This is a genomic window from Anabaena sp. WFMT, from assembly GCF_051781005.1.
Taxonomy (GTDB): Bacteria; Cyanobacteriota; Cyanobacteriia; order Cyanobacteriales; family Nostocaceae; genus Anabaena.
In genome coordinates, this window is the sequence record NZ_JBPWOA010000006.1 from 230685 (window position 1) to 346027 (window position 115343).

100 protein-coding genes and 1 pseudogene (2 of these 101 cut by a window edge) are annotated in these 115343 nt (G+C 39.2%); 60 read left to right on the forward strand and 41 right to left on the reverse strand.

What is annotated here, in order from left to right; translation table 11 throughout:
* Positions 1-454, forward strand: the final stretch of a protein-coding gene (locus ACSQ6I_RS05740; RefSeq protein WP_438889408.1) for a protein kinase domain-containing protein. It extends 1082 nt beyond the left edge of the window; the window shows 454 of its 1536 coding nt (coding positions 1083-1536); its start codon lies off the left edge, out of view; its stop codon occupies positions 452-454.
* Positions 455-472: 18 nt separating this feature from the next.
* On the opposite strand, the gene ACSQ6I_RS05745 is transcribed toward ACSQ6I_RS05740, so the two are convergent.
* On the reverse strand, positions 473-661 hold the full coding sequence (locus ACSQ6I_RS05745; protein WP_438889409.1) for a hypothetical protein: 189 nt from the start codon (positions 659-661) through the stop codon (positions 473-475).
* Positions 662-672: 11 nt separating this feature from the next.
* Here ACSQ6I_RS05745 and ACSQ6I_RS05750 point away from each other — a divergent pair, with 11 nt between their 5' ends.
* Entirely contained in the window at positions 673-1404 is a 732-nt protein-coding gene (locus ACSQ6I_RS05750; protein ID WP_438889410.1) for a sirohydrochlorin chelatase, read from the forward strand.
* A complete protein-coding gene (gene cobA, locus ACSQ6I_RS05755; protein WP_438889411.1) occupies positions 1397-2143 on the forward strand; it encodes a uroporphyrinogen-III C-methyltransferase in 747 nt (248 codons plus the stop codon). The genes ACSQ6I_RS05750 and cobA overlap by 8 nt, the downstream gene beginning before the upstream one ends.
* A gap of 17 nt (positions 2144-2160) precedes the next feature.
* Here the strand turns inward: cobA and ACSQ6I_RS05760 are convergent, their stop codons facing one another.
* The gene (locus ACSQ6I_RS05760) at positions 2161-3186 is read right to left on the reverse strand and encodes a response regulator (protein ID WP_438889412.1); all 1026 of its coding nucleotides are present in this window, start codon (positions 3184-3186) and stop codon (positions 2161-2163) included.
* A gap of 1240 nt (positions 3187-4426) precedes the next feature.
* Between ACSQ6I_RS05760 and ACSQ6I_RS05765 the strand changes: the two genes are divergently transcribed.
* The 15 genes from ACSQ6I_RS05765 (at position 4427) to ACSQ6I_RS05835 (ending at position 24799) form a co-directional block, all read left to right on the forward strand.
* Positions 4427-5347, forward strand: coding sequence for an RluA family pseudouridine synthase (locus tag ACSQ6I_RS05765; protein ID WP_438889414.1), 921 nt, complete (start codon positions 4427-4429; stop codon positions 5345-5347).
* Between the two features lie 646 nt (positions 5348-5993).
* Positions 5994-6515: a phycocyanin subunit beta gene (locus tag ACSQ6I_RS05770; RefSeq protein ID WP_438889415.1), complete on the forward strand. Its 522-nt coding sequence runs from the start codon at positions 5994-5996 to the stop codon at positions 6513-6515.
* An 86-nt stretch (positions 6516-6601) separates the two neighbouring features.
* A complete protein-coding gene (cpcA, locus tag ACSQ6I_RS05775) occupies positions 6602-7090 on the forward strand; it encodes a phycocyanin subunit alpha (RefSeq protein ID WP_438889416.1) in 489 nt (162 codons plus the stop codon).
* A 213-nt stretch (positions 7091-7303) separates the two neighbouring features.
* Positions 7304-8164 (forward strand): phycobilisome rod-core linker polypeptide, encoded by an 861-nt coding sequence (locus ACSQ6I_RS05780; RefSeq protein WP_438889417.1) that lies wholly within the window; start codon positions 7304-7306, stop codon positions 8162-8164.
* Positions 8165-8214: 50 nt separating this feature from the next.
* Positions 8215-8460 carry a phycobilisome linker polypeptide gene (locus ACSQ6I_RS05785; protein WP_438889418.1) on the forward strand — a complete coding sequence of 82 codons (246 nt, stop codon included), beginning with the start codon at positions 8215-8217 and terminating at the stop codon, positions 8458-8460.
* A gap of 11 nt (positions 8461-8471) precedes the next feature.
* Positions 8472-9302: a HEAT repeat domain-containing protein gene (locus ACSQ6I_RS05790; RefSeq protein ID WP_438889419.1), complete on the forward strand. Its 831-nt coding sequence runs from the start codon at positions 8472-8474 to the stop codon at positions 9300-9302.
* Positions 9303-9383: 81 nt separating this feature from the next.
* The gene (locus tag ACSQ6I_RS05795) at positions 9384-9986 is read left to right on the forward strand and encodes a HEAT repeat domain-containing protein (protein ID WP_438889420.1); all 603 of its coding nucleotides are present in this window, start codon (positions 9384-9386) and stop codon (positions 9984-9986) included.
* Positions 9987-10023: 37 nt separating this feature from the next.
* Complete coding sequence (locus tag ACSQ6I_RS05800) at positions 10024-10863, forward strand: phycobilisome rod-core linker polypeptide (protein WP_438889421.1); 840 nt, start codon at positions 10024-10026, stop codon at positions 10861-10863.
* Positions 10864-10898: 35 nt separating this feature from the next.
* Complete coding sequence (locus tag ACSQ6I_RS05805; RefSeq protein ID WP_438889422.1) at positions 10899-11642, forward strand: phycobilisome rod-core linker polypeptide; 744 nt, start codon at positions 10899-10901, stop codon at positions 11640-11642.
* A gap of 122 nt (positions 11643-11764) precedes the next feature.
* Positions 11765-12526, forward strand: a complete 762-nt coding sequence (locus ACSQ6I_RS05810) for a phycobilisome rod-core linker polypeptide (protein WP_438889423.1) — start codon at positions 11765-11767, stop codon at positions 12524-12526.
* A 153-nt stretch (positions 12527-12679) separates the two neighbouring features.
* Positions 12680-13297, forward strand: a complete 618-nt coding sequence (locus ACSQ6I_RS05815; protein WP_438889424.1) for a DUF3859 domain-containing protein — start codon at positions 12680-12682, stop codon at positions 13295-13297.
* Positions 13298-13299: 2 nt separating this feature from the next.
* On the forward strand, positions 13300-15003 hold the full coding sequence (locus ACSQ6I_RS05820; RefSeq protein ID WP_438889425.1) for an asparagine synthetase B family protein: 1704 nt from the start codon (positions 13300-13302) through the stop codon (positions 15001-15003).
* The gene (locus tag ACSQ6I_RS05825; RefSeq protein ID WP_438889426.1) at positions 14973-16184 is read left to right on the forward strand and encodes a diaminopimelate decarboxylase family protein; all 1212 of its coding nucleotides are present in this window, start codon (positions 14973-14975) and stop codon (positions 16182-16184) included. The genes ACSQ6I_RS05820 and ACSQ6I_RS05825 overlap by 31 nt, the downstream gene beginning before the upstream one ends.
* Before the next feature lie 80 nt (positions 16185-16264).
* A complete protein-coding gene (locus ACSQ6I_RS05830; RefSeq protein WP_438889427.1) occupies positions 16265-17566 on the forward strand; it encodes a hypothetical protein in 1302 nt (433 codons plus the stop codon).
* 363 nt (positions 17567-17929) lie between these two features.
* Positions 17930-24799, forward strand: coding sequence for a DUF4347 domain-containing protein (locus ACSQ6I_RS05835; protein WP_438889428.1), 6870 nt, complete (start codon positions 17930-17932; stop codon positions 24797-24799).
* A gap of 133 nt (positions 24800-24932) precedes the next feature.
* Here ACSQ6I_RS05835 and ACSQ6I_RS05840 read toward each other — a convergent pair whose 3' ends face one another.
* The gene (locus ACSQ6I_RS05840) at positions 24933-26663 is read right to left on the reverse strand and encodes an asparagine synthetase B family protein (RefSeq protein WP_438889429.1); all 1731 of its coding nucleotides are present in this window, start codon (positions 26661-26663) and stop codon (positions 24933-24935) included.
* 37 nt (positions 26664-26700) lie between these two features.
* Here ACSQ6I_RS05840 and ACSQ6I_RS05845 point away from each other — a divergent pair, with 37 nt between their 5' ends.
* On the forward strand, positions 26701-27366 hold the full coding sequence (locus tag ACSQ6I_RS05845) for a 5'-methylthioadenosine/S-adenosylhomocysteine nucleosidase family protein (protein WP_438889430.1): 666 nt from the start codon (positions 26701-26703) through the stop codon (positions 27364-27366).
* Positions 27367-27499: 133 nt separating this feature from the next.
* Here the strand turns inward: ACSQ6I_RS05845 and ACSQ6I_RS05850 are convergent, their stop codons facing one another.
* Positions 27500-27736: a hypothetical protein gene (locus tag ACSQ6I_RS05850; RefSeq protein WP_438889431.1), complete on the reverse strand. Its 237-nt coding sequence runs from the start codon at positions 27734-27736 to the stop codon at positions 27500-27502.
* A 482-nt stretch (positions 27737-28218) separates the two neighbouring features.
* On the opposite strand from ACSQ6I_RS05850, the gene ACSQ6I_RS05855 reads away from it, so the two are divergent.
* On the forward strand, positions 28219-29205 hold the full coding sequence (locus ACSQ6I_RS05855; protein WP_438889432.1) for a cyanophycin synthetase: 987 nt from the start codon (positions 28219-28221) through the stop codon (positions 29203-29205).
* Between the two features lie 88 nt (positions 29206-29293).
* On the opposite strand, the gene ACSQ6I_RS05860 is transcribed toward ACSQ6I_RS05855, so the two are convergent.
* Both ACSQ6I_RS05860 and ACSQ6I_RS05865 read right to left on the reverse strand, forming a co-directional pair.
* On the reverse strand, positions 29294-29644 hold the full coding sequence (locus ACSQ6I_RS05860; RefSeq protein ID WP_438889433.1) for a hypothetical protein: 351 nt from the start codon (positions 29642-29644) through the stop codon (positions 29294-29296).
* Positions 29645-29924: 280 nt separating this feature from the next.
* Positions 29925-31337 carry a lysophospholipid acyltransferase family protein gene (locus ACSQ6I_RS05865; RefSeq protein WP_438889434.1) on the reverse strand — a complete coding sequence of 471 codons (1413 nt, stop codon included), beginning with the start codon at positions 31335-31337 and terminating at the stop codon, positions 29925-29927.
* Between the two features lie 67 nt (positions 31338-31404).
* Here ACSQ6I_RS05865 and ACSQ6I_RS05870 point away from each other — a divergent pair, with 67 nt between their 5' ends.
* The gene (locus ACSQ6I_RS05870) at positions 31405-32037 is read left to right on the forward strand and encodes a DUF938 domain-containing protein (protein WP_438889436.1); all 633 of its coding nucleotides are present in this window, start codon (positions 31405-31407) and stop codon (positions 32035-32037) included.
* Positions 32038-32060: 23 nt separating this feature from the next.
* Positions 32061-32957 (forward strand): oxygen-dependent tRNA uridine(34) hydroxylase TrhO, encoded by an 897-nt coding sequence (gene trhO, locus ACSQ6I_RS05875; protein ID WP_438889659.1) that lies wholly within the window; start codon positions 32061-32063, stop codon positions 32955-32957.
* A 159-nt stretch (positions 32958-33116) separates the two neighbouring features.
* Here the strand turns inward: trhO and ACSQ6I_RS05880 are convergent, their stop codons facing one another.
* The gene (locus tag ACSQ6I_RS05880; RefSeq protein ID WP_438889437.1) at positions 33117-33779 is read right to left on the reverse strand and encodes a class I SAM-dependent methyltransferase; all 663 of its coding nucleotides are present in this window, start codon (positions 33777-33779) and stop codon (positions 33117-33119) included.
* A gap of 195 nt (positions 33780-33974) precedes the next feature.
* On the opposite strand from ACSQ6I_RS05880, the gene ACSQ6I_RS05885 reads away from it, so the two are divergent.
* From ACSQ6I_RS05885 to mltA, 6 genes are all read left to right on the forward strand, one after another.
* Positions 33975-34913, forward strand: a complete 939-nt coding sequence (locus ACSQ6I_RS05885; RefSeq protein WP_438889438.1) for a phosphoribulokinase — start codon at positions 33975-33977, stop codon at positions 34911-34913.
* Between the two features lie 138 nt (positions 34914-35051).
* The gene (locus tag ACSQ6I_RS05890) at positions 35052-35525 is read left to right on the forward strand and encodes an NADAR family protein (RefSeq protein ID WP_438889440.1); all 474 of its coding nucleotides are present in this window, start codon (positions 35052-35054) and stop codon (positions 35523-35525) included.
* Positions 35526-35846: 321 nt separating this feature from the next.
* Positions 35847-38579 carry a GAF domain-containing sensor histidine kinase gene (locus ACSQ6I_RS05895; RefSeq protein ID WP_438889441.1) on the forward strand — a complete coding sequence of 911 codons (2733 nt, stop codon included), beginning with the start codon at positions 35847-35849 and terminating at the stop codon, positions 38577-38579.
* Between the two features lie 736 nt (positions 38580-39315).
* On the forward strand, positions 39316-40083 hold the full coding sequence (locus ACSQ6I_RS05900) for a hypothetical protein (RefSeq protein ID WP_438889442.1): 768 nt from the start codon (positions 39316-39318) through the stop codon (positions 40081-40083).
* A 266-nt stretch (positions 40084-40349) separates the two neighbouring features.
* Complete coding sequence (locus ACSQ6I_RS05905; protein WP_015214059.1) at positions 40350-40598, forward strand: hypothetical protein; 249 nt, start codon at positions 40350-40352, stop codon at positions 40596-40598.
* Positions 40598-41809, forward strand: a complete 1212-nt coding sequence (gene mltA / locus ACSQ6I_RS05910; RefSeq protein ID WP_438889660.1) for a murein transglycosylase A — start codon at positions 40598-40600, stop codon at positions 41807-41809. The genes ACSQ6I_RS05905 and mltA overlap by 1 nt, the downstream gene beginning before the upstream one ends.
* A gap of 100 nt (positions 41810-41909) precedes the next feature.
* Here mltA and ACSQ6I_RS05915 read toward each other — a convergent pair whose 3' ends face one another.
* Positions 41910-42779: a DUF5895 domain-containing protein gene (locus ACSQ6I_RS05915; protein WP_438889443.1), complete on the reverse strand. Its 870-nt coding sequence runs from the start codon at positions 42777-42779 to the stop codon at positions 41910-41912.
* A gap of 276 nt (positions 42780-43055) precedes the next feature.
* Here ACSQ6I_RS05915 and ACSQ6I_RS05920 point away from each other — a divergent pair, with 276 nt between their 5' ends.
* The 7 genes from ACSQ6I_RS05920 (at position 43056) to ACSQ6I_RS05950 (ending at position 46557) form a co-directional block, all read left to right on the forward strand.
* On the forward strand, positions 43056-43355 hold the full coding sequence (locus ACSQ6I_RS05920; protein ID WP_438889444.1) for a hypothetical protein: 300 nt from the start codon (positions 43056-43058) through the stop codon (positions 43353-43355).
* A gap of 317 nt (positions 43356-43672) precedes the next feature.
* Positions 43673-44257 carry a hypothetical protein gene (locus ACSQ6I_RS05925; RefSeq protein ID WP_438889445.1) on the forward strand — a complete coding sequence of 195 codons (585 nt, stop codon included), beginning with the start codon at positions 43673-43675 and terminating at the stop codon, positions 44255-44257.
* Between the two features lie 12 nt (positions 44258-44269).
* Complete coding sequence (locus ACSQ6I_RS05930) at positions 44270-44713, forward strand: hypothetical protein (RefSeq protein WP_438889446.1); 444 nt, start codon at positions 44270-44272, stop codon at positions 44711-44713.
* 10 nt (positions 44714-44723) lie between these two features.
* On the forward strand, positions 44724-45173 hold the full coding sequence (locus ACSQ6I_RS05935) for an HNH endonuclease (protein ID WP_438889447.1): 450 nt from the start codon (positions 44724-44726) through the stop codon (positions 45171-45173).
* Between the two features lie 142 nt (positions 45174-45315).
* Entirely contained in the window at positions 45316-45540 is a 225-nt protein-coding gene (locus ACSQ6I_RS05940; protein WP_438889448.1) for a DUF433 domain-containing protein, read from the forward strand.
* Positions 45524-45850 carry a DUF5615 family PIN-like protein gene (locus ACSQ6I_RS05945; RefSeq protein ID WP_438889449.1) on the forward strand — a complete coding sequence of 109 codons (327 nt, stop codon included), beginning with the start codon at positions 45524-45526 and terminating at the stop codon, positions 45848-45850. The genes ACSQ6I_RS05940 and ACSQ6I_RS05945 overlap by 17 nt, the downstream gene beginning before the upstream one ends.
* Before the next feature lie 170 nt (positions 45851-46020).
* Positions 46021-46557, forward strand: a complete 537-nt coding sequence (locus ACSQ6I_RS05950) for a retropepsin-like aspartic protease family protein (RefSeq protein WP_438889450.1) — start codon at positions 46021-46023, stop codon at positions 46555-46557.
* Positions 46558-46624: 67 nt separating this feature from the next.
* Here ACSQ6I_RS05950 and ACSQ6I_RS05955 read toward each other — a convergent pair whose 3' ends face one another.
* The 5 genes from ACSQ6I_RS05955 to ACSQ6I_RS05975 all read right to left on the reverse strand — a co-directional run bounded on the left by ACSQ6I_RS05955 (position 46625) and on the right by ACSQ6I_RS05975 (position 52026).
* Positions 46625-47311, reverse strand: coding sequence for a PHP domain-containing protein (locus ACSQ6I_RS05955; protein ID WP_438889451.1), 687 nt, complete (start codon positions 47309-47311; stop codon positions 46625-46627).
* Positions 47312-47608: 297 nt separating this feature from the next.
* The gene (gene purM / locus ACSQ6I_RS05960) at positions 47609-48637 is read right to left on the reverse strand and encodes a phosphoribosylformylglycinamidine cyclo-ligase (protein WP_438889452.1); all 1029 of its coding nucleotides are present in this window, start codon (positions 48635-48637) and stop codon (positions 47609-47611) included.
* 288 nt (positions 48638-48925) lie between these two features.
* Positions 48926-49132, reverse strand: coding sequence for a hypothetical protein (locus tag ACSQ6I_RS05965; RefSeq protein ID WP_438889453.1), 207 nt, complete (start codon positions 49130-49132; stop codon positions 48926-48928).
* A 396-nt stretch (positions 49133-49528) separates the two neighbouring features.
* Positions 49529-51001, reverse strand: a complete 1473-nt coding sequence (locus ACSQ6I_RS05970) for an adenylate/guanylate cyclase domain-containing protein (protein WP_438889454.1) — start codon at positions 50999-51001, stop codon at positions 49529-49531.
* Positions 50998-52026, reverse strand: coding sequence for a molybdopterin-dependent oxidoreductase (locus ACSQ6I_RS05975; RefSeq protein ID WP_438889455.1), 1029 nt, complete (start codon positions 52024-52026; stop codon positions 50998-51000). The genes ACSQ6I_RS05970 and ACSQ6I_RS05975 overlap by 4 nt, the downstream gene beginning before the upstream one ends.
* 324 nt (positions 52027-52350) lie before the next feature.
* Here ACSQ6I_RS05975 and pruA point away from each other — a divergent pair, with 324 nt between their 5' ends.
* Positions 52351-55323: an L-glutamate gamma-semialdehyde dehydrogenase gene (gene pruA, locus ACSQ6I_RS05980; protein ID WP_438889456.1), complete on the forward strand. Its 2973-nt coding sequence runs from the start codon at positions 52351-52353 to the stop codon at positions 55321-55323.
* Between the two features lie 106 nt (positions 55324-55429).
* Here pruA and ACSQ6I_RS05985 read toward each other — a convergent pair whose 3' ends face one another.
* The gene (locus ACSQ6I_RS05985; protein WP_438889457.1) at positions 55430-55867 is read right to left on the reverse strand and encodes a DUF29 domain-containing protein; all 438 of its coding nucleotides are present in this window, start codon (positions 55865-55867) and stop codon (positions 55430-55432) included.
* 101 nt (positions 55868-55968) lie between these two features.
* On the reverse strand, positions 55969-56343 hold the full coding sequence (locus tag ACSQ6I_RS05990) for a hypothetical protein (protein WP_438889458.1): 375 nt from the start codon (positions 56341-56343) through the stop codon (positions 55969-55971).
* Between the two features lie 46 nt (positions 56344-56389).
* Between ACSQ6I_RS05990 and ACSQ6I_RS05995 the strand changes: the two genes are divergently transcribed.
* Positions 56390-57649: a lipid-A-disaccharide synthase gene (locus ACSQ6I_RS05995; protein ID WP_438889459.1), complete on the forward strand. Its 1260-nt coding sequence runs from the start codon at positions 56390-56392 to the stop codon at positions 57647-57649.
* A gap of 39 nt (positions 57650-57688) precedes the next feature.
* Here the strand turns inward: ACSQ6I_RS05995 and ACSQ6I_RS06000 are convergent, their stop codons facing one another.
* The 5 genes from ACSQ6I_RS06000 to ACSQ6I_RS06020 form a co-directional block, all read right to left on the reverse strand.
* Complete coding sequence (locus ACSQ6I_RS06000) at positions 57689-57979, reverse strand: hypothetical protein (RefSeq protein WP_438889460.1); 291 nt, start codon at positions 57977-57979, stop codon at positions 57689-57691.
* 18 nt (positions 57980-57997) lie between these two features.
* Positions 57998-58195: a ribbon-helix-helix domain-containing protein gene (locus tag ACSQ6I_RS06005; RefSeq protein ID WP_438889461.1), complete on the reverse strand. Its 198-nt coding sequence runs from the start codon at positions 58193-58195 to the stop codon at positions 57998-58000.
* 217 nt (positions 58196-58412) lie between these two features.
* Entirely contained in the window at positions 58413-59768 is a 1356-nt protein-coding gene (locus tag ACSQ6I_RS06010) for a UDP-N-acetylmuramoyl-tripeptide--D-alanyl-D-alanine ligase (protein ID WP_438889462.1), read from the reverse strand.
* Positions 59769-60052: 284 nt separating this feature from the next.
* Complete coding sequence (locus tag ACSQ6I_RS06015; protein ID WP_438889463.1) at positions 60053-60298, reverse strand: prevent-host-death family protein; 246 nt, start codon at positions 60296-60298, stop codon at positions 60053-60055.
* Between the two features lie 743 nt (positions 60299-61041).
* Positions 61042-61179 (reverse strand): hypothetical protein, encoded by a 138-nt coding sequence (locus tag ACSQ6I_RS06020; RefSeq protein ID WP_323310188.1) that lies wholly within the window; start codon positions 61177-61179, stop codon positions 61042-61044.
* 283 nt (positions 61180-61462) lie between these two features.
* On the opposite strand from ACSQ6I_RS06020, the gene ACSQ6I_RS06025 reads away from it, so the two are divergent.
* A complete protein-coding gene (locus tag ACSQ6I_RS06025) occupies positions 61463-62014 on the forward strand; it encodes a GNAT family N-acetyltransferase (protein ID WP_438889464.1) in 552 nt (183 codons plus the stop codon).
* Positions 62015-62128: 114 nt separating this feature from the next.
* Here the strand turns inward: ACSQ6I_RS06025 and ACSQ6I_RS06030 are convergent, their stop codons facing one another.
* Both ACSQ6I_RS06030 and ACSQ6I_RS06035 read right to left on the reverse strand, forming a co-directional pair.
* Positions 62129-63040 (reverse strand): histone deacetylase family protein, encoded by a 912-nt coding sequence (locus ACSQ6I_RS06030; protein ID WP_438889465.1) that lies wholly within the window; start codon positions 63038-63040, stop codon positions 62129-62131.
* Between the two features lie 41 nt (positions 63041-63081).
* Positions 63082-63300, reverse strand: a complete 219-nt coding sequence (locus ACSQ6I_RS06035; protein WP_438889466.1) for a hypothetical protein — start codon at positions 63298-63300, stop codon at positions 63082-63084.
* A 314-nt stretch (positions 63301-63614) separates the two neighbouring features.
* Here ACSQ6I_RS06035 and ACSQ6I_RS06040 point away from each other — a divergent pair, with 314 nt between their 5' ends.
* The 9 genes from ACSQ6I_RS06040 (at position 63615) to ACSQ6I_RS06080 (ending at position 80986) form a co-directional block, all read left to right on the forward strand.
* Entirely contained in the window at positions 63615-66518 is a 2904-nt protein-coding gene (locus ACSQ6I_RS06040) for an NHLP bacteriocin export ABC transporter permease/ATPase subunit (protein WP_438889467.1), read from the forward strand.
* 336 nt (positions 66519-66854) lie between these two features.
* A complete protein-coding gene (locus tag ACSQ6I_RS06045) occupies positions 66855-67016 on the forward strand; it encodes a hypothetical protein (protein ID WP_438889468.1) in 162 nt (53 codons plus the stop codon).
* A 633-nt stretch (positions 67017-67649) separates the two neighbouring features.
* Positions 67650-70055, forward strand: a complete 2406-nt coding sequence (locus tag ACSQ6I_RS06050; RefSeq protein ID WP_438889469.1) for a two-partner secretion domain-containing protein — start codon at positions 67650-67652, stop codon at positions 70053-70055.
* Between the two features lie 95 nt (positions 70056-70150).
* Complete coding sequence (locus ACSQ6I_RS06055; protein ID WP_438889470.1) at positions 70151-71188, forward strand: cyclic nucleotide-binding domain-containing protein; 1038 nt, start codon at positions 70151-70153, stop codon at positions 71186-71188.
* A gap of 60 nt (positions 71189-71248) precedes the next feature.
* On the forward strand, positions 71249-72730 hold the full coding sequence (locus tag ACSQ6I_RS06060; protein WP_438889471.1) for an NHLP bacteriocin system secretion protein: 1482 nt from the start codon (positions 71249-71251) through the stop codon (positions 72728-72730).
* Positions 72717-74906: an NHLP family bacteriocin export ABC transporter peptidase/permease/ATPase subunit gene (locus tag ACSQ6I_RS06065; RefSeq protein WP_438889472.1), complete on the forward strand. Its 2190-nt coding sequence runs from the start codon at positions 72717-72719 to the stop codon at positions 74904-74906. The genes ACSQ6I_RS06060 and ACSQ6I_RS06065 overlap by 14 nt, the downstream gene beginning before the upstream one ends.
* Before the next feature lie 554 nt (positions 74907-75460).
* Entirely contained in the window at positions 75461-78109 is a 2649-nt protein-coding gene (gene gyrA, locus ACSQ6I_RS06070) for a DNA gyrase subunit A (RefSeq protein WP_438889473.1), read from the forward strand.
* A gap of 16 nt (positions 78110-78125) precedes the next feature.
* Positions 78126-79688, forward strand: coding sequence for an apolipoprotein N-acyltransferase (lnt, locus tag ACSQ6I_RS06075; protein ID WP_438889474.1), 1563 nt, complete (start codon positions 78126-78128; stop codon positions 79686-79688).
* A 365-nt stretch (positions 79689-80053) separates the two neighbouring features.
* Entirely contained in the window at positions 80054-80986 is a 933-nt protein-coding gene (locus tag ACSQ6I_RS06080) for a cobalamin-binding protein (protein WP_438889475.1), read from the forward strand.
* Between the two features lie 2 nt (positions 80987-80988).
* On the opposite strand, the gene ACSQ6I_RS06085 is transcribed toward ACSQ6I_RS06080, so the two are convergent.
* Positions 80989-81711 carry a class I SAM-dependent methyltransferase gene (locus ACSQ6I_RS06085; protein WP_438889476.1) on the reverse strand — a complete coding sequence of 241 codons (723 nt, stop codon included), beginning with the start codon at positions 81709-81711 and terminating at the stop codon, positions 80989-80991.
* Between the two features lie 288 nt (positions 81712-81999).
* Entirely contained in the window at positions 82000-84276 is a 2277-nt protein-coding gene (locus ACSQ6I_RS06090) for a RelA/SpoT family protein (protein ID WP_438889477.1), read from the reverse strand.
* Positions 84277-84574: 298 nt separating this feature from the next.
* On the opposite strand from ACSQ6I_RS06090, the gene patD reads away from it, so the two are divergent.
* From patD to ACSQ6I_RS06110, 4 genes are all read left to right on the forward strand, one after another.
* On the forward strand, positions 84575-84925 hold the full coding sequence (gene patD / locus ACSQ6I_RS06095) for a heterocyst frequency control protein PatD (RefSeq protein ID WP_438889478.1): 351 nt from the start codon (positions 84575-84577) through the stop codon (positions 84923-84925).
* Positions 84926-85268: 343 nt separating this feature from the next.
* Positions 85269-87137, forward strand: coding sequence for a sensor histidine kinase (locus ACSQ6I_RS06100; RefSeq protein WP_438889479.1), 1869 nt, complete (start codon positions 85269-85271; stop codon positions 87135-87137).
* A gap of 109 nt (positions 87138-87246) precedes the next feature.
* Positions 87247-88890 carry a dipeptide ABC transporter ATP-binding protein gene (locus tag ACSQ6I_RS06105; protein ID WP_438889480.1) on the forward strand — a complete coding sequence of 548 codons (1644 nt, stop codon included), beginning with the start codon at positions 87247-87249 and terminating at the stop codon, positions 88888-88890.
* A 122-nt stretch (positions 88891-89012) separates the two neighbouring features.
* A complete protein-coding gene (locus ACSQ6I_RS06110; RefSeq protein ID WP_438889481.1) occupies positions 89013-89732 on the forward strand; it encodes a class I SAM-dependent methyltransferase in 720 nt (239 codons plus the stop codon).
* Positions 89733-89752: 20 nt separating this feature from the next.
* Here ACSQ6I_RS06110 and blaOXA read toward each other — a convergent pair whose 3' ends face one another.
* The gene (gene blaOXA / locus ACSQ6I_RS06115) at positions 89753-90601 is read right to left on the reverse strand and encodes a class D beta-lactamase (protein WP_438889482.1); all 849 of its coding nucleotides are present in this window, start codon (positions 90599-90601) and stop codon (positions 89753-89755) included.
* 111 nt (positions 90602-90712) lie between these two features.
* Between blaOXA and ACSQ6I_RS06120 the strand changes: the two genes are divergently transcribed.
* Positions 90713-91213: a GNAT family N-acetyltransferase gene (locus tag ACSQ6I_RS06120; RefSeq protein ID WP_438889483.1), complete on the forward strand. Its 501-nt coding sequence runs from the start codon at positions 90713-90715 to the stop codon at positions 91211-91213.
* A gap of 125 nt (positions 91214-91338) precedes the next feature.
* On the opposite strand, the gene ACSQ6I_RS06125 is transcribed toward ACSQ6I_RS06120, so the two are convergent.
* Positions 91339-91773, reverse strand: a complete 435-nt coding sequence (locus ACSQ6I_RS06125) for a hypothetical protein (protein ID WP_438889484.1) — start codon at positions 91771-91773, stop codon at positions 91339-91341.
* Between the two features lie 101 nt (positions 91774-91874).
* On the opposite strand from ACSQ6I_RS06125, the gene pyrE reads away from it, so the two are divergent.
* Complete coding sequence (pyrE, locus tag ACSQ6I_RS06130) at positions 91875-92510, forward strand: orotate phosphoribosyltransferase (RefSeq protein WP_438889485.1); 636 nt, start codon at positions 91875-91877, stop codon at positions 92508-92510.
* Positions 92511-92797: 287 nt separating this feature from the next.
* Entirely contained in the window at positions 92798-93514 is a 717-nt protein-coding gene (locus ACSQ6I_RS06135) for a pirin family protein (RefSeq protein WP_438889661.1), read from the forward strand.
* A 260-nt stretch (positions 93515-93774) separates the two neighbouring features.
* Here ACSQ6I_RS06135 and ACSQ6I_RS06140 read toward each other — a convergent pair whose 3' ends face one another.
* From ACSQ6I_RS06140 to petB, 3 genes are all read right to left on the reverse strand, one after another.
* Complete coding sequence (locus ACSQ6I_RS06140; protein ID WP_438889486.1) at positions 93775-94218, reverse strand: ATP-binding protein; 444 nt, start codon at positions 94216-94218, stop codon at positions 93775-93777.
* Positions 94219-94488: 270 nt separating this feature from the next.
* Entirely contained in the window at positions 94489-94971 is a 483-nt protein-coding gene (gene petD, locus ACSQ6I_RS06145) for a cytochrome b6-f complex subunit IV (RefSeq protein ID WP_015212944.1), read from the reverse strand.
* Positions 94972-95246: 275 nt separating this feature from the next.
* On the reverse strand, positions 95247-95894 hold the full coding sequence (gene petB / locus ACSQ6I_RS06150; RefSeq protein ID WP_015212945.1) for a cytochrome b6: 648 nt from the start codon (positions 95892-95894) through the stop codon (positions 95247-95249).
* Between the two features lie 343 nt (positions 95895-96237).
* Here petB and ctpA point away from each other — a divergent pair, with 343 nt between their 5' ends.
* Complete coding sequence (gene ctpA / locus ACSQ6I_RS06155; RefSeq protein ID WP_438889487.1) at positions 96238-97473, forward strand: carboxyl-terminal processing protease CtpA; 1236 nt, start codon at positions 96238-96240, stop codon at positions 97471-97473.
* An 85-nt stretch (positions 97474-97558) separates the two neighbouring features.
* On the opposite strand, the gene ACSQ6I_RS06160 is transcribed toward ctpA, so the two are convergent.
* Positions 97559-98311, reverse strand: a complete 753-nt coding sequence (locus ACSQ6I_RS06160; protein WP_438889488.1) for an MBL fold metallo-hydrolase — start codon at positions 98309-98311, stop codon at positions 97559-97561.
* A 291-nt stretch (positions 98312-98602) separates the two neighbouring features.
* On the opposite strand from ACSQ6I_RS06160, the gene ACSQ6I_RS06165 reads away from it, so the two are divergent.
* A complete protein-coding gene (locus ACSQ6I_RS06165) occupies positions 98603-100081 on the forward strand; it encodes a site-2 protease family protein (RefSeq protein ID WP_438889489.1) in 1479 nt (492 codons plus the stop codon).
* A gap of 179 nt (positions 100082-100260) precedes the next feature.
* Here the strand turns inward: ACSQ6I_RS06165 and ACSQ6I_RS06170 are convergent, their stop codons facing one another.
* A complete protein-coding gene (locus ACSQ6I_RS06170; RefSeq protein WP_438889490.1) occupies positions 100261-100467 on the reverse strand; it encodes a hypothetical protein in 207 nt (68 codons plus the stop codon).
* Between the two features lie 52 nt (positions 100468-100519).
* Between ACSQ6I_RS06170 and ACSQ6I_RS06175 the strand changes: the two genes are divergently transcribed.
* Positions 100520-101965 carry a glycoside hydrolase family 13 protein gene (locus tag ACSQ6I_RS06175; RefSeq protein ID WP_438889491.1) on the forward strand — a complete coding sequence of 482 codons (1446 nt, stop codon included), beginning with the start codon at positions 100520-100522 and terminating at the stop codon, positions 101963-101965.
* On the opposite strand, the gene ACSQ6I_RS06180 is transcribed toward ACSQ6I_RS06175, so the two are convergent.
* The 4 genes and pseudogenes from ACSQ6I_RS06180 to ACSQ6I_RS06195 form a co-directional block, all read right to left on the reverse strand.
* Complete coding sequence (locus ACSQ6I_RS06180) at positions 101962-102207, reverse strand: HNH endonuclease (protein WP_438889492.1); 246 nt, start codon at positions 102205-102207, stop codon at positions 101962-101964. The genes ACSQ6I_RS06175 and ACSQ6I_RS06180 overlap by 4 nt on opposite strands.
* A 42-nt stretch (positions 102208-102249) precedes the next feature.
* Entirely contained in the window at positions 102250-102351 is a 102-nt protein-coding gene (locus ACSQ6I_RS06185) for a KGK domain-containing protein (RefSeq protein ID WP_438889493.1), read from the reverse strand.
* A 5-nt stretch (positions 102352-102356) separates the two neighbouring features.
* Positions 102357-102896, reverse strand: a pseudogene (locus ACSQ6I_RS06190) (dynamin family protein); the annotation flags it as partial.
* 54 nt (positions 102897-102950) lie between these two features.
* The gene (locus ACSQ6I_RS06195) at positions 102951-105455 is read right to left on the reverse strand and encodes a DUF3656 domain-containing U32 family peptidase (protein ID WP_438889495.1); all 2505 of its coding nucleotides are present in this window, start codon (positions 105453-105455) and stop codon (positions 102951-102953) included.
* Positions 105456-105632: 177 nt separating this feature from the next.
* On the opposite strand from ACSQ6I_RS06195, the gene ACSQ6I_RS06200 reads away from it, so the two are divergent.
* A complete protein-coding gene (locus ACSQ6I_RS06200; RefSeq protein ID WP_438889496.1) occupies positions 105633-108164 on the forward strand; it encodes a BsuBI/PstI family type II restriction endonuclease in 2532 nt (843 codons plus the stop codon).
* A gap of 113 nt (positions 108165-108277) precedes the next feature.
* Here ACSQ6I_RS06200 and ACSQ6I_RS06205 read toward each other — a convergent pair whose 3' ends face one another.
* Positions 108278-109075, reverse strand: coding sequence for a Tab2/Atab2 family RNA-binding protein (locus ACSQ6I_RS06205; protein WP_438889497.1), 798 nt, complete (start codon positions 109073-109075; stop codon positions 108278-108280).
* 375 nt (positions 109076-109450) lie between these two features.
* Between ACSQ6I_RS06205 and ACSQ6I_RS06210 the strand changes: the two genes are divergently transcribed.
* The gene (locus ACSQ6I_RS06210; RefSeq protein ID WP_438889498.1) at positions 109451-109660 is read left to right on the forward strand and encodes a hypothetical protein; all 210 of its coding nucleotides are present in this window, start codon (positions 109451-109453) and stop codon (positions 109658-109660) included.
* 139 nt (positions 109661-109799) lie between these two features.
* Here ACSQ6I_RS06210 and fghA read toward each other — a convergent pair whose 3' ends face one another.
* The 5 genes from fghA to ACSQ6I_RS06235 all read right to left on the reverse strand — a co-directional run bounded on the left by fghA (position 109800) and on the right by ACSQ6I_RS06235 (position 113960).
* Positions 109800-110645: an S-formylglutathione hydrolase gene (fghA, locus tag ACSQ6I_RS06215; RefSeq protein ID WP_438889499.1), complete on the reverse strand. Its 846-nt coding sequence runs from the start codon at positions 110643-110645 to the stop codon at positions 109800-109802.
* A gap of 98 nt (positions 110646-110743) precedes the next feature.
* Positions 110744-111400, reverse strand: coding sequence for a Uma2 family endonuclease (locus ACSQ6I_RS06220; protein WP_438889501.1), 657 nt, complete (start codon positions 111398-111400; stop codon positions 110744-110746).
* A 182-nt stretch (positions 111401-111582) separates the two neighbouring features.
* On the reverse strand, positions 111583-112080 hold the full coding sequence (locus ACSQ6I_RS06225) for a DUF29 domain-containing protein (protein WP_438889502.1): 498 nt from the start codon (positions 112078-112080) through the stop codon (positions 111583-111585).
* A gap of 74 nt (positions 112081-112154) precedes the next feature.
* Positions 112155-112694 (reverse strand): pentapeptide repeat-containing protein, encoded by a 540-nt coding sequence (locus tag ACSQ6I_RS06230; RefSeq protein ID WP_438889503.1) that lies wholly within the window; start codon positions 112692-112694, stop codon positions 112155-112157.
* A 156-nt stretch (positions 112695-112850) separates the two neighbouring features.
* A complete protein-coding gene (locus tag ACSQ6I_RS06235; RefSeq protein WP_438889504.1) occupies positions 112851-113960 on the reverse strand; it encodes an S-(hydroxymethyl)glutathione dehydrogenase/class III alcohol dehydrogenase in 1110 nt (369 codons plus the stop codon).
* 354 nt (positions 113961-114314) lie between these two features.
* Here ACSQ6I_RS06235 and ACSQ6I_RS06240 point away from each other — a divergent pair, with 354 nt between their 5' ends.
* Positions 114315-115343, forward strand: partial view of a valine--pyruvate transaminase gene (locus tag ACSQ6I_RS06240; protein ID WP_438889505.1) — the 5' portion only. 255 nt of this gene lie beyond the right edge of the window; the window shows 1029 of its 1284 coding nt (coding positions 1-1029); the start codon lies at positions 114315-114317; the stop codon falls past the right edge of the window.

The following is a 115343-nucleotide window of genomic DNA, read 5'->3' on the forward strand; positions in this document are numbered from 1 at the left end:
AAATTCAGCCGTAGGAGTTGATTATAAACGGTTAGAAAAATTACTAAAATATAAAAAATGGCAACAAGCAGATCAAGAAACTTGGGTAGTGATGTGTCAAGCTTTATCTAAACCTGCGGGTAAATATTTATTTAATACTGACTTAGAAAACTTGCCTAGTGAGGATCTACAGATAATTGATCAATTGTGGACAAAATATAGCCAAGGGCGTTTTGGTTTCAGTGTGCAAGTACAAATTTATGAAAGCTGTGGTCAAGACTACGGTCAGTTTTGCGCTACTGTTGGTTGGGACATAACCAAATCTAGTTCTTTCACCCAAAATTTATTTTTTACCTCGTCAGTACCTAAAGGAAATTTGCCCTCACACGCTTGGGTGGGAGGAACTAAACCCTGGCAACATATCAATGCGTTGGGTGCTGCTCTTTTGAAAATAGAGTATCCTGACCGGAAGTAAAATATCAACGTTGATCAATCAGATATCAACGTTGATATTTTCTATCTGTTTAGCGGCTTTCTCCCACAACTTTGCAGATTCTTGATCATTCCAATGAGTTCTCAGATTTTCCGCTTTTTTGTGGCATATTCGTTCTAGCATCTCTAGAATTGCACCTAGTGTTAGCTGATCCACTAACCCTTCTAAAACACTCATGAATTCTTTCATATAAATACCCCATGTCATCTGCCTATCTTTTATTGTCTCACGGTAGTCGTGATCCACGTCCAGAGATTGCTATGCGGCAACTGGCAAAGCTTGTAAGTCAGAAGTTAGCAAATGGTGAAAATTTGGTAGGTATAGCGACCTTGGAGTTAAATATCCAACCATTACATCAGCAAATTCAACATTTTGCTAAAACGGCTTTGGCTTTAGGGTGTAAACGCCTAAAAATTGTCCCCTTGTTTCTAGTACCGGGAGTTCATGTGATGACAGATATTCCCGCAGAAGTTGCACTGGCTCAACAAGCACTTGGTGAAGATATAATCATTGATCTGAAACCGTATTTAGGTAATCACCCAGATTTAGAAAAATTCTTCACTCAAGCGATCGCTACTATAAAAGTAGAGGCAGCGATTTTGTTAGCTCATGGTAGCCGTCGTTCTGGTTCTCAACAGCCAGTAGAAACTATAGCCATGAATTTGGGAGCAGTAGCTGCTTATTGGGCTGTACCTCCTAGTTTAGAATCGAGGGTCAAAGAATTAATTGCTGCTGGTCATGAGCAAATTGCAATTTTGCCATACTTTTTATTCACTGGTGGGATAACAGATGCGATCGCACTGGCAGTAGAAGAGTTAAAATTACAATTCCCTGGAGTAACGTTCAAATTGGCACAGCCTCTAGGAGTAAGTACAGAAATAGCTGATTTAATTTGGGATTTAGCAACAGAAGGGGAAAAAGTTTTTGGGTAAAGTTTATTTAATAGGTGCAGGTCCCGGAGATCCCGGACTCATGACTCTCAAAGGGAAAGGTCTGTTGGAATGTGCAGATGTAGTTATTTATGATGCCTTGGTCAGTCCGGCAGTTTTGGCCATGATTAATCCCCACGCAGAGCAAATTAACGCAGGTAAGCGGATGGGGAGACATTCACTGTTGCAGGAAGAAACCAATCATTTATTGATTGAAAAAGCTCAGGATCATGCCATCGTCGTGCGCTTGAAAGGTGGAGATCCCTTTATATTTGGGCGTGGTGGCGAAGAAATGGCAGAATTGCTAGAAGCGGGAATTGATGTGGAGGTTGTGCCAGGGATCACAGCCGGAATTGCGGCGGCGGCTTATGCTGGTATTCCGCTTACTCATCGTCTGTATAGTTCATCAGTGACATTTGTAACGGGTCACGAATCTGCGGGTAAATATCGTCCGAAAGTCAACTGGCAAGCGATCGCACAAGGCTCAGAAACAATCGTGATTTATATGGGTATCCACAATCTACCTTATATCGTGGAACAACTTAGCATGGCTGGATTAAGTGCAGAGACACCAATTGGTTTGGTACGATGGGGTACTCGTCCAGAACAAGAAGAATTAATTGGTCAGTTAGGGACAATCGTCGAGCAAGTAGAAGAGACTGGTTTTAGCGCCCCAGCGATCGCAGTAATTGGATCGGTCGTGAAGATGCACAGTATACTGTCTGGGTGTCGTCCACAGTAGTCTCAAGCGAGCAAATTTTAAACCATGTGCTGAAAAATGATTCTCAGTAAATCACCTTGATTAACAGGCTTAGTCATGCAACCAGAAGCTCTCACTAGCTTGGCTTTAGCTCTATCTACTAAGCTAGGTTTTTCTGTCACCATAATCACCGGTGTATTTCTAAAAGATGCCTGTTTCCGCAATAAAGCACATATTTCATATCCATCTAAATTAGGCATCGTCGCATCCAACAAAATCATGTCTGGTTTGACGCGGAAAATTTCTACTAAAGCTTTTAAAGAATCTGTAACACCCATTACAGAAAATATTTGTTCATCTAAAAAACCTCTAATAGCATTTAAAACCACAGGGCTATCATCTACACAAAAAATAGTATAATTCTTTTTGCCAGTAGGTCGTGCATAACTTGGCTTATATCTGTCCGCAGTTACTGGTCTGTTACCGATTGGAGGTAATTGTACTTCAATTGTTGAACTTGTTTTTGGCTGATTATATTGCCAAAACTGCTCTGGAGATACTTTTACACCCGCTTCACACTTTTCAACTAATAAGCGCAAGTTCAAATGACAAAACTTGGGTAAATCATCCAGAAAACTCTCAGGGATAAACTCATAACTCCCTTCTTCTATTTTCAGAAATGAATCTAGAAACTCTAAAGACAATTGCTCAATCAGCATTGCGGCTTGTAAGGGGCTAAGATATTTCTCATTAACTAGCCAGCAAATAGCTAAATAATCTGGATTCGGTATTGTCTGATTTTCAACACCCTTTTCAAATATTGTCTGCAACTGCTCGTTAATCTCTCTAGGAAGAGTGGAATTGTGTTGACTTAACCGCTGTAAGTTTCTATATAGCGGCTCAAACATTTGCTCTGAGTAGCAGGCATAAATCAGCTTACCCTCTTGTACATATATTGACCAAGCCCCGGAAGTGCTAAATACTTGTAGACAACCAGTAACAGACTTACTGGTGATTTTTTTTAAGAGGGATAGGGGCTGTAGCTTTTGGAAAAATCTGTATCTACTTATAGGAAGCGTTTTCATTAGCACGGCTTTAACATCAAATAAAAATTTGCAAATTAGAATTTGTGAATCACCCGTTGGGGATTCACACCGGTCTTTTTGGACGTAGTGCCAGATCAAGATAGCGGTTTACATTGTGGTGAGTATAGCAAGCCTCTACTCTAAATACACAATACCCAACACCCCACACCCCGCTCCCAAATGTCAAAGGCTGAAAAACCCAGAAAAGAGTATGCCAAAAATCAGGCTGACTTTCTGTATTTTTCGCTAACCCGGCTCATCTAAGATTTTAAATCTCTTACTTTCTCGCAGTTGTTTAAAATCACACAGCTTTTCTTGCTGATCTAGGGGAGAGAATTTTCTACAACATAAATAACTGCTACAGTTACATAGACACAAACTATCTTCACTGTTATGGAGTTACGGTTTAGGGCTATTTTGCAGTTAGGTTTGAGGAGGACGGTAAATATCTAAAAAATAGCCATTTTTAGATAAATCGTAGATGCTCAATAATTACTTACTAAATTCAGGTTACTATAGATTTGTCAGAGAAATAAAAAAGTATTTTAAACCAATTATAAAAAATTGAAGTTAATAGTAAAAATAATTTTTTTCCTGATGAATATATTTTACCAGGTATTTCTCATGACATCAGATTGTATCTGATTAAAGTTACTAGTGATTATACCAATTTGAAAAACAATGGCGACAACTATCAAACTCAAATTTATTACAAGTAAATATCTCAGGCATAACCCAAAATTTAAAATGGTATTACACTCTATAATAGGTAATCTCCACCTAAAAAATCGCTTGTACTATGTTATCATCCGTAAATATTCAGGATAGAGAATACAACAGTCAGGAGAATAAAGGCTTTTTTAGTCAACTTTGATAATTTGGATAAAATCTCACTTCTCTCTATTCTTTATTTCATAAGCATTCTGACTTCTTGCCCTGAGCGAAGCCGAAGGGCTGAATTCTTACTATCATCCAGCGATTCCGGTCTAGTACGGTGTTTGTTTTATTCTTTTCAGCTTTAGTCATTAACTATCAGGATGTTTATGGATAATGCCATCATCTCAAAATCCTAAAATCTCACCTGGTACAGCATGGCAAAAATAACTATCCAGTCAAAAAATTTATTTCTTCTTCAAAAAAGCTGATAACACTTGCTTTCTTTCCTTCTGCTTCCAGCAAGACTGCCTCCTGCTTCATCAGTAACACTCTCACACATCTAAAAGTTTAAAATTAACCAATTGTGACCGCCATTAATCTCCTAGTCGAAGAAAAAAGTGAACGCCTGGATCGCTATTTGTCCGAAGAATTGCCAGATGTATCACGTTCCCGTGTGCAACAGTTAATTGAACAAGGTCATGTGCAGGTTAATAACAAGATTTGCACTTCCAAAAAGATTCATCTCAAAGCAGGCGATCGCATTTCCTTAAAAATTCCCGCAGTGCAACCTTTGAAATTGGTAGCAGAAGATATCCCCTTAGACATTCTCTACGAAGACGACCATTTAATAATTCTCAATAAACCCGCAGGTTTGGTAGTTCATCCTGCACCTGGTCATCCTGATGGAACTTTAGTCAATGCTTTATTAGCACATTGTCCCAATTTACCGGGAATTGGTGGTGTACAACGTCCGGGAATTGTTCACAGACTGGATAAGGATACTACGGGTGCGATCGCGATCGCTAAAACAGATATTGCTTATCAAAGCCTACAGGCACAACTGCAAGCAAAAACCGCCAAAAGAGAGTATTTAGGTGTGATTTACGGTGTCCCAAAAACGGAAAATGGTATTATTGACCTACCCATTGGTCGCAATCCCCAAGACCGTAAAAAAATGGCAATTATCCCCATTGAAGAAGGGGGAAGATCAGCAATCACCCATTGGCAAGTCCGAGAACGCCTCGGCAACTACACGTTAATCCACTTCCAACTAGAAACAGGACGTACTCATCAAATTCGTGTCCATAGCGCCAAACTTGGTCATCCTATCGTCGGTGACTCAGTTTATGGTGCTGGTCGTTCCGTAGGGGTAAATTTGCCTGGTCAAGCATTACACGCTTGGCAACTCAAGTTACAACATCCCATCTCTGGAGTTGCGATTGAAGTCACCGCAGATCTTCCCCATACATTTACAACTTTGCTCCAAGTTTTGCGCCGTAGGTGACTAAGAAGAAGAAAGGGCGCAGAGGAGAAAGTATTCCCCCCTTCCCCCTGCTTCTTCTGCCTCCTCATCCCCCCAGGGGGGAAATTTAGAGAGGTTCACAATAATTTTGAAAAAATTTATAAATGTAAATTTTACATTCTGTAACAAAAACTACTAAAAGCGGGAAAACAGTAAAAATCCGTCAAAGTTAGTTCTGATATGGATTTTTGGAATTATTAAGATAATCTTAACCGCTGAAAATTTTCTATTATTAACGAGTTTCATGAAGTTTTGTAACGAAAATATCAGACTTTTCTCAGTCAGACTCCTTGTATGTGAAGGATTTGAGGCTTTTCTTATTCCCTCAACTTATTTATTCATAATTTGTAACAAATAAAGGATCTATAGCATTGTATAAACATAAGCTGAAGGGGTTAAACAACAGACCAAAGTTAAACGATGCAACTAGTTCATTAGATTTGCGTGTTTCTCATAAAATTCACTCTGATTCTCATATTTATGGCTCATCATCATTGCCAAGGAAATGAGAACCCAAGTTGAGAGACAGTTTAATTGCAGTTCGTTGTCAGCCGTTTCTAAATTGATAAAACATCCGCAGTTTTAATCAAAACATCTCTCAACTAAGTAATTAGGAGATTTAGAGTCCATGACATTAGATGTATTTTCCAAGGTTGTTTCTCAAGCTGATGCTAGAGGCGAATTCCTAAGCATCGAACAACTAGATGCTTTAACCGCAGTTGTTAGCGCAGGCAGCAAGCGTTTGGATACAGTTAACCGCATCACCAGCAACGCTAAAGATATTGTTACCAACGCAGCTCGTTCTTTGTTTGAAGACGAACCTAACTTGATCGCTCCTGGTGGTAACGCTTACACCAACCGTCGCATGGCTGCTTGCTTGCGCGACATGGAAATCATCTTACGCTATGTTACCTATGCAGCATTGGCTGGTGACGCTAGTGTATTAGATGATCGTTGCTTGAACGGTTTGCGCGAAACCTACCAAGCTTTGGGTACTCCCGGTGCTTCTGTAGCTAAGGGTGTTGGCAAAATGAAAGATGCAGCAATCTCCATCGTTAACGATCCTAACGGTATCACCAAAGGTGATTGCAGCTCTTTAGTTTCTGAATTGGCTAGCTATTTTGATCGCGCTGCTGCGGCTGTTGCGTAATAACTTCAAATAGCCGATACGGCTAAAAGTTGGAGATTTTCTCCAAGTAAAAAAAAGCTAAGAAACAATTAAGGAGATAAGAAAACATGAAAACACCAATTACCGAAGCGATCGCAGCTGCTGATACCCAAGGACGTTTCCTGAGCAACACCGAATTACAAGCTGTTAACGGTCGTTTTGTACGTGCCGTTGCTAGTATGGAAGCTGCTCGTGGTTTGACAGCTAACGCTCAAAAATTGGTTGATGGCGCAACCAGTGCTGTATACCAAAAATTCCCTTACACCACCTCTACACCAGGCGCTCAATTTGCATCTGATAGCCGTGGTAAATCCAAGTGCGCTCGTGACGTTGGTCACTACCTACGCATCGTTACCTATAGCTTAGTTGCTGGTGGTACAGGTCCTTTGGATGAATTCTTGATTGCTGGCTTGTCTGAAATCAACAGCGCGTTTGATTTGTCTCCCAGCTGGTACGTAGAAGCTCTGAAGTACATCAAGAGCAATCATGGCTTGAGCGGTCAAGCTGCTAACGAAGCTAACACCTACCTTGACTACGCAATCAACGCTCTAAGCTAGATAGCGTCATGCCCGGAGAGGGATGCAAATGCTGGATGGAATCAACCCTACGGGGTTAGCCAGTGGTTCGTGGGGAAGTACCCAAGACCGCACTGGATCACCTAGCAGTTGGATCTCGCCCCGGGCATAGTTTTATGTAGGTATAAATAACAAGCTTTATTCAGCCAGCACTCGGTGACAAAAACCGTAGTGTAAATAAATAGGGGAAAAAAAATGGCAATTACAACAGCAGCATCTAGGCTGGGAACAGAGCCTTTTAGTGAGGCACGTCGAGTTGAACTGCGCCCCAACGCCAGCCGCGAAGAAGTCGAATTGGTGATCCAAGCCGTTTATCGGCAAGTCTTAGGAAACGACTATATCTTGGCATCAGATCGCCTGGTCAGCGCAGAATCACTGTTGCGCGATCGCAATTTTACAGTGCGTGAGTTCGTGCGGAGCGTTGCCAAATCAGAACTCTACAAAGCAAAATTTTTCTATAACAGTTTTCAAACCCGGTTGATCGAACTCAACTACAAACATTTGTTGGGTCGCGCACCATACAATGAGTCGGAAGTGACTTATCACCTAGACTTATATATTAACCAAGGTTACGACGCTGAAATTGACTCCTACATTGATTCTCAGGAGTATCAAAATAGCTTCGGCGAGAATGTAGTTCCCTATTATCGCGGGTTTGATTTTCAAGCTGGACAAAGTGCTGCTGGTTTTACCCGGATGTTCCGTTTATACCGTGGTTATGCCAACAGCGATACTGCTCAAGTTGAAGGCTCTAAATCTCGGTTAGCGCGGGAATTGGCTAGTAATACCTCTTCCTCAATTGTTGGTCCTTCTGGCAGCAACAATAACTGGAGTTTCCGTGCATCTGCGGATAATGCTCCTAAGCAAAATTTAGGTAATGCAGTAGGGCAATCGGATCGCACTTACCGAGTGGAAGTAGCCGGCATTCGCAGTCCAGGCTACCCCAGCGTGCGACGAAGCAGCACAGTATTTATTGTACCTTACGAAAGACTGCTAGACAAAATGCAGCAAATTCACCGTCTAGGTGGCAAAATCGTCAGCGTCATATCAACGTAAGGTAAATTGCTGTTTATCAGCAAAACTCATCAAGAGGAGATTTAGAAGTAATGTTCGGTCAAACCACACTTGGCGCTGGTAGCGTTTCTTCATCTGCAAGCCGGGTATTTCGTTACGAAGTTATAGGCTTGCGACAAAATCAAGAAACCGACAAGAATCAATTCAACATCCGTCGTAGTGGTAGCGTATTTATTACCGTACCCTACGGACGCATGAACGAAGAAATGCAGCGGATTACCCGTCTAGGTGGCAGAATCGTCAAGATTGAGCCGCTAACTTCAGCAGAGGAAAACTAAACGCCCTGGCAATGATAGAACCCAGTGCAGAACAACATTCTGCCGAAAACGGGCCACAGCTAACACCAGAGCTAGCAATCGCTAATCTGCAATCATCAGATTTAAGTCTCCGCTATTATGCTGCTTGGTGGCTGGGTAAGTTTCGAGTCAGTCAGCCAGAAGCTGTAGATGCACTAATAGCAGCGTTAGAGGATGAAGCCGACAAAACAGAACTTGGAGGTTATCCCTTACGACGCAATGCAGCCAGGGCGCTCGGTAAATTGGGTAACTCCAAAGCCGTACCAGCATTAATTAAATGCTTGGAATGCTCTGATTTTTATGTGCGTGAAGCAGCAGCCCAATCTCTGGAAATGCTGCGCGACACAACAGCAATACCAACACTGATTAAATTACTAGATGGGGGTGTTGCCCAGGCCATGCAAGTACCTGGTCGTCCTCATCTCACCCAGCCTTATGAAGCGGTGTTAGAAGCCTTGGGAGAACTTTGTGCAACTGAAGCTATAGACCTAATTAAGCCTTTTTTAAAGCATTCAGTCCCACGAGTACAATGCTCCGCAGCTAGAGCCATGTATCAACTCACACAAGACACTAGTTATGGTGAGCTATTGGTGAAAATGTTGGACGAAGGTGATTTAAAGTTGCGTCGCGTTGTTTTGGGTGACTTAGGGGCAATTGGGTATTTAGCAGCAGCAGAAGCGATCGCCCAGGCTAAAGCAGAAAATAGCTTCAAACTCATAGCCCTCAAAGGATTGTTAGAGCATCAACTTCTAGAAAAGTTAGATTCTTTGACTGTTTCTAATGAGGCAGTCCGGGTAATGAACCTGATGGATTCACTCTTATAGTCATTAGTCATTAGTTATTAGTCATTATTTAAATGATTAACAACCAATGACTATTGACTATTAATCATTGATGGTTGACCAATGACTGAGGAACTAATTCGTGCTGTCACTCTGGCAGAAACACCAGCCCAAATGGTGACAGCAGTCAAAAATCTGGCAGCAGCTAAAGATCCAGCCGCAATTTCCACCTTAATTGCCGTTTTCGGTTATAACAACCCAACAGCCGCAGTAGTGGCAGTAGATGGACTAACCGAATTGGGAGAAATAGCAGTACCCCAATTACTCGATCAAATAGATGATTATAACTATGGCGCACGGGCTTATTCGATTCGCACATTAGCAGCGATCGCAGATCCCCGTGCAATAGACGTATTAATCACAGTTGCAGCCACTGACTTTTCCCCCAGTGTGCGCCGTGCAGCCGCTAAGGGACTCGGCAACTTACACTGGCATAAGTTAGATTTTCCCGAAAATCTCACCGCTATCAACCGCGCCTTAGATACACTGCTGTTCATTTCCCAAGATACAGACTGGTCAATTCGTTATGCTGCCGTTGTCGGTTTACAAGCTTTAGCAAAAATTGCCGAAGTACGACAGTCCATCATGACTAGACTCCAAGAAATGCTGGCTACTGATGTTGAAAAGGCAGTTCGCGCCCGCGTACAGTTGGCTTATAGTCAATAAGTTGCTTTTTATAGCATAAAAAAAGGTAAAAGTAAAGATGTCAATACCACTGTTAGAATATTCACCCTCCTCCCAAAATCAGCGGGTAGATGGCTACGAAGTACCCAACGAAGATACACCAACCATTTATCGCTTAAATACTGCTACCTCAGATGCAGACATTGATGCCATCATCTGGGCAGGATATCGGCAGATTTTTAGTGAACACCTAATTTTAGAAAGCTATCGTCAAAGCTTTTTAGAATCGCAACTGCGGAATCGGGCAATTAACGTCCGCGATTTTATCCGGGGTTTGGGTAAATCAGATGTGTACCGTACCCAAGTAGCAGACACAAACTCCAACTATCGCTTAGTTGACATCACCTTAAAGCGGTTTTTAGGAAGGGCTGCTTACAACAAAGACGAAGAAATTGCTTGGTCTATTGTTATTGCTACCAAAGGTTTACATGGCTTCATTGATGCCTTGTTAGACTCTAGCGAATACTTGGAAAATTTTGGTGATGACATCGTACCTTTCCAACGTCGCCGTTACGGTTCCAGACCTTTTAACCTGGTTAATCCCCGGTACAATCAATATTGGCGTGATACCCAAAACATCCGGGGAATGGCTGGTCGTTCCTTCTACAGCACCCGTACCTCAGGAACTCTAACCACAGACGATATTCGGAAGGCAATTCCTGCTAACTTCTTTGCAATGGCAGGGAAAATTATCACCACTGAACGTAACTATCAGCGCATAATGTCCTCAGTTAGTTCTCAAATCACCACAATGGAGATTCCCAACACCACCCGCGAGATAGGTACAGAACAACCAACTGTTAAACCAGTTGCAGTTGCTTTGCCTTATCGTTACATACCTGGCAACCAGATGAATTAGAACTGACAACTCACAAATCACAAAAACCCTGAAATATGGCAATACCTTTACTAGAATATAAACCCAGTTCTCAGAACCAGCGTGTTTCTGGTTACGAAGTTCCCAACGAAGACACCCCCAAAGTTTACCGCATAGAAGACTCTGCTGCGGGTGGTGAAGTCGAAGAATTAATTTGGGCAGCTTATCGGCAGTTGTTCAGCGAACACGTGATTCTGAAATTCTACCGCCAGATTAATTTAGAATCTCAGGTGAAGAACAAAGCTATCACCGTGCGCGACTTTATCCGAGGTTTGGCTAAATCTGAAGCCTTCCAAAGTTTGGTAATTCAGACTAACTCCAACTACCGCTTAGTAGAACTGGGACTAAAGCGGTTGTTAGGTCGTGCGCCTTACAACAAAGATGAAGAAATCGCTTGGTCAATCAAAATTGCTACCGTCGGTTGGGGTGGTTTTGTTGATGCTCTGCTAGATTCTGAAGAGTATCAAAGCAGCTTTGGTGAAAATATAGTTCCCTACCAACGCCGACGTTATAAAGATAGACCGTTTAATTTGGTAACACCACGCTACGCTAACTACTGGCGTGACAAACTGGAAGATGCACGGTATAAGCCCGGTAGTATTAGTGACTTCATGAAAATGGCTTCTTCCGTTAGTATCAGAACTGTCACTTATACACCAGTTAGTACAGCTAACATTAAAATTCCTGATACCACCAGGGAAACAGTACCCCAAGGTATTCCTGTTTCTATCAGTCCTAGTGCCAGTTTCCCTGTGCGCTAAATCTGGTAAATAGGTGTGTTACCTAATGCGGGAAAATAGTTAAAGCGTGAATGAGGAAGTTGAGTAATCAATCCTGTTTCCGTTTTCAAAGTCGAATTTATTAACAAGAGGAAAGACGCAGCATGGCACTGCCATTACTTCAATACAAACCAAGCAGTCAAAACCACCGGGTTAGCAGCTTCGGCGTTGCTGACACAAATGAAGATACTCCATATATCTATCGCTTAGAAGATGTTAGTTCTTACACTGACATTCAAAGCATCATTTGGGCAAGTTATCGCCAAGTTTTCAGCGAACATGAAATTCTCAAGTTTAACCGTCAAGGAACTCTAGAATCTCAACTGAAAAATGGCTCTCTTTCAGTCCGGGATTTTATCCGGGGTTTAGCTCAATCTGAGGCTTTCTATCGTTTAGTTGTTTCTGTTAACAACAACTACCGTTTAGTAGACATCACCCTCAAGCGCTTATTGGGTCGTTGTGCTTACAACAAAGAAGAAGAAATTGCTTGGTCTATTGTGATTGGTACCAAGGGTTTCAGCGGCTTTGTTGATGCTTTAGTAGACAGTGAAGAGTACAGCAACAGCTTTGGCGATAATACTGTACCTTACCAACGCAAGCGCGGAGTAGGTCGTCCCTACAACTTGGTGACTCCTCGCTATGGTGTAGACTTCCAAGAAACAGCAGGTACAGTCAGAACCGACTGGCGCTTCACTGTGGAGAAATACTACACTCGCAAGGCGCAAGAAAAGCGCATGGCAGAAGGAGATCCTCGCAAATTTGCAGATTTGGCTGCGTCAGTATCTGCTAAGGGTAACTACGCACAAAAACTGTCTGCATTTGACATTGATTACCTGAATGCAGTTCCTTATCGTGGTAGACGCTAAGATTCATAGTCTGATTACGTGACATCTTCTACTGGGTCTGGTTTTTACATTAATATGACAACAGGTTTGCAGGTTTTCTGTTGACTAGGTGTGATGTTAAGTGAAAACTAGACCTTTTGAATGGTAATTGGTAATTGGTAATTGGAAAAAGCAATGAATCAGCGACTTACTCAAGAGCAATTAAATCAAATCATTGCTGAAGTGCAAGGATTGCAATCGCGTCGAGAAGCAGAACTTGACCAACAGCAAGTTAGAGAAATTTTACAAGATTTGAATTTAGCACCAGAGTTATTAGATGAAGCTTTGATTCAATTACGTCGTCGTCAAGCTTTGGAAGTGCAGCAACGTCGAAATAAGTTGATTATTTCTGGGGTGGTTGCGACTGTTATAGTAGTTATCGCATCAACAATATTTTTTAATCAACAGCAAACTTCTTTATTAGCTAATGTTTCTGCACAACAAGACCGCATTACTTTAGCCGATAATGCTAATCTTAAAACTATCTCTCGGCAAACTAATTCAGAAGTTTTTTATCGTGTGGCTTTGAAAGATGCACCTATAGGTAAAAAGCTATCTCTTGCTTGTAATTGGATTGACCCTAGTGGTCTAATTGTTAAGCAAAATAAATATCAAACCCGTGAGGTTAAAACTTCGCCGTGGGATACTTACTGTCGTTATACTATTAATTCTGCTGCACCTGTTGGTGATTGGAAGGTGGAAATGTTTCTCGAAGGTAGGAAGATTAGCGATGAAACATTTGCGGTTCAATAGTTATGTTTCCCTATAATTTTATTGGGTATTGGGGTGAAGAAAAACAAGATTTTTTCTCGCAGAGGCGCAGAGGCACAGAGAGAGGAGGTAAGGAGGGGAAGTTTGTTTGGAATGTTGTTTATATTGGGTGTGAGTCTGTAGCTTCGTTACCGGAAGATACTATTGCGGGTATTTCTGCGGCTGGGGTTTTTGATAATCTTGATGTTTGGGTAAGGTTGGAAGAGGATAGATTGATTTTGGGTAGGGAACCTTTTGGAAAGGTTTCTTTATTTTGGACTCAGCAAGGAGGGGTGATTTGGTTTGCTTCTCAGTTACAATTACTTTTAGAAGTTATTGAAAAACCGGAAGTTAGTATTTCGGGTTTATATGGTTATGGTTGTTTTTCTTATGTTCCTAATCCTCTGACACCTGTTAATGAAATCTTTGCTATATCTGCGGGTACTGAGGTAGTTTGGGAAGATGTGGGTTCTCCTCAATTCCGCAATATTTATCAATGGTGTGAATCAAAGGAAGATATTCAGGATGAAAATACCGCAGTTTCTCAATTACAAGTTTTATTGAAAAATTCGGCAGAAAAGCAAGTTGCTGATTTAGAAGATGAACCTGTGGGGGTTTTTCTTTCTGGGGGTTTAGATTCTTCGGTTGTCGCGGCTTTGTTGGTAGAAGCTGGGGTCAAAGTTCGCGCTTACACTTTAGATTTTGGGAAGTTTGGTATTTCTGAATATCCTTATGCAGAAAAAGTGGCAGAATTTCTCAATATTCCTTTAGTTAAAGTTGACGCAAGTCCAAAGAATATTAAAAATGCTCTTGTTCCTACTATTAAAGCTTTAGATTTACCTTTTGGTGATGGGGTGACTGTGCCTTTATATCTCCTTAATCAAGTTGCTAGTCAGGAAACTCAGGTGATTTTTAATGGTGAAGGTGGTGATCAATTATTTGCAGGTTGGACTAATAAGCCTTTAATTGCTGCTGGTATTTATCAAGGGGAACATCCTAATAAAGCAGAAGGTTTTATTCAACAATATCTCCGCACTTTCCATCGTTTTTGGGGGTATGAAGGGAGGGTTTATCAGCCAGATGTATATGCACAGATTCAAGGTTTAAATGCTCAGAAATGGCTTTTGGATGCTCTGGATATTCATTTTTGCCCTTCTTTACTGCATCGTCTCCGTCGTGCCAGTTTGATGTTAAAAGGAGCGCAGAATATCCATCCTCGTGCGACTGCGTTGGGGTTTGCTCATGGGTTGGGAGTGCGATCGCTCTTTTGTGATTTAATTTTAGCAGAATGGACTTTTCAGCTATCTGGTGAACTCTGTTTACACGGTGCTTGTGAGAAATATATCCTGAAACGTGCAGTAGAAAATTGGCTACCACCGGAAATCGTTTGGAGACAAAAGCGGGGTATGGGTGTTCCCTTAACCTCCTGGTGTTTAAATGATTTTTGGCATGACATCGGTAATTGGTTAAATCCAGGTATACTAAAGGCAGAAAATATTTTTTACCCTGATATTGCATCACAAATTGTTACAGGACAATTAGGAGGAGCAACTCAAGGACGACGTGTGGGTGAGAGTCTTTGGTTACTGGTAATGTGGCAACTTTGGCGTAATCACGTTTTTGGTGAAAAATTAGGTACAAAGTCTTGGAATCATCCATTTATCTTACCTAACTGGTTATGGAAAAAGTACAAGCAATTCCAAATTTAGAACTCAAGCTTGCTCAGGAGTTATTGGAAATTTACGGTTCTCCTTTGTATGTTTATGATAGCAATATTTTACGTCAAACTATTTCACGTATTACTAAAGCTGTTAATTATCCCCAAACGAAGTTTCATTTCGCTAGTGTAACCAATGGCAATATTGCATTATTAAAGATATTTAAAAACGCTGGTTGGGGACTTCATGCTAATACCCCAGGAGATATTTATTTGGGTTTAAATGCGGGTTTTCATCCTCGTGATATTGTTTATAGTGGCAGTAATTTAAATCACCAGGAAATGTCCCAAGTTTTAGATTGGGGTGTGACTACTCTCAATTTAGATAGTATTTCTCAGTTACGTTTGTTGTGTGAGGTTTTTTTGTCTCACGCAGAGACGCAGAGACGCGGAGAGAAAGAGGAGTTACTTATTGGTTTACGTTTGAATGTTTCGGAAGATAGTCGTATTGGTGTGCGTACTGAGGAATTTTCTCAAGCTGTTGCTATTACTAATGCAGCAGGTTTAAAGATTTCAGGTTTACATTTTTATCGGGGAACGGGAACTAATGCAACAGATGCTTTTACGGTTGTTATTGATAATGTTTTAGAAACTGCACAAAAATTACCAGATTGGCAATATTTAGATTTTGGTGGTGGTTTTGGTTATCCATATCATCGTCAAGGTGCGGCTTTTAATTGGGAAATATTTGGAGATGAGTTAAGTAAGAAAATTGGGAATTTAGATAAAAAAATAAATTTGCTTATTGAACCTGGACGCGCTGCTATAGCTGGTTGTGCCACTATGTTAGCTAAGGTTGTATCTGTGAAATGGCAAGGGGAAAAACAAATTATTGGTGTTGATTCTACTATTGCTAATCTTTCTGTACCTTCTGTACATGGTGGTTATCGGGAAATTGTTACTTGGAAAAATTCAACTTCCGAAAGTTATATAACTGATGTTTGTGGAAATACAACTTATTCACGAGATTATTTAGGAAAAAATTGTCAACTTCCCGCTTTAGAAATTGGTGATATTATTGCTATCTTAGATGTTGGTGCTTATGGTTATGCTATGTCTTCACATTTTTTACATCGTCCTAAACCAGCAGAAGTGTTATTAGAAAATGGGACACATCGCTTAATTCGCAATCGGGAAGATTACAGCATTTTACTGAATAATCAAATAATCTAAATACTGCTTACTTTCTTTGCCTCTTTACATGAAATAATTTACCTGATCATACTTTAAATTGTAAAAAAATACTCTAAACTATGAAATGTATTAATTGCGGAACTGATAATAATCTCAAAGACAGGACAGCAAATCAAGGAAGATGTAAACAATGTAATCATCCTTTTGCTTTTGAACCAACAGCAATGGGAACTGTGAAAATTACAGATTCTATGTTTGCTAAAGTTATTGCTGATATTTCTGCTAATAACACTTTATATTTTACACCAAAACAATTTTTATATTTTTTAGATAATCGTATCCGTAAAAAAGGATTTAAAACAAGTTCATTTATCCCCATATATTTGTTTTTGAATATTTGGGTAACTGGCTTTGTTGGAGGAATGACGAGTGCTTTTTTACCAAATTCTTTTCTAGTTGCTAACTTACTTTATCAAGCAGGTACAATCTTTTATTTATTTAATAAAACTAAGTCTAGTAAATTAACCAATGCTAGTAGGAAAGCAAGTGCTAAATCATTACAATTTATAGGTATACTAATTCTAGTAGTAGGAATATTGTCCAGTTTGTTTGTATTTAATTCTTTTATTCTCTTTTTTATTGTTGTAATTTTAGGAATGTTGTCAATATTCTTAGGAACTCGACAGTTAGGGAAAGTAGGAAATTTACCACAAGAATTGTTAGTTACCCAATCATATTTAGATAGTTGGTTGGAAAGATGGCAACAAATTAATGGTACACTTGATAAAGTTTTACCTGTACCACAAGAGAAAATTACACCTGTAGCTATTAACCCAGATGTTACTGTTTACAGTTTTGATAGGTTAATTGTTTGTGATAGTGCTACTATTGCTCAATTATTAATCGCTAATAACTTCCATTTTGAAAATAATTGTGCAATCCTCAGTATTAATGGTTATCCTCAAAGCATTTTTGAGACAACAATGGAAATGCTACGACGCAACCCCAATTTACAAGTTTTTGCTATTCATGATAGTAGTCCTAAAGGTGTGAGTTTAGTGCATCGTCTCCGCACCAGTGATAATTGGTTTTTAAATAGTGCTGTAAAAATTATTGATGTGGGTTTATTTCCTCGTCAAATTCTTGCAAATAAGCGGGGAATGTTTATACAAAATACAGCTTATTTAGCTAAAAAATCAATAGAATTACCTTTAGAAATTCGTCAGACTTTATCTGCTGAAGAGTTAGCTTGGTTAGATGCTGGTAATTCTGTGGAATTGGAATCTTTCACTCCGCAAATGTTGATTAAAGTCCTGCGGAGTGGTATTTCTGGAAGTCTAAATTTAGAAACGGATGATAATAGTATGATTTTAATTGGTGATTCTGGCAATGATATTTATATAGTGGAAAGTTTTGGTTGAATAAAATATATTGCTATATACAATCCAGGCTATTTTAACGGTGTTTTTTCTTGATTACAGTATTAATACTAAGGCTTTTAGGAGGAAATATAACCGATCTTCCGCACCCTCAACTGTCACAATCGGTTTTTACTGTTTTTTGTGATGATATAAAGCTATATTATATACTAATACCCAAAGAATTAACGGTTGCTGGATGCTGGAAAAGCATAATTTGTATCCGAAAATCAAGTGATAATACTATGTGACACCCCAGGGTGCGGAATGTGGGATATAAGTATGTACTAGCAAATGTACTGATGTTGTTATCTGTGTATAAGTAAGATAATTTTGATTAAAAGTCATTTCCTATACAGAACTTCCATGATGCCGTCTCATCTACTTGATTCCCAAGCGATCGCCCTGATCAATGCTAACGATGACAGCCAATCTCTAGTTATAATTGATTCTGGTCTACAAGACTTTGCGGTTTTGCTATCAGGCGTTAAAGAGGAAATAACAGCGATTCCTACGGAGCGCTTCGCTATCGCTCTTAACCCAGAATTAGACGGAATTCAGCAAATCACAGAAATTTTAGAACAGTTCCAGAGAATCACCACACTTCATATTGTTTCCCACGGTTCTCCAGGATGTCTATATTTAGGTAATAGTCAACTCAATTTAGATAACTTCAATAACTACGCTGCAAAACTGCAAACTTGGAAACCAGTATCTATCCTCATTTATGGCTGTAATGTAGCTGCTGGAGATGCTGGTGAAGAATTTATCACCAAACTACACCAAACCACAGGCGCAAAAATCGCTGCATCTACTACGCGCACTGGCAACACAGCACTAGGAGGAAACTGGAAACTAGAAAAAACAACTGACGAAATGACGATTCAGTTAGCTTTTCAGCCAGAGGTAATGGCAAATTATCAAGGTGTACTAGCAGATGGACAACTTGACCCCAGCTTTGGTGGCGGCGATGGCATCGTTACTACAGATTTTGGCGGTTACGAACAAGCCAGAAGCGTAACAGTCCAGTCAGATGGTCAGCTATTGTTACTAGCACAGACATCTGGAGGAGATACTCTAATCCGCTACAACCCAGATGGCACAATCGACAATACCTTTGGTTTCGGAACAGGAAGAGTTTACACAGGAACAGGCTTAGGCAATGCCGTCAGTGTGAAGCTACAGTCAGACGGTAAAATTCTCGTCTTAAGCAATAATTACAACGGTGGCAACCAAGATATGGTGGTGACGCGCTACAACCCCGATGGTAGCCCAGATAACACCTTTAGTAACTTTGGTAAAGCAACCATAGATTTTGGTGGTTATGAAAATGCTAAGACCTTAATCGTACAACCAGATGGCAAAATTCTCGTCGCTGGAGATAGTAACGGTCAAGTCGTCATCACTCGCTATCTCAGCAGTGGAGTAATTGACACTAGCTTCGGTAACGCTGGTAAACTTAACACTTATTTCCCCAATGGTGACGTTACAAATTATATTGCCCTACAAGCCGATGGCAAAATCGTCGCAGTCAGTAACAGCTACAACTATTCCAGCGGAAACAATGATATTTATCTAACACGCTTCAACTCAGATGGCACTGTAGATTATAGCTTTGGCAACTACGCACCAGTCATTACCAATTTGGGTGGTTATGAAAGTAAGGTCAACGTAGCTATACAAGCAGATGGCAAAATTGTCGTTGCTGCTTTGACTGACATGGGTGGTCAAACACAAATTGGGGTAGTTCGCTACAACATCAATGGCACATTAGACACATCTTTCGGTGGTGGTGATGGTATAGTTACCACCCCAATAAATTCTTACAGTTATGGCATGAACAATCTGAGCTTGGCAGTAGATACAAGCGGTAGGATTGTAGTTGCTACAAACACATATACCAACAGTAACGATAATATCGTCGTAGTTCGCTACAAACCTGATGGCGCACTTGACACTAGCTTTGATGGCGATGGTATTGCTAACAATGACTTAAATAACAATAGTTACGACAGAGCAACAGCTTTGGCATTGCAAGCAGACGGTAATATTGTCGTAGTTGGTAGTACCTCTAGCTACAATGGCGATGATATTGCAATTGTGCGCTATTTGGCAGGTAGTATCAGTGGCGGCGGACAGCTAGATACTAGCTTTAGTAGCGATGGCATCGTTACTACAGATTTTGGCGGATATGAAGAAGCCAGAAGCATCGCCATGCAGTCAGACGGCAAGCTATTGGTACTAGCATATACGTCTAGTATGGGTGATACTCTCATCCGCTACAACCCAGATGGCACCATTGACAATAGCTTTGGTTTCGGGAGCGGCAGAGTTTACACAGGAACAGGCTCAGGCAATGCCGTCAGTGTGAAGCTACAGTCAGATGGTAAAATTATCGTCTTGAGCAACAATTACAACGGTAGCAACTATGATATGGTGCTGACGCGCTATAACGCTGATGGCAGCTACGACAATAATTTTGGTAGCTACGGTAAAGCAAGCATAGATTTTGGTAGTTACGAAAATGCCAAGACCTTAATCATACAGTCAGATGGCAAAATTCTTGTAGCTGGAGATAGTAACGGTCAAGTCATAATTACTCGCTATCTCAGCAGTGGAGTAATTGACACTACCTTTAGTAACTTTGGTAAAGTTACAAGTATTCTATCTAACGGTGATGTTACTAATTATATTGCCCTGCAAGCCGATGGCAAAATTGTCGTAGTTAGTAACGGTTACAATAGTTACACTTACAGCTACGATATTTCTCTCAGTCGCCTCAACGCAGATGGTAGTCTTGATACCAATTTTGGTAACTACGGAAAAGTCAACACTAATCTCGGTGGATTTCATAACAAAGCCAACGTAGCTGTGCAAGCAGATGGCAAAATTGTCGTCGCCACTTTGACTGACAGCGGTGGCCAACAGCAAATTGGCGTAGTCCGTTACAACGTCAATGGTACATTGGACACTACCTTTGGTGGTGGTGACGGCATCGTTCTTACCCCACTTAATCTCAATAACTACTACGGGACTTCTGGCCCCAACAATGTCAGTTTGGCGTTTCAGTCGGGTGGCAAAATTCTGATCGGGACTACTGCATACAATGGGAACAATACCGATTTTGCCTTAGTGCGGTATAACTCAGATGGTAGCCTGGACACCAGCTTTGATAGTGATGGCATCGTTCTTAGTAACTTAGGTAATAACAGCTATGAAAGAGCTACCAGTTTATTAGTGCAAGCAGATAGCAATATTGTGGTAGCTGGCAGCACTAATAACAACAATGGTACTGGTGATGATATTGCCATAGTGCGTTACTTGGGTGCTGGTGGTAGTACTGGTGGCGCACCTGGACAACTAGATTCTAGTTTTAGTGGTGATGGTAAGGTAACAACTGATTTTGGCTTTTATGAACGGGCTGAGAGTCTAGCAGTACAATCTGATGGTAAGTTAGTAGTCCTCGCAAGTACCTCTAGTGGTAATACCTTAATTCGCTACAATCTTGATGGCACTATTGATACTAGCTTTGGTGGAAATGGCTCAGTTCCCTATATTGGAGGCGGCTTCATCGCTAGTGCAGTAACAGTTCAGTCTGATGGCAAAATCCTGGTTTTGAGCGGTAATAGCAACGGTAGCAATCAAGATATACGTTTGGAACGCTACAACTCCAATGGTAGTATCGACTCTAGCTTTGGTAATTTTGGCAAAGCAGTGTTTGATTTTGGCGGTAATGAATATGCCAAAAACCTAATTGTACAATCAGATGGCAAGATTCTGGTAGCAGGTGAGAGCAACGGTCAGGTGTTGTTAACTCGCTATCTTGCCACTGGAGTAATTGATAATACTTTTGGCAGTGGCACTGGCAGAGTCTTCACTAATTTGCCCAGTACCGAAATCAGTAATTATATTGCCCTGCAAAGCGACAATAAGATTTTGGTTGTCAGTCGCAGCTATAGCAATGACATTGTGTTGAAGCGAATCAACCAAGATGGCAGTGTCGATAATAGCTTTGGCAATTACGGTGAAGTTATTACTAATCTGGGTGGTTTTGAGAATCCCAAAACTGTTGCCGTTCAAGCAGATGGCAAAATTTTAGTTGCTGGTTGGACAGATTTTAGTGGTCTGCAAATTGCCCTAGTCCGCTACAATTCTAATGGTACTTTAGACACTAGCTTTGGTGGTGGTGATGGGATTGTTACTACACAACCCAATATCAACTACGCTTACAGTAATACTTACTCTTCACTTAACCTAGCAATACAATCAAGTGGCAAGATTATCCTAGCGGGTACTATCTACAATATCGCTGCTGCTAACAGTGACCTACTAGCGATCCGATATAACATTGATGGTACTATTGATACCAGCTTTGACGGCGATGGCATTGTCACTACTAATATCAATGGTAACGGATTCGACTACGGCAAAACTTTAGCATTACAGGCAGATGGTAATATTGTCGTTGGGGGCTATACCTCGAATGGTGCTAATGACGATATTGCCCTAGTGCGCTATTTTGGCGGTAGTAGCTCTACCACCAATCAAACACCTATCAGCCTTAATCTCAGCAATAGCATCATCGCTGAAAATCAAGCTTTTGGTACAATTATCGGTGATTTTACCACTACTGACCCCAATATTGGTAATACCTTTACCTATAGTTTGGTTGGCGGTTCAGGTTCAGTAGATAACGGGCTTTTTAATATCAGTGGTAATCAACTTAAATCTAATGCCAGCTTTAATTACGAAGGAAAGAATAGTTATAGTATTCGAGTACGTACTACGGATCAAGGTGGATTATTCTACGAAAAACAGTTAATAATTAACATTGCTAATGTTAATGAAACCCCTACAAACCTGACTATTAGTAATAGCAACGTTGCGGAAAATCAGGCAACTGGTACGGTTATCGGGGCTTTAAATACTATTGATCCCGATGCAAGTAATACCTTTACTTACAGTTTGGTCGCTGGTACAGGATCAACAGATAACGCTCTCTTTACTATTAGTGGTAATCAACTCAAATCTAATGCTATTTTTGATTATGAAAGTCAGAATAGTTATAGTATTCGGGTACGTACCACAGATCAAGGTGGATTATTCTCAGAAAAACAATTAACTATTGGGATTACCAATGTTAATGAAACACCGACAAACCTTACTCTTAGTAATAGCAACGTTGCAGAGAATCAGGCAGTTAGTACAGTTATCGGGACATTAAATACCACCGATCCTGATACTGCTAATACCTTTACCTATAGTTTGGTTGCAGGTACAGGATCAACAGATAACGCCTTATTTGCTACCAGTGGTAATCAACTCAAATCTAATGCTATTTTTGATTATGAAAGTCAGAATAGTTATAGTATTAGGATACGTACCACGGATCAAGATGGATTATTATACGAGCAACAATTAACCATCGGTATTACTAATGTTAACGATGCACCAACTGATTTGACTATTAGTAATAGCAATGTTGATGAAAATTCAGCAGTGGGAACATTAATTGGTAATCTGAGTACCAGTGATGCTGATCTAGGTGATACTCACACCTATGAATTTGTCTTACCTGATAACTCCTTAGAAACTACTTACAGCCAGTTTCAAATTGTCGGGAATCAGTTATTAGTCAATGGTTCTTTGAACTACGAAAACACACCCAGTTATAACCTCATCATTCGTACCACTGACTCACAAGGATTATTTTTTGATCAAGGCTTTTCTATTACTATTAATAACCTTGATACCGTTATTAACGGTACATCTGCCAATGAAAGCTTTAACACTACAGATGAAAAAGATATCATTGATGCAGTTGGAGGCAACGATAGTATTAATAGTACCTTTGCTAACTTACAACAAAATGACACAATCAATAGTAATAGTGGCACAGATACCTTAATTGTTAGTGGAGGATCTGTAACTGATGGTCTAACAATTGATTTAAATAATTTCACAAATCAATTGTTAAATATAACTGGGACTACCGTATTAAACTTTGAAGTTTTTGATTTCAATAGTTTTGTTGGTAGTGTGAATTTTACCGGAAATAGCCTCAATAATTATATTAAAGGTGGATCTGGAAATGATACCTTTAACGGTGGTGCAGGTGCAGATACATCAATTGGTGGTTTAGGAAATGATGTCTATTATGTTGATAATGTCGCAGATATCGTTACTGAATTAGCAAGTGAGGGAACAGATACGGTTTATAGCACTATCAAATACACATTAGGCGCTAATCTCGAAAACCTCATCTTGCAAAGTACAACTGCTATTAATGGCACTGGAAATGCGCTCAACAATAGCATAACAGGTAATATTGCAGCTAATACTCTCAATGGTTTGTTAGGTGCAGATACATTAATTGGTGGTGCGGGTAATGATGTCTATTATGTTGATAATGCAGGGGATACCGTTACTGAATTACTAAATGAAGGTACTGATACGGTTTACAGCACTATTAGCTACACCTTAACTGGTAATGTGGAAAAACTCATCTTACAGGGTACAACTGCTATCAATGGAACCGGAAATGAACTGAACAATACCCTTACAGGTAATAGTGCTGCCAATACCCTCATTGATGGAGTTGGAAACGATACCTTGAATGGTGGAACAGGTGCAGATACATTTATTGGTGGTGTAGGTAATGATATCTACTATGTTGATGATTCTGGGGATATTGTTACTGAGTTACTGAATGAGGGTACAGATACTGTTTATAGCACTGTCAGCTATACCTTAGTTAGTAATGTCGAAAAACTCACATTACAGGGAACGACTGCTATCAATGGTACTGGAAATGCTCTCAACAATACCATTACAGGTAATAGTGGGGACAATATTCTCATTGGTGATTTAGGTAATGATACCCTGACAGGATTAACAGGTGCAGACCAATTCACCGGAGGTAAAGGTAATGACACCCTCAATCTGGGTTTAAATGATGGAGTTACAGATATTGTTAACTATGGCTTCGGTGATGGGATTGATAAAGTCTATCAGTTTGTGCGTGGTGGTTTAGATGTGGGTGGCGATCGCTTACAATTTACTGGCATTACTAATATTGATGTGATCACTAACGGTTCTAATACAGAACTGCGTGTTAGTGATGGTATTTCTGGTACTGCTACAGGTCAATTATTAATGACTTTGTATTCTACTACTGGTTTTACAGCTAGTGATGTCAATGTCAATTTGTTTGGTGCTAATTTCTTGTTTAGCTAGAGTAAACCTCCAATTAGGACTTAATTAATAGAAGTCGGGGGTCTGGTTTATCTTGGAGTTAAGATCCCCTACTTCTTTTTTCATGATTTTATAAAATATGACTTTAATGAAAAGAAACCAATGATATGGTTGCCTATTTTTTGAATACGGATTTATTTATCTGTAACCAAATTTCCAAACTGACTAATAACCATAGTTTCACACCATATCTTCCCCAGATATCACCTTTAAAATCTAACCAATTACGCAAAATATTACGATTAATATAAGGTGAAATTTCACTGTTTTTATTTAACAAAATTTTTCTAGCTTCCCGTTGCCAATATTTTTTAAATCCTAGTTGTACGGGAACCATCATGCCGCTTTTGGGACGATGAATAATGGTATCTGGTAAAATATCGCTAACTGCTTTTTTGAGTACAGCTTTTTCTTCTACTCCTGAAAGTTTATATTCAGGGGGAATTTGCATACTTAATTCTACTACTCGCTGATCAAATAATGGTGAGAATCCTTGTAAATATGCGGCTTTAGTTAAGTTATTAACTTTTGTTAAAATCTGATCTGTACCTTTAAATTTAATATTTAATGCCATTAATCTATTCAAATAGTTGGCGTTGGAATTTAAGTCAGCAGAAAATATAGATGGTTCATTTTTGAGATTTTGCCAAATTTCGGGTTTTAAAAGTTGTGGTAAATCTAATGCACATTTTTGAAAAGAAAATAAATATGCTTGCAAAGAATCTTGCTTATTAATAGAACCATATAAACTATTAATTAACATCGGCTGATTTTTAGGTCCACCAAAGCAAGGATCTCCACCTTCTCCATTGAGGGTAATCTGTACATTTTCCCTTGCTATTCTTCCTAATAATAGGTTTGGAACTGTTAAAGGATCACCGATAGGATCATCTAAGTAGGCCATTGTTTCTGGGAGACGTTCCCACATATCCTGAAAGGTGATTTCTAAAATGTGGTGTTGAGTTTGGCAATGTTGAGCAACTAAATTAGAAAATTCTAATTCATTTGCAGTTTCTGTACCAAAATGAATTGAATAAGTGTGAACTGGTGCAGTATGAAGTTTTGCTGCTAATGCTGTAATGCTACTTGAATCTAAACCACCGGATAAAAACACTCCCACAGGTTCATTTTGTGGTAAATATTCCTGTACAACTTGCTCAAGTAAAGAACGCAGTTTTGTACTATACCATTCTAAAGGTTGATTGTTATCTGTAATCTGTTCTTGTAGTTGCCAATAATGATAAATTCGCTCTGTTGGCATTTGCATTAAGGTTCCGGGACGCATTTCTCTGACGTTTTGCCAAAGTGTTCTTTCTCCAGGGACGAAAGCGCAACAGAGGTAATCTCGCAATGCGACTAAATCTAAATCATGTGAGTGAAAAGGGTTTAGAGTTCTTAATCTTGGGGATATCCAGCGAGTTAAACCAGTGGTGGTGTAATATAGTGTTTGGCTACCGATGCGATCACGCCCTAACCACAATATCTGTTGTTCACAATCCCAAATTACTAGCCCAAACATCCCCACTAATAGGGTTAAGCACTGAGAACCGTATTTTTCCCACAGTTGTGCCACCAGCTGTTGATTACTGCAACTATCATGAATCTCAATTTCCAATTTTCGCAGTAATTCACCCCGGTTACTTAGCCACACATCCCCAACTACCACAAATCTTTTTGTCGGACTAATTGCAAAATGTGCTGGTTTAGAAATAACTGCAAATTGCTCATCTTGCCAAATTACATCTTCTGTTAAACTCTCTAACCTGCCCCATCCTACACACCAACTAGGCTTTATTTCCACACCTGAAATAGCAGATTTAGGGGGTTTAAAAAAATTAAATAGCATCGGATATAGATTTACCTTGTTCCCGATAATTGAAAATATGCACCTGATTCACACAATTTTAGTACCCCAAGGAGCAGAATACCAAGCTGTTTGTCGCGGTTTAAGTCGCGTTAGGGATTCTCAACCCCAGGTGATAGCAATTCCGATGGGTGTGCAACCACTACGCCAATTTTTAGCTTTAAATTGCCAACATTTAAATCAGCGAGTGCTACTGATGGGTTTATGTGGGAGTTTAAATCAGCGTCACAGCGTTGGTGATGTTGTTTTCTATCGAGATTGTGTTGATCAAGAAAATATACAAAAGTGCGATTTTACCTACACCAGAGAGATACATCGCCAAATTGAGGGTAAAGTATATTTTGTGAAGGGACTAACAAGCGATCGCATGATTTGCTTGGCTGAAGAAAAACGCAACTTACATCAAAAATTTGGTGCTGATGTTGTCGATATGGAAGGATTAGCCGCACTAGAATTTTTCCAGCCCCTTGGGGTATCAGTAGCAATGCTGCGAGTCGTCAGCGACGATTGTCTCCATGATATACCTAATCTCACATCAGCGATCGCAGCCGATGGTTCCCTCCAACCTTTACCCCTAACCTGGGCATTCATCCGTCAACCCTTAGCTGCTACTCGACTGATTAGCGGTTCCTTACAGGGACTCAAAGTATTAGAAAAAGTAGCTTCTCGTTTACTAACACCGTAAAATTACTACTTTGGGGACACAGTTGGCGATATCTAAAAAAGTCTAAAATCCCTATTTTGCTTGCTCTCAAGCGACTTTAGGGTTTAAATATCAACTATTTTTGAATTCGTCAACTGTATCTATAACTGAAAGTCTAAATTACAACTTCGTCACGTTGAGAATCAAAAACAATCTCGAAAGAAGCAGTAGGTGTTAATTCACGTAAGTGCCGAATATAACCATCTGCATCTGAACGACTACGGAATCTAGCCACAATCACCCGTTGCTGATCTGCCACCATACGAGCTATAGCCCAACCATTCAGCCGATTTTTGTAAGTAATTGCCTGATTTTCTGATTTGGTATCTTTGTTATCTGTGTTTTGTGGCATGATTATATTATCCGTATGAAATTTAGTGAATGGCGTTAGTGTGTCTCTTAGGGGGGATAATACTAGCGCCTTTAATTGATGATGCCACCTTGTTATTACATAATTCTTTAATTGTCAATACTTAGTGCAACAACATGACTCATATTAAGCAACAAAACTGAGATAAATGCAGTTTATATAGTTGTCAGGATACACAAACTAAGTTAACTCTACTAACAAAGATTACAGACTCTAGCAATCTGAATTTAAATTTGAAAAAATCTAAGTATTTGTATTATTTGTAGAGCAGATTAGAAAAAAATCAGTAATGTGCCAGGGGCTTACATCAATTTAAACTTGTAACTTTTAGAACTAAAAAAAATATACCTTCCTAGTTTATTCAGTATAAGCTACCATAATTTTGTATTTTATCTATCAAGACTTATGCAAATTAGACTGAATTGGGTAAAATAACTACGTACCCATAAATTTGGTAAACGAAAATGGCATTACTAACATCAATACTGCAAAAAGTAGCATCTCAAATAGAAGCAGTAATCTTAGTAGAACCAGAATATGAATTAGTTGGACATATTACATTTAAAAATGGAAAAAGATCATGTTTTAGTTCTAACAAATTAAATATTAACGGCTTTGGTTCAGCACATCTAGCCAAAGATAAAGCATATTCTAACTTTTTTCTCAGGCAATTTGGATATCGAGTTCCAGAGGGACAAACATTTTTTAATGCTCAAATATGTAATAAATTATCTAACCCTAGAAATATTGATGATGGCTTTAATTATGCTCAAAAACTAGGATTTCCATTAATTGTCAAGCCGCTGAATCTCAGTCAAGGAATATTAGTAACTAAAGTTGATAATCAAGCAGAATACTACGAAGTAGCAGAGAAAATTCTAGCAAATAACTCAGGATTAATTGTAGAAAGATTTTATAGCGGTAATGACTACAGAGTTGTGGTATTAGATAATGAAATTATGGCAGCTTATCAAAGAATTCCTTTATTTATCTCCGGGGATGGTAAATCTAATATTCTCGAACTTATGCACCACAAGCAAGAAAAATTTATCCAGCATGGGAGAAAGAAAATTATTGATTTTAATGATTTCCGAATTCATCAAAAATTACAAAAACAGAATTTAAGTTTTGAAAGTATTATTCCTCAACATACTATTGTATATCTCTTAGATAATGCTAATTTATCGAGTGGAGGTGAATCAGTAGATTATACTGAAACTATCCATGCTGACTTTCAAAAATTATCAATCAATATTACAAAAGATATGGGACTAAGATTAGCAGGTGTGGATATAATTACTAACGACATCACACAGCCAATAGTAGATTACACACTGCTCGAAGTAAATGGCTCTCCTGGATTATCTCATTATGCTGCCAGTGGTGAAACGCAAGCCAAAAAAGTAGAAGACTTATATTTAAAGGTTCTCAAAGCTTTGGAAAATGACTAAGTTCACCAATTTAAAAAATGATGGCAACAGAACTCAGACACACAGAGAAATTCCCAAGCTAAAATCTAAAATCCAAAATGGAATAAGTTCACCAATTTCTACCTAGCAGAGATTCAAATTCAGCTTGTAAAGCTTTGATATCTGCAACTCTAGCTACTAGTAAATTATCTCTTCCCGCATCTTTTAACCTTGCTTGCCAATATTGAATACTTTCTGCATTGTTCACCCAAAACTGAATTACCGTGTCTAGTACTTGATCTAAATTCCAACTCCCAATTGGTGGAACCGATTCCACAGATTTTAAAAACGCATCTAGCGTACAAGTCTGGGTTCCCAAATATTCAACACCTTCCGGTTGGGTTTTTTCCCAACTCTGCTGTTGATGATTGAAAAAATACAAAACTGGAGATACCCCTACAAGATCAAAAGAATATGTCATTCCAGCCCTCCAAACGTGTTGTTTAATGGCACAGAAATCTGAGTTTAAGGAAGATATTACTTCGGTAATATTGCTCTACTACATTCAACTATAACTATAAAAATGTAGAATTACAACCTCAATTACAGGTTTTAAAATTTATTCATAAATTAGCACTTGCTGGCTGAGAGTGCTAATTTGAATTCAGGGAATGAGCGATTTTTTGGCAGGTTGAGTGAGATGTAAGAACCCCACCCCCAACCCCCTCCTCGCTTGCGAGGAGGGGGCTATGATATACTTTTCAATCCTTGATTAATTCCTCTAACTCCATTTGTAAATCTTTTGTTAAATCACTAACACCCTTTCGCAAGGCTTGTTTATTACCCTGACAACTCTCCCACCGTTCACTTACAGAAATTGGTTCACCAACAATAATCATTGCCTGTTTTAAACCTAAACGCGGTCTTCCTGGTAAAGTAGATTCTTGAATACGCGACAACATATCAAACATTAATAATGCCGTTTCTGCAAACCTTTCCGCAGTCGGTTTTTCTTGAATATAATTAGCAGTCACAGCTACAAAACTCTCTGCAATTCTCATGTGTTGCATTCTCAAATCTGCTTCTTCTGCTACCCAGTCAGCTAAACCACGTTTGAGAGGTGGTAAACTTTGAATATCGGCGATATCATCCCGATAAATGTAATTCCAACCCGCTTCTTCTAAACGACGACATCTATCAATAAAGTTACCCTGGGCTTGAACGCTAAAATATTCTTCTGTAATTTGTAAAGCTGTATCCATTAAACGGTGTAATCTAGTAATTAAGACTTCATTAGGAGTGACTGTTTGTTCAGGTATAATTTCTGGTAAATCTCGATGATGGAAACGGCGATAAAATTCTTCCATTTCTGCGATTAGATATGCAGCCAAACGACAAAGACGTTGATATAATAATTCTTCTAGTTGATTTCCAGTTTGACTAATTTCTGGAATTGGTAAACCGCTATCAACTTCTAATTTAGATAACAGCCAATCTATTTTTTGCCAAGGTGGATTAACGTAACTATATTTAATACCAATGGGGATGATAAAAACCTTTTCTTCCCGATTAGCTTTTTGTAAATCTTCCACACACCAAAAACCCAACTGTGCTACACCTGGTTCTAGAGGGCTAACGATGCCACTATGACCATTTGTACCTCCTTCTGGTGCGATCGCAATCGGAAATTTAGCATTAGCTAATAAATCCCGCGCCATTTGAATAGAGTTTCTGTCTACTCGTCTCCCTCTGCGAACAGGTACACCACCAAGCCCAGAAAATAACCAACCTAACCATTTTCCTGCCCATAGCGTCATTCCCCGTTCGTACATAAAATGACTGTGTACTGGGTATTGTAGAGAAATCCCTTTTTCACGCCCTACCTTGGGAACTATGCGTGTTAGTAGATACAACATAGAGAGAGGATCTTCTACTTCTGGGTGACGAAATGCGATGATAAAACGAACTTTTCCCGCTTGAAATTCTTGGTATAATTTGCCTAATACTTCGGCATTTTTGGCTTCAATCTTCACAATACCAGCTGGTAGCCAAGGTCTAGTTCTCACCTGGAGAATGAAGGGAAGAACCCAAGAAGTAATCTTGAGTATCAAGGGGTTAAAACGTGGGGGAATGAATTTGAGTGGTGGTTGGGTGGAATGAATTGATTTAGGCAATTTGTTCTCCCGCAGATGTGGCGATAAATAGGACTTTACTTGATTTTGACATCTTTAAGGAATTTAGATGAACACATCACCAGACCAAAAACAATTTGCACCAGCAACCCAACGCAACCGCGAAGCCATCTTAGAGGTACTTTTACAAGTATTACCTGCAAGTGGCACTATTTTGGAAATCGCCAGTGGCACAGGAGAACACGCTGTCTTTTTTGCACCCAGCCTTAAACCCCGTCAATGGCTACCTTCTGACCCTAACCCCATATTACGCGACAGTATTACAGCTTGGGCAGAAGAATTCAAAAGTGAGAATATTTATCCACCTTTGGAACTTGATGCTAGTCAACCAATTTGGCCAGTGGAGAAAGAAAAATTACCAAATTCTCCAATTGTTGCGATTGTCAACATCAATATGATTCATATTTCCCCTTGGTCAGCCGGTTTAGGACTCATGGCTGGTGCTGGGCGGATTCTGCCATCAGGTGGTATCCTTTATTTGTATGGCCCATACAAACAAAACGGCAGACATACAGCACCTAGTAACGAGGCTTTTGATGAGTCATTACAAGCACAAAACCCAGAGTGGGGAGTGCGTAATTTAGAGGATGTTGTTGCAGCCGCTAATACCCAAAATTTAACCTTGCACAAAACTTACCAAATGCCAGCAAATAACCTGTCACTAGTTTTCCGACGTAATTAATGCAGATTAGCAGACTCGAACCGATGACACCAGAAAATATTTTAGTTGTAGCTGCACTGTATAAATTTGTTAGTTTACCTGATGTTGCCGAAATGCAAACAATCCTGCTGTCCTGCTGTCAGGAACAAGGCATCAAGGGAACAATTTTACTTGCCCAAGAAGGTATTAATGGTACTATTGCTGGTTCCCGTCAGGCAATTGATGCCGTTCTGGCGTTTCTCCGTACCGACCCGCGTTTAGCAGATTTAGAACATAAAGAATCTTACACCGACACCCCACCTTTTGAAAAAATGAAAGTGCGGTTAAAAAGAGAAATTGTGACTTTAGGAATACCAGAAGTTGACCCCAATGAAAAAGTTGGAACTTACATCAGTCCTCAGCAGTGGAATGATTTGATTTCTGACCCAGAAGTAACAGTAATTGATACCCGCAATGATTATGAAGTGAAAATCGGTACATTTAAAAGAGCAGAAAATCCACAAACGCAAATATTCCGAGAATTTCCAGAATATGTAAGTAAACAACTTGACCCCAGCAAACACAAAAAAGTTGCCTTATTTTGTACTGGTGGCATTCGCTGCGAAAAGGCCTCATCTTATCTGCTTTCCCGAGGCTTTGCAGAAGTCTATCACCTCAAAGGCGGCATTCTCAAATATTTAGAAGAAATCCCTAACGAAGAAAGCCTATGGGAAGGAGAATGCTTCGTTTTTGATGACAGAATTGCAGTCCGTCAAGGCTTAGAAGAAGGAACTTATGAATTATGCTTCTGTTGTGGTCATCCCATTGCGGAAAACGATAAAACCTCACCCAAGTATGAAGAAGGTATTTCTTGTCCCTACTGTTTTGATAACATGACCGCAGAAAAAAGAAGACGACAGCAACAAAAATGGAAACACTACAAATTAGAAAATTCAAAATGAAATAGGCTCTACGGTACTTGTTTAAATTACTAGTCGGTAATAGGGAATAGGGAATAGGGAATAGGGAACAGGAGAAAATTTAATTGTTTCCCCTGAACTCAATAATCAATACTCAGTACTCGGTACTCAATACTCGGTACTCAGGAACTGTCTCTGCGTTTAAATCTTCCTCACCAAAGTCAAACCATCAGCGATAGGTACTAAACTAAGATCAACCCGCGAATCTTGATGTAACTTTTGATTAAAAGCGCGCATCTTCTTAGTTTGATTATCCTGGACTTCGGTATCTGCAACCTTGCCAGACCACAGCACATTATCAACAGCAATTAGTCCACCTGGTCGAATTAATTGGAGCGATCGCTCATAATAGTTTTCATAGTTACCCTTATCAGCATCAATAAAGGCAAAATCAAAGGTTTCCCCTTCCCCTGCTGCCAGCAATTGATCTAAAGTTTCCAAAGCTGGAGCAATACGCAAATCAATTTTATCTGCAATTCCTGCTTGTTGCCAATAACGCCGACCAATGCTTGTATATTCTTCACTCACATCACAGGCGACAATTTTACCATCTGCTGGTAATGCTAACGCCACCACCAAAGAACTATAACCAGTAAATACGCCTATATCTAAAGTCTTTTTAGCTCCTAAAGTTTTCACCAACAACGCCATAAACTGTCCCTGTTCCGGCGAAATCTGCATTATAGCCCTTGGCAGTTGGGCAGTTTCATGACGCAGTTGAGTTAAAACTTCCGGTTCTCGTAAAGAAACTGATAGTAAATAATTATACAAATCTTGTTCTAAACCAATTGTCTGCTTTCCCATAATTTATCTACTTGATTAATTCTGCTTTTAAAACTCACTCCGTTTTAGTATAACGAGAACGTTCGTTGTTCTAACGTCTGTTGTAATTGTGTAGAGATGTTTCATCCATAGTCTGAGCATGAATTAATTGTCAACTTCCCTTCTAAAATAAAAGCTTAATCTGTGGAAATATAGCTGTTGGCAGAGGGGGATATAATGAGCCGTCCGATTATTCTTGGTATTGTTGGTGACAGCGCAGCAGGTAAAACGACACTGACTAGAGGAATTGCTCAGGTACTTGGCCCAGAGAATGTTACCCTCATCTGTACAGATGACTACCATCGTTATGATCGCCAACAACGGGCAGAAATTGGAATAACTGCTATCCATCCTGACTGCAACTATTTAGATATTATGCAGCAGCATCTATCGTTGCTACGCACAGGACAGCCCATTCTCAAACCAGTTTACAGCCACAAAACTGGGACATTTGAAGCACCACAATATATCAAACCGAATAAATTCGTAATTATTGAGGGCTTATTGGGTTATTCTACCCGTGCTGCTCGTGATGCTTATGATGTAAAAGTTTACCTTGCTCCGCCTGAATCACTCCGTGCTGATTGGAAAGTTAAGCGAGATACGCAAAAGCGCGGTTATACCGCAGAACAGGTATTAGCAGAACTAGAAAAACGGGAACCCGATTCAGAAGCATTTATCCGTCCCCAGCGTCAATGGTCGGATATTGTGGTGAGTTTTTATCCTGCTAACGAAAATGAAGATGGAACCAATGGTCATTTAAATGTGCGGTTGGTACTACGTCCATCTATTCCCCATCCCGATTTTACCCAGATTCTTGATGCTGGTAATGGTAATTCTCAATCAGCGGTGCGTCTGGGACTAGACAGAGATATGGGTAAACCGGTAGATGTATTAGAAGTTGATGGTCACGCTACTTTGGAACAGGTGACGAAGATCGAGCATATTATGTGTTCGGATATGCCTTACTTAAAAAATATATGCGATCGCGAAATTAATCCAGAACTTGGAAAAATTGCGGGAACAACAGGCGAAACTTTGCAAAGTTATCCTCTCGCACTTACACAGTTAATTATTACTTATCATATGCTCAAAGCTACGCAAATTTACCAGTAATAAATAGGTGTGGGCTGATCTACCCGTTTCTAGCATTTAACAGCAGCCTTTCATACTCTGATAGATAGATCAGCAATAGCAGCAGTTGTGCGATGATCGCTATTGGGACGCTTCCCGGTTGCTAAGGTTGCTTTTGATATGACCATTTACTTTTACAAGGTTTGGCAGCCATATGGCTGTTTTTCTAACTTCTCTCCCCACCCTATCGAAGTGCAGGGTACTCACTGGCCAACAGTTGAGCATTATTATCAAGCACAAAAGTTTGTTGGCAGTAAAGATGAGGTTATTATACCATTAATCCATGCATCTGCTACCCCTGAAGAAGCAGCTGCCTTGGGGCGTTGCAGTACTCGTAAACTTCGTTCAGACTGGGAAATAGTCAAAATTGATGTGATGCGATCAGCTGTACGGAAAAAGTTTACTACTCATCCAGAGATTCGGAAAGTTCTTTTGGTAACAGGTGATGAAATTTTGGTCGAAAATTCACCCACAGATTATTTTTGGGGCTGTGGTGCGAATAAAACTGGTCAAAATCATCTAGGGATAATTCTCATGAGTGTACGTGAAGAAATCCGTCAATTATTGTCTTTGCCAGTAATCACCAATTCATAAGTAAAAAGATTTACAATTGTCATCGGGTTGCAGTTTACGGAAATAGCATCAACCTTGCTGTTTAAATATTTATAAGCTTATTACAACAAGATTTAGGAAAAATGAGATTTTTTTGCCTATTACCACTTTAAGCGCCAGAATTAATTTAAGTGATATTACGGAATTTTATAGAAAAATTTAGATTTGAAATTTGTTAGTTATACTATGTACATTAAGATAAAGTTTAGTAAAAAAAGGTGATAAATCTACAAAGGTTTCAACCATAACGTGACATCAGGGGAAAATTTAAAAAAAATATTTTTGTGAAGGCGAATATTAGTAATGACTTTTAGTGAAGATCAGCCAGATGGTTTACAGCAAGAAAATTTATTGCACAAAATGATTAAGCAGATTCGGCGATCGCTGGATCTCCAAGAAATTTTAACCTCAACTGTTACAGAAGTGCGTTTATTCTTGCGAACAGATCGAGTCAAGATATATCGGTTTGATACTGATGGTAGCGGTGAAGTCATTGCTGAATCTATTCATAACAATTGCCTACCATCATTGTTAGGACTTCATTTTCCTGCTACTGACATTCCAGTATCAGCTAAAGAGATGTTCTTATTAACAAGACAACGCTCAATAGTAGATGTAACTGCGGGAACAATTGGATTGTCACCGCTAAAGTCAGCAAAAAGCGGCAAACCATTACCTACAGAAAATATTTACTATCGACAAGCAGACCCATGTCATCTTCAATATTTAAAGGCCATGGGTGTAAAATCTTCCTTTGCAGTCCCAATTTTAGAATACGACCCCACAGGACAATCGACACAACCAAAACTGTGGGGATTACTGGTATCCCACGACAGTCAAACGCGAACGATTTTAAAACAAGAACTCAAAGTAGTCACCCAAGTTGCCGATCAAGTGGCGATTGCAATTTCTCAAAGTAACCTCCTCAGCGAAGCCAGAACCAAGCAAAAGCAAGAAGCCATCATTAATCAAGTCACAACTCTCTTACATCAACTGCCAACAATCCAACTACAAGAAGCATTAGAAGCAACAATTACATCCTTTAATGGTGTTGGTGGCAGGCTTTATATTCAACAGAGTCAAGAAATATATACCTATGGTGAACAGCCACAACTAACTTATGAACTAGAAAATATTGCCATTGAACAACATCCTGTCTGGCAAAACTTGATAGCTGAGTACAAACCCGGTCAAATTTGGACAATTTCTGACCTTTATAAACAACCTAATTTCAGAGTTTTAGTTCTAGCCTTTAAGTCCACTCGGATTCGGGGACTAATGATCATTCCCCTCCACTACCGTGAAAACTTCATTGGTGTATTAAGCATTTTTCGCCCAGAATTTGATAGTGAAGTTCTCTGGGCAGGAAGATTAGATCCTAATAAGCATCAAGAATTACCACGTCTTTCCTTTGAACTCTGGCGAGAGGAAAAAAAAGGACAAGCACCTGCATGGAAACCGGAAGAAATAGCACTAGGAAAAGCTTTGGCTCATAATTTTGCCATGGCAATTCAGCAACAGCAAACATACCAACAACTACAGTTGCTGAATACTAACCTAGAAGTGAGGGTACAGGAACAAACATCTGAAATAGAAAAAACCCTACTGCTGACTAAAGCACTCAAGCAAGTTACAGATCAGATTCGGAGAACTTTGGACTTGAATAAAATCCTACAAACCATCGTCCAAGAAGTTCGTCCTCTACTCAATTCTGACCGAGTGCTGATTTATCAATTACTGGATGAAGGTAATGGTGAGGTAATTGTCGAAGAAATCAATGGTAATTATCCATCGGTTTTGGGCATGAAACTACCATCAGAATGCTTTCCTGAAGAGTATGCCCGTCTCTACTTACGGGGCAGAGTTAGAGCAATTGACAATATATCTACAGATGTATTAAGTCCTTGCCATCGAGAATTCTTGGAAAGTATGCAAATCCAAGCTAATTTAATTGTACCTATCAAAATGGAAACCCAACTATGGGGTTTACTCGTTGCCCATCACTGTGAATCACCGAGAAATTGGCAAGATGCAGAAATTGATTTGTTGCAACAGTTAGCAGACCAAGCTGCGATCGCAATTCAGCAAGCCCAACTCTACCAACAAAGCTGTAGCGCCGAAGCCGAAGCGATCGCTAAAGCTGCACAACTAGAGCATACACTGCATCAACTCCAAGAAACCCAATCTAAATTAATTCAAACAGAAAAAATGTCCGGTTTAGGACAGTTAGTTGCAGGTATCGCCCACGAAATCAACAACCCTGTCAACTTTATCTATGGCAACCTTTGTCATGCCAGTAATTACACAGAAGATATACTCAAGCTTTTACAACTCTACCAATCCCACTATCCTGACCCTGCAAGTGAGATTCGTGAAATTATGGAAACAATAGACTTTAACTTTGTGATTCAAGACCTACCAAAAATCATGTCATCAATGAAACTAGGTTCAGATCGCATCCGTTCAATAGTCCTATCATTACGCAACTTTTCCCGTCTCGATGAAGCTGAAAACAAGCGAGTTGACTTGCACGAAGGCATTGATAACACCTTACTGATTTTGCAACATCGGCTCAAACCACATAGTCATTTTCCTGGTATTGAAGTCATGAAAGACTATGGTGACTTACCAAAGGTAGAATGCTATGCCGGACAAATGAATCAGGTCTTTATGAATGTTATTAACAATGCTATTGATGTCTTAACTGATCAAGTAGAAGAAAGTCCAAAATCCGCCGATATCAGACCTTTACCCGCTATTCGTATTTCTACCAGAGTTTCAGCACAAAATTCCTATCTGTTAATTAGCATTGCAGATAATGGACCAGGCATGAGTGAAGAAGTTAAAAAGCGGATATTTGACCCATTTTTTACTACTAAGCCTGTCGGCAAGGGTACAGGACTAGGATTAGCAATTAGTTACCAAATCGTTGTCGAAAAACATGGTGGACTAATGGAGTGTATCTCAGCACCAGGCAAAGGTACAGAATTCTGGATTGAAATACCCCTGAAATTGACAAGAGAAAAAAATAGTTAATTAGGTAAAAATTCAGGAGTCAGGAGTCAGGAGTCAGGAGAAACAAGGAAGAAGGAAGAAAATGGTAGTTCATCTTATTCAATCAATAATATATTTGCTAAAAAAGTAAAGTTTAATGAAGAAAATTAGCACCTCTATCTACAGGTGCTACTCTAAATATAGAAGCAAAAGGAACTAGCTTCCCTGGCAGATCAAACAGCTAGAGTTGAAAAGTAAAAAGAGGTCAAAACCGCTGTTAAATTCCTATCTGTCTCGTCAAAACAACACAACACCCAACGCGAACGCTGATATTCCTTCAACTGATTAAAATCAGGGGGCAATGTAGCTAATTTCATTCCTTGTTTATCAAAGTGATGAAAGATAGTACATCCCTAGATAGAATCAAGAAGTAAAAGAAGGGAACAACAAAGCAAGTAGATGTTGGGTGTTGTTGTGTGTAACAGGGAATAGGCAAGAAAAAAGTGGCTTTAGGGACTCCAGGAAATAAATTATTCAATCTTGTGGGATGGGCTTCTAGCCCGTCCAGGTTTAAGGGCAGGCAAGACTTGTACTGAGCTTGTCGATAGCGTAGCGTGGCGTTAGCCATAGTATGCCTACCCCACAAGAATTAATTGAATATTTTTTTATTTGGAAGTCCCTTAGCCCAGAGAGCTTCAATCCTATCTTCTCAGTCCCCAGCGTTAGGCGTAAGTTTGTACTACAATTGAATAGAAACAGACACTTAAAATAGCGCCTTATGTCAATTATTGCGCTCAGAGCGTGGTATCTACAAGATTATGAGCCAATTACAGAATTGGAAAAACGTTCTCCAGACATTCGCTTGAGTAAAAAAAGTTTACTCAAAACTGGACTGCGTGCGGATTTTCTGGAAGAGAGTGATGAAGTTAAAGCTTCAACTTGGTTTAGGCGCTATTTGGAAGGTGAAAACACTGAATTTTATATTGAAGGTAGCGGTGGTTATTGTGTAGCTAACATTGACTTGATTAGTCATGAGATATATTTTACAAAACAAGCGTTGTTAGCTCAGTTAGAACCAACGATTTTTTTCTGCTATCAAACGGAGTATGCCGCAGCGAGTGATTTGCTCAGAGAAGAACTGCAAGAAAGCTTGAAAACTTTAAACTTGCGATCGCGTTTGCCCTTAACATTAATAGAATCATCCCGTCCTAGCAATGCACCTCTGCGGCTGAACCGTGCCATGATGCGGAAAATTCGTAAGAGTTTAATATTTATTGCCGACACCACAGCCATAACAAGCATTGATAACAAAGAAACCCATCAACTAATGCCTAGTCCCAATGTCTGCGTAGAAATTGGCTATGCGATCGCAACTAAGCGGGCTGAACAAATTTTATTAGCACAAATGCAACGTCCAGAATTAGAAGGGCAATTTCCCTTTGATCTACCGTTGCAGCAAATTTTACAATTTCAAAACAGGGCAGAATTAAATAAAATCCTCACAGGGGCTATTGAAACCCAGTTAGCACGATTTAAATTATTTTAGGCATTGAAGACTGGGGATATGGAAAAAGTATTGATCTTTGTTCTCCCTGCCCCCCTTCGACTACGCTCAGGGCAAGCCTGCCTCTTCTGCCCAATCTCCAACTTTTTGGGAACTATTTCTGGGGAAGTAAGCGTCGTGATGCGAAGTCAAAGTTCTGAACTCTCATGATTTTGGTACATCTGATACTTTTCCCGTGTGCTTACCCTTTTCATAGGGGGCCGACGTGGTTAACAATAGGTTGGATGTATTTAAAATGATGTGAATTTATGCCTAGAACTCCAAACGAATATGCCGTTTTCCTCCTCTTGGATAGCGGACATCGGGAAGAAGTGCGTTTTCCTACGATTCAAGAGTTTCAGAAGTGGTATAGTGGGGAGCTTGTGCCAAAGTCAGCTTCTAATGATTTTATTAGCGTACCGATTAAGAATATTCAAGGCGAATATATGGTGGTGCGTCCATCCCGGATTGTTGGCATTCGGGTAGAACCGATTTTTAGCTCTAGTATTGAAAGATGATGAGAAAAACCTTTGCTTTGCTGTCTTTGAGTCTGGGAATTGCCCTTGTAAATCCACTTTGGTCAGTTGTTGCTCAAGTTCCGACTACACTGCCGATACCAATACCGACTACTCCAGAAGTCTTACCAGCACTCCAACCTGTGAATGTGGAAAATGCTTGTAACACCCAAGGTTGCTTGGGTTGGGATGAGCAACTTTGGGGTCAACAAGGAGATAGACAAGCACTGTTAACTTCTATTGATAATAGTTTGCGTTACTTGGGAACGAGTAAAGCGATCGCTATTTATCAAAATTATCCAATTAAAGAGATTACTCTAGATCGTGTCCGTCGGAGTTTGTTACGCTTCCGGCAACTTGTTGTTAGTTCCAAGTCAGCGGCCGAACTACAAGCTGCTGTAAATCGGGAGTTTGTTTTTTATCAGTCTGTAGGCAACGATGGCAGGGGTACTGTTAAATTCACAGCTTATTATGAGCCGGAGTATACCGCCAGCCGGGTGAGAACTTCAACATATAAATATCCCTTGTATAAAGCACCAGCAAACTTTAAAGAATGGGCTAAACCTCATCCAAAACGAGTTGATTTGGAAGGTAAAGATGGTTTATTGGGGAATAAAAGCAAATTACGTGGCTTAGAGATGCTTTGGTTCCGCGATCGCATGGATGCATACATGATCCATATCCAAGGTTCTGCCCAAATTAAATTAACAAATGGCAAAAGAACCTCTGTAGGCTTTGCTGGAGGAACAGATTATCCTTGGACTAGCATCGGAGGAGAACTAGCAAAAGATGGTAAATTGCCACTTAGCGGTTTAACTATGCCCAAGTTACTGAGTTATTTCCGTCAAAATCCCAGAGAGTTGAATAATTATTTACCACGCTGGGAAAGATTTGTTTTCTTTCAAGAAACTAACGGTGCAGCAGCTACAGGCAGCATTAGTGTACCTGTAACAGCAGAGCGTTCCATAGCCACAGATAAGTCTCTCATGCCACCTGGCGCACTAGCACTGATTAACAACTCATTTCCTTATCCTGCCGGGGGAGGAAAATTGCAGCCTCGCAGAGTTAGTCGTTTTGTCTTAGATCAAGATACAGGCAGTGCGATTAAAGGGCCAGGAAGAGTAGATTATTTCATGGGAACTGGTAAACTAGCAGGCGATCGCGCCGGCATTACAGGCGGCAACGGTTCACTGTATTATTTACTACTTAAATAATAAGAAGTAGGAGTCAGGAGTCAGGAGTCAGAAAAAAGATAAATATTATTCCCCCTGCTCCCTGCTCCCTGCTCCCTGCTCCCTTTCGTCTTAAGAGTCCCTAATAAGGTGGATAACCAAATTCATCGTCATCTGCATAAACATAAGAATTGCTAACACCAGCCATTTCCACCTTAGAAACTTCTGGTTTAATAACTTCCTTACCAAAATCCTTGTGTTCTTCAAAAGCCTTACAAATAATTGCCGACTCAGGAGAATCTGAAGCAATCATATAATCAGTTAAAGTTGAAACAGTGGGATGTTTGTAATCCACAGTTGAAGCCACCAAAGCCGTATTCGGCTCAATCCCTCTTTCTTCACATTCAATAATGGGGCAGAAAATTCCATGAGCGTGGAATAAAGGACCTTTTGGAGTTACAGGTTTCTTTTGGAAGGACGCATAAGCCTTTTCTAATTCCGCGACAAAACCACCAATTGGTCTACCTTGTTGATATTCAGAATAATTTTTACCAAAACTTGCTCCTGCTGAACCACTAAGAGTTAATTGCAGAGGTGTTTCATGTAAAAACTTTTTATCTTCACCTACTAAAAAAATTAGATGGCGAGTAAAAGTTTTAAATTTAACTTTATCAGCTAAAAAAGCATCATAATTATCTTTAAAAGTACCCAATTTCATTCCAGTTTCTCGGTCTTTAACAGATAATGGACCGCGACGGACAATTACTAATCTGGGAGTAGTGCTAATAAAAACAGTTTCCATTCCCGAACTAAATTCATGCTCCACCTGTTGCCAATTTTCATCAGGTTGAAAACCAACAGCTTGGGCATTATCCTGTCCAATTGCTAAACCATAGCTTTGTAAACCATCCGCACCATAGCGAGGATTGATCATCAACCCCCAAGGAAGGACTTGAGAAGGAGGGGCATTAAATTTTTCGTCTTCAAAGTCGAACTTGGCAGATGCTTTCATGATTTGAGAATATCAAAGTGCTTAATTTTACAAGTTTATCTCTTGTACCATATTTTGTACCATCCATCTAAGATATCAGGCACTTTCTGAATTAGATTTTAACAATTTTCGTTTAGCTGTTGTTGATTTAAGTCTAAGCAAGGGTAATCGGATATAATTGCTACATGATAGACTATTAAAAGCTACGAGAGGGTCAGAACAGGGCATAGGTACTAAACTTTAGATATAGAGACGTTTGGTGGAAATGTCTCTAAAAAACGATACAAACTACGAACCATGACTTATATATCAGAAAATATGGAAATCAAGGCTTTTCCTATTCGTATAGAAAATGAAGGGAAAATTACTATTCCAGAAGATTTAACAGCGCATCTGAGCTTAGTTACAGGTGATATATTGACATTATTGCAAATTGGTGATGTTGTTTTGCTTACTCCCAAACAGCCCCAAGTTCCACAAATTGCAGACAAAATTACAGCAATGATGGAAGATGCAGGTTTAGAACTGGGTGATTTACTCCAGGGTTTGGAAGCAGAGAGAGAAGCAATTTGGCAAGAGCAACAGAATAATGCGTAAAGTCTTTAGCCATGCAGAGCTAGGCTATACATTGCAATCGTAAAGCTAATAGGTGGAGTTAACAGCTTTCAGTATTTACCCTGTTGGCTAATGGCTTGAGAGCAAAACACCAGTTTTTTTAAGTGTGAAGTCTGAGTTAGTAATTTATTAATCAGTATTAATACAGTTGCAGAGTGCTTGCAAGTGCAATTAATTTGTATATATTATACTTAATTTTTATTTTTATTACTTAATCAAGACAAAAAAGAAACAAAGTATATCCTGAAGCGAGATTTATTCTAGAACTTATCACGTTGATTAATTGTTGAGGCTAATTTATGGCATCGAAGGATCAAATCCAAACTACTCTGAAAGAAAAATATGGCATCAACAAGAATATCAGTCAGGTACTAGATAAGGAAGAATGTGAAAAATTGCTTAATCTTCTCAATAGTGAACCTAGTGCAGTCAAATTAGTTGAATCCTTAGCTCTAAAGAATTCGAGTCTGGGTAAAAATAATGCTTCTCTTGGGAGGAGGCGTACTCAGGCAGAAAATAAACTGGTATCTGTACAAGCGGAATATCTGGATTTAGAAGAGTCTATTAAAAACTTAGAAGAATCTAAGATAACACTTGACACTAAAAAAAAGCAATTAGAAGAAGAAAGAAAAAAACTCGAAATTGAAATTCAAAATTCCTCATCTGAAAATAAAAATTTAAAGGCTAAAATTCAAATATTAAACTCTGATAATGAACAGCTAATTGTAGTAAATGATCAACTAAAAAAAGAGAACAAAGCTTTAAAAAATATAGTCGATGAAATCAGACTTAAATTAGCCATTGAGATAAAAGGTATGCTGAGATTGGAGGATAGTGAAATCCGTAAAGGACTAGTTAAATTATTCAAATCAACACTAGGTTAAAGAAATAATTTTATGACTAATAAAAAAAATAAAAATAAAACTTTTCAAGGAATGAGTTATCGTGAGATTCAACGCGCTAACTCGAATAATAGAAATAATCTCCATAAAGAAGACCAACGTTGGTTAAAAGACAATGGGTACAAAAATATAGGCTGGGATGATGTTATCAAACTTTACCAGAAAATCAAGGATTTTTTAGATAAATATCAGTTACAAGATTTGACACTTGAAGAATTGTTTTTAGAGGCTGACCACATAGGAAATAAATATCTTAGTGATCAGGAGATACAAGAGTTCAATCAAAAGTTAGCTAAAGAAGTCAATGAGATTGCAGATGAGATAGATAAGCAGTTTCCTGATACAGAAATTGAAATTATTGATTTTAGTCAGAAGACTAAGAATAAATATACAAAGAATAGAAATAATCAAAAATCATACAAAACTATTAAATTCTAGTGAAAATTATATGAATATTGAAAATAAAGAACTTAGCGAATTATTTAAGATTGCTGACAAAATTGGTAAAAAGCGATATCACAAACTTACTTCTCAAGATTTTGATAATTATAGAAAATTTGATTACTGGAGATATGTTAATGGTGATGCAGAATGTGGAACAACGGAGGAAAGTAAAGAGTGGGTAAGAGATAATTCAGATTGGTACTGTCCGATTTGTGGGGATAAATACTCTGAAAAGGATGGTAAGAATATTGATCACAAGTTACCTAGATCACAATATCCTTGGTTATCAATGGAATTTAAAAATTTATGGGTCATTTGCAGGATTTGTAATCTGGAAAAGAGTGATATGCACTGGTATGAATATGAACATTATATGTTTATTAAATATCCCGATCTATATCCAGCTATAAAAGCCGCACGTCCTAGTAAGTTGCTTCAGTCCTTGAGGGATTAAACTAACTAGTTTGTGATGGCGATCGCATAACAACTTGAGACAACTGTAAAGTAGAGCGTGATCTACGACGATGTTCCGTTTCCAGTTGTAGTAATTCCAAGCTAGGATTATTATGAATGATTAAAAATTGGCTAAAGTTTTTATGATATCAACATCACATATTATTCACAGTGACCCCGATATATTAGGGGGAACTACCGTCTTTGTGGGAACTCGCGTACCAATTAAGACGTTGCTTGATTATCTAGAAGCAGGTGATTCACTAAATGAGTTTTTAGATCATTTTCCTAGTGTCAGCCGTGAGCAAGCGATCGCAGCCTTAGAATTAGCAAAGGAAATGCTAACAGCTTATGCGAATCCTGCTTGATGAATGTGTTCCACGTCCTCTCAAACGGGAACTCAAAGATTACGAAGTACGAACAGTTGTCGAGATGGGATGGTCAGGTAAAAAGAATGGTGAACTTTTACAACTCATGAAACAAACAAGTTTCACCATTCTATTGACTACAGATCAAAATTTGCGACACCAGCAAAACTTAGAACAAGCGGGAGTTGCAGTTGTTGTGCTTATAGCTCCCAAAAATCGTCTTTCTGACTTGATTCCACTAATACCAGAAGCTAGAAAAGTGCTAAATGTAATAGTTCCTGGAGAGGTAATAGAAGTTGGACTTTCCTAAATGGACTAAGCCTATGGATTATTGATATTGAGTAGAGATCGATACCTTCTCTATGCTTGGTTATTCTCTGAATTTCAGTAAAAATAAGGGTTTTTGCTGTAGGTATAATTAACACTTTCGATTATTCTAGATTTAGAGGATTTTCGAGCAATTTAGGGCAACTACAAATAATGAAAGCTGTTCAAAGGGTAGGGATTGCTGCTGTATCTGGGATAATGTTTTTAACAGTACCATCTGTAGCTAAAGCTAATGATCCCGGTGGTTGTTTTATGGTGACATCATCAGGTAAAACTCTGAGTTTGGGACAACTCTGCGGGATGACACCACCACCATCAACTCCCAAGGTTTTTCGCGTCCCAATTAAGCGTCGTAGCGGTCAGACTCCAATTATAGATGTTAATTTTAACGGTAATCAAGTCTTTGAAATGGTTGTTGATACTGGTGCGAGTGGTATTTTGATTACTCAAGGAATGGCTACAGCCCTGAAAATTCAACCTTCAGGAACAGTAAAAGCTAGTATTGCCGATGGTAGTATAGTTGAGTTCAAAACTGGTAATATCTCAACAATTGCTGTTAGTGGTGCTGTTGTTAAGAATGCCAGAGTTGCGATCGCACCCAAAGCTATGATTGGGTTACTTGGACATGATTTTTTTGGGAAATATGATGTCAAAATCCTAGAAAAACAAGTTGAATTTCATCAGCGTTAGCACAATCATGGGTAGTAATTACCCCCTGGCTAAATTAACCAGGAGTATAAAAAAGATAAGTTCAAGTTTACAAACGTTGCAGCAAATTTAAACCATGCGTATCAGTACCACAGGTATTAAATAACCCGAATTCTGCCGCTAAAAGTTGCACTTCTTCTGATACGACAGGACTGGGTTTCCAAGGATTGGGATTGTTGTAAGCATAGAAAGCCTCAACACCGTCAATTCCATGTTCCACCGCAGCGGGAATCAAGTCAAAGTGCGATCGCTTGTACCGGGCTGGATGAGCAAGTACAGCTAGTCCACCAGCATCATGAATAGCAGATATGACATTAGCAGCTTGATACTGTTTACCTACCGTTGCTTTTTTTTGCAAATAAGGATTGAGACTAGAGCTTTCTGGCTCAAAAGCATAAGCCAAAATGTGAACTTCTATATCCAACAAATTGGCATTAATTTCTACACCACTCCACAGATGAGGAGTATGTGCATCGGGATTACTCCACTTCCAGTCTTCTAACCAAGCCTGCGCCGCTTGATAGCCAGCAATAGTATGATGGTCAGTAATCGCTAGTCCTTTTAGCCCAATTGCGATCGCTTGCTCCATCAATCCACTCGGCTGCAATCTGCCATCCGAGTTGACCGTGTGCATATGAAAATTAAATAAACTAGGACAACTTTGGGCATCAATGTTCTGGAATACTTGTCTTAAAAGTTCTGTGGAAGCAGTAGTCTGGACAAAATTTACAACCATAACCCCCTCTGAACAACAATATGCAATTTTTTAAGAAACCAACACGCCACACTGAATAAATGAAAAATCAATATACACTGGTGTCGGCAGCTACTTTATCTGCTACAGTAATTAATTTTTGAGATTTGTTAAGACTACGTTAGCAAATCTCAACGCTCATGGTCATGAGTATTTTTGATTACTTCTATAAAGACAGTCTAAAATTTTGCGTAAGTTTTGATAAATACTGATATTCTATTCGTTTTAGATACCTGTTATATCTGTTTAGGCTGGTAATGACCAATTACCAATTACCAATTACCCATTACCCATTATCAATTCCCCTGTTCCAGTCACAACTTCACCAATCGCATAAGCGGGAATATCCTGCGATTGAAAATGGTTAATTGCTTGTTCCACTTCGTGAGGTGGTAGTATCACCACAAATCCAATCCCCATATTAAATGTATTATACATAGCTTCAGCACCCACAGAGCCAGCCTCAGCTAACCACTGAAACATAGAGGGAATAGTCCAACTATTGGGATTAATTTTGATTGCTTGTCCTGTTCCCAGACATCTAGGTAAATTTTCCGGCAAACCCCCACCAGTGATGTGAGCCATAGCGTGAACTTCTAACCCAGCTTTTAAAGCCGCTAAAACAGGTTTAACATAAATTCGGGTAGCTTTGAGGAAAGTCTCACCGATAGTTTCCCCATTTAATAAATCTGGGTTGTCATTCCAAGAAAAGCCCCCGTTGCTGACAATTTTTCTGACCAAACTCAAACCATTACTATGCACCCCAGTGCTAGCTAAACCTATAGCCACATCCCCAACTTGCACTTGAGAACCATCTAGCATCCGGCTTTTTTCCACAATTCCCACACAGAAACCAGCCAAGTCATATTCACCTACTTGGTAAAAACCGGGCATTTCTGCCGTTTCTCCTCCCAACAAAGCAGAACCAGCCAATTTACAACCAGTAGCTATACCTGCCACCACCTGAGTTAACTGCTCTTTGTCTAGCTTACCAGTTGCTACATAATCTAGGAAAAACAGTGGTTCTGCTCCCGATGTCAGCACATCATTAACACACATCCCCACCAAATCAATCCCTACGGTATCATGGCGGTTGAGAATTTGGGCTATTTTTAGCTTTGTACCGACACCATCTGTCCCAGACACCAAAACGGGTTCCTTGTAACCTGTAGGAAGTTGAAAGCAGCCACCAAAGCCACCTAATCCCCCAATTACTTCCGGTCTAAAGGTGCTGTGAACCAAATTGCGAATTTGATCTACAAAGGCTCTACCCGCTTCAACATCAACGCCTGCATCCCGATAATCCATGCCTAATTACACCGTTCTCAATCTGCGACACACATAGACTATCATCATGACACAATTTAGGCACTAATAGAAGAAGGAGTTCAGGAGTTCAGGAGTTCAGAAGTTCGGGAGTTCAGGAGAAAAAGCAATAAGAAACTTCCTCTCGGCTACCCATCTTCCCTACTCCCTTCTCATCAAAAGAATACCGAATGAAATGAACCGCAAAGACGCAAAGTACGCGTTCGTCGAAGACGTTCCGAAGGAAAGTAAAGAAGGAAGAAGAAGGAAGTATTACTTGTCACCTATTCCCTAAAATACCTGATCTTCAATTCCGAGCCACCATTCACCCAAATTCATCAAATCTTGGAGAATATCTGCTAATTCTTGCTCATAAACCTGTGTTGATATTGTATCTCGCCGTTCTTTTAGTTTTTGTAGCCTTAATTGAACCAATAACCAAGGTTTAGAAATGCCCCCTGTGGCTTCTAGATATTGTGCTAGTTTTGTACTATCCATAAAATTTTAGTTTCTTGTGCGTTTAATTACGAATTTAAAATTATCTATACTAAAAACGGGTTAAAAGTGTCATTCTGAACGAAGTGAAGAATCTCCGAGATACTTCTCTACGAGACGCTCCGCGAACGCTGCACTACGTTACGCTCAGTATGACATAAGTCCAGATTTCACCCGGTTACAGTATAAATAATTAAGTAAGGAGAATACTCCAAGTCAGGATAATAAAGGCTTTTTGAGTCAATTTTGATGATTTTGAAAAAATCTCACTTCTCTCTATTCCTGACTTTATTAAGCATTCTGACTCCTTGCCCTGAGCGTTCACGTAGTGTGTCGAAGACAAGCCGATAGCGTAGCGTGGCGTTTAGCCATAGGGCTGAATCCTGAATTTTTACCAAATTATGCTTTTACTTCATAAATAGATATTGCTTCATCTTTGCCTTTGACTTTCACTGATTTATCTATTAGTCTCAAAGAAAAAGATTCAGGACAAGATAAGTTTCTCACTACTGATTCTGTGATGAGAATATTACATCCATATTGCTTAGTTAGCCCCTCAATTCGGGAGGCAACATTAACTGCATCACCGATAACAGTAGAATCAATGCGGGAGGTAAAGCCCACTGTACCCATAACTACTGTACCACGATGAATACCAATGCCAACACTAATTCTTGGTAAACCAGTTTGTCCTGTTTGCATACTTCGCTCATCATTAAACTTATCTAAAGCCTGTTGCATTAAAATTGCGGCACGTAAAGCGCAGTCTGTATTCCCATCGTCAAATAGCGCCATAATAGCATCACCAATATATTTATCAATAAATCCCCCTGCTTCATCTATGGCTTTTCCCATACAAGCCAAATAGTCATTCAAAAACCTAAAGATTTCTATAGGTTCCATTGCTTCAGACATTGAGGTATAACCGCGAATATCACAGAATAAAATCGTCATTCTTCTTGTTGAAGCTGCACCCACTTCAATATTTTCTATTCCTTGGGGAGCAATAACTGAGATAAACTTATTGGGAACAAATCTCTCAAAAGAATCTAAAGTTTTTTGCAACTTGCTAAATGATATCTGCAATGCAGCAGACATTTCATTTACCGAAGTTGCCAAAGCGCCAATTTCATCTGCACGAGAATGAATATCTGCGCGATGCTGTAAATCTCCGCCGGCGATTTTAGCAACACTAGCTTGTAAACGGCGTACCGGATCACTTAAATGCTGTGCTAAGAAATACGCACATATCCAGCCTACGTTTAGTCCGACAAAACCCACTATCAAAGCCTGATTGACTGCATTGGTAACAGCACGATTGACTTTTCGTAAGGATATACCTATTCTTAATTTGCCAAGTTTTCTACCAGATAGTGTTTGAATATCTGATGCTACCTCCATCACCTTTTCACCACGTTTAGCCCGCAACTTATCAGCAAAATAAATATCTCGGAGAATAAATGTTTCGACAACGTGAGTTTTTTCGGAGGAATTTATGGCAGCATTGGTGACACTGAGGGATACAATATCAGGGATATAATTGTTTTGAAATTCGTTAGGAGAAGCGGCAGCAATTTGATTTTTTTGATTGGAATCAGATACTAAGGCATAGATAAAATCATCATTTTCTCTCAACAGCAAATCTATATTTAAACGAATTTGACTCCAATTCTCCTCCGATACCTCGTTGGCATAGGTAGAACTTAATACCTTAGAAAGACTTTTAGCATCATTTAATTTTTCTTGGTGGTAAAGAGTACTTTCACTTTTTGCCCAAACCGTAACTATCGCACCAATCAAAGCCAGAATCAGGAGGGTGGTAGAAGCCATGATCTGGGTGCGAATTGAAGAACGTAAGGCGAAAAATTTCATGGCTTTACAGTCAACTCTTCTACAAAAGTCGCCCATTTGAGTTGCTTGGTTTCTGCTTGACAGTTATCACCGAAAGCTAGAGTTACTGGGCCACCCATTTTCGATGAAATTGGTTTTTTGTCGTTATCCCATCTGGTAGCTAAGAGAATATCACAGTCGCGTACTTCTTCAGCGGTTAAATTTATTGCTTCTGTCGTTTTACTGTAAACTACTGGTTTCCCACTTATAACCACAGATCCCGTTGGATTTAAGTTAACACCAGCTAAGGACAAAACATCGCGCACTCTGACACCCTGTAGTTGAACCTTGTTACTCGGCCACCAGACTCGATAACCAACTTTTTGTGTCAGGGTAACTTGAGGTAATTTGTCCAGGTCTGCTAAATTAAATTCACGCTGACCCACTCGCACTAAAGCTTTTTCTGTACCAACTATGATATCGGTGACGTAAAATGCCCACATACCTTCATCATATTTTTGTTTGAGTTCCTGATGCTGGGTATAAGGAAAGACCAAATAAATTGGACCTCCTTCACTACGCTGAATTTGTTGATTATTTCTAGTAAGTGCTAAAATAATTGGGTAAGTAAGCAAGTCTTCTATTTTAATTGTGACTTGATAAGCGTCGTAACAGACAAAAGTTACTTCAGTGACTCCTGGTTGAATACCAAACTTTTGTAACAGTGTGTCTACAGCTATGCCACGAAACTTAAATACCTGATTTGGGTTAACGATGTTATTTGCATCAACTGTATTCACATTGGCCTGAGCTAAATTTTCTATCTGCTGCCAATTTAAGGTTACAGGTTTACCAGTCGCTGTCTCACCCTGAATAACTAAATTCCACTGACGCTGCTGATTGTTTTTGTCGTTATCTGCCAGAATTTGCCTATTGCGCGTAACCGCTTCTTTACGCCATACTTCCAATTGTTGATCTGTCGGCTTTTTTGTGCAACCTACCAAGCAGACTATAGCTATCCCTAAAGATGCTAAGGCCAAGTTTTTCCAGACATTCAATACAACCACATCTAAAACTACTACTTTAAGAAGGTTTGTAAATTGGGGTTGGCTACTTTACGGGCAGCACTGTAATACATTTTTACACGATGATTAGAGATTCTCCACAAAAATGTGACCTTTGTGGCTACTAAATGATGAAAACGTCACAATAGGGAATGGGGTGGTGGGGAATGGTGTCAACTTAACTTGAAAGCCTTGTAATGTCGGTATATCAAACTTACTCAATTAACCAATCAATCCAGAAGAACCCCACCCCTAACCCCTCCCCACTGTTTCGTGGAGGGGAACTGGATTTTTGCAAATAATCTTAAATTAAGGAGTTTAATTTCAGTGGTATTACAAATACAAAACAGCACTTACGAAGCGAAAACCCAAGAAATCGCTAAACAGGTTCTTGCGGCTACTCAAGAAAATCGCTCTTTTTTGGCTGCTTTACGGGATCAAATGCGTTGGGATGATAAGTTACTCGACTGGGCTATGAGTAATCCTGGGTTAAGGGTACAACTTTTTCGCTTTATTGATACTTTACCCGCTTTACATAGTAAATCAGAAATTGCGTCTCATTTACAAGAATATTTGGGAGATGAGTCTGTAGAATTACCCGCAGCTTTGAAAGGAATGCTCAATTTTGCTAATCCTGATTCTATGCCGGGACAGGTAGCAGCAACAACTGTGGGAACTGCGGTAGAAACTCTGGCACATAAGTATATTTCTGGGGAAAATATTAAACAAGTCATTAAAACTGTTGAGAGACTGCGAAAAGAAAAGATGGCTTTCACTATTGATTTACTTGGTGAAGCGGTCATTACGGAAACAGAAGCGCAGTCTTATTTAGAAAGATACTTGGAGTTGATGCAGCAATTGGTGGAGGCTTCGCAAAGGTGGACGAAAATTCCGGCTATTGATGAAGCTGAGGGTGAGAATATTCCGAAAGTTCAGGTTTCTGTGAAGTTAACGGCGTTTTATTCTCAGTTTGATCCTTTGGATGCTCAAGGTAGTGAGGAACGGGTGAGCGATCGCATTCGTATTTTACTACGTCGGGCGAAGGAGTTGGGTGCAGCAGTCCATTTTGATATGGAACAGTATGCGTATAAGGATATTACTTTCAATATTCTCAAAAAACTTCTACTCGAAGAAGAATTTCGTCAACGTACTGATATTGGCATGACTATTCAAGCATATCTGCGTGATAGTGAACAAGATGCTAGAGATATTATTGCTTGGTTAAAACAACGCGGTTATCCTCTAACTGTTCGTTTGGTTAAGGGTGCCTATTGGGATCAGGAAACTATCAAAGCTACTCAAAAGCATTGGCAACAACCGGTTTACAATGATAAAGCGGCTACAGATGCGAATTTTGAGACGATTACGCAGATTTTGCTAGAAAATCATGAGTATGTGTATTCTGCCATAGGAAGTCATAACGTGCGATCGCAATCTCGCGCTATAGCAATTGCTGAAACTCTCCAAGTCCCCCGTCGTCGGTTTGAAATGCAAGTTCTCTACGGCATGGGTGATAAAATAGCCAAAGCCTTGGTAGATAAGGGTTATCGCGTCCGGGTTTATTGTCCCTACGGTGAACTTCTCCCCGGAATGGCTTATTTGATTCGGCGATTATTGGAAAATACCGCAAATAGTTCCTTTTTACGCCAAAATTTAGAAAATCGTCCCGTTGAAGAACTACTAGCACCACCAATTCCAGCTTCCCCCTCGCTTGCGGGGGGGACTGAGGGGGGGTTCTTCGGTGTAGCAGATACAGATTATGCTGAAGAAGAAAAAAGAAAAGTTTCTCAGCAAGCTTTCCAAAATGTCCGTCAACAACTTGGAAAAACTTATTTACCATTGATTAATGGTGAATATGTAAATACAACCACGTTTGTTGATTCCCTTAATCCTTCTAATTTCAGTCAAGTTGTGGGAAAAATTGGACTTCTCAGCGTTGAACAAGCTGAGGCAGCAATGAAATTTGCTAAAGCGGCTTTTCCTGCTTGGAAGAAAACCCCAGTTAAACAACGTGCTGATATTTTGCGGAAAGCTGGGGAGTTAATGGAGGAAAGACGCGCTGAACTTTCTGCTTGGATAGTTTTAGAAGTAGGAAAACCTGTTAAAGAAGCTGACGCGGAAGTTTCGGAAGCAATTGATTTTTGTCTTTATTATGCTGATGAAATGGAACGGCTGGATAAAGGTGTAATTTATGACGTATCTGGAGAAAATAATCGTTATATTTACCAGCCGAAAGGAATCGCTGTAGTGATTTCTCCCTGGAATTTTCCTTTGGCTATTGCTTGCGGGATGACTGTCGCTGCTTTGGTTTCTGGGAATTGTACTTTGCTCAAACCTGCGGAAACTTCTTCTGTAATTACTGCCAAATTTACAGAAATATTAATTGAAGCAGGAATACCAAAAGGTGTTTTTCAATACGTCCCCGGTAAAGGTTCTCAAGTCGGTGCTTATTTGGTAAATCATCCTGATACCCATGTGATTGCTTTCACTGGTTCCCAGGAAGTAGGTTGTAGAATTTACGCAGAAGCTGCAATTCTCAAACCCGGTCAAAAGCATATGAAGAAAGTAATTGCGGAGATGGGTGGGAAAAATGCAATTATTGTGGATGAAAGTGCTGATCTAGACCAAGCTGTTGTCGGAGTTGTGCAATCTGCTTTTGGTTATAGTGGTCAAAAATGTTCTGCTTGTTCACGGGTAATTGTTCTCGAACCAATCTATGATGCTTTTATAGAAAGGTTGGTAGAAGCGACGAAATCTTTGAATATCGGTGAAACGGAATTACCCAGTACTCAAGTTGGTCCGGTGATTGATGCTAATTCGCGCGATCGCATTTTGGAGTATATTCAAAAAGGGAAAGAAGAAGCAAAAGTCGCTCTAGAATTACCCGCACCAAGTCAAGGTTATTTTATCGGTCCTGTGATTTTTTCAGAAGTACCTGCAAATGGGATAATCGCACAACAGGAAATCTTCGGTCCCGTTTTAGCAGTGATTCGAGTTAAAGATTTTGCAGAAGCTTTGGAAGTTGCTAACGGAACAAATTACGCGTTAACTGGTGGACTTTATTCTCGGACACCTTCCCACATTCAGCAAGCGCAAGCAGATTTTGAAGTGGGGAATTTATACATTAACAGGAATATTACCGGGGCAATAGTCGCCCGTCAACCTTTTGGTGGTTTTAAGCTTTCTGGTGTTGGTTCTAAAGCTGGGGGGCCTGATTATCTTTTGCAATTCCTAGAACCAAAAACGGTGACAGAAAACATTCAGCGTCAAGGTTTTGCACCTATTGAGGGTGCTGAGTAGGAGTTATTTTTAAACGCAGAGGTACGCAGAGGTACGCGGAGAGGAAGCAGTTTTTACGCATTTACAGCAATTTTCTTCCTTTGCGCCTTTGCGCCTTTGCGTGAGATTATAATTCCCAAAAGTCGCAATCTAAAATAGAGTCTATATCATTAGGATATGGCCACACATCAGGAAAAGTCACTTGCGGGTAATTTTTGTGAACCCCTTTGAGTGCAAGTCTCCAAGCACTATTAAAAGCTTCTTCCCAGATAGTTTTGAGACTGGGAGAATCTTCAAGTTCTAATTCTATTTGTCGTCTTTGTTCATCAATAGTAATTTCCCAACCACGATAGTCATTGGGTAAGTTGATGTACAATCTTTTTAGTAAATGTTCTAGAAGAATCAAAAGTCGGCTTTTTAGTTCTTTTTTCTCAGATCTCCCCAAACTCTCAATTTCCTCTATTAAGTTCTCTAAATCAAGTTGATCAAAATCATGGGTTCTCAGTTTAGCAACAGTATCTGTTGTCCAAAGCAAAAAGTCACGGTTATAGAGTGAAGATTTCATATATTTTTCTCGATGTTACCCCCATTCTATGCCATCATTATTTATTACAAATACCTAATATATCCCCAATTTTTTGAATAAATCGGGGAATATGAAACTAATTATTTTGGACACTCAGGTAAGCTTTTGTTAGCGTAGTAGCAATCAAAATAATTTAGAGCTTCTCCACTAGATTCAAAGCTTCCAGTTTGAGAGGATGGATCTTTTTTTGGATCTTCCTTATCATTCCAAATTTTCAAGTAGTAATTACTACCATCATCAGTAGACCATAATTCATAAAGATAATCACCACCCCTACCCTCACTTCTCAAGTAGTCAGCTAGTGCTGTCTTGGATACAGATAAAAGGGTAGATATAGTCAAGATAGGAATTAGAGCTATTTTCAATATTTTAGTTGTCTTCATAGATACACCAATTATCGCTTTAACATCAATAATATCGTAACTACATATTTGTATCTTGTCTACTCTAGTCATATCAGTATAATCTTATTTTTAGAACCAATTAATTATATTTTTAAAGATGGCAACACCAATAGATATCCTGATTTTATCCAATGGTCCAGGGGAAGTAACAACCTGGGTGCGTCCGGTAGTGAAAGCGTTAAGAGAACAATTAGGTGATGATCGTGATGTTGTCAGAATTTCTGTAATTTTATCACCTTGTCCCCATGCTAGTGGAAAAGAGAGAGCGATCGCACTTTCTTACCCAGAAGTTGATAGAGTCCAAGCCGCATCACATTTTTGGCAATTTCTACTTTGGGGAAAAACCGCAGAAAGTTGGGACTGGAGAAGTAAGGGTGTAGTTGTATTTCTCGGTGGTGATCAAATTTTCCCGATCATTATTGGTAAAAAACTGGGGTATAAAACAGTAGTTTACGCCGAATGGGAAGCCCGTTGGCACAATTTAATCGACCGTTTTGGGGTTATGAAAGCGAAGGTTGTAGAAAATGTTTCACCCAAATATGCTCATAAATTTACCGTTGTCGGTGATTTGATGTTAGAAGCAGCAGAACAAGATCACCTCAAATCCGAAGTTAAAAATCCACAATCTAAAATTGAAATGATTGGGATTTTACCAGGTTCAAAAGCTGCGAAATTAACCCAAGGTGTACCTTTAACTTTAGCTATTGCTGAATATATTCACACCAAAAGACCTCAAACCAAGTTTGTAATTCCTGTTGCCCCAACTTTAGATTTACAAACTTTAGCGAGTTTTGCAAATCCCCAAAAAAACCCTTTTATAGAAATTTTTGGTGCTAATAGTGCAGCTTTAATTATTCCAGAACAAGGTCAGCCAATATTAAAAACAGAGACAGATTTAACTGTTGAATTGTACCAAGAAAATCCAGCATATAAATTATTATCTCAATGTTCTATTTGCTTAACTACAGTTGGTGCAAACACGGCTGAACTTGGTGCTTTAGGCGTGCCAATGATTGTTTTATTACCAACTCAACAAATGGATTCTATGCGCTCTTGGGATGGTTTACCAGGGTTGTTGGCTAATTTACCAGGAGTGGGTACAAATTTTGCTAAATTGATTAATTGGTTTTTTCTCAAACGCATAGGTTTATTATCCTGGCCAAATATTTGGGCGCAGGAAGAAATAGTACCAGAACTTTTGGGGAAACTTAAACCGCAAGAAGTTGGAGAAATGGTTTTAGACTTTTTAGAAAATCCCGAAAAATTGGAGGCTATGCGAGATAAACTTCGCAGTGTTAGGGGTGAAGGTGGTGCTGCTGATAAATTAGCAACTTTGGTAAAGGAAGAGTTATTGTAGAAACTCTAAACTTTCTGTAGCTCTTGTTTTTCCCCTAACTCACTTATCCATCAACTTTAACAAAATCGCTTCTAACCTCTCTAAAGCAGCGTTGGTTGATTTTTGGTTCTCTCCAAAGTTCCGTTGACTCTCCTCAAAATTCCGATCCAATCGCACTATGATGTCGTCTAATACGGCGCTGCGAGCTAATACCGTGTTTGCAGTTCCAATAAAATCATCAACTTTATAGGTCAGGTCATCAACTCTAGTTGTCAAACCATTTAAGCTGTTGACCGTAACTTCTAATATCGCTTCTATCCGATCTAGTCTATCCACTGGTGGTGTTGTCATTGTTTTGCTGAGTTTGAGCTAACTTGCTTTTGGATTTTTCTTGGTTCGATTAGTGATAGCTTCGCTGACAAGTATCTTTACCATTTGGCTCATAGAGCGTTTTTCGCTTTTAGCTTCTGTTGCTATTTCTGTATAAAGCTCTAAATCGTCTTCATCAGTGAAATATATGTTTAGTCTTTTTCCGTCGGGCATAGTAGCACTGCTTAGTGTTTCCATGCCTTTATTTTGTATTTATTTCTTCCTTTTGTCATCTAGTGTTTAATAGTGTTATTATAACACTACATTTATCAATCGCGCAACAATAAATCACCAATTGATGTCCAATAGGTAGATATGACGCTTATCTGAAAATAGTTGTAGCGTTTTAGTTGCTAGTGCAAGAAGACAAAAGGTAAGAAATCTTGAATAGTCAGCTTTTTAGCCTTTTTTAACTTCAAGTAGGAAATTCTACCCGTAACTGATTGACAACCCGATCTAATCCGACGGAATGGGCTGCTTTAAATAATAAGCGATCGCCCTCCTGCATATAATTCTTCAATCTCGCTACCAAATCCGCATGGGTGACAAAACACTCAGAAGGTATACCACTAGCGCTTTTGGCGATGGTTTCCGCATCTTCTCCATCAACCAAAACCAGCAAACCATCTAACTGCAAATTCTGCACCATTTCCCCAATTTGTTGATGCAGTTGTGGGGATCTTGCCCCTAATTCCTTCATTGCCCCCAAAACAGCTATTTTCCGCTTTCCAGGGGTATCTGCCAATAACTGCAACGCCGCTAACATCGCTTCTGGGGCAGCATTGTAGGTTTCATCTAAAATTAAAATATCATTAGCTAAGGTAAATCGTTGCGATCGCCCACCAGGCATATTCACAACTACCCCAGCTTGTAGAGATTTCCAATCAATTTCTAATACCTTAGCTACTGCTAAAGCTGCTAAAAAATTACTAGCATTATGACGACCAGGCAGCGGTAAAGGTAAACGCATTCCCGCTACTTCTACAACTTCATTATCAATTAACTCCCCTTGAATATCGCCACCAGAAAAGCCGTAACTAATCACTTTCCCTTGCCAAAATCTCGCTGCTGTCTCCATTAATAGAGAATTATCATGATTAAGAATCGCCACACTATCAGCAGGCATTTCGGCTAGTAACTCACATTTCGCTTCCGCTATTGCTAATTCTGAACCGAGTAATTCAATATGTGCCGTTCCCACATTGGTAATTAACCCAATGGTTGGTTTAGCGATTTGCGTCAGTTCGGCAATTTGTCCCCTCCCCCGCATTGCCATTTCTATCACAGCAAAATCATCTTCTGCACCGAGTTCTAACAGAGTTTTTGGGACACCAATTTCGTTATTGAAATTTCCATAGGTTTTGTGAACTCGTCCCTGAGTGGCTAAAACTGCGGCGATTATTTCCTTGGTTGTGGTTTTACCCACCGAACCTGTTACCCCAATCACCGGCATAGCAAAGGAATCACGCCACCATCTAGCAATTTGCTGATATGCCTTGAGGGTGTCTTTCACCTGCAAAACCGGGAATCCAGGATTTTCATAGTCGTAATCTACAATAGCTGCGATCGCACCTTTAGCGATCGCAATCTCCACAAAATCATGTCCATCAAATTTTTCCCCTCGTAAAGCCATAAATACTTCACCAGGTTGCAAAACTCTGGTATCTGTTTGCATACCAATGCCCAATTGAGCTAAAGCAGATACAGATACGTTAACAGGATTCGCTAAAAGAACTTCAACCAGTTGGGATAAAGTGGCCGATACAGACATACTCAATCATCAATAAAAGTTAATTAGAGAACTCCACAAAAAAGATGATCCAATCTTGTGGGATGGGCATCTTGCCCGTCCTTGTATTATTTAGCAGACATCTTGCCTGCACCACAAGAAATTTTGGGATATTTTTTATTTGGAAGTCTCTTACCAAATCCTACAATCCTTATGGTCAATTAGTAATTAGTAATTCATAATTAGGGCTTGCTGATAGCGTAGCGTAAGCCATATAAACATACAGCAGTTTGCGTAGTTAGGAGGTACAAAATCTAAATTGAAACCTATTTGTATTTTAGGGTTGCCAAGGCTTGATTGGCAGGAATTCCTTCACCTTGCTCAAATTCATCCAGTCCTTTACGAATACCTACTATTGTTTCTAGGTAATCAATTCGCTCTAAGAGTTCTCGATATGTGCTTGGGGGCTGTTTTGGCGGGGTTTTCATTGATTGCAAAAAACTCAGTATATCCTCTAGGATTTCGTTGGGGGTGTTGTCAATTTCTTGTAAGAGCAATTCTTTGATAGTCATTACAGTTAATCGCTGAGATTTATGTTTCTATTATAGCGATCGCACCTCACTGCTTCCTAATAATAGGCGATACCTTCTCTACGAGATACTATTGCACTTACCTACATCGCCAAAACAGAGATTGTTTTGGGACTTTCAGAAAATAAATGATCTCATCTTGTGGGGTAGGCATACTTCGACAAGCTCAGTACAAGTCCTGCCTGCCCTTGATAATTAGCGGGCAAGATGCCCGCACCACAAGAAATATGTGTATATTTTTTTATTTGGAAGTCCTTTTTGTCTTCAATTACAGTTTTATCAGCCCAACCAGCACACATTCCTGAATGTCTGGATGCGATCGCAATTACAAAACTTCATTAAGGAATATTTATCCGAGAAAACACAGAAAAGATACAGCGGTCTTCTTTACTAAAAAAATATATTTCTGAATAATAGTAATTATGTACTGTAAAAAATATTTTTGCTACTCTCCAGCAATGGCATTTAGTCAGCCAATTTTCTGTATAGAGTCATACCCCTGATTCGTCATCAATGAAGAAAAAATCAAGCTTGTTTTTTTCCTTCCCCTTATTCCCTGGTATAAATAACCGTCCCAATAGCGGTACAGTTACCTGCGGGGTTTATCACTTCCAGGTAAACCTGCAACGCTGTGAGACTTGTAGGGCTTGCTGTTCCCATGATTAACACGAAGGGAACACGTACAGAGAATTTTTTGGTTGCTGAAGCACACCTTGAAAGTGAACTTAGTGTTCTCCTGTTTTTTCAATCGTCTCAATCACTGCCAAACCTATACTCGAAGCTGCAATTAAAAGAATTGCTGAGATCAAATAGGCATTGGTCAACATTCGGAGGGCATCGTCAAAAAACATATAGGTGGTCATTTGTTCACCTTCAGAACTTTAAGCGGCTACTAGTACTATTAATGTCTCAGCATTCAGATGGATTGATCTTGCTGATTAATCCCTAGCAATAGCATCTTAACAAAACTTTAGCTCTTTCAGGAGATCATGACAAATTTTTATCGCTAAAGATTTGATGAATTTAGCCCTGATTTGGTGAGAGACAATACAGAAAAATACTATAAGTAAAAATAACGCCACTCCTAAGTACCGTAAGCCCTTTTATAATTCCGTGTCATTGATTACATCTACCGAGAGGAAGATCATGGAATATTTACATTTGGCAATATCCACCAATCGTCTGTTATTACAGCCGATATCACTTAAATATAAAGAAGATATTTTTCGAGAATTCACTCCGGAAATTACAACTTATTTATATGCTGCCCCACCTAGAGAAATTGAAGATACTGAATTTTTCATTAATGAATCTTTACTAGAAATGCAAAAAGGAGAGAATTTAATAGTTGTGATTTTAAAGAAAGATTCTCAAGAATTTTTAGGCTGTAGTGGCATATATAAAATTAATAGTAAATCGCCGCAAATGGGAATTTGGTTAAAAAAATCAGCACATAATCAAGGTTATGCTACAGAAGCAATTAGATCATTGAAGCAATGGGCTGATGCTAACTTAGATTACAAGTATCTAAGATATCCTGTAGATCGTGAAAATGACCCCAGCCGAAGGATTGTAGAAAAGCTAGGAGGGCAAATTTATCTAAAATATAAGCATATTAATTTGAGTGGCAGAATCTTAAATATACTTGAGTATAGAATCCACAAATCAGTAGATATACTGCAAAAGGGTGAAATCTGAACTTATGTCATACTGAGCGTAACGTAGTGCAGCGAAGTATCTCGGAGATTCTTCACTTCGTTCAGAATGACACTTTTAACCCGTTTTTAGTATATCTATACTAAAAATACAGCACTAGGCTAAACAGCGTTCAATAGTGGCAACTACTGATTTTGATAATGATGATAAATCATAGCCACCTTCTAACCCAAATAAAATTTTGCGAGTTACACCTAAACAATATTCTGTGAATAAACCAAAATCTTCAGGTTGCAAATTGACACTTGCTAAAGGATCATCTGCTAAAGCATCATAACCAGCACTAATAATCAGTAAATCTGGCTGAAACTTATTTAAAAAAGGTAAAATCAAACTTTTCCACAGGGGTTGATAGGCAGTAATATCACTACCAGGGGGTAAAGGTAAATTGAGAACATTCTGATGTAAACCTTTTTCGGAAGCTTTCCCAGTACCGGGATAAGCTGGATATTGATGTAGAGAACAATATGCAATTTGTGAGTGAGTCTCCACTATCGCTTGAGTACCATTCCCATGATGTACGTCCCAGTCCAAGATAGCGACTCGGTTAACTCCTGGTTGTTGTAAAGCATATAAAGCAGCAATAGCCGCATTAGAAAATAAGCAAAATCCCATTCCTGCATCACTTTCAGCATGATGTCCCGGTGGACGCGCTAATACAAAAGCGGGATTTTCTCTGGCTAAAACCACATCTACTCCATCTAACCAAGCGCTAACCGCTAATAAGGCCACATCATAGCTACGGGGAGAAACTGGGGTGTCTCCATCTAAATAACCACCACCTGTAGATGCGATCGCTTGTAGTTTGCTAATGTATGTTGCAGTATGGGCAGTTTCTATCCAAGACATCAACCCTAATTTGAGGGTAGGAGATAGCCATTCTAGTTTTTCAGCAAAGCTGGTATTTTTCAAAGCATTGACAATTGCCCTTAAGCGTTCCGGTTTTTCGGGATGATAGCGTCCGGTTTGGTGTTCTAGAAATTCATCAGAATATATGACTGGTAGCATGGACTAGAAAAGTCAAAACACTGAATCTAATTCTAACCTGACTAATCTTTACTTAAGCCAGTCATGTCATTATCGGGTTCGTCTACCATTTCGGGAACTAAAGCTGGATTTCCGCGTTTCTCCATTGCTGATTGTTCTCGGATGACATCATCCATTTTTGGTGGATGTTTAATTTTGTCTAGTAACTCTGGACTTAATTGTGATGCTTCTTCTTCAGGGTTCAGCTTTTCGGCTTGATTGGGAACTGTTTCTTGATTCATGAATTTTTTCATAACTTTACCAACCTAGCCTAAACAATCTGATTGTTAAATTTACCTATCTATAGGCTTAATTGTGATCTGAAAATTCATCAGCTAAAAGACTTAGAGAACTCCATAAAAGAGATGATCCAATCTTGTGGGATGGGCATACTATGGCTAACGCCACGCTACGCTATCGACAAGCTCAGTACAAGTCCTGCCCGTCCTTATATTCTTAGCAGGTTTTTCAGTCTGCACCACAATAAATTTTGGGATATTTTTTATTTGAGAGTCTCTTAGTAACATAAAATAATTTTTGACTTGGTTGAATATTTATGATTAAAATACATCAAATTAAAGGAAATAAACCACTTCTTCTAGATACTATTGAAAAAGTATGGTTAGTAAAATCAGGTTCTTTGGCACTTTTTAGTACTAAAGTTGAGGAGGGAAAACCTATAGGAAATCGCCGTTACCTTTTCTGTGTTAGCCAGGGAGAAGCTGTATTTGGATCTAGATTATGGCATGAACCAGAAACTAATACTCAATGCGGTATTTTAGCCATAGCTTTGGAAGATACAGAACTTGAGTTATTAGAATTGAGCAATATGATTGCAGGGATAGAGGAGAATACAGCAGAAACTCTGCAATTTACGAATTTAATAGAAAACTGGCTCGGTAATTTAAATCAACTGGTGATAGGAGAATCAAAACCAAATGTGAAAGTTGTAGTCAAAAAAGATTTAGAACAACTTTCTTTATCACCTGGGGAATTTTTACAAGCTGCACATCAATCAGTAATTTGGGTGCGAGTGTGTGAGGGTGATGCTTTGTGGATGGGTAGAAAAGATTTCTCTTTAGATGAGAAAAAATGGTTTCCAATTACTTCTGTAACTTGGTTACAACCGATTACACAAATTGAAGTTGAGACAAGTATGACTGCGGATTTAAATTATAAACAATTACTGATTGGACTAACTCATTTTTATAATTATCTTCATAACTATTTTTATCAAATCTCGTTAAAAGAGACAGAATCGAAAGTGCAGAATTTGCAAAAGCAGCAACAACTTAATCATGAAAATATTCGGGCAGCACTCTCAAACTTTGCCTCTAATTTGATACAGCCACAACAGAGATTTGAGAGAAAAGAAACACCATTATTAGTTGCGGCTGGGGCTGTTGGTAAAGCTATGGGAATTATGATTGTTTCCCCCAAATTATCAGAGAAAAATCAGCGTCAAAACAAAGATATAGTAGAAGCGATCGCTCAAGCTACCCAAATTCGTACCCGTAAAGTCATATTAGCAGGAGATTGGTGGCGAAAAGACAATGGGCCGTTACTGGCGTTTACTCAAGCCGAAAATCGTCCAGTGGCGGTGCTAATTGACAAAAGTCAAGGCGATCGCTACTTCTTATTTGATCCAGAACTACAGACTCACACCTTGGTTTCTGAACATATAGCCACAACTTTAGCACCAGAGGCTTATATGTTTTACCGACCTCTACCATCGGTAGTCAAGAAAATAACGGATGTGCTGAAATTTGGCATCGAAGGATTTGAAAGAGACGTTTTTGTACTTATAGCCGTGGGGATAGTGGGGACATTATTGAGCATGATTACGCCCCAGGCTACAGCTATTTTGATTGATACAGCCATTCCCAACAGCGATCGCTTCCTCCTCATCCAACTAACTGTAGGATTATTAGCTGTCAGCTTTGGTAGAACTATTTTGAATTTATCCCAAGGTTTAATCTCCCAAAGAATAGCAGAAGGAACTGGCAGTCACATACAAACGGCAGTTTGGGATAGATTACTGAGATTGAAACCCTCCTTTATTCGTCAGTTTAGTAGTGGCGATATGCTACTGCGAATCATGTCCGTCAGCCAAATTTACAGCATGATTAGCGGTGCAATTCAACGCACTCTTTTAAGTGGAGTATTTGCCCTATTAAACCTGGGACTAATGTTTATTTACAGTCCCCAACTAGCTTTAGTTGGAGTTATAGTTGCCCTAGTAGGGATCAGTTTTACCATCTTCTCCAGCTTGATATTATTAGCCCAAGAACGCCAACAGGAAGCATTGATTGGTCGCATTCAGGGTCTAGTGGTGCAAATGCTCAACGGAGTTGCCAAAATACGAGTTGCAGCCGCAGAAACAAGAGCATTTACTATTTGGGCAAAAAGTTACAATCAGCAAATCCAGTTTAGCAATGAAATTATCCGCCTCAATCACATAGTTTCCATATTTAATGAGCTAATGTTACCAGTTAGTTACCTGCTACTTTATTGGTTTGGTTTTACAGCTATGCAAAGCAGTTTGATGGGTGAAGGGAATTTGACATTAGGCACATTTTTAGCTTTTAACGCTGCATTTGGAACATTTTTCGCCGGGGTAACTTCTCTCAGTAATACTTTAGTGGGTATCGTCCACATTATACCTTTGTGGCAACGGGCAGCATCAATTTTACAAGGGGAATTAGAATCTGCATCTGATCAAGCCGAACCAGAACCTTTACAGGGGCGTGTAACATTAAAAAATGTGAGTTTCCGCTACCGTCAGGATGGACAGTTGATATTGAATGATGTCACTATTAATGCTGAACCAGGAGAATTTATAGCCATTGTTGGCCCTTCAGGAAGTGGTAAATCAACACTATTACGCTTACTCTTAGGATTTGAAACTCCATTAAAGGGAACAATATCCTATGATGATCAAGATTTAGCCCAGTTAAACCTCTCCGCAGTCCGGCGACAATTGGGAGTAGTGCTGCAAAATAGCAAAGTCATGCAAGGGTCGATATTTGATAATATCACCACCGGGTCATTTGTGACTATGGAGCAAGCTTGGACAGCAGTGAGGATGGCAGGTTTAACCGCAGATATCGAAGCCATGCCTATGGGAATACATACCTTAGTTAGCGAGGGTGGTAGTAATATTTCCGGTGGGCAATTGCAGAGGTTAATGATTGCGCGATCGCTCGTCTTTCAACCGAAAATCATCCTCATGGACGAAGCTACCAGTTTTTTAGATAATCATACCCAAGCGATCGTCACCGAAAATTTAAATCAATTGAATGTCACCAGAATCGTCATTGCCCATCGTCTTAGCACCATTCGTCATGCAGACCTCATCTACGTTATGGAAGCCGGTCAAATTGTCCAGTTTGGTTCATTTACAGAACTGATGCAACAACCAGGACTATTCACCAAACTCGTTGCCCGACAACTAGACTAAACCGGAACAATTAATTTAATATACAGCGACTTGCAGGTTGTAAGAAATTCAAAAAAAGCATTATTTAAGATGGATGGTTTTAATGCTGCTTACCTAGTCTACTACTAGGCATATCCTACAAAGCTCCGGTATTTAAAGATATGATGAAAATTTATGTTTATGAGTGAGAATTCTGATTCCCTCATAGTATGCTATCTATACACAGATTATATAAAAATTTTGCTCTTAAGCAAAAATACTGTGTCTCATGACAGAGAGATAATCTGGCAAAATATCAACCTAGAGATAGAGTTGACAAATATAAATCAATAAAATTAACTGGGAGAGCAAATAATCATGTCTAACACAATTGAGCCAAAGTCTAATTTAGATATATCTCAACCATCTGAAGCAACAGATATAAAACAAGAGCAAGAAGACTTGGAATTGAGTGATGAGCAATTAGAAACCTTTGCAGGTGGTAAACCCCAATCCCCACTTGCCCCAGTAGATGTCTAAGTCTCATCTAGTTACTTATCTTATATTTATCTGATGGTGTAACAAACTTTAACCCATCATATTATTTTCATATATTCGGGTGTATTAGGGCAAAGTCCTTAATACACCATATTCATATAAGTAGGTAAGCACAATAAAACCAAACTGTGTAAAGAAAAGTAAACAAGACTAAAACCCTTTTTCCCCCTGCTCCCGTTCGGCTACGCGGTAGTTGAGCAGTTCGGCAAGCTCACTGTAAGACTTGTCGAAACTCACGGCAAGCCTGCCCCCTGAGCGTAGTCGATAGCGTAGCGTTAGCCATAGGGCTGCCTGATCCCAACGACAATTTTTAACGCCAACCTACTTGTAGCAGTGTCCAATTGAGTGAAATACAGTCAGTAAATTGCCAAACCTGTAGGGGCAGGGTTTCCCCGCCCTCGATTCTATTGCATCCGACAGATAACCGCTATAAATCTTTTTTATTACTACTTCATCTAATTATTACCTTTAATAAAATTATTGAGAATTGCATCTTTAAGGAACGTTTAAAAGAGCTTTGCCAAGTGCATGAAATTAGATTTGAAGTAAATAAATTTATTGAGGATGGCATAAAAAATTCATGCATTGCAATTACTATCAAGACCATCAAAAATCATGAAAAAACTTGTGCCACGTCGTCATCACTTGCATTTATGGTGTATTAGTTTTCTGCCATCCAGTGTCATACTACTAAACAAATCCACTAAATTAAACGTAAAATCTATTTCCTACAAAGAGAGAAGCTTCGATTTCATCTGGCCACTTCATCAAAGAGGTTGGGTAGTTAAATCTATTGCATATTTGTTAATTTTAACCTCCTTATCAACACAAAAAACCTCAGCACAACTTACTCCTGATACCACCCTGGGAACTGAAAACTCCGTCATGACCCAAACCGTACATAGCCAGGGTATGAGTATTAACCGCATTGATGGCGGTGCTGCTCGTGGTGCTAACCTTTTCCATAGTTTCCAAGAATTCAATGTTGAGCAAGAAAGAGGTGTTTACTTCTCTCAACCCGCTGGTATTGAAAGAATTATCACAAGAGTCACCGGTTCTCACCCATCTCAAATCTTGGGAACTTTGGGGGTATTGGGCAATGCTGACCTGTTTATGATTAATCCCCAGGGAATTATATTTGGTCAAAACGCCAGCCTAGATATCAAAGGCTCTTTTGTAGGCAGCACCGCCAGTAGTATCAACTTTGAAAATAGTATCCAATTTAGCGCCATTCATCCTGATGCCAAGCCTTTACTGAGTATTCATGTTCCCCTTGGCTTACAATTTAGCTCCAGTTCCGGCAGCATCACCAACCTGAGTAAACTGGGTCTTCAGGTAGATTTAGGGCATACATTTGCTTTAGTTGGGGGTGATATCAGCTTTGAAGGTGGTGCAGCAACTGTTGAAGGCAGAATTGAATTAGGAAGTGTTGGTGACAACAGTTTAGTCAGTCTCAAACAACTAGCTTTAGGTTGGGAATTGGGCTATCAAGGAGTACACAACTTTAAAGACATTCTTATATCTCAAGGCGCTGCAATTGAAGTAAAACATAACCCTAACTCAACTTCTAATAGTCAAGGTGTTGATGTAATTACAATTCAAGCAAAGAATTTAACTATTAGTGATGGTTCTTATATTTTTGCCGAAAACTTTAATCCCATCAATACACCCAATTTATTGATCAACACATCTGAATCTATCAAACTGATTGGAGTTGGAGCAGGCACTAATTTCGGTAGTGGCTTATATAATCAGACTTCATCTGGAAATAATGCGGGAAACATCATCATGGAAACCCAGCGACTAATTATTCAAGATGGAGGTGTAGTATCTACTAGCACCTTTGGCGATGGCAGAGCAGGTGATGTGACTATCAATACCTCAGAGTCTATAGAAGTGATTGGTTCTAATCCAGATCCCAGAAATGGTGTTGGTATTTTTTCAGATGCCAGTAATGGGAATGGAAGTAGTGGGAATTTGACCATTTATACAAAACGATTAATTATTCAAGGAGGGGGAGCAATCACAACATCCACAAGGACATCAGGTAAAGCTGGTTCTTTAGACATCACTGCGGAAGAATCAATTGAACTGATAGGTGGTAATAAGACTACTGGCTTGTTTGCTAATAGCTTGGCTGTAGATAATCCTGGTATTGGGGGTAACTTGGATGTGACTACAAAGCAGTTGAGCGTCAGCGACGGAGCAACGATCACAGTTAGTAATCTTTTTGGGCAGGCAGGTAACTTAACAGTAACAGCAGATAATCTATTGATGAATCAAGGTAAATTAACGGCGAATACCAGCGCCAGTGAAAGCGGAGAAGGTGCGAATATTACCCTATCTCTGCAAAATTTATTGCTGATGCGGAATCAAAGTCTAATTTCCGCACAAGCTTCTGGTTTAGCTAATGGTGGTAATATTACCATTGATGCTAAAGATGGATTTGTTGTAGCGTTATTTTCAGAAAATAGTGATATCATTGCCAACGCTGACAAAGGCAATGGCGGTAACATTAACATCACAACACAAGGGATTTTTGGCATAGATTTTAATCTCCAAAACACTGAGTTTAGCGATATTACAGCTAGTTCTCAGTTTGGCTTGAATGGTCAAGTAACCATCAATACCCTAAATATTGATCCCTCTCAAGGATTAGTCACATTATCTACTAATGTGCTTGATACCGCCAATCAGGTTGATCAGAGATGTGTTACTAGTGGAAAATTTGCACTCCAAAAGAATCAATTTACTATTACTGGCAAGGGCGGATTTCCATCTAGTCCCAGTGATTTATTTACAGGTACAACAGCACTAGTTGACTTAGTAGATTTAGTACCCAATCAGCGCAATAATAGAGATATTCAACCTGTTGATGTTAGTATCATTCCTCAAAAAGAGATTTTGGAAGCACAAGGATGGGTGATTGATAATCAAGGTCAAGTTCATTTGGTTGCGAAGGCAGTAAATACTCTGCCTATTAGTCCTATACTTCCTTCACTTTCTTGTTCTCAACCCTGATATCAAAACAATTCTGGATCATGCTGTAATTTGAAGATTATTGATAATTCTAAATACTATTCATTCTTTAGTTCTGAACCATAAAATTGCAACTTATGAAACCAAAACTTTCTCCTTTTGGTATTTTGCAAGAGCAAGATATTCAATGGATTTTAGATCAAGGCATAAAGAGGGAACTAGCTGTTGGTGATATCTTAATTAAAGAAGGAAGTTATATTCATAATCTGTTTATTATTTTAGAGGGAACTTTGTCAGTCTTTGTCTCCCAGCAGTCTGAAGCAGATAGGGAAAATCCTGATCAGGAAATTGCTAGAATAACACAAGGAGAGATAGTCGGAGAAATTTCTTTTTTAGATAAACTACCAACATCAGCCACAGTCAAGTCATTTGAAAATTCAGTGGTTTTATCTTTATCTTGGCAACAATTATCATCTAAACTAAATTATGATTTAGGTTTTGCATCTCGTTTTTATCAAAGTCTTTGCATTTTGCTCGCGGAAAGAATGCGGAAAATTACATTCCTTTTAGTTAGCCGCAAAGTATTGTCTAATCCTCCTCTGAGAAAAGTCCTATTTGTATTTGGAATTTTAGATGATATTGATATTGATTGGATACTCGCCACAGGAAAATTGTTGCAATATTCACCAGGGACAGTATTACTTCAACAAGGAGAAACAGTAGAGTCACTTTATATCCTTCTTGAAGGCAAATTAGCAGTATTTTTGGAAATCATTGAAAATGAAGTAAAAATTATTAAAGAAGTGGCTCAATTACCACAAGGGGAAATAGTAGGAGAAATGTCTTTTGTGGAAACAGGAAAAGCTTCTGCCACAGTAAAAGCATCAGCAATATCACTCTTATTGGCAATTCCTCAGCAGAAATTGAGAACCAAACTAGAGAATGATATGGGATTTGCATCCCGTTTTTATCGGGCAATTACAGTAGTGATTACAGATAGATTACGAGAAAGAATGATTAGCAGAGGTTATCGTAATGTGGCATATATTCAAAGTCAATCTGTCTCTGAAACTATGGAAGATGAAGATGAACTGAATTTGGATACTTTGGAAAATACAGCATTAGCTGCAACCAGATTTAATTGGCTATTAAAACAAGTCAGAAATAGTTATTAGGATAACAGTTTATAATCTGGCTGATAAACACTCATCTATGATCGCCGCATATCTAAAAAAATGACTAATGATAAAAATAAAAATCTATTCCGAAAACAAGCACTAGATCATTTATCTTCCCCTGAGCAATTAGATCTACTAATTCATATTATCAAACCTCAAGATTGGCTACATTTATCTGTATTAAGCACATTATTTTTACTAATTATTATTTGGATGTTTTTAGGGAGAATTCCTATCTCTGTTAGTGGCAAAGGAGTATTAATTTATCCTCGTCGCATAGTAGAAATACAATCCCCTATTTCCGGACAATTAAAACAGTTAAATGTAAAAGTTGGGGATTGTGTCAAGAAGAATAATGGCAATGAAATTGAACAGCTAGAAGAAGTAATAGCCTTCATTGATCCAATTGATCTCAAACAACAGCTACAACAGGAAAAAACTAAATTAGAGGTATTACAACAACAAGATATTGAAGCTACTAATCTCGAATTGCAAAAAAATCAACTAGAAAAATTAGCACTACAACAACAGAGAGAAAGTTTACAACAACGGCTGCGAGATAATCAAGTTATAAGTCCTATTCTCAAAAATCAAACTAATAGTGCTATCCAACAGCGACAAGTAAGTTTGCAACAAAATCTCAAGGATACAGAAGCTTTAGTTCCAGTATTTCGGGAGAGACTAGAGAAAAGGCAAGAACTATTTACAAAAGGAGCAATCTCTAAAGATGGAGTATTAGAATCTGATCAACAATATCGACAAAATCTACAAAATATATTTAACATTAAAGCACAGCTAAAGCAATTAGATGTAGACATAACTGCCACAGAAAAACAATATATTGATAATGTCAACAATCTATCTGAAATACAAGTTAAGTTACAAGAAATAACCACAAAAGAAAAAACTCTCAAACAACAAAATCTCACTGACGTAATTAACAGAAAAAATCAAATTTTACAAAATAAACAAGAAATTGACACCCTGGAACAGAAAATCAAAAACAACAGCACTATTAAAAGTCCTTATACTGGATGTATTCTTGAACTCACTACCACTAATGGACAAGTAGTTAATACTGGAACTAGCATTGGTTCTCTAGAAATAAAAGCAGCAGCGTCTGAAAAATTAGTAGGAGTCACATATTTTTCTGTGGGAGATGGTAAAAAAATTAAACCTGGAATGGAAATTCAAATTACCCCTACTACTGTGAAGCGAGAACAATTTGGGGGTATTGTTGGTAAGGTAATATCTGTGGCAGCTTTTCCAGTTACTAAACAAGGTGCTGTGAATGTGCTTGGTAATAGTGAATTGGTAGAAAGTATAATTGCCAAAGCTCAAGAACCGCAAATAGAAGTATGGGCTGAATTAAAACCAAACTTTACTAATTTTAGCAGTTATGAATGGTCTTCTTCGACTGGGCCAACAAACTTAAAGTTATCTTCGGGAACAACTACTAAAGTAAAAATTATTTTAGAACAAAGACAACCTATCACATTTATTTTACCATTTTTGAGGGAATGGAGTGGCATCAATTAATCCCTTACAGAGTTTCTGGCAACTCATTAAATATTCGAGAAAGAGGGTCAAAACACCAACAGTGCTGCAAATGGAAGCGACTGAATGTGGTGCAGCTGCACTGGGTATTATTCTTGCTTATTATCAGCGCATTGTCCCTCTGGCAGAACTACGTCAAGAATGTGGGGTATCTAGAGACGGTAGTAAAGCTGCAAATATCCTCAAAGCTGCCCGACGTTATGGAATGCAAGCAAAAGGTTATAAAAAAGGTCTAGAATCTTTAGAAAAAGTTCAATTTCCTTATATTGTATTTTGGAATTTTAACCATTTTTTAGTAGTAGAAGGATTTAGCATCAATTGGGTTTATCTTAATGATCCAGCTAGTGGTAGATGCCAGGTATCTAAGCAGGAATTTAACGAAGCTTATACGGGTATTGTACTAGTAATAGAACCAGGAGAAGATTTTAAAAAAGCTGGAGAAAAGCGCAATACTTTTTTGGCTTTATACTCCCGGCTCAAAAGTTCCTATGATGCTTTACTGTTATCCATTTTAGCAGGAGTTCTGCTGACCTTAACTCGGTTAGCCTTACCTGCAATTGCACAAGTTTTTACAGATGAAATTCTCATTCAAGGGCGGGAAGAGTGGCTAAAACCTTTATTGTTGGCTATAGTAATTACCGCTATACTTCAAATTTTAATAGGGCGATTGCAATTACTATATTTGCGGCGATTAACTATTAAATTATCAATGGTGATGACAGGTAAATTTATCTGGCATATTCTGCGTTTACCTATCAATTTTTATGCTCAACGGTTCACTGGTGATATTAGTAACCGTGTGAATTTGAATAAAAATGTAGTCAATGGTTTAAATAATATCAGCACGACAATCATTGATACATTAATGTTGGTATTTTATGCAGTGATGATGCTCGTTTATGATCAAGTTTTAACGATCATGACCATCAGCTTTGCTGTACTTAATCTTCTAACTTTACAGATAGTGAAAAGATTTCGGGTAGATGCAAACTTAAAGGTAAGTCAAGAACGAGATCAACTTTATGGTTTTGCTACTAGTGGGATTCAAAATATAGAAACTGTGAAATCATCTGGGTTAGAATCAAGTTTATTTGCTAAGTTTGCCGGATATTATACTAAATTCCATAATGCCCAACAAAAACTAGATTTACAGAGTTTATATTTAAACCTCTTACCAACAATTTTCAGCTATCTTGCAACTACTATCATTTTAGTAGTAGGAGGTGTGCGAGTGATGGAAGGTAATATGAGTATGGGAATGTTGATTGCTTATCAAACCTTGGTAACTAGTTTTCTGCAACCAATTAATAGTCTAGTCAATTTTGGTGCTAATTTGCAACTTTTAGAGGCTGATTTGGAACGTCTGGACGATGTTTTTAATAATGCTATTGATCCTGAAGTTACTAGAGAATTAGTGATTAAAAATGATGATATTTCTTTATTAGAGGGACAGGTTGAGTTACGTAATCTTACTTTTGGCTACAATCATCTAGAAGCGCCTTTGGTTGAAAATTTTAACTTGATTGTCAAATCAGGACAGAGAGTGGCATTAGTGGGAGGGAGTGGTTCTGGTAAGTCTACAATTAGCAAACTAATTACAGGGCTTTATACTCCTTGGTCAGGGGCAATTTTGTTTGATGGTATTCCCCGTCAACAAATTCCACGTTTGGTATTAGCAAATTCATTGGCAATGGTGGAACAAGATATCTTTTTGTTTGAGGGAACAGTTAGAGATAATTTGACTCTTTGGGATGAAAATATATCAGATGCTGATGTCATAAAAGCTTGTCAGGATGCGGAAATTCATAGTTTGATTATGTCTTTACCAGGAGGATACAATGCTCAATTAAGTGAGGGTGGTTTGAATATTAGTGGGGGACAACGCCAACGTTTAGAAATTGCTAGGGCTTTAGTCAGAAATCCGGTGATTTTGGTGATGGATGAAGCTACAAGTTCTTTGGATGCGGAAACGGAACTAATTATCGATCGCAATATTCGTCGTCGTGGTGTATCTTGTATTATTGTTGCCCATCGTCTTAGCACTATTCGGGACTGTGATGAAATTATTGTGTTAGATAAAGGAAAGGTGGTGCAACGGGGAAGTCATGAAGAATTGCGATCGCAAGCAGGAACCTATAGTTCTTTACTAGATAAGTAAAAATTAGCACTTACGCACTATCCAATTTGGGCCTAATATCAATCAATGATCATTGGTTATTACATAATGACTACTTATTAGTAAGGTGCGTCAGATGTAGGAAATCTGTTAATTGTGCCAAATTATCGAGTCTGACGTGGTTGGTGAGCTTGCCGAACCACACCCTACAAGAGACTGAATCCATACTTGATATTTGGTATTTTCTGTCAATGCATAAGTCTGAATATGATTAATTTATTGCCGTTATTTTTGGCTAAAAATATTGGCTTTCAGAATAAATAAATCCGAATTAATGTATCAATAAAAAATATCAAAGTATTAATTTAAACTCTTGTATTCTAACTTCTCAATTTGTCTTGAACATCTGATAGAAGATTTTAATTTTAAGTTTCTATTGGATTAGATTTTTGTAGAGCTACTCTGGCCACAAACCAGGATAAATATATGTTAAAATTATAGCAAAATATGACAATTATTCAAGACTAATTTGACATAATTTTGTATTTTGTCAAGTACAAAGGCTAAAACCTGCATTTTTTGGAGTTTTGTAGTTTATGACAACCTCACAGGAGAGGATTATCCCGACGGATTTGCGAAATGAAATGTCGCGATCTTATCTGGAATACGCCATGAGCGTAATTGTAGGTCGGGCGCTGCCAGATGCCAGGGATGGTCTAAAACCTGTGCATCGACGCATTCTCTACGCCATGCACGAGTTGGGTTTGCTACCCGATCGCCCTTTTCGGAAAAGCGCCCGTGTGGTGGGGGAAGTTTTAGGTAAATTTCACCCCCACGGTGACACGGCTGTGTATGATGCGTTGGTGCGGATGGCGCAGGATTTTTCGATGCGATCGCCTTTAATCAACGGACATGGTAACTTTGGTTCCGTAGATAATGACCCGCCGGCGGCAATGCGGTACACAGAATGTCGTTTGCAAGGTCTAACCAGCGCCGCATTATTGCAAGATATTGAATCAGAAACAGTAGATTTTGCCGATAACTTCGACGGTTCCCAACAAGAACCGACTGTTTTACCCTCACGTATTCCCCAACTACTACTCAATGGTTCTTCTGGGATTGCGGTGGGAATGGCCACAAACATTCCTCCTCACAACTTAGGAGAAGTGATTGATGGGTTAGTGGCACTAATTCACAATCCAGAAATCACCGAAATCCAGTTAATGCAGTATATCCACGGGCCGGACTTCCCAACCGGGGCGTTGGTTTTAGGAACAGCAGCAATTAAAGAAGCTTACACCACTGGGCGCGGTTCCATTACCATGCGTGGCGTTGCCAATATTGAAACTATTGAACAACGGGGTAGACCAGAGAAGGAAGCAATTATCATCACAGAATTGCCTTACCAAACCAACAAAGCGGCATTGATTGAAAAAATTGCCGAGTTGGTGAACGATAAGCGCATTGATGGAATTTCTGATATTCGGGATGAGAGCGATCGCGATGGGATGCGAATCGTCATAGAATTAAAACGCGATGCTTATCCCCGTGTTGTTTTAAATAACCTTTACAAACAAACCCCACTGCAAGCCAACTTTGGCGCGAATATGTTGGCATTGGTGAATGGTGAACCCCAAATCCTCACCATCAAAGACTTCTTAACAGTCTTCCTCGATTTCCGCATTGAAACCATTAACAGACGTACTCGTTACCAACTGCGAAAAGCGGAAGAACGAGATCATCTTTTACAAGGTTTATTAATTGCCTTATCACATTTAGATGCAATTATCGTTTTAATTCGTCATGCACCTGATGCACCCACAGCCAAAGGTGAGTTAATCACAACCTATGGACTTTCAGAAGTACAAGCAGATGCAATTTTGCAAATGCAATTGCGACGATTAACAGCCTTAGAAGCCGATAAAATTCGTCTGGAACACGAAGAATTACAAAACGTAATTGCCGATTTGCAGGATATTTTGGACAGACGGGAACGGGTGTTAGAAATTATTGAAACCGAAATTGCCCAAATCAAAACTAGCTTCGCTACACCCCGACGCACACTCATTACCCACGGTGAAGGTGATCTAGATGATCTTGACCTTATTGCTAATGAAAAAGTCCTGATTCTGATTACCAAACAAGGCTACATCAAACGGATGCCCGTGAGTACCTTTGAAGCCCAAAGCCGTGCTACAAGAGGCAAAGCCGGGGCTAAAGTCAAAGAAGATGACACCATTGAGCATTTTTTCACTTGCTGCGACCACGATAGCGTACTATTTTTTAGCGATCGCGGTGTCGTCTACTCAATGAGAACCTATCAAATCCCCCTTGGTTCTCGTACCAGTCGCGGTACACCCATCGTGCAGATGTTACCCATCCCCAAAGAAGAAAAAATCACCTCCATCGTCCCTGTAGACGAATTTAGAGACGATGAATATTTGGTCATGCTCACCAAAGGCGGTAACATCAAAAAAACCTCATTGGCAGCATTTAGTCACATTCGCGCCAACGGTTTAATTGCCATATCCTTAGAAGAAGGCGACCAACTACGCTGGGTACGGAGAGCAAAAGTTGAAGATAGCGTCATTATCGGTTCCCGTAACGGTATGGCTATTCACTTCCGCTGTACCCAAGAACAACTGCGTCCCCTCGGTAGGGCGACTCGTGGCGTAAAATCCATGAAACTCAAAAAAGGCGATGAATTAGTGGGAATGGATATTCTTCCAGCCGCAGTTCTCGAAACTTTGAATACCGAGACAGAAGCGGAAATCGAAGAAATTCTCGAAACCGAAGAAATTCTCGAAACCGAAGAAATCATCGAAACCGAAGAAACCGCAGAAGTACCCAACAACAGTACTGGCCCTTGGGTGTTAGTAATTACGATGGGAGGATATGGAAAGCGCGTCCCAGTTGGACAATTCCGACTCCAAAATCGTGCCGGTCAAGGTTTAATGGCCACCAAATTCAAAAACCGCAAAACCAAAGACAAATTAGCAACTTTGCATATTGTCAACAACGACGAAGAAATCATGATGGTAACAAATCGCGGTATCATTATTCGTCAAGCTGTGAATGCAATCTCCGTACAATCACGTTCAGCTACTGGGGTGAGAGTGCAACGTTTAGACGAAGATGATGCTATTACAGGAGTAGCGATTGTTCCAGCGGATACGGGTGAAACTGTTGAAATTGGTGAAAATGGCGAAATTGCTGAAATTGGTGACTTAGAAGCAGCCGAATAACGATAAAAGATAAAGTATGAAGTATTTGGAAAAAAAGCTGTTTTCATCCTTCCACCTTTACACTTTATCCTTGATCAGCGGGCTGTTGATGGGGGTGACAGTCGCCCCCGTCGGTGCTTGGGTTTTCGCCTGGTTTGCCCTTGCACCATTATGGGTATTGGTTGTTAAATATACTAAAAATACAAGTCCCCCTGCCCCCTGCCCCCTGCCCCCTGCCTTTTTGTGGGCGATCGCATATCATGGATTTGCCCTATCCTGGATTACTGGTATTTATCCAATGGATTGGTTGGGTGTTCCCCCTTTACCAGGTTTAGCAATCACTCTTTTTTGTTGGTTATTTATTAGCCTATGGGGAGGAATATTAGTCTCCCTTTGGGCAGCTTTGATGGTGCGGTTAAAACTACAAAAACCGTGGTTGCGTGTATTGGTTGGTACGGCTTTATGGTGCGCCTTAGAAAGTCTTTGGAGTGCAAGTCCTTTGTGGTGGAGTTCTTTGGCTTATACTCAATCACCACACAATCTGGTAATTTTACATTTGGGTCAATTGTCTGGTACTAGCGCTGTAACGGCGGTTATTGTGGCTGTTAATGGGTTGGTTGCAGAAGCTTGGATTTATTTTTGCACGCGGAGACGCAGAGGCGCAGAGGAGGAAAGAAGAGTTAATTTTTACTTAATCTTGGCGATTACAATATTTATAATATCTCATATTATCGGCTTTGTTTTCTACACTCAACCTCTTACCCAAAATGTAGATACAAATTTAAAAATCGGCGTTATTCAAGGTAATATTCCTAATAAAATTAAATTACTTCCTGAAGGATTTAACCGTGCAATTACAGGTTATACTCAGGGATATTTAGAATTAGCAAATCAAGGTGTTGACGGAGTTCTCACCCCAGAAGGTGCGTTACCTATATATGAAAGCAATTTCAGTAATACGCCTTTATTTGATGCAGTTAAACAAAAAGGTGTGGTTGCTTGGATAGGTGCTTTTGGAAAACGGGGTAAAAGCTATACAAACAGTTTATTTACCATTGTTGGTAATGGAGAAGTTACCAGCCACTATGATAAATCTAAATTAGTTCCTTTGGGAGAATATATTCCTTTTGAACAAATTTTAGGGGCGCTTGTACAACGTTTATCACCATTAGATGAACATCAAGTTCATGGTTCACCAAATCAATTTTTTGATACTCCCTTTGGCAGGGCAATTGTAGGGATTTGTTATGAATCAGCCTTTCCAGAAATCTTCCGTCGTCAAGCTTTAAAGGGTGGGCAATTTATTCTCAGTTCCTCTAATGATGCCCATTATACATCTGCTATGTCAGACCAACATCATGCCCAGGATATCATGCGGGCAATTGAAACCGATAGATGGGCTGTTAGGGCAACAAATACGGGATATTCGGCTTTCGTTGATCCTCATGGCAGAACTTTGTGGAAATCTGGATATAACACTTACGAAACCCACGCAGAAACTATTTATCGTCGTCAAACGCAGACTTTATATGTGCGTTGGGGTGATTGGTTGATGCCTTTGTTGTTGGTTCTGGGGTTTTTGGGGTGGATATTCCGATGATTTTTATGGATTTTTTTCTCCTGCTGCTAAAAAATTTGCCAAAGAGGAAGTAATGGTTATTACTGTGACTTTTGTTTTTTGAGGGGGGCTTCTTTCCCCGTGTTTTTTTACCACATCTCATCTTCAACTGCCTTGTCACCCGTTAAGGTTCCCTATATTCAAATTAATAGTAAAATTAGTCACTCACTCCTGTTAGGCTTTTCTAAGCCGTAATTTTTGAAGATATCAGCGTGTATATTCCCCTAAAGAAAGATCCCCACATTCTCAAATTATGTAATGATAAATATAGAAATACCTGTTAAGAAAACTGAAAAATAATTTCCAGTCTTAACTCCTGAACTCCTATCTCTATAGGAGGTGGAATCATGATAGATAACGATATAAGAATTGTATCTTTAATTCCCAGTGCGACGGAAATTGTCGCTACTCTGGGTTTATCTCAAGCTATTGTAGGGCGATCGCATGAATGTGACTACCCCCCGGAAATAGCCAATCTTCCTGTTTGTACGGAATCACGGTTAAACGGCGATGATTCCAGCGATACCATTCACGACGGCATAAACCATATATTCCAATCTGCTCTGAGTATCTACAAAATCAAACTGGATGTTTTAGAGAAACTACAACCGACCCACATTATTACCCAAAACCAGTGTGATGTATGTGCTGTCAGTTTACCAGAAGTAGAAAAAGCCGTTGCTGAACTTACCCATAGTTCACCCCAAATTATATCCTTGCAACCTAACACTCTAGAGGATGTGTGGGGTGATATTGAGCGAGTTGGTCAAACCTTTGGTATAGATTCCGTAAAAATACTAGAAAACCTAGAAGCACGAGTCAAAATTTGTAATCGTAAAGTCCAAGGACTGTTTATAACAGAAATGCCTACAGTCGCTTGTATTGAGTGGACTGATCCTTTGATGATTGCTGCTAATTGGATTCCTGAATTAATAAATTTAGCAGGGGGACAAACTTTGTGTAGCAGTGTGGGTAAACCTGCTGCTCGCTTGCACTGGGAAACATTGGTAGCTAGTAATCCCGATGTGATCATCTTTATGCCCCGCGGCTTCGATTTACAAAGGACTCAGCAAGAAGCCAAATTGTTAACCCAACGTCCAGAGTGGGACAAACTACACGCTGCTAAAGCTGGTAGAGTTTTTATTACTGACGGTAATTCTTACTTTAACCGTCCTGGCCCCCGCCTGGTAGATTCTGTGGAAATTTTAGCAGAGATATTGCACCCAGAGATATTTGAATATGGTTATAAAGGTATTGGTTGGGAACCTTTAAAAAACTAAAATCAACCGATCCAACCACCAAACACAGCAAGACCATAATATTTCCAAGGTACAGCTACAGTAGCAAAACCAGCCTTTTTTAGCATTTTTAAGTTAGTGTCCAGAGTGGCTAATTGGTCTTGACTAGAATAACCGTGAGTATCAGATTTACCCACTTGATGACGACGAATTTCTGCTAAATTTATTCCTTGTTGATTTGCCCATTCTACTCTTGCTGTTTGGTATATTTCTGCTAAGGCTGGTGTTTCTGGGAGAGTGGGATCAGCATTCCAAAAACAGCCTTGAGGAATGAGATTAATAGCAATTTGTTGAGTTAACCTTAGTTTCATTTCATCTGTAAGATGGTGAATAGCTAAAGATGAAACACAAGCATCAAAATCTGTACCTATCTCTAACCTTTCTGGATAATTTGCCCATTCGCCAAAGTCTGCTTCAATACCAGTCCATCGGTTTTCAAATCCGGCAGTAACAACTTTAGCATGAGCAAATTTTATCATGCGTGGTGAATAGTCGAGGGCGATAACTTCAGCCCCTGGGAAGTGGTTGAGGATTTTGAGACTGAGTTCCCCAGTACCACAGCCCAATTCTAAAATGCGATGAGTTTGCACAGGTAAGCAACGAATAATTACCTCTAACATTTCATCATAGCGGGGTAATAGTTGGCGGATACCTAGATCAAAATCTTTGGTATCGGCGAATACTTCACCGGGAAATATTTGTGTCATATTGGTGGTTATTAAATTGATTAGAGAACTCCACAAAAAAGATGATCCAATTTGTGAAATCAAAATGATTTTTCCTCCCCCTGCTCCCTGCTCCCTGCCCCCCTGCCTTTACAAATACGGGATATTTTTTTATTTGGAAGTCTCTTAATGTCTTCCTGGCTGTGGAATCTACTTTTACTGGTGCGGCTGTTCCGCAGAATTCTAGCTTTGTTGCTACTTCATAGATTCATTAAACCAGTTAAAATGGGTGCGTTAAAAAATTTGACTGTTTAACGCACTCGCAAACAATTACCCCTGTGACTCTTCCACTTGACCAACACGACGGATGTTAAGAATATCACTCATTTTTTTAATTTGCACAAATAAGTGTTCTAATTGAGTGCGATCGCGGATATCAATCCCTAAATCTATCAATGCCGGTTGTCCCAAAGCTGTTTTCACGTTAGCATGACGGACATTTATACCTTGGTCACTCAACCGCGATAAAATATCCTTTAATATTCCCACTCGGTCAAGAGTCTCAATTTGAATATCAATTGGGTAAGTGTGAGGACGACCGCTATTCTCTACCGCTGAGTTCCATCTCACAGGTACTAGGCGTTCACATTCTACACTTTCCACATTATGACAGCCTTGGCGATGGATAGATATACCACGACCTCTTGTCACCACACCAATAATCCCTTCACCTGGAATCGGCGTACAACACCCAGCTACATGATAAACCAACCCTTCAACCCCAAGAATTGGTGAATCACTAGCACGGGATGTAGTTGGTTGTGTTTCTCGTGCGGTTTTTGATGATGACTCTTTGGGTATAAACGGGATTACATCAGCTACAGGTTGATCAGCTTTCACCACTTCTCGCCAGCGATTTAGCACCAGATTCAAAGTAATTTCACCGTAACCTAAACCTGCTAATAAATCCTCAACACTGTGATAATTACACTTTTCAGCCACAGTTTGCATTGCGTCAGATTTCAACAAGTTATCAAAACCAGTTTTACCCAATTCCTTTTCTAATAAATCTCTTCCCCGCGCCACATTTTCTTCCCGGCGCGATCGCTTGTACCATTGTTTAATTCTATATTTCGCAGCCGAAGTCCTGACAAAATTTAACCAATCTAAACTGGGATGGCTATTCTTTTGAGTAATAACATCTACAATATCCCCATTATGTAGTCGCGTTGATAATGGCACCATGCGCCCATTCACCCGCGTACCTGCACAATGGTTCCCCACCTCTGTATGAATTCGATAAGCAAAATCTATACTCGTAGAACCAGGACTTAGAGGTACGACATCCCCCTTAGGGGTGAAGACATAAACATCATCTTCAAATAGATTGTCTTTAACACTATCTAAGTATTCTTGAGCATCCTTTAAATCACTTTGCCATTCTAATAGTTGCCGCAACCAAGTAAACTTCTCATCTGAACCCGTTACTTGGTTATTAGTAGAACTGCCTGTTTCTTTATACTTCCAATGTGCTGCAATCCCATATTCAGCAATATGATGCATATCTACTGTCCGAATTTGTACCTCTAAGGGGCGGCCAGTTAAACCAATTACCCCAGTATGCAACGACTGGTAACGGTTGGGTTTTGGCAAGCCGATGTAATCCTTAAATCTTCCAGGAATGGGGCGAAAAGCATCATGAACAACAGCCAAAGCGCGATAACATTCCTCATTGGTTTGCACAATTATTCGCAGTGCAGCCAAATCGTAAATTTCATGAAATTCTTTTTGTTGCCGATGCATTTTTTGATAAATGCTATAAAGATGTTTGGGGCGGCCACTAATATCCAAACACTGAATTCCCGCTTGCTGCAAACGTTCTCGCAAAACGTTCGTAGTTTTAGCCAATTTTTCTTCTCGCGCTGTCCGTTTTTCCGAAACGTGCTGCTGAATTTCGCGGAAAGCGTCAGGTTCGAGATACTTAAACGCCAAATCCTCCAATTCCCATTTAATCCGCCAAATTCCCAAGCGATTGGCTAAAGGTGCAAATATATCTCGCGTTTCCTGGGCGCTGCGGCGACGGCTTGCTTCTGACATATATTGCAAAGTTCGCATATTATGCAAACGGTCTGCCAACTTCACCACAATTACCCGAATATCTTGCGCCATAGCCAAAAACATTCGCCGGAAGTTTTCTGCTTGGCTTTCAGTTTTGCTGGTGAAATTGATTTTAGAAAGTTTGGTGACACCTTCAACCAGCAGGCGTACTTCGGCTCCAAAAAGTTCTTCTATTTGTTCAATTGTAACTTCCGTATCTTCAACTACATCATGAAGAAATCCAGCTGCTATCATAGCAGGACTGCCTCCCAAATCTCGCAGCAAGCCAGCTACAGCAACCGGATGGGCAATATATGCTTCTCCAGATTTGCGGTATTGTCCTTGATGCAGTTGATAGGCATATTTAAAGGCTTGACAAATCAAATCAATGTCGCTATGCGTTCGGTCATCGTCTCCTGCGCTGCTTTTGACGGATGTTTCTCGTAAACATTTCTTAAGCCATTCCGGAAGACTGACATCTACTGAGGAATCAAGAAGTAAGCTGCTCATACAAGAGAAATTATTAGGTTTTTGGTGGATAAGTGAGATATAGACGAAAATGACAGCATCGCCATAACGAAGATGCTGTTACCATACAGACGGTTAGGAAAACCAATGTGAGGATGATGCTCTAATTGCCTATGATCATCATCCATTGCGGGTGTTTAAACGCATAAAGGTAAACATTGATTAATGGCAAACAAAGCCTCAAAGCATGAATTGAGGCTGTTGATTTGATTAAGTCCTTAAAAAAGTTTATTGTAGAAGAAAATTTTCTTGACATTAATACTATCTTAACTAGCACTGGATGTCTCTGAATTTTAAGAAATATCAGGAATTCGCAACATTCCTAGAGCAATTATCCTCTGATGTTACAAAAACTCAACTAGATGCCCCTACACTGAGGCAGCGTCTGGCCGTTTTGCAGCAATGGTTTGTTGAGCAAATTGTGCCTTTGTCTGATGTCGAATGGCGGGAACAGTCTTATCAGACGGAGATGAGTAAGCAACTGCGTCTTTTGGAAATAGATGTCATGTTTTTCCAAGGCGCTAGGCAATCATCAACAGCACAGGCGAGAATGAAAACTATCAGCGATCGCATTACAACTCTAATTCAATATTGCCATGCGATACTGCAACAAGAAGCACCAGAAGATTAGATAATCAAGTCAAAAGAGGCAAGGAGCAGGAGGCAGGGGGAAAGACTGAGACTAAGCTTGTACTCCGCCCCATATAAGCGTCCTAAAAGGACGGGGCTTGTACCCATGTTCCGCTCCACGCAGGGAGAAAAGGCTGGCTCCCCCTGCTCCCTGCTCCTTTTCCCCCTGCCTCTTCCGGTCAGGAGTTAGCATTCAGCACTCATAACTCAGGAGTAAAGGTGTTTTGTGGCATAGTTTTGTGATTAAATTTGGGATTTCATGTACATGATATCTGGTGTTATATCTATTGGCAGAATGGGAACTCTAGACTTAACAGTCATTCGTTCCCAGACTAGAAAATTGTATGTCGAAATTCAACTTCAGATACCGATTGCTTTCTTTGGGAGTAGGACAGCGAATTAGTTTAGGATATGCCTTGGTTCTGAGTATTGCTGTTTTTGGAACAGTTACTGGCTTTAGTATCGGTAGTTATTATTACAAAGAAGCTTTTCTACAAGAAAAACACACTCGTAACGAAGTTGAATTGCTCCATCGTTTGCAAGCTGGTATTCTTCAAATACGTACCCATCAACAACAATTGATCCCTTTGTTGTCAAACCCGAAACAGTCTCAGGAAGAATATGCTCATCTACTTCATCATCAAACGCAAAGTCAGGCATCTTGGGATGAACTCAAGAAGTTTGTAGAAAATGAGCCTCCATCAGGTGATAACTTACATTCAACAGCAGAAATACTGGAATTATTGAAAACTTATGCTGGTGTTCCAGAACTTTACTTTAGAGAACTAGATAGCCGAATGCGGCAAATTAGCTTGTTAAATCTGGAGTCACCCACAGAGTTTGATCAAGCTCAAACAATACTACTACAATTTACAAATGGCGATTTAGCACTCAAATATGATGGTATATCAGATGATCTGGTAGAAATAATTCAGAAATCATACGAGATATCTCATCAAGCAGAAAAGATGTTAGTGCATTCAAACGATATTGCTCATGGAATCGTGATTAGCAGCATCGGATTATCTATGGCTATCTCGATTATATTGGCAATTTTCACCAGTCGTGCGATCGCTAAACCTATTCAATCTCTGACAAATATAGCCCGCAGATCCACAGAAGAATCAAATTTCGATTTACAAGCTACCATTGAACGTCATGATGAAATAGGTGTTTTAGCTAATTCTTTTAATCAACTTATTAATTCGGTTAAGGAACTATTACAGCAGCAACAGATCGCTAATGCTAAACTTATAGCTGATAAAGAAACTCTTGAACAAAAGGTTCAGGAAAGAACCCAGGAACTTAGTGAAAAAAATACTGCTCTGCAACAGCTTCTAGAGGAACTGCAACGCACTCAAGTCCAAATGGTGCAAAGTGAAAAAATGTCAGCCTTGGGTCAAATGGTTGCAGGTATCGCACACGAAATCAATAATCCTGTTAATTTTATCTTTGGTAATCTTACTCATGTTGACGAATATGCCAAAAATCTGCTGGAATTTGTGCAACTTTACCAGCAGCACTATCTTGACCCAATTTCTGAAATTGAAACTAAGGCTGAAGAGATTGATATAGAGTTCATCCAAGAAGATTTACCGAAAATACTTGCTTCTCTGAAAATGGGTGCTGAACGCATTCGCAATATTGTCTTATCTCTTCGCAACTTCTCACGGATAGATGAAGCTGATTTCAAAGCAGTAGACATTCATGAAGGTATTGATAGCACATTGTTAATCTTACAACATTCTCTGAAAGAAAAACATGACCGTCCAGCAATTCAAGTCATCAAACAATATAGTAGTTTGCCTGTGATTGAGTGCTATCCTGGACAACTTAATCAGGTATTTATGAATATTCTTTCTAATGCGATTGATGCTCTAGATGAAGTCGATGCTACGCGAAACTATGAGCAAATACAAGCAAATCCTAGCCAAATTACTATCAGCACCTCGTTTGTCGATTCCCAATTAGTGCGAATTACCATTGCTGATAATGGAACTGGTATTTCTGAAGAGGTACAAAATAAAATTTTCAATCCATTCTTTACCACGAAAAATGTTGGTAAAGGTACAGGTTTAGGAATGTCTATTAGCTATCAAATAATCACAGAAAAACATCATGGTAAACTAAATTGTGTTTCTCAACGTGGAAAAGGAACAGAATTTATCATTCAGCTACCTATTAAACAGATAGTCCCAAAGTTAGTTCGGTGAAAGCGTATTGCCATATAATTGTACATATTTTGTACTTTTACCAAATCTGATAAACTATCCTAAATTTACGATTTAATAAAGCTGATAGCGCCAGGCTAATAATTAATTTATGAGTGAAGCCTTATTTAGTATTGAAAATCTGCGTGTAGCTTATCCGCAACGTAGTGGGGAAGAAGCAAGTTGGGCAGTTGATGATGTATCTTTTATCCTCAAACCTGGTGAGAGAATGGGTTTGGTGGGAGAGTCTGGTTGTGGTAAATCCACTATTGGCAGGGCTGTTATGCGTTTGCTACCCTTATCGAGTCGTATTGAGGGAAAAGTAAATTTTCAGGGACAGTCAGTATTAGATTTAACACTAAACCAAATGCGAAAGTTTCGCGGTGAGGCGATAGGACTGATTTTTCAAGATCCAATGACGCGACTTGATCCGTTGATGACCATTGGTAATCATTGTATTGAAACTCTCCAGGCTCATTCACTAGAGTTATCAAAACAGCAAGCCAAAGAAAAAGCACTTGCAACTTTAGAAAAGGTAAAAATTCCCGTTAGTCGCTGGAGTCAGTATCCCCACGAGTTTAGCGGTGGAATGCGTCAACGGGTTGCGATCGCACTTGCTCTCCTCCTCAATCCTAAACTAATTGTGGCTGATGAACCTACAACTAGCTTAGATGTTACCGTTTCTGCCCAAATTTTACAAGAATTAACCCGATTGTGTGGTGAAGAGAATATGGGATTATTGCTGATTTCCCATGATTTAGCAATGGTGGGGGAATATTGCGATCGCATCGGTGTGATGTATCAAGGTAAAATGGTAGAAATGGGGAAAACAGAAACTGTATTTAAACAACCCCAACACGAATATACCCAATCTCTCCTCAAAGCAGCTTTACACATTCAGGCAGAACAGGGAACAGAATCAAAAAACCAGGAACAACCTAAATTATCCCCTCTTTTAAAAATCACAGAACTCAAACAACATTATACGATTGAGCCCAACTTTATTGAACGCCTATTTAAAGGAGAAGGTCAAACAATTAAAGCTGTAGATGGGATTAATTTAGAACTATATCCAGGAGAAATATTAGGATTAGTTGGTGAATCTGGTTGTGGTAAAAGTACACTTTCTAGAACCATTTTACAATTAATTCCGCCTACATCGGGGAAAGTTGAATTTTTAGGCAGGGAATTAACTAATTTGTCACGCCAAGAAATTCGTTCTTCCCGGCGAGAAATGCAAATGATGTTTCAAGATCCTCACGCTTGTTTAAATCCAGCCATGACGGTAGGACAAAGTATTGCTGATCCTTTATTAATTCACAATCTAGCGAGTAGCGGAGCAGCCAAAGAACAAGTTTTATGGATGTTGGATAAAGTAGGATTATCACCAGCAGAAATTTATTATCAGCGTTATCCCTCCGATTTATCAGGAGGACAACAACAACGGGTAGCGATCGCACGAGCCTTAATTACTCGTCCTAAACTAGTCATATGCGACGAACCTGTAAGTATGTTAGACGCTAGTGTGCAGACACAAGTCCTAGATTTGATGTTGCAACTAAAAGCCGAATTTGAGCTAACTTACCTATTCATCACCCATGATTTGTGGTTAGCGCGGTTTTTGTGCGATCGCATCGCCGTCATGAATAGCGGTAAAATAGTTGAACTGGGCATCACCAAAGAAATTTTCTCTAATCCCCAACACCCCTACACCAAAACTCTCCTAGCGGCTGCACCCCTATTAGCGAAAGCTTAATATTAGGATTTAGGATTTAGGAGTCAGCCCTTCGACTTGTCTTCGACACACTACGTGAACGCTCAGGGCAAGGAGTCAGAATAAAATCACCAATTACCAATTACCAATCACCAAAGTAATTAATGTCTAAAAATTCATCCTCAAAACCTTACACAACTAATACAAACCCATCAGATAAATGGCAGGAAAGAATAGCACAAATAGCATATCGCTTCAATCGACAATATCAAAATCAACCTTTTAAAGTACCAGAAGAAGTACAAGCAATGCCAATATTTCGAGAATGGAATACTGGCTTATTAGGCGATAGGATAGTATCGCCTTTTTGGGAAATTGCTCAACCTCAAAAAAACCAACACTGCTTAGATATTGGTTGCGGTGTCAGCTTTTTAATCTATCCTTGGCGAGATTGGCAAGCATTTTTTTATGGGCAAGAAATTAGTAATATAGCCAGAGATACTCTCAATTCTCGTGGTTCGCAATTGAACTCCAAACTTTTTAAAGGTGTAGAACTAGGAGCATCACATCATCTAAACTACGCTTCAGATCAGTTTGATTTAGTCATAGCTACAGGATTTAGTTGTTATTTTCCCTTAGAATATTGGCAAGCCGTTTTACTAGAAGTCAAACGAGTATTGAAACCAGATGGACATTTTGTATTTGACATTCTTAATTCAGAACAGCCCTTAGCAGAAGATTGGGCAGTTTTAGAAACTTATTTAGGTGCTGAAGTGTTTCTAGAATCTGGGACTGAATGGGAAAAAACCATTAAAACAGCGGGTGGTAAAGTAGTCAAACGCCAATTAGGAGAATTATTCGAGTTATATAAAGTACGGTTTTGAGAAAAAATTTAGGGAATTAATTATAGTAAAGCTAGATCCTTCAAGCTGCTGCGTGTAATCTCAATTCTGGCAGGTAGATCATCTGGTTTATTGATGACAATATTTGTAGCAAAAAAGTAGACATTTTTGTTTTGTTCCCAATAGCCAACAAACCAACCTATTTGTGGTTTATTAGTAATTGACCACCCTGTCTTAGCGCGTAGCGTGTATTCTGGAGTCTGTTCCCGCACCATAATATCTTTAACAACATCCATTGTCCGTTTTGTAAAAGGTAAATTACCTTCATACAACCGTTGCAAAAAATCAATTTGCGCTTTGGGTGTAATTTTCAATGGTTCTTGCAACCAGAAACGATCAATGTCTGCGGCAGTACCAATTTGACGGTTGCCATAGCCAACTTTATCAATCCATTGCTGCATTCTTTCATATCCGATTTTACGTGCTAGAACTTGATAAAACCAGACAGTTGAATTTTTGAAGGCTTGACGTAAATTCGTATCTTGATTCCAAACCTCAAAATCCCGATGAATTCCATCCCAAGTCAGGACAGCCACATCATCAGCAATCACACCCGTTTCTAAAGCCGTCAAGGCGTTGAAAATCTTGAAAGTTGAAGCCGGAGTCATTGCAGTGGCATTACGTTGAGGATTGTGTTCATAGGTGAGATTGTTTTTTGAGTCATAAATTAATATCGATCCTTCAACCCCAAATTTTTGGAAATGCCTTCCCAAATCTGGGACTTTAACATTCACTTTTGCTGAATGTTCAGATGAGTTAGAAGAGGGTTGAGCCTGGACATATATTGATCCTAAGCTAATAATAATTATGACTGTGAAAACAAGACTGAGCGATTGCCAAATACGAAACAAAATTTTTTCTCCATTTAGATAAAATACAATCAGCACAAAACCGAATAAATTTGCCGATGACAGTGTATTATTTGTAAATATTTTACTAAGAATTTTGCTCAAATAGCCGCAATGACCATCCGCCATGCCACAGAAACAGACTTACCGACAATTGTAGATATTTATAACGCTGCTGTTCCTAGCCGCATGGCCACAGCCGATTTAGAACCTGTATCTGTGGAAAGTCGCATGGCTTGGTTTAAAGGACGAGTACCCTCACAACGCCCTCTGTGGATCATTGAGGCAGATGGTGCGATCGCTGGATGGCTAAGTTTCCAATCATTTTATGGCAGACCAGCTTACCATTCCACAGCCGAAATTAGTATTTACATTTCCCCAAACTTTCAAAAACGTGGTTTAGGAAAGCAACTAGTAGAACAAGCAATTAACGAAAGTCCGAATTTAGGTTTAAAAACTTTAGTGAGCTTTATTTTTGCCCATAATTACCCCAGTTTGAAGCTATTTGAAAAATTCGGTTTTCAACATTGGGGGCATTTGCCCAAAATAGCCGATTTAGCTGGTGTAGAACGGGATTTAATTATTATGGGGTTGCGAGTTGGGGAACCTGAATAAAGTATACCTTAACTAGCCATCACCAACTGCGTACAAGAAGACGTATAAAAATATTTTTAAGTCCTGAGTCCTGAGAGTAACTGGCCACCACTCAGCACTCAGCACCGAAGCTGCTAACAGAATTTTTATCGAGCAGTTAAAGTATCAAAGTTGTATTCAGTACCAACTTTTAGCTGATTAGCATTGTACCGAGGAGACATCAACAGAGAAGTGTCGTAAGGATTCGGTAAATCAGGGGTACGAAGATATGGATCATTCATAGCTTGTTGAGTGAGAACATCGCGATAAAGAGTATTAACCAACTCAGCATCTTTCGCTATTTCATTATCAGGGAAAGTTGTTCCAAACTTACCTCCAGGACCCACCAAAGAATCTACCTGACGCTTTAAACTGCCATTATCGTAAAAATTAGGATCATGGCGAAAATAAGCTCTCTCGAAGCTATCACTCGTTGTTTCATAATTATCTGCTTGCATCTGAGCAACTGCAACTACAGGAAAGGCAGTACTAGTAGCCAGGAGTACTAGTAATCCACCAAAACCTTGCCATTTTATACCCATATTTACTACTCCTCAATTTTTGGACGAATCTTAATTTATGCTTAGTCTCAGAACTCTCATGAGTTTAACCTTTGGTGTAGCACAACTTTTAACTGTTTGTAATGTCTAATTCTACTGAAACATCTAACCAATCGGATATTTGGGCAACTACTACTGATTTAACAACCCTGCGTCAGAAGTTACTAGATTTATTTTGCCAACTTGCTTATCAAGAAGGTGATTTTGTTCTTTCTTCTGGACAGCAGAGTTCTTACTATATTAACGGTAAACAAGTAACACTCCACCCTCAAGGTGCTTTGGCAGTAGGCAGACTTTTGTTACAACTATTACCGGAAGATACACAAGCAGTAGCAGGTTTAACCTTGGGGGCTGACCCCATAGTTTCAGCAGTGAGTGTAGTTTCCGTCTATGAAAATCGACCCCTACCAGCTTTAATTATTCGCAAAGAAGCTAAAGGTCATGGAACAATGGCTTATATAGAAGGACCCAGTTTGCCACAAGGTGCAAAAGTAGTGGTTCTAGAAGACGTTGTTACTACTGGGCAATCTGCACTGAAAGCTGTAGAACGATTACAAGCAGCAGGTTATACAGTCAATAGAGTAATTTCTTTGATAGACCGATTACAAGGGGGAGCAGAATTATATCAGTCTAATGGGTTGCAATTTGATGTCCTGTTTTCAATTCGGGATCTACAGGAACGGTATCAGCAGATACTCAAGAAAGTTCCAAATCATTAGTAATCTAATTCAGGAATAGCTTAGTCGAGCCGCTGACGCGGTAGTTGAGCGTTCACGTAGTGTGTCGAAGACAAGTCGAAACTCACGTAAGCCTCATTTATCTGTAATCTGCCAATCCCGTAGAGACGTTCCATGCAACGTCTCTACAGTCAGGAATAAAGCGCGGTTTAATAGTATCTTTTTGGTAAGTATGCAACTTTTAAGTGCGTACTTTTCATCTTATACGGGAACATCTTAAACTATATAGTAATCCTCAATAATTTATGAACTTAGTAGGACTTAATATGATGTCTCAAAATACGATTAACTACATAATTCATGACGGAAATTTACGCGGTCATAGTCAAATTGACTGGCTCGATAGTTATCATACATTTTCCTTCAGTCACTTTCATGATCCCAACCGCATGGGATTTCGCTCTTTAAGAGTGATTAATGATGACCGCATTGCTGCTGGGGCTGGATTTCCTACTCACGGACATCGAGATATGGAAATCCTCACCTATGTTGTATCAGGTGCAGTTGAACATAAAGATAGTTTGGGTACAGGTTCAGTAATTCGTCCCGGTGACGCACAGATTATGAGCGCTGGCACTGGTATCATGCACAGCGAATTTAATCACTCCAAAACTGAAGAGTTACATTTATTGCAAATCTGGATGTTACCAGACACACCAGGATTATCACCAAGGTATGACCAAAAGGCTTTTTCTGCGGCAGAAAAGCGAGGAAAACTGAGATTAATCGCAGCTAAAGATGGACGTGATGGTGCTGTGACTATTCACCAAGATATTGATTTATACGCATCTATTTTAGAGAAGGGCGATGTTGTAAATTATCATGTCCAGCCTCATCGTTATGCCTGGTTACAAATAGCGACAGGTGAAGCAACTTTCAATGGTCAAGAACTAAGAGCCGGCGACGGAGTACAAATTACTGGAGAAGAACAACTAGAAATTAGTACAAATCTCAGTGCGGAAATTTTGCTTTTTGACTTAGCTTAAACAAAAATTCAACCTAAGGCCTGATATCTGGCAAATATGGGGCTTTTTCTGCTTAATTTTCTTTAATCACTATCGAAATAAATCGACAAATTTCAGGTTCATAGCCTGGTAAAAATTAAGGTTTCATTCCCATTTGACTGAAGAGAGTTAGAGAACTCCACAAAATCAATTATCCAATTTCACTGAATCAAAACGACTTTTTCCTTCCCCTGCTCCCTGCTCCCTGCCCCCTGCCTTCCAAACAATGGAAGTCTCTGAAGCTAATGTTGCCCTTCCAGACAATATTTGACAATCAGCAGACAATTTCTGTTATCAGCATCACGTTCATAAACAACATGATCTGCCAAGCGTCGGAGGAGAAACCATCCATACCCACCTACTTGTAGAGTACCTGGTTCTGGCTCAATGATCGCATCAGGGTTAAATGGTTTTCCATAATCCCAGATTCTCATTTCTAGTCGGTCAATCCATAGACTCACTTCAATATCTATCGTTGTATCTGGTGGTAAAGAACGATGAGCGTGGCGAACTGCGTTAGTAAAGCCTTCTGCTAATGCTAAATTGAGGCGATAGAGTTGGCTTTCTGACCAGCCGTATTGAGTTAAATATTGCAGACAGAATTTTTCAAACCATTGTTGCACCTGGTTTAGGAGCTTAAGATCGCTCTTTACTGTCAGATGGTCTTGCTGCACTATGGTAAGCATTGACCGTGACTTGAATATTAAGTAAGTAAAAAATGCAGGTTTTGTTGGGTTGAGATTTAGCAATAGCTTTGATCTTATATCCAAAACTTCAAATTCCAGACAAAACCTAGACTCTGAAAATCAATGCCTGTGTGTTTTAAAAAGCATATTAGCCAGGAATATGAGTGACTAATAGACTATGTAAGCCTTGCGGCTAAGTTGTTAGACTCATAACCTAGGTATATGCTCTTTAAACTCACAGGCATTACAGTACTTTGTGGAAAAACTCAGTTAGAACAGACCCAAAGTCAGAGATTTATCTAATGGTAATGCAGCACCAATACCTAACCAGATAGTTACAAAAGTACCAAACAAAAATACTGTTGTTGCTACTGGACGACGGAAGGGGTTTTGGAACTTATTCACGTTCTCAATGAAGGGAACGAGAATCAGACCCAAGGGTACGGCAGCCATTGCCAGTACTCCTAACAGTTTGTTAGGAAGGGAGCGTAAAATCTGGAAAACAGGATACAGATACCACTCTGGCAAAATTTCCAAGGGGGTAGCAAAAGGATTAGCCGGTTCACCAGTCATGGCGGGATCTAGGACTGCTAGAGCGACAATACAAGCGAATGAACCCATAATCACGATTGGGAACACGTAGAGCAAATCATTAGGCCAAGCGGGTTCACCATAATAGTTGTGACCCATGCCTTTGGCAAGTTTGGCTCTTAACTGAGGATCACTGAGATCCGGTTTTTTTTGCGTTGACATTTTGAAATTTGCTCTCCTGCTTAAATTAAGTTAAAGCATTTGTGAAAGCCATCAGCTATTTAGGTAAGCCGCACGTTTGTGCGTCTGGTTGAAAGCCACAAATTTAGTATGACACTAAGTTCTGTCTTGCTAGTTGAAATAAGTTTTTGTAGCTTTCAATGCTTACAGCTTCAGAGAATAGTGTTTGTTTTTCACTTAAATGTTATTTGCCCTAAGTTTAAAACAAACGACTCTGATCTGGAAACAGTTTTTACCTATTTAGTGATAATTTTCAGTTACAAAGGCCCAGAAATACCTTGTTTGCGGATCATCAAGAAGTGGAACAGCATGAATACTGCAATCAACCAAGGTAGGACAAAGGTGTGGGCGCTATAGTAGCGGGTTAGGGTCGCTTGACCGACACTAGAACCACCACGTAGTAGGTCAGAGATGAGAACACCAACTACGGGAATTGCTTCGGGTACACCACTAACGATTTTTACAGCCCAGTAACCAACTTGATCCCAAGGTAGGGAGTAACCAGTCACACCGAAGGAAACTGTGATGACAGCGAGGATGACTCCACTTACCCAAGTCAGTTCGCGGGGTTTTTTGAAACCACCGGTTAGATAAACTCGGAAGACGTGCAGAATCATCATTAACACCATCATGCTGGCTGACCAGCGGTGAATGGAGCGAATTAGCCAGCCGAAGTTGACTTCATTCATGATGTACTGAACGGAGGAATAAGCTTCTGCTACTGTGGGTTTGTAGTAGAATGTCATCGCAAATCCAGTGGCAAACTGGATGAGGAAGCAAACGAGGGTGATTCCACCTAGACAGTAGAAAATGTTGACGTGGGGAGGGACGTACTTACTGGTTACATCTTCAGCGAGCGCTTCAAGGTCTAAGCGTTCCTCAAACCAGTCATAAACGTTGGCCATACAATCTTAAGTTCCTAAAAATTGGTTGCGGTTGATAAATCTCCCAATAGCAATTTTGGGATTTTCACAAAGAGTAGCTTTCTTGCAGAATCGTTAAGATTTTCAGAAACTTAACACTCTGTAAATATCGAATATATTGCGATCTCTTTGCAAGCCAACGCTGAAAATGTTGGTTCCAAAGTAGATTTTATCGTTTTTGAGGAGGGATATGCACAGCAGCTGTTGATGACAACTTGATGAGAGCAATGCACCTCTTCTATAAAAAAAGTAACATAGTCGAGAGATAGATTTCATCAAAAACGTGGCAACTGGACAGTTAGAGCTAATTTGGGTTGAGGTGAACATGAATAAAAAGGTTTTTAGGTGGGGATTTTCCTTACTATTGGGTTTTTGCTTGATTTTTGGCGCATTCATCTCACCAGCGATCGCTTTGACTCAGGAGCAAAAGCTGGTTTCTGAGGTGTGGCGAATTGTAAATCGCTCTTATCTGGATGAGACGTTTAATCATCAAAACTGGTCTGATGTGCGGCAACAGGCTCTAAAGAAGCCGCTGCTAAATGACCAGGCAGCATACACGGCTATTCAGAAGATGCTGAAAAGCCTTGATGATCCTTTTACTAGGTTTCTAGACCCAGAGCAGTACCGCAGTTTGCAAGTTAATACTTCTGGTGAACTGACGGGTGTGGGTTTACAAATTGCCCTCAATCCCCAAACGGGTATTTTGGAGGTAATTACACCTATTGAGGGTTCGCCGGCAGAGAAAGCTGGGTTAAGACCACGCGATCGCATTTTGAAGATTGAAGGATTATCTACAGAAAATCTCACTCTTGATGAAGCTGCTTCTCGAATGCGTGGCCCTATCGGTAGTGTGGTATCACTTTTGATTGGCCGAGAGGGAGAAACAGACCAGGAATTTATTTTGATGCGCGATCGCATTGAACTTAATCCTGTTGTAGCTGATTTGCGTTTATCCCCCCAAGGAAAACCCATTGGCTACCTCCGTCTGACTCAATTTAATGCTAATGCGGCTATGGAGTTAGCACACGCTATTTCTAGTTTAGAAAAAAAAGGCGCGGTTGCCTATATTCTCGATTTGCGAAATAATCCAGGGGGTTTATTACAAGCAGGAATTGAAGTGGCGCGTCAGTGGTTAGATTCTGGCACAATTGTCTACACAGTCAATCGTCAAGGGATTCAGGGCAATTTTGAAGCCTCTGGACAAGCCTTAACACCAGACCCATTAGTGATATTGGTAAATCAAGGGACTGCTAGTGCTAGTGAGATTCTGGCCGGTGCGCTGCAAGATAATGGTCGCGCCCAGTTAGTAGGTGAAACTACCTTTGGTAAAGGTCTAATTCAATCGTTATTTGAATTATCCGATGGTTCTGGATTGGCAGTGACAATTGCTAAATATGAAACTCCCAACCATCGAGACATTAACAAACTAGGCATTAAGCCAGACACAGTAATTACCCAAACACCAATCACCCGTGACCAAATTGCCACAGAAGCAGATAGCCAATATCAAGCCGCTGTAGAATTGTTGACTAAAAATTTGGTTGTCGCAGAGAAGGAATGATGGAGAGGAGAGGTGAAGCAGAAGGAAAATTCCTACTCAATACTCAATACTCGGTACTCAATACTCGGTACTCGGTACTCACTACTCAATACTCAGCACTGACTAATCGCTGATAAGCTTGGTCTATAAAGTGTTTGCCTCGAAGGAAACCGATGTTCCCGCCGGGGCAAATGTATTGTAGAGTTTCTGGTGTAAAGCGATCGCACAAAGTTTGAACACTTTTTAGTTGTCTAGGCCAGTGAAAGGTTTTTGCTGTGCGTAATGGTACAGGTTCACCTTGCAAGTTGGGGACTAAATGCCGTCCCGAAAACAGAACTCCCCCAAATTCACGATAATATAGACATGAGGAGCCTGGAGAATGTCCAGGTGTCCAGAGAACTTGTGTGGTGGTATCAAGAGTAAATTCTTGACCGAAGGTAGTGACATTTAAGCCAGGTAATAAATAAGCTTCTTGCTCTTGAATGAGAATCTCACAATCAAGGGCTTGTTGAATTTCTGATGTTTTACCAATAGCACCACGATGAGTGATGAACAACCAACGTACACCTTTCTCTGTTTGTGTAGTTTGCCCCAGGCATTCCCAAAAATTCTGATTAATTTGCTCTAAAGACGGGCAGTCAATGAGAATATTACCTTCATTTCTTACAATAAGATAAGAAGTTCCTCCTAATGTATCTCGATTTGGTGGAAAGGCAAAAATTTTGTTGATGCCCAAGTCGGTAGATGCTGATTCTGTTTCAGTTGAACTAGAAAGGATTTCTCCTACTGGCATTTGACCAGAAAGTACAGTCTGTGGAGGCTTAATTGTATGACTTGGTTGTTGAGGTGCAGGAGACATAAATCAAAGGATTACAAAATCAAGAATTCTGATTTCGTGGTAGGTCTCTTTAATTAGGAGTACTGCTACCTGAAGAGAATTTTTGGGGGGAAGGCGTTTTCAATGTACAGAATAACCCATATCCATCAGGGAAAAGGAGTTAAGAAGTTAAGAAATAATTCACAAGCAGAAATTTTCCAGCTTCTGTGTTCCTACTTCCTTGATCATGAACTCCTGTTTGCGTCAGCGTCTTGGCAGGAAATAGCAAGGCAGTCCTGAACTACTTTTTTTGTCCAAATTAGTGAACATAACATGGCATTTTGGTTTCTTCTCTTACTGGGTCTAGCTACTTATCTCATAGTGCAGCGCAGCGTTGCTCATATCACCAGGACACCAGTGTGGTTATTGTGGCTGGTATTAATGACACCTGCATTGATCTTAAGCGGTTGGACTTTGATTTATGGCACAAAACAACCACCTCCACCAGGGCTGATTATCTGGCCTTTGGTAGTTTCTCTGCTGCTATACTGGTTTTTATTTCTGTCAGGGCGTAGAGTACCAGGAGATACCCAGACTCAAGACCAAATGACAGGATTACAATCAGCTAATCACCCTACCTCCGAACCATCACCAGTGCGTCCCATTGAGCCGGCAGAAGAAACTAATCTGCGAAATTGTTTTCCTTGGTCTGTATACTACCTACAAAACATTGAGTATCGACCCCAAGCAGTGATTTGTCGCGGTCAGTTGCGAACTACGGCCAATCAAGCCTATCACCAGATTAAAACAAATATTGAAGGGCTATTTGGCGATCGCTTTTTGGTGATATTTCAAGAAGGTATGAATGATAAACCCTTCTTTGTACTTGTTCCCAATTCCCAAGCTGCTAAACAAAATACAAACCGCGCTTCAGAAAATTTAACTCAAGCCGCAGTAGCCCTTTCACTGTTGTTACTAACTTTATTCACCACCACCTTAATCGGCTCGCAAATTGCTGGGGTGGAATTAACGAAACTCAAATCTGACCTCACTCTACTCACAAATGGTTTACCCTACGCCTTAGGACTAATCACCATCTTGGGTATCCATGAACTTGGTCACTATTTCACGGCTCGATTCCATAAAATTCGCTCGACCCTGCCTTATTTTATCCCTGTGCCTTTTTTCTTAGGAACTTTTGGCGCATTTATTCAAATGCGTAGTCCTATTCCCCACCGCAAAGCGTTATTTGATGTCAGTATTGCTGGTCCGATTGCTGGTTTTATCGCCACTTTACCACTACTTATCTGGGGTTTAGCTCATTCGGAAGTAGTACCTTTGAGCGAAAAAATGGGACTGTTAAACCCCAATGCCCTTAATCCCAAATATTCAATTTTATTAGCATTACTTTCAAAATTAGCCTTGGGAAGTGAATTAACCGCCCAATCTGCCTTGAATTTACACCCCGTAGCAGTAGCTGGATTTTTAGGACTGATTGTCACAGCATTAAATTTGATGCCCGTGGGACAACTTGATGGAGGTCATATTGTCCATGCCATGTTTGGACAACGCACCGCAGTTGTCATTGGTCAAATCGCTCGTTTGTTGTTACTCATGCTGTCTTTTATCCGTAGAGAATTTCTGTTGTGGGCAATTCTGTTATTATTTATTCCCTTAATTGATGAACCAGCGCTGAACGATGTCACAGAACTGGATAACGGACGTGATATTTTGGGATTAAGTGCGATCGCTTTATTATTAATAATAATCCTGCCACTACCTCAATTCTTAGCTCGTGTGTTGCAGATTTAGAACAACTCTCCGTGGTTCATTTACTTAAAAATTGGGCGTTGCATAATTGCGGAATAAATTATGTTTCGCGCACCAGCGCAGCGAAGCACGAAAGTGCATTAGACGCAAAGAGGCAAAGCCACAAAGTTTGAAATTTTGTTACCGACAAACTTACTCATCGTCTAATTGCACACCTTCAATTAGTTTATTAGTTTATGAGTAGCTTCAGACATTTCTGTGGTATGGGCTTGCAGCGTATTATTTTTTAAGGCTTCTGTAGTTGCAAAATCGAGAAATAGCCGCATTAATAGGGAGTCTTTTGCATCTTCATCATCACACGATTGCTGTATCTGGGGATAAAACCTCAATCCAACCATCTGCATTTGCAAACTGGGGATGTTCACCATAAAAATCACGTCATACTCTATATGTGTACTAATGGAGTAAAAGACAAAATTTATGCAAATTCAAACACCAGACTGGGTTAAACACGCTGTTTTCTATCAAATTTTTCCTGATAGATTCGCTAGAAGCAAACAACCACGCAAACGTTTATTAAATGAAGCGCGTTGGGAAGATTGGGAAGCAATGCCAACCCTCCAAGGTTATAAAGGTGGGGATTTGTGGGGCATATTGGAACAATTAGACTATATCCAAAGTTTAGGAATTAACGCCATTTACTTCACACCCATCTTTCAATCTGCAAGTAATCACCGCTATCACACCCATGATTATTATCAAGTTGATCCACTTTTGGGAGGTAATGAAGCTTTTAAAGAATTACTAGATGCAGCCCATCAGCGAAATATAAAAGTTGTGTTAGATGGAGTATTCAATCATTCTAGTCGGGGCTTTTTCTTCTTTCATGATGTTTTAGAAAATGGACCCCATTCTCCTTGGGTAAATTGGTTTAAAATTCACGGCTGGCCGCTTGCACCCTACACCGGTGATTTACCTGCAAACTATGAAGGTTGGGCAGGACTTCGCTCTTTACCAGTATTTAATCATGATAACCCAGAAGTACGGGAATACATCATGGAAATTGCCGAATATTGGATTAAATTTGGCATTGATGGTTGGCGTTTAGATGTACCTTTTGAAATTAAAACTCCTGGATTTTGGCAAGAATTTCGCCAACGGGTCAAAGCTATTAATCCAGATGCTTATATCGTCGGTGAAGTGTGGGGAGATTCCCGTGAATGGTTAGATGGAACCCAATTTGATGGAGTGATGAATTATTTATTTGCTGGGCTAACTATTGCCTTTACCGCAGGCGACAGAGTAGATTTAGAACAGGTACAAGGCCGTGATTATCAACCCTCTCCACCATTATTTGCGGCTGAATACGCTGCTAAAATCAAAGAATTACTAGCACTTTATCCTTGGGAAATTCAACTAACACAACTTAATTTGCTCGCAAGTCACGATACAGCTAGATTAATTACCATTGCTGGTGGTGATATCCCAAGTGCAGAATTAGCAACTTTACTTTTACTCACTTTCCCCGGTGCATCTAGTATTTATTATGGTGATGAAGTCGGTTTACCAGGTGCATTAGATCCAGATTCGCGTCGAGGTTTTCCTTTAGAAGCAAATTGGAACTTAGAAATTCTTGATACGCACAAAAAATTAATTTCTCTACGTCAAAAATATCAAGCTTTGCGTATTGGGGATTATCAAATTCTTTATGCACAGGGAACGCTGTATATATTTGCGCGAACCTTGGGAACTGAGGAATTAATTATTGCTGTGAATGTGGGTACAGCAACTGCAACGGGTAATGTAGATTGTAGCGGTTTACAAACTCAACCTGATCAAATTTTATTTGGTACTGGGGAAATTGAATGCAATGGTGAAGAGATTTGTTTAACCATTCCCCCCCGTACTGGTTGCATTTTAGGTTAAATATCGAAATGTCGGTGAAAGCGATTGTCAATTTGATCAGTTTTTTGCTGATTACAAGTTAAGCAGAGAGTTTGTAAATTACTAATATCGTTTTTACCACCACGCGACAAAGGGATAATATGATCAATGCTGAGGTTAGTTTCTTGGGAAGTTTTACCACAACTTTGACATTGATATTTATCCCTTTGGAAAACGTAGGTTCTGACTGCTGGGGGTATGGCGATACGTGGGGTTTTGTTCATGTTTTTATCTCACGCAAAGGCGCAAAGACGCAAAGGTAAGAGTTATGATGTAGCATCGTTTATCATTCGACGTAAATCTTCAAGGGGTGATTCTGGTTCTTTAATTTCTGGTTTGTTAGGACAAAATTCTAGAGAAATTTTCATTCTAAATTTTCCTTCTTGCCAATGCGATCGCGGTTTGTTACATATCCTTCTAATAACAAAATTAACGCTTTTGCTTGTTTTCCCCGTTCTGATTTACTCTCTCCACCTTCCTGTTGAATAATTACCATACAACCTTGACGCAATAAATCAATTACATCAGATTGATTAATATTTTCTACTGTATTAAATCCCAATTGCTGACACAAAGAAACCGCTTGTTCCCGAACTTCTACTTCACTCAAAAATGTTAAAACAACTCTTTCTGAATCTGCTGGTGCATATTCAATTTTGCATTCTGTACCAGTTGCGTGTCCTTCTGCACTATATAATAATTCTCTCTCTAAAAGTGCATTAATCAACATTGATTTACCCGCACTAAAAGCACCTGCAAACACAATTTCAAATTTCGGAGAAATTGCTTTATCCAAAGATATTTGCACAGATGTAATATCTTGAGAACGCAAAGCCGCTTCTTGGTGCAACAGTTGTAAAATAGATTCAACTTGAGTTTGTAATTGCTGGCACTGAGGCGCTAAACTTGACATAATAAGTAGTAAACAATGTTTATAGGTATTGTAATACTACTTATTGCAATTTAGCTATATTTTACTTAACGCACCACGGGTTACACCTAATTGGTTTTGTAGTTTCAATTCTCTCCAAAGTTGAGAACCGTTGATTTCTCCTTGGAGGAGTTGATTATAACGGTGTATTGTTTTGATTACTTGTTCCGGTGTTTCGTTGAGAAATTCAATACGGAAGTGTTGTAAACCCAATGATATTAGCCTTTGTACATATTCTGCACCAGTTTGAGCAGTGCTATTATATACAGTATTCCGGCATCCTGCGTCAGCTTTGAGAATGTGTTCACTACCTACTCTGTCTTTAATTTTGACTTCTTGTTTTTCGCAAGGTCTACCACAGTTAGTATAATCTGTTCCTTCTGATAAGAAAGCGCAAAATACACAGTGTTCCATGTGAAACATTGGTATTCGTTGATGAATTGTCACTTCCAAGTTTTGGGGTGGATAATTTGTAATTAAATCTTCGAGTTGATTAACATTTAAATCGTAGGATGCTGTTAATCTTTCTAAATTAAAGTGTTGTTGTAAATAGTCTGCTGTGAGTGGGTTAGCAATATTTAAGGAAAAGTCAGCAACACATCTTTCATTTGCAAAATATTCTAATTGGTCATAATTTCTAATTAAATAACCATCAGCATTAGCAGCGCGGACTTGTTTTAAAATCCAGGTTTCTCCGGGTTTAGTTATCCGGGGTGGTGCGACAAAGATACTGATTTCTTCTTCACATTCTCGCACTATTTTAACTGCTTCTTGATAATTGCGAGGATTTTCAAATTCACAGTATATTGTTTTGATATCTGCTGTTAATACTGCTTTGAGTTGGTTGATGTTTCTGACTAAAACAATCAGAGAAGGGGAAGCTGGAATAGGAGACAATTTGGAAGTGATTAAATCTTGCCATTTTGCATGATGATTTAATTGCCAAAGTTTGGGTTTACTTCTTAATTCTTCTAATTGGGTGACTATTTCCCGACGCATTCGGTTTAATTCACTTACGGGTAACATAATATTCCCGTTGAGATTATTTATAAAATTGTCTAAATAGAAAGGAGTATTTCCTAAACGTCCAAATTGTTCTTTGACCCTTTCTGTAGTGAGAGGTTTGGTGTGTGCTTCTACTAGCAATATTTCTGATTCTACTTGGACTATATTACCAAATTCATCACGAGCGAGCGCAATTAATTTTTCTCCAATTTCTCCATATACATCTACATTAATCAGTCGTTGAAATTGGGGATTTTCTCCAGCATAACTTTGACGGATTTGTTTATCAAGTTCTGGATCATTAGTTTTCCAAACTTTATCACCTATATTTATCCGTCGAAAATTCAAATTATTTCTACCAAAGCTTAATATTGCCTCTTTCCCTTTTTCCACAACTGCATATATTCTTCCCCCTTCTTCCTTCGTTTCTGGATGTCCACAATCAAAAACAATCCCATCACCTGGTTTAACTGGTGCTTCCAGTTTCACGGTTATTTGTTCATTGCTAATGCGGGTAACTTCTCCTAAATAAACACCGCGTTTTTTACCGAAATTTGCGTGAACTAATTCTTGATTATTAATTCCCTCAAACCAACCTGTATAAAGTCCACGAGAAAAAGCCATTTCTAAATTATATTGGTCTTTACGCAAAACAGATGATTTCTGTGGAGACGTTTTATGAAATATCTCTACATTAGTTTCCAGGATTTTATTTAATGCTTTTCGATAAACTTGAGTTACGTTAGCAACATATTCTGGTGCTTTTAATCTTCCTTCTATTTTTAAAGAGGTAACTCCAGATTTAACCAACTCCGGTAAAACTTCTAAACCTGCTAAATCTTGAGGACTTAATAAATATTTGCGGTTTCCTAAATTAACAACTTCACTATCTGCAATTAAATCATAAGGCATTCTACAAGCTTGAGCGCATTCTCCCCGATTTGCGGAACGTCCTCCTAATGCTTCGCTGGTTAAACATTGTCCAGAATATGCGACGCACAAAGCACCGTGAACGAAAACTTCTAAAGGTAGGGAAGTATTCTTTTGAGATATTTGTTGTTGAATTTTATTAATTTCTGTAATGGAACATTCCCGCGCTAAAACTACCAATTGACAACCAAGAGATTTAGCAAATTCTACCCCCGCAGCGCTAGTAATAGTCATTTGCGTTGAAGCGTGAATGGGAAAGTCGGGGGAAAGATGACGAATCAGACGACAAATACCGATATCTTGAACGATGACAGCATCAACACCAGCAGAAATGATAGTTTTGAGGTATTGCTGTGCTTCAGTGAGTTCTTGGGGGAAAATCAGGGTATTCAGAGTGACGTAACCTTTGACCCCCCGTAGGTGCAGAAATTCCATTAATTCTAGTAAGTCTGCTTCGGTGAAATTCTCAGCCCTCATCCGTGCGTTAAACTTGTCTAAACCAAAGTAAATCGCATCAGCACCATTTTCTACTGCTGCTTTAGCGCATTCCCAGTTACCAGCAGGTGCTAGGAGTTCGGGGAGTTTGAGGGTAGGGGTGCTTGTCATTTGGGTTAGTCAGGGTTATGTTCAGTTTATAGATTGTATCTAAATTGGGGGGTGGTTGTGGGAGAGAGGCAATTATATTTAGATAGGATGAATCCAATTATTAAGGCGTAATATATTAATTAGTTATAAATAGATGAGTTTCTTATTGGTATTTGGATGAGAATATTTAAACATAAAATGGTTATAAATAAAAGTAAATCACTGACGGTTATAAACCAAGACAAAAGTATTTCAAAAAATCTAATAAATCAAGTTAATCTCATACATTTAGAAGCAAATCATCAAATTCAGCAATCTGATAAAAGTCCAAAGGGTCAATTCTTAACGCCTTTACCAATAGCTAGATTAATGGCAAATATGTTTGATTTTAGTTTGCCAAAAATATCATTACTTGATGCTGGTGCTGGTTCTGGATCATTATTAGCAGCCGTTGTAGCTGAATTGTGTCAACTTCAAAAAAAACCTAAATATATACATATTACTGCTTACGAAATTGACCCTCTTCTGATTAATTTTTTACAAGAAACATTTGAATGCTGTCATCATGCTTGTAATCAATTAGGTATAGATTTTACCTATAAAATATATCATAGTGATTTTATTGAATCAGTAGTTAATTTATTAGAATATCCTTTATTCGCTCATTCAATAAGAACTGAATTTACACACGCTATTCTTAATCCACCATATTACAAAATCAATTCTCAGTCAAAATATCGGTTGTTATTACGTTCTATAGGCTTAGAAACAACTAACATATATACGGGTTTTATTTTTGCCGCCATTAAACTATTAACATCAAATGGACAATTAGTAGCAATTACTCCCAGAAGTTTTTGTAATGGGTCATATTTTCGAGACTTTCGGCAATTTTTTCTAGAAAATATGGCTTTAGATAAAATTCATTTATTCGATTCGCGTCAAGAAGTATTTACAGATGATAAAATACTGCAAGAAACTGTTGTTGTTCATGCAAATAAACAATCAAAACAACTAGACAATATATTAATTAGCTCTAGTGTCAATGCAGAAGATGATATAATTTTATCTCATCAAATACCATACACAGATGTTGTCTATCCTAATGATTCAGAGAAATTCATACACATCATAACAGATAATTTAAGCCAGAAAGTAGTTGAGCAAATTAAACATTTTTATTGCACAATTCAAGATTTAGGTTTAAACGTCTCTACTGGGAAAGTAGTTGATTTTAGAATTAAGTCATATTTGAGGATAAACCGAGAGGAGGGAACAGTTCCATTAATTTATCCGACTCATTTTAATGATGGTTATATCAGCTACCCAAAGAATACTAAAAAATGTCAAGCTATAGTATTAGCTAAAGAAACAGCTAATCTGTTAATTCCTAATGAGCATTATGTTTTGATTAAACGTTTTTCTACTAAGGAGGAAAAAAAACGAGTTGTTGCTGTTGTTTACGATGCTACAAAAATTGATACTCCTAGTATTGGCTTTGAAAACCACTTGAATTATTTTCATCAGCAGGGACATGGACTAGATTTAATTTTAGCCAAAGGTCTTACAGCTTATTTCAATTCTAGTTTAGTAGATTCATTTTTCCGTTTATTTAATGGACATACTCAAGTTAATGCGACAGATTTACGTTGTTTAAAGTATCCAACTTTAGAACAACTTTATTTACTAGGTAAACATATAGGGACAGAATTTCCTAAACAGTCTGAGATAGATAAACTTATAGACACCGTATTATTAAATATGACTAATTCATCAGAAAATAATCCAATTGTCATTAAAGCACGTATTGATGAAGCAATAGAAATACTAGCTGCTTTAGGTTTTCCACGAAAACAACTAAATGAACGTTCAGGTTTAACCTTACTAGCATTACTTGATTTAAAATCTCATGAACCTTGGATATCTGCGAAAGCACCACTCCAAGGTATTACACCAATGATGGAATTTATGGAAAAACAATATGCTAAAAAGTACGCACCTAATACGCGGGAAACAGTGCGCCGTCAAACGGTACACCAATTTATTGACGCAGGTTTAATTGTTGTAAATCCTGATAATATTGAGCGTCCTATTAATAGTCCTAAAACAGTATACCAAATTGAAGATAGTGCTTTAGAGATGCTGCGGACATTTAAAACTGATGAATGGGATAAAAATTTGCAAACTTACTTAGCATCTATTGAAACTCTCAAAACTAAATATGCTCAAGAAAGATTAAAAGCCAGAATAGAAGTTAATATTCCAGGTAAATTAATCACACTTTCACCAGGTGGACAAAATATTTTAATTGAGAAAATCATTAATGATTTTTGTCCGCGATTTACACCTAATAGTAGCATCATTTATGTTGGTGATACAGATGAAAAATTTGCATCTTTTGAGGAATCAGCTTTATCGGAATTAGGAATTAAAATTGATACTCATGGAAAAATGCCAGATATAATCATTCATTTCCAACCTAAAAACTGGTTAGTCTTAATTGAAGCTGTAACATCACACGGGCCAATTGATGCTAAACGTAAAACTGAACTTGAAAGTTTATTCAGAAATTCTAAAATACCACTTGTAATGGTGACAGCTTTTCTTAACCGCAAAGCAATGAAGGAGTATTTACCAGAAATTTCCTGGGAGACTGATGTATGGGTAGCAGAAGATGCAACTCATTTGATTCATTTCAATGGTGAAAATCTTTTACAAATTTATCAGTAATATGCAATCCTAGACTATTTGTGAGCAACAATACGATAAATTCAAGAATTTTGAAGTAGGTGTGGAGGTACTTGTCATTCCGTTTAGTTCAGATATATCGCTCACAAAATGCTTTACTCTTCCCCTCCCAATAACCAAAAACCACTGTAAGTCATGCCTGAATCATCTGGTTGCACTAATAAAAAATGCAATCCTTTACTTACCTGTTTTCGCTGTGCATATACTTTCGCTGCGGCTGCAACTTCTTCATCTTCAAAAGTTGCCAAAATCCATCTATCTGCTAAAGCGGCTTCTAAAATTAAACCATCTGGCGCACCTGCAATATAATTTAAACTGACAGGATTAGCTTCTTGCAACCATCTTGCTAAACGCATAGATTGCCTGCCACCATAAATTACTACACCGGGTACAGGAACTGTTGAGGCTAAACCTAGATTAATGGGTTTCAAAAATTCTGGTATTTGTAAAACAGGAATTGGACGTTCTGTAAATTCATCGACGATATCACCTGCGGGAATTGTTGCAAAACGCCATTGTTCTCCCCAGAGGTTTTCTGGTAATGGTGCTGGAGGTGGTTTATCAACTGCTATGGGATATTGCTTTTCTTGCAACCATTGTTTTAACGCTAAAGTGCGACGGGTAGGTGCAACTTTAATACTTAAATTATTCCCAGCAGCGGTAATTAAGCCTAAAGACTGAGGTCGAAATACTTGAATTATATCAGGTAATTTTTCTGCACCTGCTATATGAAATTGTTCTGTTAGCCAATTTGAATTTGCTTGTGACTGGGGACACGTAGCTACATACTCAAATTTACGAGTTGCGTCACAAATCAACAACTCCCATAATACCTGTCCTGCTGCATCTCGCAGTGGACTCCGATAAAAGTCAGCCTGCCAAACCAGACTCATTCTCAACTCTCTTCCTCTGTGTTTGTGTATTTCAATTCAAGTCTTAACATAAAACTGGGTACAGATAGGTAATGCAAAATCAAAAGAATTATTAATGGAAAACTTTGAGAGAAAGAAAGAAATGGAAAGGGCGGGGAGACACCGCCCCTACGGGGTTGACGATTAAAAATCGTACTGCACTATTTTGAAAACTGCTATGTTTTTATGAGTCACATTTGAATTTGCGGTTTTTGTATATTCCTGAAAGTATTGAACGACGGAGTTAGGAATACTACTTAAGAGGGATAAATAAATTTACCATAACTAGATTGTAGATAGATATATTTGTACTTCTTAACTGACTAAGATGGTGTCGAGAATAATAGGAGTTTAATCATGAGCGGAAAAGCTAAAAAACAACAGAAAAAATCTGATGATCAAGAGAGTACACCAACGTCTTCTAGTGGTTATCAAACTCCCCTACAAGAGGATATTCGCAAGACTGGTAATGCTGAAAAAAGTGATGCTAGACCTACTGCTACACCAGAAGCGCCTGGTGAAGATTCTGTAGCGGGTAGTCCTAATCAGGGTACTGAATCGCGTTAGGCAGAGGATATCGCTCTAATTTCTACGCAACTATTCTATCAATTTTAGAGCAACCCTAGAGCGATCGCATGGTGATAAGTTAAGAAAAAGAAGAAATTATCCGAAAGCCTATTGACAAAAGACTTTCAGTATTAACTTGTCACCAATGTAGTGCGATCGCATGGTGGTGTATGTGATCGCCCATAAAGGTAGAGATAAAATAGTAACTGTGGTCATAGCCTGGTTGATATCGCAAGTTAAGCGTTTGTCCTACTTTTGTACAAGCTTGTGCAAATATATCCGGTAGCAATTGTTTAGTTAAAAATTGATCTGCTGTTCCTTGGTCAATCAGAATGGGACTGTGATATCCTACTTTTTGAACTAATTCACTAGCATCATAATCACGCCAACTTTCCTGATTATTACCCAAATAAAGACTAAACGCCTTTTGACCCCAAGCACAGGCCATAGGTGCAACTATAGGTGCAAAGGCAGATACTGATTTATATTGTTTTGGGTTTCTCATGGCACAAACTAGCGCCCCATGTCCCCCCATAGAATGACCAAAAATGCTCTGTCTGTCAGGTTGGGTGCGAAATTTGCTATTAATTAAAGCTGGTAACTCTTGGCTAATATAACTATACATCTGATAGTGCGATCGCCAAGGTTCTTCTGTCGCATCTACATAAAAGCCTGCACCTGTACCAATATCCCATTCATCATCTTCTCCCACAATGCCCGTATGACGCGGACTGGTATCTGGTGCCACTAGTATTAAACCGTATTCAGATGCCCAACGTTGCGCCCCTGCTTTCAGCATAAAATTATCTTCTTTGCAAGTCAAGCCGGAGAGAAAATAAAGCACTGGTAAGGGCTTTTGAGTGACTTGCGGTGGTTGATAGACAGCAAAACGCATTTCACCGTTACAGGTGGTGGAGAAATGAGAGTAGAAGCCCAGTATGCCATCAAAGCATTTAAATTCTGATTCTAGGTTAAGATTAGTCATGATGATGCGATCGCGCAAGCGCTGTTTCTTGGATGGCCGGAGGGCTTTTGTCAGTTAGCTAATAACTTGACCCCTACTCTAATCTGATGTTACCCCTCTCAAATTATACTATCAGGATCTACACCCAAAGCCCGTAAACGTTCCGCTAAAATTCCAGCGCGTTCTTCTGGTGTTAAAAAGCGTTTTCCTTGTTGATTATACCAATACATCCACTCCCGTGTAATACCTTGATAAGTTCCCCGTTCTATACCAATGCCTAAATCAATTTCTGGCAACCAAACAGGATTACCATCTTGTAATTGATACACACCATTAGTTAATTTATAAACTTCCAACCGGGGTTTACGGCGACGAGTGGGATTATAAACTACATAATATAAAACACTTAAATTAGCATAGGCATCTTTTTTAGTGGAATATTCACCACGATAAGTTTGAGAAACAACTTCTAAAACTAAAATAGGAACTTTTTCTTCTTCCCAAATCGCGTAACTAGGGCGGAGATTTTCATCATAAAACCGTTCTACCCCTAAGCTGAGAAAACCATCAGGGACAATTGCTGGTTGATAAGGATCATAATAAACACCCATATCCACACCAAAAAACCAGTCCATGCGTTCAGCCCAAGCCATAGCTAAAATAGCTTTGAGTAAACCGGGAATCAAATCTTGTAATTCATTATCCACAGGTGTTTCATCTGAATCAGGTAGTTCCTCAGAGGAAGGCATACAAGCAAGGGGATTGTAATCTAACATAATAGATTTCACATATCCTTGAACATTGCAATTATATCGTCAATATGATTTTATCTCACGCTCCAGACGCAGAGGCACAGAGAGTTTGATTCAGCAAGGTTAATTTACCCGATGTGAAAAATACCAAAATCTTGTAAATCCTTAAATCCTGTAAATCCTGATTCAGACAATTTTTATAGCAATTATTCCATCAAATCATCACTTGCCGATTCACCAGGATAAAAGTTTAAGTTAATTAAATCTTTCCATAAATATAGACATTGTAGAGGAAAAGTTGACAACGGTAAATTTGTTTCTCCTGATGCTAAATCCCTAGCATTTTCATAAGCTTCTTGAAGTGCTACTTCCATAGAAGACTGTAAACTGGGATTTTCATTCAGTAATTTTATGATATCCCGCCGTTGAATCCGAATAGTTGCTAACCAACTGCGACTACGTTTTGATGATTGATATTCCCACTTTAATAAATGTCCAATTAAAATACTTAAACGACTTTTTAATTCTTGGCGTTCCCTTCTCCCCAAAGATTCAACTTCCTCAATTAAGTTAGCTAAATCAATTTGATTCCATTGTTGATAACGTAATAAATTAGCCTGTTGTTGAGTCCAGGCGTAAAAATCTGTTTCATAAAGATGATCATTCAGGTTTACAGCGGCTTCTTTCTCTTTTGGTGTCTGCATAGTTAAAACCTGGTGAATTTGAATTAATTATAATTGAACCTGTTCCTTTAATGGCTGCCACAGAGGAACAACTATTACCATTTACAGTAGGGACTTTCTTTTATAGTACCATCGGGCATAGTAGTATGCCAAATAACATTAAACCAGCGACAAAGAGCATACTCATCGGCAGTAGAATCTCGAAAGTTAGCGTGAGTTAAATCAGCACGTTCAAAGCCAGGGACTTTAGCACCGATGAAACTAGCACCAACCGCTTTAACATGGCTCAAATTAGCTCCAGTCAAATCAGCTTCATTCAAAGTAGCACTACTCAAATTGGCGGAGAATAAATTAGCATCTTTCAGAATAGTTTTTACCAAACCAGCCTCGCCCAAATAAGCCCCAAACAAATCGGCTTCAGTCAAATCAGCCCCACTCAGATTGACATTTTCAAGATTAGCTACCCGTAAGTTAATTCCCCGCAAATCAGCACCTTCGAGTCCAGTAATCTGACCACTAACTCCGTCTATTTCGCCCATTTCGCCGACAATTCGCAAAATTTCGACACCAGCAAAATTACGTTCTCCAGCATTGTAAAGAGTCAACAATTCATCAGTGGTAATTTTCCCAACCATGATCTTACCTTCAATTTATTTTTTATTACGAGAATTGCGATGAGAGAAATGAACTATTGATGCTAAAATGCCCAATTAAAACACTCATACCATTTCTTAATTCTTGTCGTTCCTTTCTTCCTTTGCGCCTTTGCGCCTTTGCGTGAGACATAAAATCTAAAAAGTAACCACACTACGAATAGACTCCCCCCTATGCATCAAATCAAAAGCATCATTAATCTTTTCAATTGGCATCACATGAGTAATCAAATCATCAATATTAATTTTCCCATCCATATACCAATCTACTATTTTCGGCACATCTGTACGCCCTCTCGCACCACCAAAAGCCGAACCTTTCCAAACCCTTCCAGTCACTAATTGAAACGGACGAGTGCTGATTTCTTTACCCGCACCAGCAACACCAATAATTACACTTACACCCCAACCTTTATGACAGCACTCCAAAGCTTGACGCATGATATTGACATTACCAATACATTCAAAAGAATAATCAGCACCACCTTTAGTTAAATCCACCAAATAAGGAACTAAATCACCTGCAACTTCATGAGGATTAACAAAATGTGTCATGCCAAATTTTTCAGCCAAAGCTCGTTTATTGGGATTAATATCAACTCCCACAATCATATTTGCGCCCACCATTCGCGCCCCTTGGATGACATTTAAACCAATCCCACCCAAACCGAACACCACCACATTTGCACCTGGTTCTACCTTAGCTGTATAGATAACCGCACCTATACCCGTTGTTACACCACAACCGATATAACAAACCTTATCAAAAGGCGCATCTTCCCGAATTTTGGCAACGGCAATTTCAGGTAATACTGTGTAATTAGCAAAGGTGGATGTACCCATGTAGTGATGAATCATTTCTCCACCAATACTAAAGCGACTAGTACCATTAGGCATGACTCCTCTTCCTTGGGTGGTGCGAATTGCTTGACAGAGATTGGTTTTAAAGCTTAAGCAATAATCACACTGACGACATTCAGGCGTGTATAAAGGAATGACATGATCTCCTGGTTTTACACTCTTGACACCAGACCCCACTTCTACAACTACACCAGCACCTTCATGTCCCAAAATTGCTGGAAATAAACCTTCAGGATCATCACCAGACAGGGTAAAAGCATCGGTATGACAAACCCCGCTGGCTTTAATCTCAATTAATACTTCTCCCGCTTGTGGTGCTGCTAATTGTACGGTTTCAATAGTTAGCGGTTTACCTGCGGTGTAAGCTACTGCTGCTTTGACTTCCAAAATTCAGTTCTCCTGATATTGACTTTTAATGAGTTTATCTCAGTAAATGAATACATAAATTTATGATTTATCTGTATTTTATGTGATATGTATAAATATTTTTTCAGTAGACACTTGCCAAACTCCACCTCGCATAGTACATTTGTATCATTACAAGAGAAACCCCCCACCTCACAAGTGGGGCTTTATTATTTTTGGGAGTTCTGTAACTACCAGATTTTGTTAAAATCGCATTCACTGGTTTAGATTGGTTAAAGGCAGTAGCTGTTTTGGCAACTATAATAAATTTTGTCTTAGCTGCAACCAGCCAATAATTTATCCACATTTGCGATTAATCTAGTCTGTAACAAACCTATGAAACCTGCCCTTACTAAAATTGGCGCTCAAATGTCCAACTTAACTGGCGTGAGAGCGATTATGAAAGATATTAACGAAACCCTCAGAGCTAGTGCGGGGCAGGAATTATATAATTTGAGTGCGGGAAACCCGTTGATTTTACCAGAGGTAGAACAGTTATGGCGGGATTGCACGGCAGATTTATTAGCTAGTTCTGAATATGGTGAAGTTGTTTGTCGTTATGGTTCTAGCCAGGGCTATGTACCATTAATTAATACAATTGTCAAGGATTTTAACCAGCGTTATGGTTTAAATTTAACAGACCGGAACGTTTTAATTACGGCTGGTAGTCAAACTATATACTTCTACGCTGCGAATGCTTTCGGTGGATATACTAATGATGGCGATTTAAAAGAAATCGTTTTGCCATTAAGTCCAGATTATACTGGTTATGGTGGTGTGTGTTTATTCCCAGAAGCTTTAGTTGCCTATAAACCTACTCTGGATATTGATACAGCGGCACACAGATTTAAATATCGTCCTGATTTTAACCAACTTTCGATTACAGAAAACACTGGTTGCGTGATTTTTTCCCGTCCTTGCAACCCTACAGGTAATGTTTTAACTAATGATGAGGTGAGCAAAATCACTGATTTAGCTGCACCTTATAACGTGCCTGTATTGATAGATTCGGCTTATGCGCCACCTTTCCCAGCGTTGAATTTTACGGAGATGACACCTGTGTTTGGTGAAAATATCCTCCACTGTATGAGTTTATCGAAAGCAGGATTACCAGGGGAAAGAATCGGGATAGCGATTGGTGATGAAAACCTAATTCAAGTTTTGGAATGTTTCCAAACTAATACAGGGATTCATTCTTCGAGATATGGTCAAGCGATCGCATCCCGTGCGATAGAATCAGGTGCATTAGCCCAAATTGCTGAAACCGTAATTCGTCCTTTCTATCAGAAAAAGTTTGATGTGTTAGAAAGCACTTTAGAAGCAGCGATGCCTAAAAATTTACCTTGGTTTTTACATCGTGGTGAA

Bases quoted from the DNA above. Each gene is read 5' to 3' on its own strand.
- ACSQ6I_RS05745 (WP_438889409.1), bottom strand. From the start codon at position 661: ATGAAAGAATTCATGAGTGTTTTAGAAGGGTTAGTGGATCAGCTAACA.
- ACSQ6I_RS05750 (WP_438889410.1), top strand. From the start codon at position 673: ATGTCATCTGCCTATCTTTTATTGTCTCACGGTAGTCGTGATCCACGT.
- ACSQ6I_RS05760 (WP_438889412.1), bottom strand. From the start codon at position 3,186: ATGAAAACGCTTCCTATAAGTAGATACAGATTTTTCCAAAAGCTACAG.
- ACSQ6I_RS05770 (WP_438889415.1), top strand. From the start codon at position 5,994: ATGACATTAGATGTATTTTCCAAGGTTGTTTCTCAAGCTGATGCTAGA.
- cpcA (WP_438889416.1), top strand. From the start codon at position 6,602: ATGAAAACACCAATTACCGAAGCGATCGCAGCTGCTGATACCCAAGGA.
- ACSQ6I_RS05780 (WP_438889417.1), top strand. From the start codon at position 7,304: ATGGCAATTACAACAGCAGCATCTAGGCTGGGAACAGAGCCTTTTAGT.
- ACSQ6I_RS05785 (WP_438889418.1), top strand. From the start codon at position 8,215: ATGTTCGGTCAAACCACACTTGGCGCTGGTAGCGTTTCTTCATCTGCA.
- ACSQ6I_RS05790 (WP_438889419.1), top strand. From the start codon at position 8,472: ATGATAGAACCCAGTGCAGAACAACATTCTGCCGAAAACGGGCCACAG.
- ACSQ6I_RS05795 (WP_438889420.1), top strand. From the start codon at position 9,384: ATGACTGAGGAACTAATTCGTGCTGTCACTCTGGCAGAAACACCAGCC.
- ACSQ6I_RS05800 (WP_438889421.1), top strand. From the start codon at position 10,024: ATGTCAATACCACTGTTAGAATATTCACCCTCCTCCCAAAATCAGCGG.
- ACSQ6I_RS05805 (WP_438889422.1), top strand. From the start codon at position 10,899: ATGGCAATACCTTTACTAGAATATAAACCCAGTTCTCAGAACCAGCGT.
- ACSQ6I_RS05810 (WP_438889423.1), top strand. From the start codon at position 11,765: ATGGCACTGCCATTACTTCAATACAAACCAAGCAGTCAAAACCACCGG.
- ACSQ6I_RS05815 (WP_438889424.1), top strand. From the start codon at position 12,680: ATGAATCAGCGACTTACTCAAGAGCAATTAAATCAAATCATTGCTGAA.
- ACSQ6I_RS05820 (WP_438889425.1), top strand. From the start codon at position 13,300: ATGTTTCCCTATAATTTTATTGGGTATTGGGGTGAAGAAAAACAAGAT.
- ACSQ6I_RS05825 (WP_438889426.1), top strand. From the start codon at position 14,973: ATGGAAAAAGTACAAGCAATTCCAAATTTAGAACTCAAGCTTGCTCAG.
- ACSQ6I_RS05830 (WP_438889427.1), top strand. From the start codon at position 16,265: ATGAAATGTATTAATTGCGGAACTGATAATAATCTCAAAGACAGGACA.
- ACSQ6I_RS05835 (WP_438889428.1), top strand. From the start codon at position 17,930: ATGATGCCGTCTCATCTACTTGATTCCCAAGCGATCGCCCTGATCAAT.
- ACSQ6I_RS05840 (WP_438889429.1), bottom strand. From the start codon at position 26,663: ATGCTATTTAATTTTTTTAAACCCCCTAAATCTGCTATTTCAGGTGTG.
- ACSQ6I_RS05845 (WP_438889430.1), top strand. From the start codon at position 26,701: ATGCACCTGATTCACACAATTTTAGTACCCCAAGGAGCAGAATACCAA.
- ACSQ6I_RS05850 (WP_438889431.1), bottom strand. From the start codon at position 27,736: ATGCCACAAAACACAGATAACAAAGATACCAAATCAGAAAATCAGGCA.
- ACSQ6I_RS05855 (WP_438889432.1), top strand. From the start codon at position 28,219: ATGGCATTACTAACATCAATACTGCAAAAAGTAGCATCTCAAATAGAA.
- ACSQ6I_RS05860 (WP_438889433.1), bottom strand. From the start codon at position 29,644: ATGACATATTCTTTTGATCTTGTAGGGGTATCTCCAGTTTTGTATTTT.
- ACSQ6I_RS05870 (WP_438889436.1), top strand. From the start codon at position 31,405: ATGAACACATCACCAGACCAAAAACAATTTGCACCAGCAACCCAACGC.
- trhO (WP_438889659.1), top strand. From the start codon at position 32,061: ATGACACCAGAAAATATTTTAGTTGTAGCTGCACTGTATAAATTTGTT.
- ACSQ6I_RS05880 (WP_438889437.1), bottom strand. From the start codon at position 33,779: ATGGGAAAGCAGACAATTGGTTTAGAACAAGATTTGTATAATTATTTA.
- ACSQ6I_RS05885 (WP_438889438.1), top strand. From the start codon at position 33,975: ATGAGCCGTCCGATTATTCTTGGTATTGTTGGTGACAGCGCAGCAGGT.
- ACSQ6I_RS05890 (WP_438889440.1), top strand. From the start codon at position 35,052: ATGACCATTTACTTTTACAAGGTTTGGCAGCCATATGGCTGTTTTTCT.
- ACSQ6I_RS05895 (WP_438889441.1), top strand. From the start codon at position 35,847: ATGACTTTTAGTGAAGATCAGCCAGATGGTTTACAGCAAGAAAATTTA.
- ACSQ6I_RS05900 (WP_438889442.1), top strand. From the start codon at position 39,316: ATGTCAATTATTGCGCTCAGAGCGTGGTATCTACAAGATTATGAGCCA.
- ACSQ6I_RS05905 (WP_015214059.1), top strand. From the start codon at position 40,350: ATGCCTAGAACTCCAAACGAATATGCCGTTTTCCTCCTCTTGGATAGC.
- mltA (WP_438889660.1), top strand. From the start codon at position 40,598: ATGAGAAAAACCTTTGCTTTGCTGTCTTTGAGTCTGGGAATTGCCCTT.
- ACSQ6I_RS05915 (WP_438889443.1), bottom strand. From the start codon at position 42,779: ATGAAAGCATCTGCCAAGTTCGACTTTGAAGACGAAAAATTTAATGCC.
- ACSQ6I_RS05920 (WP_438889444.1), top strand. From the start codon at position 43,056: ATGACTTATATATCAGAAAATATGGAAATCAAGGCTTTTCCTATTCGT.
- ACSQ6I_RS05925 (WP_438889445.1), top strand. From the start codon at position 43,673: ATGGCATCGAAGGATCAAATCCAAACTACTCTGAAAGAAAAATATGGC.
- ACSQ6I_RS05930 (WP_438889446.1), top strand. From the start codon at position 44,270: ATGACTAATAAAAAAAATAAAAATAAAACTTTTCAAGGAATGAGTTAT.
- ACSQ6I_RS05935 (WP_438889447.1), top strand. From the start codon at position 44,724: ATGAATATTGAAAATAAAGAACTTAGCGAATTATTTAAGATTGCTGAC.
- ACSQ6I_RS05940 (WP_438889448.1), top strand. From the start codon at position 45,316: ATGATATCAACATCACATATTATTCACAGTGACCCCGATATATTAGGG.
- ACSQ6I_RS05945 (WP_438889449.1), top strand. From the start codon at position 45,524: ATGCGAATCCTGCTTGATGAATGTGTTCCACGTCCTCTCAAACGGGAA.
- ACSQ6I_RS05950 (WP_438889450.1), top strand. From the start codon at position 46,021: ATGAAAGCTGTTCAAAGGGTAGGGATTGCTGCTGTATCTGGGATAATG.
- ACSQ6I_RS05955 (WP_438889451.1), bottom strand. From the start codon at position 47,311: ATGGTTGTAAATTTTGTCCAGACTACTGCTTCCACAGAACTTTTAAGA.
- purM (WP_438889452.1), bottom strand. From the start codon at position 48,637: ATGGATTATCGGGATGCAGGCGTTGATGTTGAAGCGGGTAGAGCCTTT.
- ACSQ6I_RS05965 (WP_438889453.1), bottom strand. From the start codon at position 49,132: ATGGATAGTACAAAACTAGCACAATATCTAGAAGCCACAGGGGGCATT.
- ACSQ6I_RS05970 (WP_438889454.1), bottom strand. From the start codon at position 51,001: ATGAAATTTTTCGCCTTACGTTCTTCAATTCGCACCCAGATCATGGCT.
- ACSQ6I_RS05985 (WP_438889457.1), bottom strand. From the start codon at position 55,867: ATGAAATCTTCACTCTATAACCGTGACTTTTTGCTTTGGACAACAGAT.
- ACSQ6I_RS05990 (WP_438889458.1), bottom strand. From the start codon at position 56,343: ATGACTAGAGTAGACAAGATACAAATATGTAGTTACGATATTATTGAT.
- ACSQ6I_RS05995 (WP_438889459.1), top strand. From the start codon at position 56,390: ATGGCAACACCAATAGATATCCTGATTTTATCCAATGGTCCAGGGGAA.
- ACSQ6I_RS06000 (WP_438889460.1), bottom strand. From the start codon at position 57,979: ATGACAACACCACCAGTGGATAGACTAGATCGGATAGAAGCGATATTA.
- ACSQ6I_RS06005 (WP_438889461.1), bottom strand. From the start codon at position 58,195: ATGGAAACACTAAGCAGTGCTACTATGCCCGACGGAAAAAGACTAAAC.
- ACSQ6I_RS06010 (WP_438889462.1), bottom strand. From the start codon at position 59,768: ATGTCTGTATCGGCCACTTTATCCCAACTGGTTGAAGTTCTTTTAGCG.
- ACSQ6I_RS06015 (WP_438889463.1), bottom strand. From the start codon at position 60,298: ATGACTATCAAAGAATTGCTCTTACAAGAAATTGACAACACCCCCAAC.
- ACSQ6I_RS06020 (WP_323310188.1), bottom strand. From the start codon at position 61,179: ATGACCACCTATATGTTTTTTGACGATGCCCTCCGAATGTTGACCAAT.
- ACSQ6I_RS06025 (WP_438889464.1), top strand. From the start codon at position 61,463: ATGGAATATTTACATTTGGCAATATCCACCAATCGTCTGTTATTACAG.
- ACSQ6I_RS06030 (WP_438889465.1), bottom strand. From the start codon at position 63,040: ATGCTACCAGTCATATATTCTGATGAATTTCTAGAACACCAAACCGGA.
- ACSQ6I_RS06035 (WP_438889466.1), bottom strand. From the start codon at position 63,300: ATGAATCAAGAAACAGTTCCCAATCAAGCCGAAAAGCTGAACCCTGAA.
- ACSQ6I_RS06040 (WP_438889467.1), top strand. From the start codon at position 63,615: ATGATTAAAATACATCAAATTAAAGGAAATAAACCACTTCTTCTAGAT.
- ACSQ6I_RS06045 (WP_438889468.1), top strand. From the start codon at position 66,855: ATGTCTAACACAATTGAGCCAAAGTCTAATTTAGATATATCTCAACCA.
- ACSQ6I_RS06050 (WP_438889469.1), top strand. From the start codon at position 67,650: ATGAAAAAACTTGTGCCACGTCGTCATCACTTGCATTTATGGTGTATT.
- ACSQ6I_RS06055 (WP_438889470.1), top strand. From the start codon at position 70,151: ATGAAACCAAAACTTTCTCCTTTTGGTATTTTGCAAGAGCAAGATATT.
- ACSQ6I_RS06060 (WP_438889471.1), top strand. From the start codon at position 71,249: ATGACTAATGATAAAAATAAAAATCTATTCCGAAAACAAGCACTAGAT.
- gyrA (WP_438889473.1), top strand. From the start codon at position 75,461: ATGACAACCTCACAGGAGAGGATTATCCCGACGGATTTGCGAAATGAA.
- lnt (WP_438889474.1), top strand. From the start codon at position 78,126: ATGAAGTATTTGGAAAAAAAGCTGTTTTCATCCTTCCACCTTTACACT.
- ACSQ6I_RS06080 (WP_438889475.1), top strand. From the start codon at position 80,054: ATGATAGATAACGATATAAGAATTGTATCTTTAATTCCCAGTGCGACG.
- ACSQ6I_RS06085 (WP_438889476.1), bottom strand. From the start codon at position 81,711: ATGACACAAATATTTCCCGGTGAAGTATTCGCCGATACCAAAGATTTT.
- ACSQ6I_RS06090 (WP_438889477.1), bottom strand. From the start codon at position 84,276: ATGAGCAGCTTACTTCTTGATTCCTCAGTAGATGTCAGTCTTCCGGAA.
- patD (WP_438889478.1), top strand. From the start codon at position 84,575: ATGTCTCTGAATTTTAAGAAATATCAGGAATTCGCAACATTCCTAGAG.
- ACSQ6I_RS06100 (WP_438889479.1), top strand. From the start codon at position 85,269: ATGTCGAAATTCAACTTCAGATACCGATTGCTTTCTTTGGGAGTAGGA.
- ACSQ6I_RS06105 (WP_438889480.1), top strand. From the start codon at position 87,247: ATGAGTGAAGCCTTATTTAGTATTGAAAATCTGCGTGTAGCTTATCCG.
- ACSQ6I_RS06110 (WP_438889481.1), top strand. From the start codon at position 89,013: ATGTCTAAAAATTCATCCTCAAAACCTTACACAACTAATACAAACCCA.
- ACSQ6I_RS06120 (WP_438889483.1), top strand. From the start codon at position 90,713: ATGACCATCCGCCATGCCACAGAAACAGACTTACCGACAATTGTAGAT.
- ACSQ6I_RS06125 (WP_438889484.1), bottom strand. From the start codon at position 91,773: ATGGGTATAAAATGGCAAGGTTTTGGTGGATTACTAGTACTCCTGGCT.
- pyrE (WP_438889485.1), top strand. From the start codon at position 91,875: ATGTCTAATTCTACTGAAACATCTAACCAATCGGATATTTGGGCAACT.
- ACSQ6I_RS06135 (WP_438889661.1), top strand. From the start codon at position 92,798: ATGTCTCAAAATACGATTAACTACATAATTCATGACGGAAATTTACGC.
- ACSQ6I_RS06140 (WP_438889486.1), bottom strand. From the start codon at position 94,218: ATGCTTACCATAGTGCAGCAAGACCATCTGACAGTAAAGAGCGATCTT.
- petD (WP_015212944.1), bottom strand. From the start codon at position 94,971: ATGTCAACGCAAAAAAAACCGGATCTCAGTGATCCTCAGTTAAGAGCC.
- petB (WP_015212945.1), bottom strand. From the start codon at position 95,894: ATGGCCAACGTTTATGACTGGTTTGAGGAACGCTTAGACCTTGAAGCG.
- ctpA (WP_438889487.1), top strand. From the start codon at position 96,238: ATGAATAAAAAGGTTTTTAGGTGGGGATTTTCCTTACTATTGGGTTTT.
- ACSQ6I_RS06160 (WP_438889488.1), bottom strand. From the start codon at position 98,311: ATGTCTCCTGCACCTCAACAACCAAGTCATACAATTAAGCCTCCACAG.
- ACSQ6I_RS06165 (WP_438889489.1), top strand. From the start codon at position 98,603: ATGGCATTTTGGTTTCTTCTCTTACTGGGTCTAGCTACTTATCTCATA.
- ACSQ6I_RS06170 (WP_438889490.1), bottom strand. From the start codon at position 100,467: ATGGTGAACATCCCCAGTTTGCAAATGCAGATGGTTGGATTGAGGTTT.
- ACSQ6I_RS06175 (WP_438889491.1), top strand. From the start codon at position 100,520: ATGCAAATTCAAACACCAGACTGGGTTAAACACGCTGTTTTCTATCAA.
- ACSQ6I_RS06180 (WP_438889492.1), bottom strand. From the start codon at position 102,207: ATGAACAAAACCCCACGTATCGCCATACCCCCAGCAGTCAGAACCTAC.
- ACSQ6I_RS06185 (WP_438889493.1), bottom strand. From the start codon at position 102,351: ATGAAAATTTCTCTAGAATTTTGTCCTAACAAACCAGAAATTAAAGAA.
- ACSQ6I_RS06195 (WP_438889495.1), bottom strand. From the start codon at position 105,455: ATGACAAGCACCCCTACCCTCAAACTCCCCGAACTCCTAGCACCTGCT.
- ACSQ6I_RS06200 (WP_438889496.1), top strand. From the start codon at position 105,633: ATGGTTATAAATAAAAGTAAATCACTGACGGTTATAAACCAAGACAAA.
- ACSQ6I_RS06205 (WP_438889497.1), bottom strand. From the start codon at position 109,075: ATGAGTCTGGTTTGGCAGGCTGACTTTTATCGGAGTCCACTGCGAGAT.
- ACSQ6I_RS06210 (WP_438889498.1), top strand. From the start codon at position 109,451: ATGAGCGGAAAAGCTAAAAAACAACAGAAAAAATCTGATGATCAAGAG.
- fghA (WP_438889499.1), bottom strand. From the start codon at position 110,645: ATGACTAATCTTAACCTAGAATCAGAATTTAAATGCTTTGATGGCATA.
- ACSQ6I_RS06220 (WP_438889501.1), bottom strand. From the start codon at position 111,400: ATGTTAGATTACAATCCCCTTGCTTGTATGCCTTCCTCTGAGGAACTA.
- ACSQ6I_RS06225 (WP_438889502.1), bottom strand. From the start codon at position 112,080: ATGCAGACACCAAAAGAGAAAGAAGCCGCTGTAAACCTGAATGATCAT.
- ACSQ6I_RS06230 (WP_438889503.1), bottom strand. From the start codon at position 112,694: ATGGTTGGGAAAATTACCACTGATGAATTGTTGACTCTTTACAATGCT.